At 62.2% G+C, this 109,370-nt stretch carries 106 protein-coding genes, 3 tRNA genes and 1 pseudogene; 42 read left to right on the forward strand and 68 right to left on the reverse strand.

The features are described from left to right. Window positions 1-465, forward strand: a pseudogene (locus tag B6V74_RS16780) (coproporphyrinogen III oxidase); the annotation flags it as partial. Between the two features lie 189 nt (window positions 466-654). On the opposite strand, the gene B6V74_RS16785 reads toward B6V74_RS16780, so the two are convergent. The 9 genes from B6V74_RS16785 to B6V74_RS19180 all read right to left on the reverse strand — a co-directional run bounded on the left by B6V74_RS16785 (window position 655) and on the right by B6V74_RS19180 (window position 12,240). Further along, window positions 655-1,206, reverse strand: coding sequence for a DUF2478 domain-containing protein (locus tag B6V74_RS16785; RefSeq protein ID WP_240497134.1), 552 nt, complete (start codon window positions 1,204-1,206; stop codon window positions 655-657). After that, window positions 1,190-1,828: a carbonic anhydrase gene (locus B6V74_RS16790; RefSeq protein WP_075777296.1), complete on the reverse strand. Its 639-nt coding sequence runs from the start codon at window positions 1,826-1,828 to the stop codon at window positions 1,190-1,192. The genes B6V74_RS16785 and B6V74_RS16790 overlap by 17 nt, the downstream gene beginning before the upstream one ends. Window positions 1,829-1,838: 10 nt before the next feature. Next, window positions 1,839-2,633: a peptidylprolyl isomerase gene (locus B6V74_RS16795; protein WP_088723469.1), complete on the reverse strand. Its 795-nt coding sequence runs from the start codon at window positions 2,631-2,633 to the stop codon at window positions 1,839-1,841. A gap of 5 nt (window positions 2,634-2,638) precedes the next feature. Next, window positions 2,639-3,406: a respiratory nitrate reductase subunit gamma gene (narI, locus tag B6V74_RS16800; protein ID WP_088723470.1), complete on the reverse strand. Its 768-nt coding sequence runs from the start codon at window positions 3,404-3,406 to the stop codon at window positions 2,639-2,641. 11 nt (window positions 3,407-3,417) lie between these two features. Continuing rightward, entirely contained in the window at window positions 3,418-4,137 is a 720-nt protein-coding gene (gene narJ / locus B6V74_RS16805) for a nitrate reductase molybdenum cofactor assembly chaperone (protein WP_088723471.1), read from the reverse strand. Then, window positions 4,137-5,660, reverse strand: coding sequence for a nitrate reductase subunit beta (narH, locus tag B6V74_RS16810; protein ID WP_088723472.1), 1,524 nt, complete (start codon window positions 5,658-5,660; stop codon window positions 4,137-4,139). The genes narJ and narH overlap by 1 nt, the downstream gene beginning before the upstream one ends. Next, the gene (locus B6V74_RS16815; protein WP_088723473.1) at window positions 5,657-9,385 is read right to left on the reverse strand and encodes a nitrate reductase subunit alpha; all 3,729 of its coding nucleotides are present in this window, start codon (window positions 9,383-9,385) and stop codon (window positions 5,657-5,659) included. Before B6V74_RS16815 ends, narH begins: the two co-directional genes overlap by 4 nt. 68 nt (window positions 9,386-9,453) lie before the next feature. Further along, complete coding sequence (locus B6V74_RS19175) at window positions 9,454-10,848, reverse strand: NarK family nitrate/nitrite MFS transporter (protein ID WP_088723474.1); 1,395 nt, start codon at window positions 10,846-10,848, stop codon at window positions 9,454-9,456. A gap of 69 nt (window positions 10,849-10,917) precedes the next feature. Then, window positions 10,918-12,240 (reverse strand): nitrate/nitrite transporter, encoded by a 1,323-nt coding sequence (locus B6V74_RS19180; protein WP_075777303.1) that lies wholly within the window; start codon window positions 12,238-12,240, stop codon window positions 10,918-10,920. Window positions 12,241-12,481: 241 nt separating this feature from the next. Between B6V74_RS19180 and B6V74_RS16830 the strand changes: the two genes are divergently transcribed. After that, entirely contained in the window at window positions 12,482-13,192 is a 711-nt protein-coding gene (locus tag B6V74_RS16830; protein ID WP_088723475.1) for a cyclic nucleotide-binding domain-containing protein, read from the forward strand. Between the two features lie 454 nt (window positions 13,193-13,646). On the opposite strand, the gene B6V74_RS16835 is transcribed toward B6V74_RS16830, so the two are convergent. Beyond that, window positions 13,647-14,021 carry a hypothetical protein gene (locus tag B6V74_RS16835; RefSeq protein ID WP_088723476.1) on the reverse strand — a complete coding sequence of 125 codons (375 nt, stop codon included), beginning with the start codon at window positions 14,019-14,021 and terminating at the stop codon, window positions 13,647-13,649. Between the two features lie 478 nt (window positions 14,022-14,499). Continuing rightward, window positions 14,500-14,584: transfer RNA gene (locus B6V74_RS16845), tRNA-Leu, on the reverse strand. 160 nt (window positions 14,585-14,744) lie between these two features. Here B6V74_RS16845 and B6V74_RS16850 point away from each other — a divergent pair. The 8 genes from B6V74_RS16850 (at window position 14,745) to mtgA (ending at window position 26,035) form a co-directional block, all read left to right on the forward strand. Continuing rightward, window positions 14,745-15,731 (forward strand): complex I NDUFA9 subunit family protein, encoded by a 987-nt coding sequence (locus B6V74_RS16850; protein WP_075775166.1) that lies wholly within the window; start codon window positions 14,745-14,747, stop codon window positions 15,729-15,731. A gap of 49 nt (window positions 15,732-15,780) precedes the next feature. After that, entirely contained in the window at window positions 15,781-16,578 is a 798-nt protein-coding gene (locus tag B6V74_RS16855; protein ID WP_088723477.1) for an undecaprenyl-diphosphate phosphatase, read from the forward strand. A gap of 218 nt (window positions 16,579-16,796) precedes the next feature. Continuing rightward, a complete protein-coding gene (locus B6V74_RS16860) occupies window positions 16,797-18,230 on the forward strand; it encodes an NAD(P)-dependent oxidoreductase (protein WP_088723478.1) in 1,434 nt (477 codons plus the stop codon). 35 nt (window positions 18,231-18,265) lie between these two features. Then, window positions 18,266-19,021, forward strand: coding sequence for a hypothetical protein (locus B6V74_RS16865; RefSeq protein WP_240497135.1), 756 nt, complete (start codon window positions 18,266-18,268; stop codon window positions 19,019-19,021). Further along, the gene (gene gltB, locus B6V74_RS16870) at window positions 19,018-23,556 is read left to right on the forward strand and encodes a glutamate synthase large subunit (RefSeq protein WP_088723480.1); all 4,539 of its coding nucleotides are present in this window, start codon (window positions 19,018-19,020) and stop codon (window positions 23,554-23,556) included. The genes B6V74_RS16865 and gltB overlap by 4 nt, the downstream gene beginning before the upstream one ends. A gap of 76 nt (window positions 23,557-23,632) precedes the next feature. Then, a complete protein-coding gene (locus tag B6V74_RS16875; RefSeq protein WP_168184249.1) occupies window positions 23,633-24,208 on the forward strand; it encodes a DUF1269 domain-containing protein in 576 nt (191 codons plus the stop codon). A 131-nt stretch (window positions 24,209-24,339) separates the two neighbouring features. Further along, window positions 24,340-25,257, forward strand: coding sequence for a Hint domain-containing protein (locus B6V74_RS16880; protein WP_088723482.1), 918 nt, complete (start codon window positions 24,340-24,342; stop codon window positions 25,255-25,257). A 31-nt stretch (window positions 25,258-25,288) separates the two neighbouring features. Further along, a complete protein-coding gene (gene mtgA, locus B6V74_RS16885; protein WP_075775159.1) occupies window positions 25,289-26,035 on the forward strand; it encodes a monofunctional biosynthetic peptidoglycan transglycosylase in 747 nt (248 codons plus the stop codon). On the opposite strand, the gene B6V74_RS16890 is transcribed toward mtgA, so the two are convergent. Genes B6V74_RS16890 through B6V74_RS16905 form a run of 4 tightly spaced genes read right to left on the reverse strand, consistent with a single transcriptional unit; the run spans window position 26,036 to window position 29,826 of the window. Beyond that, window positions 26,036-26,602, reverse strand: a complete 567-nt coding sequence (locus B6V74_RS16890) for a DUF3833 domain-containing protein (RefSeq protein ID WP_233243064.1) — start codon at window positions 26,600-26,602, stop codon at window positions 26,036-26,038. A gap of 1 nt (window position 26,603) precedes the next feature. Next, window positions 26,604-27,767 carry a cyclopropane-fatty-acyl-phospholipid synthase family protein gene (locus tag B6V74_RS16895; RefSeq protein ID WP_088723529.1) on the reverse strand — a complete coding sequence of 388 codons (1,164 nt, stop codon included), beginning with the start codon at window positions 27,765-27,767 and terminating at the stop codon, window positions 26,604-26,606. Continuing rightward, a complete protein-coding gene (locus B6V74_RS16900) occupies window positions 27,767-28,519 on the reverse strand; it encodes a DUF1365 domain-containing protein (protein ID WP_088723483.1) in 753 nt (250 codons plus the stop codon). The genes B6V74_RS16895 and B6V74_RS16900 overlap by 1 nt, the downstream gene beginning before the upstream one ends. Then, window positions 28,516-29,826: an FAD-dependent oxidoreductase gene (locus B6V74_RS16905; RefSeq protein WP_088723484.1), complete on the reverse strand. Its 1,311-nt coding sequence runs from the start codon at window positions 29,824-29,826 to the stop codon at window positions 28,516-28,518. The genes B6V74_RS16900 and B6V74_RS16905 overlap by 4 nt, the downstream gene beginning before the upstream one ends. A gap of 46 nt (window positions 29,827-29,872) precedes the next feature. On the opposite strand from B6V74_RS16905, the gene B6V74_RS16910 reads away from it, so the two are divergent. Both B6V74_RS16910 and B6V74_RS16915 read left to right on the forward strand, forming a co-directional pair. Then, entirely contained in the window at window positions 29,873-30,604 is a 732-nt protein-coding gene (locus B6V74_RS16910) for a sigma-70 family RNA polymerase sigma factor (protein ID WP_276206157.1), read from the forward strand. After that, window positions 30,601-31,239 carry a ChrR family anti-sigma-E factor gene (locus tag B6V74_RS16915; protein WP_075775155.1) on the forward strand — a complete coding sequence of 213 codons (639 nt, stop codon included), beginning with the start codon at window positions 30,601-30,603 and terminating at the stop codon, window positions 31,237-31,239. Before B6V74_RS16910 ends, B6V74_RS16915 begins: the two co-directional genes overlap by 4 nt. 4 nt (window positions 31,240-31,243) lie before the next feature. Here B6V74_RS16915 and B6V74_RS16920 read toward each other — a convergent pair whose 3' ends face one another. The 8 genes from B6V74_RS16920 to leuB form a co-directional block, all read right to left on the reverse strand. Next, complete coding sequence (locus B6V74_RS16920) at window positions 31,244-32,152, reverse strand: glycosyltransferase (protein WP_088723485.1); 909 nt, start codon at window positions 32,150-32,152, stop codon at window positions 31,244-31,246. 6 nt (window positions 32,153-32,158) lie between these two features. Then, window positions 32,159-33,031, reverse strand: coding sequence for a glucose-1-phosphate thymidylyltransferase RfbA (gene rfbA, locus B6V74_RS16925; protein WP_088723486.1), 873 nt, complete (start codon window positions 33,029-33,031; stop codon window positions 32,159-32,161). After that, window positions 33,028-33,873 carry a dTDP-4-dehydrorhamnose reductase gene (rfbD, locus tag B6V74_RS16930; RefSeq protein ID WP_088723487.1) on the reverse strand — a complete coding sequence of 282 codons (846 nt, stop codon included), beginning with the start codon at window positions 33,871-33,873 and terminating at the stop codon, window positions 33,028-33,030. Before rfbD ends, rfbA begins: the two co-directional genes overlap by 4 nt. Next, window positions 33,870-34,907 (reverse strand): dTDP-glucose 4,6-dehydratase, encoded by a 1,038-nt coding sequence (gene rfbB, locus B6V74_RS16935; RefSeq protein WP_088723488.1) that lies wholly within the window; start codon window positions 34,905-34,907, stop codon window positions 33,870-33,872. The genes rfbD and rfbB overlap by 4 nt, the downstream gene beginning before the upstream one ends. Continuing rightward, window positions 34,904-35,476 (reverse strand): dTDP-4-dehydrorhamnose 3,5-epimerase, encoded by a 573-nt coding sequence (gene rfbC / locus B6V74_RS16940; RefSeq protein ID WP_168184250.1) that lies wholly within the window; start codon window positions 35,474-35,476, stop codon window positions 34,904-34,906. Before rfbC ends, rfbB begins: the two co-directional genes overlap by 4 nt. Window positions 35,477-35,574: 98 nt before the next feature. Continuing rightward, window positions 35,575-35,651: transfer RNA gene (locus B6V74_RS16945), tRNA-Pro, on the reverse strand. 52 nt (window positions 35,652-35,703) lie between these two features. Further along, window positions 35,704-36,681 (reverse strand): DMT family transporter, encoded by a 978-nt coding sequence (locus tag B6V74_RS16950; RefSeq protein ID WP_075776754.1) that lies wholly within the window; start codon window positions 36,679-36,681, stop codon window positions 35,704-35,706. 117 nt (window positions 36,682-36,798) lie between these two features. Then, entirely contained in the window at window positions 36,799-37,902 is a 1,104-nt protein-coding gene (leuB, locus tag B6V74_RS16955; protein ID WP_088723490.1) for a 3-isopropylmalate dehydrogenase, read from the reverse strand. 216 nt (window positions 37,903-38,118) lie between these two features. On the opposite strand from leuB, the gene B6V74_RS16960 reads away from it, so the two are divergent. Further along, window positions 38,119-39,039: a hypothetical protein gene (locus tag B6V74_RS16960; protein ID WP_075776752.1), complete on the forward strand. Its 921-nt coding sequence runs from the start codon at window positions 38,119-38,121 to the stop codon at window positions 39,037-39,039. On the opposite strand, the gene B6V74_RS16965 is transcribed toward B6V74_RS16960, so the two are convergent. The 5 genes from B6V74_RS16965 to leuC all read right to left on the reverse strand — a co-directional run bounded on the left by B6V74_RS16965 (window position 39,003) and on the right by leuC (window position 43,815). Further along, window positions 39,003-39,992 (reverse strand): endonuclease/exonuclease/phosphatase family protein, encoded by a 990-nt coding sequence (locus tag B6V74_RS16965; RefSeq protein WP_346425925.1) that lies wholly within the window; start codon window positions 39,990-39,992, stop codon window positions 39,003-39,005. The two genes, B6V74_RS16960 and B6V74_RS16965, sit on opposite strands and share 37 nt — an antisense overlap. A gap of 44 nt (window positions 39,993-40,036) precedes the next feature. Continuing rightward, on the reverse strand, window positions 40,037-40,975 hold the full coding sequence (locus B6V74_RS16970; protein ID WP_346425926.1) for a hypothetical protein: 939 nt from the start codon (window positions 40,973-40,975) through the stop codon (window positions 40,037-40,039). Window positions 40,976-41,136: 161 nt separating this feature from the next. Then, a complete protein-coding gene (locus tag B6V74_RS16975; RefSeq protein ID WP_158275108.1) occupies window positions 41,137-41,649 on the reverse strand; it encodes a DUF308 domain-containing protein in 513 nt (170 codons plus the stop codon). Window positions 41,650-41,775: 126 nt separating this feature from the next. Further along, a complete protein-coding gene (gene leuD / locus B6V74_RS16980; RefSeq protein WP_075776748.1) occupies window positions 41,776-42,381 on the reverse strand; it encodes a 3-isopropylmalate dehydratase small subunit in 606 nt (201 codons plus the stop codon). Window positions 42,382-42,393: 12 nt separating this feature from the next. Continuing rightward, window positions 42,394-43,815 (reverse strand): 3-isopropylmalate dehydratase large subunit, encoded by a 1,422-nt coding sequence (gene leuC, locus B6V74_RS16985; protein ID WP_075776747.1) that lies wholly within the window; start codon window positions 43,813-43,815, stop codon window positions 42,394-42,396. 267 nt (window positions 43,816-44,082) lie between these two features. Between leuC and B6V74_RS16990 the strand changes: the two genes are divergently transcribed. The 8 genes from B6V74_RS16990 (at window position 44,083) to B6V74_RS17025 (ending at window position 51,898) form a co-directional block, all read left to right on the forward strand. Then, on the forward strand, window positions 44,083-45,438 hold the full coding sequence (locus B6V74_RS16990) for a mechanosensitive ion channel domain-containing protein (RefSeq protein WP_075776746.1): 1,356 nt from the start codon (window positions 44,083-44,085) through the stop codon (window positions 45,436-45,438). A gap of 132 nt (window positions 45,439-45,570) precedes the next feature. Beyond that, on the forward strand, window positions 45,571-45,933 hold the full coding sequence (rsfS, locus tag B6V74_RS16995) for a ribosome silencing factor (RefSeq protein ID WP_075776745.1): 363 nt from the start codon (window positions 45,571-45,573) through the stop codon (window positions 45,931-45,933). A gap of 10 nt (window positions 45,934-45,943) precedes the next feature. Beyond that, window positions 45,944-46,411, forward strand: a complete 468-nt coding sequence (rlmH, locus tag B6V74_RS17000; RefSeq protein ID WP_088723493.1) for a 23S rRNA (pseudouridine(1915)-N(3))-methyltransferase RlmH — start codon at window positions 45,944-45,946, stop codon at window positions 46,409-46,411. Between the two features lie 154 nt (window positions 46,412-46,565). Then, window positions 46,566-47,228 (forward strand): class I SAM-dependent methyltransferase, encoded by a 663-nt coding sequence (locus B6V74_RS17005; protein ID WP_088723494.1) that lies wholly within the window; start codon window positions 46,566-46,568, stop codon window positions 47,226-47,228. A gap of 70 nt (window positions 47,229-47,298) precedes the next feature. Next, window positions 47,299-48,822 (forward strand): 2,3-bisphosphoglycerate-independent phosphoglycerate mutase, encoded by a 1,524-nt coding sequence (gpmI, locus tag B6V74_RS17010; RefSeq protein ID WP_088723495.1) that lies wholly within the window; start codon window positions 47,299-47,301, stop codon window positions 48,820-48,822. After that, window positions 48,819-49,964, forward strand: coding sequence for a peptidoglycan DD-metalloendopeptidase family protein (locus B6V74_RS17015; RefSeq protein ID WP_075776741.1), 1,146 nt, complete (start codon window positions 48,819-48,821; stop codon window positions 49,962-49,964). The genes gpmI and B6V74_RS17015 overlap by 4 nt, the downstream gene beginning before the upstream one ends. Window positions 49,965-49,966: 2 nt before the next feature. Next, window positions 49,967-51,382 (forward strand): S41 family peptidase, encoded by a 1,416-nt coding sequence (locus B6V74_RS17020; RefSeq protein WP_077701052.1) that lies wholly within the window; start codon window positions 49,967-49,969, stop codon window positions 51,380-51,382. A 30-nt stretch (window positions 51,383-51,412) separates the two neighbouring features. Continuing rightward, window positions 51,413-51,898, forward strand: coding sequence for an RNA pyrophosphohydrolase (locus tag B6V74_RS17025; protein WP_088719943.1), 486 nt, complete (start codon window positions 51,413-51,415; stop codon window positions 51,896-51,898). Between the two features lie 4 nt (window positions 51,899-51,902). Here B6V74_RS17025 and nadC read toward each other — a convergent pair whose 3' ends face one another. The 7 genes from nadC to B6V74_RS17060 form a co-directional block, all read right to left on the reverse strand. Next, a complete protein-coding gene (gene nadC / locus B6V74_RS17030) occupies window positions 51,903-52,739 on the reverse strand; it encodes a carboxylating nicotinate-nucleotide diphosphorylase (RefSeq protein WP_088723496.1) in 837 nt (278 codons plus the stop codon). Between the two features lies 1 nt (window position 52,740). Next, window positions 52,741-54,291, reverse strand: coding sequence for an L-aspartate oxidase (locus B6V74_RS17035; RefSeq protein WP_088723497.1), 1,551 nt, complete (start codon window positions 54,289-54,291; stop codon window positions 52,741-52,743). Then, window positions 54,288-55,340 (reverse strand): quinolinate synthase NadA, encoded by a 1,053-nt coding sequence (gene nadA / locus B6V74_RS17040; protein ID WP_088723498.1) that lies wholly within the window; start codon window positions 55,338-55,340, stop codon window positions 54,288-54,290. The genes B6V74_RS17035 and nadA overlap by 4 nt, the downstream gene beginning before the upstream one ends. A gap of 102 nt (window positions 55,341-55,442) precedes the next feature. Continuing rightward, entirely contained in the window at window positions 55,443-56,141 is a 699-nt protein-coding gene (gene dnaQ / locus B6V74_RS17045) for a DNA polymerase III subunit epsilon (protein WP_088719946.1), read from the reverse strand. Next, window positions 56,134-56,733 carry a dephospho-CoA kinase gene (gene coaE, locus B6V74_RS17050; RefSeq protein ID WP_075776735.1) on the reverse strand — a complete coding sequence of 200 codons (600 nt, stop codon included), beginning with the start codon at window positions 56,731-56,733 and terminating at the stop codon, window positions 56,134-56,136. Before coaE ends, dnaQ begins: the two co-directional genes overlap by 8 nt. Next, on the reverse strand, window positions 56,730-57,569 hold the full coding sequence (locus B6V74_RS17055; RefSeq protein WP_075776734.1) for a shikimate dehydrogenase: 840 nt from the start codon (window positions 57,567-57,569) through the stop codon (window positions 56,730-56,732). The genes coaE and B6V74_RS17055 overlap by 4 nt, the downstream gene beginning before the upstream one ends. Further along, a complete protein-coding gene (locus tag B6V74_RS17060) occupies window positions 57,566-58,207 on the reverse strand; it encodes a Maf family protein (RefSeq protein WP_240497136.1) in 642 nt (213 codons plus the stop codon). The genes B6V74_RS17055 and B6V74_RS17060 overlap by 4 nt, the downstream gene beginning before the upstream one ends. A gap of 356 nt (window positions 58,208-58,563) precedes the next feature. On the opposite strand from B6V74_RS17060, the gene B6V74_RS17065 reads away from it, so the two are divergent. The 7 genes from B6V74_RS17065 (at window position 58,564) to B6V74_RS17095 (ending at window position 65,942) form a co-directional block, all read left to right on the forward strand. Next, window positions 58,564-59,028 carry a CopD family protein gene (locus B6V74_RS17065; protein WP_088723499.1) on the forward strand — a complete coding sequence of 155 codons (465 nt, stop codon included), beginning with the start codon at window positions 58,564-58,566 and terminating at the stop codon, window positions 59,026-59,028. A gap of 134 nt (window positions 59,029-59,162) precedes the next feature. Next, window positions 59,163-60,434, forward strand: a complete 1,272-nt coding sequence (gene rho / locus B6V74_RS17070) for a transcription termination factor Rho (RefSeq protein WP_075776732.1) — start codon at window positions 59,163-59,165, stop codon at window positions 60,432-60,434. A gap of 34 nt (window positions 60,435-60,468) precedes the next feature. After that, entirely contained in the window at window positions 60,469-61,752 is a 1,284-nt protein-coding gene (gene mnmE, locus B6V74_RS17075; RefSeq protein ID WP_088723500.1) for a tRNA uridine-5-carboxymethylaminomethyl(34) synthesis GTPase MnmE, read from the forward strand. A 12-nt stretch (window positions 61,753-61,764) separates the two neighbouring features. Then, window positions 61,765-63,627 carry a tRNA uridine-5-carboxymethylaminomethyl(34) synthesis enzyme MnmG gene (gene mnmG, locus B6V74_RS17080; RefSeq protein WP_088723531.1) on the forward strand — a complete coding sequence of 621 codons (1,863 nt, stop codon included), beginning with the start codon at window positions 61,765-61,767 and terminating at the stop codon, window positions 63,625-63,627. Next, window positions 63,624-64,253, forward strand: a complete 630-nt coding sequence (gene rsmG, locus B6V74_RS17085; RefSeq protein WP_088723501.1) for a 16S rRNA (guanine(527)-N(7))-methyltransferase RsmG — start codon at window positions 63,624-63,626, stop codon at window positions 64,251-64,253. The genes mnmG and rsmG overlap by 4 nt, the downstream gene beginning before the upstream one ends. After that, window positions 64,246-65,058: an AAA family ATPase gene (locus tag B6V74_RS17090; protein ID WP_075776728.1), complete on the forward strand. Its 813-nt coding sequence runs from the start codon at window positions 64,246-64,248 to the stop codon at window positions 65,056-65,058. The genes rsmG and B6V74_RS17090 overlap by 8 nt, the downstream gene beginning before the upstream one ends. 2 nt (window positions 65,059-65,060) lie before the next feature. After that, the gene (locus tag B6V74_RS17095) at window positions 65,061-65,942 is read left to right on the forward strand and encodes a ParB/RepB/Spo0J family partition protein (protein WP_075776727.1); all 882 of its coding nucleotides are present in this window, start codon (window positions 65,061-65,063) and stop codon (window positions 65,940-65,942) included. Here the strand turns inward: B6V74_RS17095 and B6V74_RS17100 are convergent, their stop codons facing one another. From B6V74_RS17100 to rph, 4 genes are read right to left on the reverse strand one after another with little or no spacing between them, the layout of a single operon-like run. Further along, entirely contained in the window at window positions 65,943-66,296 is a 354-nt protein-coding gene (locus tag B6V74_RS17100) for a YbaN family protein (RefSeq protein ID WP_075776726.1), read from the reverse strand. Beyond that, window positions 66,296-67,453 (reverse strand): radical SAM family heme chaperone HemW, encoded by a 1,158-nt coding sequence (gene hemW, locus B6V74_RS17105; RefSeq protein WP_206185220.1) that lies wholly within the window; start codon window positions 67,451-67,453, stop codon window positions 66,296-66,298. Before hemW ends, B6V74_RS17100 begins: the two co-directional genes overlap by 1 nt. Next, on the reverse strand, window positions 67,450-68,061 hold the full coding sequence (rdgB, locus tag B6V74_RS17110; protein WP_088723502.1) for an RdgB/HAM1 family non-canonical purine NTP pyrophosphatase: 612 nt from the start codon (window positions 68,059-68,061) through the stop codon (window positions 67,450-67,452). Before rdgB ends, hemW begins: the two co-directional genes overlap by 4 nt. Further along, window positions 68,058-68,771, reverse strand: coding sequence for a ribonuclease PH (rph, locus tag B6V74_RS17115; protein WP_088723503.1), 714 nt, complete (start codon window positions 68,769-68,771; stop codon window positions 68,058-68,060). Before rph ends, rdgB begins: the two co-directional genes overlap by 4 nt. A gap of 118 nt (window positions 68,772-68,889) precedes the next feature. On the opposite strand from rph, the gene hrcA reads away from it, so the two are divergent. After that, complete coding sequence (gene hrcA, locus B6V74_RS17120; protein WP_075776722.1) at window positions 68,890-69,951, forward strand: heat-inducible transcriptional repressor HrcA; 1,062 nt, start codon at window positions 68,890-68,892, stop codon at window positions 69,949-69,951. A gap of 5 nt (window positions 69,952-69,956) precedes the next feature. Further along, entirely contained in the window at window positions 69,957-70,505 is a 549-nt protein-coding gene (locus tag B6V74_RS17125; protein ID WP_088723504.1) for a nucleotide exchange factor GrpE, read from the forward strand. Window positions 70,506-70,563: 58 nt separating this feature from the next. Here B6V74_RS17125 and mutS read toward each other — a convergent pair whose 3' ends face one another. After that, complete coding sequence (gene mutS / locus B6V74_RS17130; RefSeq protein ID WP_088723505.1) at window positions 70,564-73,209, reverse strand: DNA mismatch repair protein MutS; 2,646 nt, start codon at window positions 73,207-73,209, stop codon at window positions 70,564-70,566. A 119-nt stretch (window positions 73,210-73,328) separates the two neighbouring features. Between mutS and B6V74_RS17135 the strand changes: the two genes are divergently transcribed. Continuing rightward, entirely contained in the window at window positions 73,329-75,596 is a 2,268-nt protein-coding gene (locus B6V74_RS17135) for an NADP-dependent malic enzyme (RefSeq protein WP_088723506.1), read from the forward strand. 40 nt (window positions 75,597-75,636) lie between these two features. On the opposite strand, the gene phoB is transcribed toward B6V74_RS17135, so the two are convergent. From phoB to tsaD, 11 genes are all read right to left on the reverse strand, one after another. Further along, complete coding sequence (gene phoB / locus B6V74_RS17140; protein WP_075776718.1) at window positions 75,637-76,329, reverse strand: phosphate regulon transcriptional regulator PhoB; 693 nt, start codon at window positions 76,327-76,329, stop codon at window positions 75,637-75,639. Window positions 76,330-76,345: 16 nt separating this feature from the next. Beyond that, entirely contained in the window at window positions 76,346-77,035 is a 690-nt protein-coding gene (gene phoU, locus B6V74_RS17145) for a phosphate signaling complex protein PhoU (protein WP_199224649.1), read from the reverse strand. A 14-nt stretch (window positions 77,036-77,049) separates the two neighbouring features. Beyond that, on the reverse strand, window positions 77,050-77,847 hold the full coding sequence (gene pstB / locus B6V74_RS17150) for a phosphate ABC transporter ATP-binding protein PstB (RefSeq protein WP_075776717.1): 798 nt from the start codon (window positions 77,845-77,847) through the stop codon (window positions 77,050-77,052). Window positions 77,848-77,860: 13 nt separating this feature from the next. Then, the gene (pstA, locus tag B6V74_RS17155; RefSeq protein ID WP_088723507.1) at window positions 77,861-79,213 is read right to left on the reverse strand and encodes a phosphate ABC transporter permease PstA; all 1,353 of its coding nucleotides are present in this window, start codon (window positions 79,211-79,213) and stop codon (window positions 77,861-77,863) included. Then, window positions 79,210-80,691: a phosphate ABC transporter permease subunit PstC gene (pstC, locus tag B6V74_RS17160; protein WP_088719955.1), complete on the reverse strand. Its 1,482-nt coding sequence runs from the start codon at window positions 80,689-80,691 to the stop codon at window positions 79,210-79,212. Before pstC ends, pstA begins: the two co-directional genes overlap by 4 nt. A gap of 81 nt (window positions 80,692-80,772) precedes the next feature. After that, the gene (locus B6V74_RS17165) at window positions 80,773-81,813 is read right to left on the reverse strand and encodes a substrate-binding domain-containing protein (RefSeq protein ID WP_088723508.1); all 1,041 of its coding nucleotides are present in this window, start codon (window positions 81,811-81,813) and stop codon (window positions 80,773-80,775) included. 131 nt (window positions 81,814-81,944) lie between these two features. Further along, a complete protein-coding gene (locus B6V74_RS17170) occupies window positions 81,945-82,556 on the reverse strand; it encodes a CbiX/SirB N-terminal domain-containing protein (protein WP_168184251.1) in 612 nt (203 codons plus the stop codon). 319 nt (window positions 82,557-82,875) lie between these two features. Further along, window positions 82,876-83,298 carry an EVE domain-containing protein gene (locus B6V74_RS17175; RefSeq protein WP_075776712.1) on the reverse strand — a complete coding sequence of 141 codons (423 nt, stop codon included), beginning with the start codon at window positions 83,296-83,298 and terminating at the stop codon, window positions 82,876-82,878. Next, window positions 83,298-83,567 carry a YciI family protein gene (locus B6V74_RS17180; protein WP_088723510.1) on the reverse strand — a complete coding sequence of 90 codons (270 nt, stop codon included), beginning with the start codon at window positions 83,565-83,567 and terminating at the stop codon, window positions 83,298-83,300. Before B6V74_RS17180 ends, B6V74_RS17175 begins: the two co-directional genes overlap by 1 nt. 1 nt (window position 83,568) lies before the next feature. Continuing rightward, window positions 83,569-84,525: an NAD(P)H-dependent glycerol-3-phosphate dehydrogenase gene (locus B6V74_RS17185; RefSeq protein WP_075776710.1), complete on the reverse strand. Its 957-nt coding sequence runs from the start codon at window positions 84,523-84,525 to the stop codon at window positions 83,569-83,571. Beyond that, complete coding sequence (gene tsaD, locus B6V74_RS17190) at window positions 84,522-85,616, reverse strand: tRNA (adenosine(37)-N6)-threonylcarbamoyltransferase complex transferase subunit TsaD (protein ID WP_088723511.1); 1,095 nt, start codon at window positions 85,614-85,616, stop codon at window positions 84,522-84,524. Before tsaD ends, B6V74_RS17185 begins: the two co-directional genes overlap by 4 nt. Before the next feature lie 73 nt (window positions 85,617-85,689). Between tsaD and B6V74_RS17195 the strand changes: the two genes are divergently transcribed. Next, window positions 85,690-86,415, forward strand: a complete 726-nt coding sequence (locus B6V74_RS17195; protein ID WP_088723512.1) for a uroporphyrinogen-III synthase — start codon at window positions 85,690-85,692, stop codon at window positions 86,413-86,415. 166 nt (window positions 86,416-86,581) lie between these two features. Here B6V74_RS17195 and B6V74_RS17200 read toward each other — a convergent pair whose 3' ends face one another. Continuing rightward, window positions 86,582-87,004: a hypothetical protein gene (locus B6V74_RS17200; protein ID WP_088723513.1), complete on the reverse strand. Its 423-nt coding sequence runs from the start codon at window positions 87,002-87,004 to the stop codon at window positions 86,582-86,584. 94 nt (window positions 87,005-87,098) lie between these two features. On the opposite strand from B6V74_RS17200, the gene B6V74_RS17205 reads away from it, so the two are divergent. The 3 genes from B6V74_RS17205 to B6V74_RS17215 all read left to right on the forward strand — a co-directional run bounded on the left by B6V74_RS17205 (window position 87,099) and on the right by B6V74_RS17215 (window position 89,654). Continuing rightward, window positions 87,099-87,998 carry a hypothetical protein gene (locus B6V74_RS17205; protein ID WP_146694574.1) on the forward strand — a complete coding sequence of 300 codons (900 nt, stop codon included), beginning with the start codon at window positions 87,099-87,101 and terminating at the stop codon, window positions 87,996-87,998. A gap of 10 nt (window positions 87,999-88,008) precedes the next feature. Next, window positions 88,009-89,526: a heme biosynthesis HemY N-terminal domain-containing protein gene (locus B6V74_RS17210; protein ID WP_088723515.1), complete on the forward strand. Its 1,518-nt coding sequence runs from the start codon at window positions 88,009-88,011 to the stop codon at window positions 89,524-89,526. Window positions 89,527-89,578: 52 nt separating this feature from the next. Next, a tRNA-Thr gene (locus B6V74_RS17215) sits at window positions 89,579-89,654 on the forward strand. An 82-nt stretch (window positions 89,655-89,736) separates the two neighbouring features. Here the strand turns inward: B6V74_RS17215 and B6V74_RS17220 are convergent. The 5 genes from B6V74_RS17220 to B6V74_RS17240 all read right to left on the reverse strand — a co-directional run bounded on the left by B6V74_RS17220 (window position 89,737) and on the right by B6V74_RS17240 (window position 95,632). Next, window positions 89,737-90,834 carry a flagellar basal body P-ring protein FlgI gene (locus tag B6V74_RS17220; protein WP_088719965.1) on the reverse strand — a complete coding sequence of 366 codons (1,098 nt, stop codon included), beginning with the start codon at window positions 90,832-90,834 and terminating at the stop codon, window positions 89,737-89,739. Further along, window positions 90,834-91,835, reverse strand: a complete 1,002-nt coding sequence (locus tag B6V74_RS17225) for a flagellin (protein ID WP_088723516.1) — start codon at window positions 91,833-91,835, stop codon at window positions 90,834-90,836. The genes B6V74_RS17220 and B6V74_RS17225 overlap by 1 nt, the downstream gene beginning before the upstream one ends. A gap of 1 nt (window position 91,836) precedes the next feature. Beyond that, the gene (gene flgK, locus B6V74_RS17230) at window positions 91,837-93,300 is read right to left on the reverse strand and encodes a flagellar hook-associated protein FlgK (protein WP_088723517.1); all 1,464 of its coding nucleotides are present in this window, start codon (window positions 93,298-93,300) and stop codon (window positions 91,837-91,839) included. Window positions 93,301-93,330: 30 nt separating this feature from the next. Next, on the reverse strand, window positions 93,331-94,665 hold the full coding sequence (locus B6V74_RS17235; protein ID WP_075776701.1) for a flagellar hook-basal body complex protein: 1,335 nt from the start codon (window positions 94,663-94,665) through the stop codon (window positions 93,331-93,333). Window positions 94,666-94,783: 118 nt separating this feature from the next. After that, entirely contained in the window at window positions 94,784-95,632 is an 849-nt protein-coding gene (locus B6V74_RS17240) for a flagellar motor protein MotB (RefSeq protein WP_088723518.1), read from the reverse strand. Between the two features lie 144 nt (window positions 95,633-95,776). Between B6V74_RS17240 and B6V74_RS17245 the strand changes: the two genes are divergently transcribed. Genes B6V74_RS17245 through B6V74_RS17260 form a run of 4 tightly spaced genes read left to right on the forward strand, consistent with a single transcriptional unit; the run spans window position 95,777 to window position 99,599 of the window. Beyond that, the gene (locus B6V74_RS17245) at window positions 95,777-96,391 is read left to right on the forward strand and encodes a paraquat-inducible protein A (protein ID WP_240496962.1); all 615 of its coding nucleotides are present in this window, start codon (window positions 95,777-95,779) and stop codon (window positions 96,389-96,391) included. Beyond that, entirely contained in the window at window positions 96,388-97,002 is a 615-nt protein-coding gene (locus B6V74_RS17250) for a paraquat-inducible protein A (protein ID WP_233243066.1), read from the forward strand. The genes B6V74_RS17245 and B6V74_RS17250 overlap by 4 nt, the downstream gene beginning before the upstream one ends. After that, window positions 96,999-99,023, forward strand: a complete 2,025-nt coding sequence (locus tag B6V74_RS17255; protein ID WP_088723519.1) for an MlaD family protein — start codon at window positions 96,999-97,001, stop codon at window positions 99,021-99,023. The genes B6V74_RS17250 and B6V74_RS17255 overlap by 4 nt, the downstream gene beginning before the upstream one ends. Before the next feature lie 12 nt (window positions 99,024-99,035). Further along, complete coding sequence (locus B6V74_RS17260) at window positions 99,036-99,599, forward strand: PqiC family protein (RefSeq protein WP_075776698.1); 564 nt, start codon at window positions 99,036-99,038, stop codon at window positions 99,597-99,599. Here the strand turns inward: B6V74_RS17260 and B6V74_RS17265 are convergent. The 5 genes from B6V74_RS17265 to B6V74_RS17285 form a co-directional block, all read right to left on the reverse strand. Then, window positions 99,587-100,120 (reverse strand): flavin reductase family protein, encoded by a 534-nt coding sequence (locus B6V74_RS17265; RefSeq protein ID WP_240497139.1) that lies wholly within the window; start codon window positions 100,118-100,120, stop codon window positions 99,587-99,589. The two genes, B6V74_RS17260 and B6V74_RS17265, sit on opposite strands and share 13 nt — an antisense overlap. Before the next feature lie 80 nt (window positions 100,121-100,200). After that, complete coding sequence (locus B6V74_RS17270) at window positions 100,201-100,668, reverse strand: DoxX family protein (protein ID WP_088723521.1); 468 nt, start codon at window positions 100,666-100,668, stop codon at window positions 100,201-100,203. Continuing rightward, entirely contained in the window at window positions 100,665-101,438 is a 774-nt protein-coding gene (locus tag B6V74_RS17275; RefSeq protein WP_088723522.1) for a DNA-binding domain-containing protein, read from the reverse strand. The genes B6V74_RS17270 and B6V74_RS17275 overlap by 4 nt, the downstream gene beginning before the upstream one ends. Then, a complete protein-coding gene (locus B6V74_RS17280; protein WP_088723523.1) occupies window positions 101,422-102,264 on the reverse strand; it encodes a DUF692 domain-containing protein in 843 nt (280 codons plus the stop codon). The genes B6V74_RS17275 and B6V74_RS17280 overlap by 17 nt, the downstream gene beginning before the upstream one ends. A gap of 57 nt (window positions 102,265-102,321) precedes the next feature. Then, the gene (locus B6V74_RS17285) at window positions 102,322-102,594 is read right to left on the reverse strand and encodes a DUF2282 domain-containing protein (protein WP_075776694.1); all 273 of its coding nucleotides are present in this window, start codon (window positions 102,592-102,594) and stop codon (window positions 102,322-102,324) included. Between the two features lie 128 nt (window positions 102,595-102,722). Between B6V74_RS17285 and B6V74_RS17290 the strand changes: the two genes are divergently transcribed. Next, window positions 102,723-103,298: a sigma-70 family RNA polymerase sigma factor gene (locus B6V74_RS17290; RefSeq protein ID WP_233243067.1), complete on the forward strand. Its 576-nt coding sequence runs from the start codon at window positions 102,723-102,725 to the stop codon at window positions 103,296-103,298. Further along, a complete protein-coding gene (locus B6V74_RS17295) occupies window positions 103,295-103,924 on the forward strand; it encodes a DUF1109 domain-containing protein (RefSeq protein ID WP_088723524.1) in 630 nt (209 codons plus the stop codon). Before B6V74_RS17290 ends, B6V74_RS17295 begins: the two co-directional genes overlap by 4 nt. A 3-nt stretch (window positions 103,925-103,927) precedes the next feature. Here B6V74_RS17295 and B6V74_RS17300 read toward each other — a convergent pair whose 3' ends face one another. The 3 genes from B6V74_RS17300 to B6V74_RS17310 all read right to left on the reverse strand — a co-directional run bounded on the left by B6V74_RS17300 (window position 103,928) and on the right by B6V74_RS17310 (window position 107,609). Continuing rightward, a complete protein-coding gene (locus B6V74_RS17300) occupies window positions 103,928-104,713 on the reverse strand; it encodes a 3'(2'),5'-bisphosphate nucleotidase CysQ (RefSeq protein ID WP_088723525.1) in 786 nt (261 codons plus the stop codon). Beyond that, the gene (locus tag B6V74_RS17305; RefSeq protein ID WP_075776691.1) at window positions 104,700-106,049 is read right to left on the reverse strand and encodes a metallopeptidase TldD-related protein; all 1,350 of its coding nucleotides are present in this window, start codon (window positions 106,047-106,049) and stop codon (window positions 104,700-104,702) included. Before B6V74_RS17305 ends, B6V74_RS17300 begins: the two co-directional genes overlap by 14 nt. A gap of 69 nt (window positions 106,050-106,118) precedes the next feature. Next, on the reverse strand, window positions 106,119-107,609 hold the full coding sequence (locus B6V74_RS17310) for a DUF2125 domain-containing protein (protein WP_168184253.1): 1,491 nt from the start codon (window positions 107,607-107,609) through the stop codon (window positions 106,119-106,121). 118 nt (window positions 107,610-107,727) lie between these two features. Here B6V74_RS17310 and B6V74_RS17315 point away from each other — a divergent pair, with 118 nt between their 5' ends. Then, complete coding sequence (locus tag B6V74_RS17315; protein ID WP_088723527.1) at window positions 107,728-108,345, forward strand: enoyl-CoA hydratase/isomerase family protein; 618 nt, start codon at window positions 107,728-107,730, stop codon at window positions 108,343-108,345. Window positions 108,346-108,405: 60 nt separating this feature from the next. Here the strand turns inward: B6V74_RS17315 and B6V74_RS17320 are convergent, their stop codons facing one another. The 3 genes from B6V74_RS17320 to B6V74_RS18830 form a co-directional block, all read right to left on the reverse strand. Further along, on the reverse strand, window positions 108,406-108,747 hold the full coding sequence (locus B6V74_RS17320; protein WP_075776688.1) for a DUF2853 family protein: 342 nt from the start codon (window positions 108,745-108,747) through the stop codon (window positions 108,406-108,408). A 100-nt stretch (window positions 108,748-108,847) separates the two neighbouring features. Beyond that, window positions 108,848-109,192, reverse strand: a complete 345-nt coding sequence (locus B6V74_RS17325; protein ID WP_075776687.1) for a TraR/DksA family transcriptional regulator — start codon at window positions 109,190-109,192, stop codon at window positions 108,848-108,850. 99 nt (window positions 109,193-109,291) lie between these two features. Then, window positions 109,292-109,370 (reverse strand): adenosylhomocysteinase (locus B6V74_RS18830; protein ID WP_146694575.1); only part of this gene is annotated, 79 nt, incomplete at its 5' end.

Consider the following 109,370-nt stretch of genomic DNA (forward strand, 5'->3'; position numbering starts at 1 on the left):
GCGGCGCTCGAAGCCGGACGGCTGCGTCGCAATTTCCAAGGATACACGACCGACACATGCAGCACTCTCATAGGGCTCGGGGCATCGTCGATTTCGCGCTTTTCGGAAGGTTATGTCCAGAATGCGCCCGCGACCGCGGCTTATCAGCAGCGGATTGCAACCGGTGTTTTTCCGGGCACTCGTGGCTATCAGTTAAGCCCCGAAGACCAGCTGCGCGCTCGGGCGATCGAGGAGTTGATGTGTCGGTTCGCAGTGGATCTTGGCGATTTGAGCCAGGAGTTCGGCACCGATGCCCAGAAGCTGCTGCCTTGCCTGACGGAAATGGCCACGCGCTTCGCGCCATTCGCAAGGCTGACGGGAAAGCGCATCAGCATTGCACCGGAAGGTCGACCGTTAACACGGATGATCGCTTCGATTTTCGATCAGCATGTGCCGGAGGGGGTGCGCTATTCGCGCGCGTCGTAAAATGCCTGAGAGTCTTGGCGCACTTCCGGGCAAGCCAAGACGACCTCGCATCCCGAAGGCGGCTTAACCTTCTCCGTCGATCGACCGAGCCGGATTTCCCGCGAACTTCCGATGTGGCTGTCGGGGTCTGCAAAGTAGCCTCAAACGCCACCTTGGTAGCCACCGGGATGAGGGGACCTCGAAGTTCCCTCAAGCTCCGACAAGACCGCGCGCGTCGTCAAACCAGTTGCTGATCGCATCAATCGAGAACGGCAGGCGGCACCCGTATTCGCCCGTAAACGCGTCATAGGCGGGCCCGTTCAGACCATTGATACCGACGAGGACGGGAATGCCCCGCGAGATCGCCTCCGCGATAACCGGGCGAAACCCGCGTCCTTGGGCTTCCATTTTGCCGAACTTGTTCACCACGAGCAGATCGGCCCCGTCGGCGAGACTGCGCGACACCGCCGCGACGGAGGTCTCGAGCGCGGCGGGATCAAGACGGCATCCGCGAGATCCCGCGCCGAGTGCCTGAGAAATCGACAGAACGGGCCCATTGGGCAGGACCTGGATGTCCATGTCGCAAGCGTGGCTCTGGGGTCGATCGATATTGACCTGCACAACGCCACACACGCGAAGTCCGCGCGAAATCGTCTGTCGCGCAAATCGCGCCATCAGGAAGTCCGCGTCGCCCCGACCGGGGCTTTCGATAGCGGCAATGGGAAACATCTTTTGTCCTTTCCGTTCAATCCGCTGCAGCACTTAGGTGCGGAACATCCTCACCGAAAACACTGGCGCGGGTGATCGTGCAGTCAAGATCGGCAAGCACGCCGTCCTTGAGGCCATAGATTAGTCCGTGAACCTTGACTGGCTCGCCGGCGGCCCAAGCGCGCTGAAGTATTGGTGTCTCAGCGATACGCCGCACGCCCTCGATCACATTGAGCTCCGCCAGCCTGTCGCGTCGGGCCTCGATCTCGGCCAGTTGGCCAAGATCGATCGCGTAAGCGCGCGCCAGGCGACGAATGGGCTCGAGCCAGTGATCTGTCAGACCGCCCAGCATATCCTCGGTCGCCGCCTTGACCCCACCGCATCCGTAATGGCCGCAGACGATTATCTCGCGGATACCGAGGCTTTCGACGGCGAATTCGAGTGCGCTCAGCAGGTTCATGTCCGAGGAATGCACGACGTTGGCGACATTACGGTGGACGAAGACCTCGCCGGGATCGAGCCCGGCCACGACATTCGCAGGCACACGGCTGTCGGCGCAGCCGACCCAGAAAAACTCCGGGTTCTGGCGCGTCGCGAGCCGCGAGAAGTAGCTCGGCTCTTCGGCCTTGCGGCGTTCCGACCAGGTGCGGTTGCGCTTGAAGAGGTCACTCAGCATCGCGTTCGCCTTATGCCGCCAGCTCGACGCCGGAGACCTCCGCCCGGGCGGCCAAATCGCCAACGAAGCCGCGCACGGCGCGGGTCCATGCCGCCTTCTCCATCGCTTCGGCAATGCGCGGACGCACGGTCTCGTAGGGAAGCGGTGCACCTTCGGCCGCAGCATCGAGCCGGATCACGTGCCAGCCGAAGCGGCTCAGCACCGGCTCGGAGGTGATCTCCTCTTCGCGAAGTGCACGCAGGGCCTGCTCGAATTCAGGGACTGTATCGCCGGGCCCGAGCTGGCCGAGGAACCCGCCCTCGCCCCGAGATGAACAATCGCTGTTCTCCTTGGCCAAGCGCGCGAAGCTTTTCGGGTTCGCCACCGCCTCTTTCGCCAGAGTGCGCGCGCGGGCGGCCGTCGCCTCGCGCTGAGCCGCGTCGCGCGGGTCGCAAGCGATCAGGATATGGGCGGCTTCCCAGAGCGGCGGCGCGCGGAAACGGGTCGGGTCCCGCTCCCATTCGGCGCGGATCGCCTCCTCGGAGGGGACGGGAACCTCCACGGCATCTTCGAGAAGAGCACGAATGAGTGCCTCGTCCTCGGTCTCGGTTTGTCCCGGGGCGACTTCCTGCGGATCGGCGACAAGCGCACGCCGCGCCGCTTCCTGCAAGAGCAACGCCCGGATCGCGAGCGCATTTGCGGCCCGACGCCAGGCGATGCCGGGCTTCTTGCTCGGGCCGCTATGGTGTTGGGCTTCCGCGGCGATTGCCGCGGAAGGGATCGTCTGGCCGTTCACGACGACGTCGGGAAAGAGCGGTTTGGTCATGTTATTCACTCCGCAGCCGAGGGTTGCTTCGCCGCAACGATGCGCGGTTTCTTGACGACGGTGGCGTCGCGTTCCGGCAGAGCGGATGCGCGACGGGACCGCACGATCTGGTAGCCGGGGCGCAGCAGAAGGTAACGCAGCGGCGCGAAGATACCCGAGGCGATGTGAACGAGCCGCGTGAACGGGACCAGCAGGAAGATGGTCAGTCCGAGAACGATGTGCAGCTTGAACACGAGCGCCGCGCCCGCGACATAGTCGGCAGCGCCCGGCTGGAAGGTCCAGATCATCTGCGCCCAGGTCATGAACTTGACCATCTCGTGACCGTCGGCATGTTGCCAGCTGACCGGCACCGTTCCGAGCCCGAGCAGCAACTGCACCAGAAGCAGTGCAAGTATGCCGATATCGGCAAAGCTCGACGTCAGACGGATGCGCGGATCGGTCCAGCGACGATACATGAGCATCCCGCCGCCGATAAGCGCCATCACCCCGGCGATGCCGCCAGCGACCATGGCGAGGATCTGCTTGGCACCATGGCTGACATGCAGCATGTCGAAGACCCAGATCGGGGTCAGAAGCCCCACGAGGTGCCCTGCGAAGATCACCAGAACGCCGACGTGGAACAGGATCGATGCGATAACGAAGTGCCGCCGCCGCAGCATCTGGCTCGACGAGGTTTTCCACGTGAAGGGGTCACGTTCGTAACGGGCGATGGAGCCCAGGAACATCACGGACAGTGCGATATAGGGATAAATCCCGAAGAGAAACGTATTCATCTGTGCCTCCGTCATTCCGCCGCGGTCTTGGCGCGGCGCTGTGTGGGCGAGTCCATTTGCGCGAGCATGTCCCGCACTTGCGGGCAGCCGGCATTCGGGTCGGGACCGAAGGTCACCTCGGTTTCTTCCCAGATCTTGTCGATCTCCTCGAGATCGGTGGGGGACGGATCGGGCCGCGCGAGGATCTCGGCCACCGCGTCTTCGTCGGCCGTTGCACCGGACATCTGCACCAGGGCCTCGAACACCGCGGCATAGGCGCTTTCGCGTTTGGCCAGCCGTTCGCCGATCGCGGCGAGGATATGCGCTGCGTCGGCCAGCATATCGCTCGCCTTCTGCGCCGGTCGGGTCGACAGAAACTCCAGAAGAACCGGCAGGTGGTCGGGCAATTCGGTCGTCGCCGGTTCGAAACCGGCGGCGCGGTAGGTCTCGAGCAGATCGACCATGGCGCCTCCCCGGTCGCGGCTCTCGCCGTGGACATGCTCGAAGAGGTTGAGCGACAGGCTGCGCGAGCGGTCGAAGAGCATCACATAGGTCTCTTCGAGCGCGTAGATATCGCGTTCGCCGATTTCCTCGACGAGCGGCCGCAACGCGCGCCGCGCCGCAGCGGTCAACCGGGTTTCGGAGGCGAGAACGCCCCCGATTTCCGGCGCCGCGCGCTGCAGCTCGATCGTCGGATAGCTCAACAGGACCGAAAAGGCCTTGAGCGTGCGGTCATTGGGTTGATGCGCCATCACTGCACCTCCTGCGGCATCTTGAGCGGACGTTTCGACCCACCGAAGAGCGAACCCTTCGAGATGCCGGTCGAGCAGCCGTTGCAATCAGTGAACCCGGTCCCCGCGCGCAGGTCGTAGGCATCCTCGACCTGTTCGCGATGCGTGGTCGGGATCACGAAGCGATCTTCGTAGTCGGCAAGGGCCATGATCTTGTACATATCCTCGATCACCCGCCCCGAGAGGCCGACACGCGCCGCGATGCCTTCGTCGCGAACGCCGTCGACGGTCTTGGCACGCATGTAGGCCCGCATCGCCAGCATCCGCTCGAGCGCGTTCGCGATGGGCGCCTCGTCCCCAGCAGTCAGCATGTTGGCGAGATAGCGCAGCGGAATACGCAGGCTCTTCACGTCCGGCATCGCGCCATCCATGCCAATCGAGCCCGCCTCGGCGGCGTTCTGGATCGGCGAGAGCGGCGGAATATACCAGACCATCGGCAGCGTCCGGTATTCGGGATGCAGCGGGAAGGCGACCTTCCACTCCATCGCCATCTTCCAGATCGGGCTTTGCTGCGCCGACTTGATCCAGTCCTCGGGAATGCCATCGGCACGCGCGGCCTCGATCACTGCCGGATCGTTGGGGTCGAGGAAAACGTCCAGTTGCGCGTCGTAGAGCTGCTGCTCAGACGGCGCGTTCGCCGCCTTCTCGATCTTGTCGGCATCATAGAGCATGACGCCCAGATACCGGATGCGGCCCACGCAGGTCTCCGAGCACACGGTCGGGTTGCCGCTTTCGATCCGCGGATAGCACAGGGTGCATTTCTCGGATTTCCCAGTCGACCAGTTGTAATAGACCTTCTTGTAGGGGCAGCCCGAAACACACATCCGCCAGCCGCGGCACTTTTCCTGATCGATCAGGACGATGCCGTCTTCCTCGCGCTTGTAGATCGCGCCCGAGGGGCAGGACGCCGCGCAGGCCGGGTTGAGGCAATGCTCACACAGGCGCGGCAGGTACATCATGAAGGTGTTTTCGTATTCCCCGTAGATTTCCTTCTGGACGCCCTCGAAGTTGTAATCCTTCGAGCGTTTCGAGAATTCACCGCCGAGGATTTCCTCCCAGTTCGGGCCCTTTTCGATCTTCTCGATCCGCTCTCCGGTGATCTTCGAGCGCGGACGTGCGGTCGGAAACGCCTTCATTTCGGGCGCGTTGGCGAGGTGCTCGTAGTCGAAATCGAACGGCTCGTAATAGTCGTCGATCTCGGGCAGGTCAGGATTGGCGAAGATATTCGCCACGATCCGCCACTTCGACCCCTGCCGCGGCATCAGCTTGCCCGACGAGGTGCGTTTCCAGCCGCCGTTCCAGCGCTTCTGGTTCTCCCAGTCGGTCGGGTAGCCCGTGCCGGGCTTTGTTTCCACATTGTTGAACCAGGCGTATTCAACGCCATCGCGGCTGGTCCAGACGTTCTTGCAGGTCACGGAGCAGGTGTGACACCCGATGCATTTGTCGAGGTTCAGCACCATGCCGATTTGTGCGCGCACTCTCATTCTGCTGCCTCCTGGGTAGCGGGCTCATCGAGCCAGTCGATCTTCTTCATCTTGCGGACCACGACGAATTCGTCGCGGTTCGCACCAACGGTGCCGTAGTAGTTGAACCCGTAGGAAAGCTGGGCGTAGCCACCGATCATATGCGTGGGCTTGAGCGTGGCGCGGGTCACCGAGTTGTGGATGCCTCCGCGCAGGCCGGTCTTCTGCGAGCCGGGCGTGTTCACGATCTTCTCCTGGGCGTGATACATGAAGATCGTGCCTTCCTTCATCCGCTGCGAGACGACCGCGCGCGCGGTCAGGGCGCCGTTCACGTTGTACGCCTCGATCCAGTCGTTATCCTCGATCCCGGCTTTCCTGGCGTCGGTCTCGGAGATCCAGACCACTGGCCCGCCGCGGTTCAGCGTGAGCATCAGCAGGTTGTCCGAATAAGTGGAGTGGATGCCCCACTTCTGGTGCGGCGTGATGAAGTTGAGCACGACATGCTTCTCGTCGCCCGCGACCACCTCCTGCGTCACCGTCTTGAGGTCGACCGGCGGGCGATAGGACACGAAGCCCTCTCCGAAGGCACGCATCCAGAGGTGATCCTGATAGAGCTGCTGGCGGCCCGTCAGGGTGCGCCACGGGATCAGTTCGTGGACGTTGGTGTAGCCCGCATTGTAGCAGACATCCTCGCTCTCGATGCCCGACCAGGTCGGCGACGAGATGATCTTGCGCGGCTGCGCGGCGATGTCGCGGAAGCGGATCTTGGTGTGCTCCTGCCCCTCGGCGAGATGCTTGTGCGCGCGGCCCGTGGGCTTCTCGAGCGCTTCCCACGCCTTCACCGCCACCTCGCCGTTGGTTTCGGGGGCGAGCATCAGGATCACCTCGGCCGCATCGATATCCGTCACGATCTTCGCGCAACCCTTGGCGGGACCGTCTTCCCAGACACCGTTGAGCTTGCGCAGCGCCTCCACTTCGTGCTCGGTCTTCCAACCGATGCCCTTGCCGCCGTTGCCGAGCTTGTCGAGCAGCGGCCCCACCGCAACGAACCGATCATAGAGCGTGGTGTAGTCGCGCTCGACTGTGACGTAGTTCGGCGCGGTCTCCCCCGGGATCAGGTCGCACTCGCCCTTCTTCCAGTCTCGCACCTCCGGCTGGGCAAGTTCGCCCGCCGTGTCGTGCAGGATCGGAGCCTGAACGATGTCGGTCTCGACACCCAGAACCTCCGGCGCCACCTCCTGGAATTTCTTCGCGATCGCCTTGAAGATCTCCCAGTCGGACTTGCTCTCGTAGGCCGGGTCCACGGCCGCCTGCAGCGGGTGGATGAACGGGTGCATATCGGAGGTGTTGAGGTCGTTCTTCTCGTACCAGCTCGCCGTCGGCAGCACGACATCCGAGTAGACGGCCGTCGTCGACATCCGGAAGTCGATGCAGACCAGCAGGTCCAGCTTGCCTTCGGGTGCTTCGTCACGCCAGACGGCCTCGGTGGGCTTCGAGCCGCCCTCTTCGCCGAGATCCTTGCCGATCACGCCGTTATCGGTGCCCAGCAAGTGCTTGATGAAGTATTCATGCCCCTTGCCGCTGCTCCCGAGAAGGTTCGACCGCCACACGAACAGGTTGCGCATCCAGTTCTCGGGCGCGTCCGGGTCCTCGCAAGACATCTGCAAGTCGCCCGACTTGAGCTTCTCGGCTACGTAGTCCTTCGGATCCATCCCGGCGGCTTTCGCGGCTTTCGTGACCTCGAGCGGGTTGGTCTTGAGCTGCGGTGCCGAAGGCAGCCAGCCCATCCGTTCCGCGCGGATGTTGTAGTCGATCAGCGACACGTCCCAGTCGCCCTTGGGCGCCGTCGGCGAGAGAATTTCGCGCACACCCAGCGTCTCGTAGCGCCACTGGTCGGTATGAGCGTAGAAGGCCGACGTGCCGTTCATCTGCCGCGGCGGGCGCGACCAATCGAGGCCGAAGGCCAGCGGCAGCCAGCCGGTCTGCGGACGCAGCTTCTCCTGCCCCACGTAGTGGCTCCAGCCACCACCTTCCTGACCGACACAGCCGCACATCACCAGCAGGTTGATGATGCCGCGGTAGTTCATGTCCATGTGGTACCAGTGGTTCAGACCGGCCCCGAGGATCACCATGGACTTGCCATGCGTCTTCTCGGCATTGGTCGCGAACTCGCGGGCCACGGCGATGATCTTGTCGGCCGACACGCCCGTGATCTTCTCCGCCCAGGCGGGGGTGTAAGGCAGGTCATCGGCGAAATCGTGACTCACCCAGTCGCCGCCCAACCCCCGGTCGAGACCGTAATTGGCACAGAGCAGGTCGAACACGGTGGCGACCATGGCCTCGCGGCCATCTGCGAGCGTGACCTTCTTCACCGGCACGTTGCGAGTGAGCACCTCGGGATGCTGGCACTTGACGAAATTCTCGGTGGCCGCGCCGCCGAAATAGGGGAAATCGACCCCGACCACCTCATCGTGGTCCTCTTCCATCACCTGGCTCAGGCGCAGACGCGTTTCGCCCGCACCGGCGCGGTCCTCGAGGTTCCATTTGCCCTCTTCGCCCCAGCGGAACCCGATCGATCCGTTGGGCACGACCAGATTGCCGGAGGTTTCGTCATGGGCGACAGTTTTCCAGTCGGGGTTATTCGCCTCGCCCAACGCGCCATCGAGATCGGACGCACGCAGCAGCTTGCCGGGGACGTGCCGGCCGTCCTGCTCGTCGAGCACCACCAGCATCGGCATGTCCGAATAGCGCCGCGCGTAATCCTCGAAATACTCGGCCTGCCGGTCGAGGTGATATTCGCGCAGGATCACGTGCCCCATCGCCATGGCGAGCGCACTGTCCGTGCCCTGCTTCGGGTTGAGCCAGATGTCACCGAACTTGGAGGCTTCCGAGTAGTCGGGGCAGATCACGGCGGATTTGGTGCCACGATAGCGGGCCTCGGTGTAGAAATGCGCGTCCGGCGTGCGAGTCTGCGGGACGTTCGAGCCCCAAATCAACAGGAAGCCCGCGTTATACCAGTCGGCCGATTCCGGCACGTCGGTCTGCTCGCCCCAGGTCTGCGGCGAGGCAGGCGGAAGGTCGCAGTACCAGTCGTAGAAGGACAGGCAGGTACCCCCCAGCAGCGAGAGGTAGCGCGCGCCGGCGGCGTAGCTGACCATCGACATCGCGGGGATCGGCGAGAAGCCGAAGACGCGGTCGGGGCCATAGGTCTTCGCGGTATAGGCATTGGCGGTCGCCGCGATCTCGGTGGCCTCGTCCCAGCTTGCGCGGACGAAACCTCCCTTGCCGCGCGCCTTGGTGTATTCGGCGCGCAGCACGGGATCGCTCTGGATCGAACTCCAGGCTTCGATCGGCGACTTCGTCTTGCGCATCTCGCGCCACATTTTCAGCAGCTTGCCGCGCACCATCGGGTGCTTCATCCGCGCGGCGGAATAGAGATACCAGCTGTAGGAGGCGCCGCGGGCACAGCCGCGCGGTTCGTGGTTGGGCAATCCGGGACGCGTGCGCGGGTAATCGGTCTGCTGGGTCTCCCATGTCACGATCCCCGACTTCACGTAGATCTTCCAACTGCAAGACCCGGTGCAGTTCACCCCATGGGTCGAGCGGACGATCTTGTCGTGACGCCAGCGGGACCGATAGGTCTCTTCCCATTTACGGTCCTCGCGGGTCACCTGCCCGTGGCCGTCGGAGAACTGCTCCAACTCCTTGGATTGCAGGAAATTAAGTCTGTCGAGCAAGTGGCTCATGTCGCGTCTCCTTGCGGAAATGGGTTTTAAGCGCGCGCCGCGGGACGACACGGCGCGCGCCGGTAGTGTCAGCAGGGAACGGAGGCGCCCTTGCGGCTGTAGAAGAACCAGGTCACCACCACGCAGATTGCGTAGAAGATCATGAAGCCCCACAGAGCTGCGTTGGGAGCGCCGGTCAGGCTGATCGACGTGCCGTAGAATTTCGGGATGAAGAAGGCGCCGTAGGCCGCGATCGCCGAGGTGAAGGCGATGATCGCCGAGCTCTCGAGCTCCGATTGCTTGAGCGTGGCGGCCGCGTCGAGATGCGGGTTCAGACGCGGCACTTCCTGACGCATGATCGAGGGGATCATCTGGAAGGTCGAGGCATTGCCCACGCCGGTCAGGAAGAACAGCGCCATGAAGCAGGCGAAGAAGCCCCAGAAGCTACCGGCGTCACCCGCCGAGGGCAGGAACTGCAGCACACCCCAGACGGCGACGATCATTCCGACGAAGGTCCAGAAGGTCACGCGACCGCCACCGAACTTGTCGGAAATCCAACCCGTGCCGGCCCGGCTCAGCGCGCCCACGAGAGGCCCGAGGAAGGCGAATTGCAGCACGTCCACTTCGGGAAACTGCGTCTTCATGAGCAGCGGGAAGCCCGCGGAATAGCCGATGAAACTTCCGAACGTGCCGGTGTAGAGCACGCACATCACCCAGTTGTGGAAGCGCGAGAAGATCACCGATTGCTGTTTGAACGAAGCGCTGGCCGATGCGATGTCGTTCATTCCGAACCATGCCGCGATCGCCGAAAGAACGATGAAGGGCACCCAGACGAAGCCGGCGTTCTGCAGGAAAAGCTCACCCCCTGCCGACAATTGCTGCGGCGCGCCGCCGAGGGAGCCGAAGACGCCCGTGGTGATCACGATCGGCACGACGAACTGCATCACCGAGACACCCGCATTGCCGAGGCCCGCATTGAGAGCCAGCGCGTTCCCCTTGGTCTTCTTGGGGTAGAAATATGCGATATTGGCCATCGAGGAGGCGAAGTTTCCGCCACCGAAACCGCAGAGCAGCGCGAGCAGCAGGAAGACGACATAGGGAGTCTCGGGATTCTGCACCGCGAACCCGATACCGAGCGCGGGCAGCAGCAGCGTCGCGGTCGAGAACGCCGTCCATTTGCGTCCGCCGAAGATCGGGATCATGAAACTGTAGAAAATGCGCAGGGTCGCGCCCGACAGCCCGGGCAGTGCCGCCAGCCAGAACAGCTGTCCGGTCGAGTAGTCGAAGCCGATCGCGGGAAGCTTGGCGACGACGACGGACCACACCATCCAGACCGAGAAGGCGAGGAGAAGGGCAGGAATCGAGATCCACAGGTTGCGGGTGGCGATTGCGTGCCCGCGGGTTTTCCAGAACTCCGGATCCTCGGGACGCCAGTCGGTCAGCACGTATCCGCTCTGACCTGAAGTTGCTATTGTCGTGGCCATTGGAGTGGCTCCTTGAGAAATGTGCGAGGGGAGAAGACGGGCTACCCGATGGACAGCCCGTCACGAGCATCAGGGCATCGACTTCGCGAACGGCTCGTCGGGCACGTCGGAGAGGTACTTCTCTCCTTTGAGGCCGGGGTGCCGGGCGTGTTCCATGCGGCGAATGGCGACGTGCATCCAGATCACCGAGACGAGGACCAGCACGAAGAGAAGCATGAAGGGCGCCGTCCAGACACCTGTCCGATCGAGGAGGAAGCCGAAGCTGATGGGCAGGAAGAAACCGCCCAGTCCCCCGATCATGCCGACGAGACCGCCGACGGCTCCCACATGATGCGGATAGTAAACCGGGATGTGCTTGTAGACCGCCGCTTTCCCGAGGCTCATCACGAAGCCGAGGATCACGGTCATGACCATGAACATCGTCGCGTTGAGACCGAAGGTGAACGAGATCGGGCTGTGGATGCCCACGACCGTGTAGCTGGTCTCGGGGTAGCTCATCACGAACAGCAGCACGAGCGAGACGAGGAAGGTCAGATACATCACGAAGCGTGCGCCCCATTTATCCGACATCCAACCACCGAGGGCGCGGAACACGGACCCGGGCAGGGAGTAGAAGCCAGCGAAGACGCCGGCCGTCGTGAGCGGCAGCCCGTAAGCGCCGACGTAATAGCGCGGCAGGAACGAGGCGAGCGCGACAAAGCCGCCGAAGACGAAGAAATAGTAGATGGCGAAGCGCCAGACCTGGATATTCTTGAGCGGCGCGAGTTGGTCGCCTGCCGAGACCGGCTTGGCCCCGGTCTTCTTGCGTTCCTGCTGCACCGGGTCGGTCTTCGAGGTCAGGTAGAAAACCACCGCCGTCGCGGCGAGAACCAGAGCGTAGACTTTCGCAGTGCCTTCCCAACCGAGCGCGACGACGAGGAACGGCGCGGCGAAGTTCGTCACCGCGGCTCCGACGTTTCCCGCACCGAAGATGCCCAAGGCAGTGCCCTGACGCTCTTTCTCGAACCAGCGAGACGTGTAGGCGACGCCCACGATGAAGGACCCGCCAGCGAGGCCGAGCCCGAGCGCCGCGATAAGGAATACCTCGTAGCTGTGAACCGTGGCCAGCAGCCAGACGGCGACAGCGGTGATGAGCATCTGCAGCGGAAACATGATCCGGCCACCGAACTGCTCGGTCCAGACGCCAAGGAAGATACGGCTGATTGACCCGGTCAGAACCGGCGTCGCGACCAGCAGCCCGAATTGGGTATCGGACAACCCGAGCTCTTGTTTGATCTTCACGCCGATGATCGAGAAGATCGTCCAGACCGCGAAGCAGACGGTGAAGGCGAATGTGCTGAGCCCCAGTGCCCGATATTGGTCCGAGCGCGTGACTCCTTCGAGTGTATGCATTGTCTCTCTCCGAAGTTTGGCCGACGTGAACCGCCGGTCCGGTTGCGGACAGATCAACAGGGAGGGAGACTGGAACTGGTTGATCGAAATCAAACCGTTAAGCATGAAGGGTCAAAATAAATCAGCGGGCGGCAAGCATCATGCCTGCAAAAAACGCATATCAATACGATCGCGGACAGGTGACAATCGACGGCTTGATATTTATCAAGCTAAATATGTCAGGCACGATGAGAGGTGAAACATGGCCATCCGTTTGAGCGACGACGAAGCCAGCGAGATTCGCAACCTCCAACTCTTCTCCGGAATGGATGACGAGAACTTTTCCGCATTGATCCGCGGGGCCTATGTGCAGAATTTCCCTCCGCAGATCGAGCTGTTCACCGAGGGCGAAACGAGCGATTTCCTTCACGTCGTCACCGGCGGATCGGTGGAACTGTTCGCGACATGGAACGGGCGCGAGACGACAATGGCGACCTTGCAGCCTGTCTCGACCTTCATCGTCGCGGCGACCGTCAAAGCGGCGCCCTACCTGATGTCCGCGCGCACGCTCGAGAAATCGCGTGTCATTTTGGTGCCCTCGGAGGACGTGCGCGCGATCTTCGACGCCGACCCGACATTCGCGCGTAACGTGGTAACCGAATTAGCACAGGGGTATCGAGGCGTTGTACGTGATGCAAAAAACCTCAAGCTTCGCACTTCGCTCGAGCGTCTCGCCAACTACCTCGTCCATCGTCATTCATGTGCGGAAAAGGAAGATGTCTTTGAGCTTGGAATAGAGAAGCGCCGACTGGCCGCGTATCTGGGCATGACACCCGAAAATCTGAGCCGCTCCATTCGGCAGTTGGAGCCCTATGGTGTAAAAATCGATGGAAGCCGTGTCACGATCATCGATGCGAAAGATCTTCGCGCTTTCGCCAAGCCCTCGCCGCTTATAGACGACCCTTGCGTCTGAGGTTCAGCCACGCAAACCACTTTTCTCGATTTTTCGCAGCTGTGGCACCTCGCTTTGATAAGTTGAAGGTGCGCGATGAAACCTATGATGCGCTTCTCGTTCGAGCGGCGCGAATCTGTCGCGGTCGCTGCTCAAAAGCGGCAGCGGCCGCAGAATTATCTTCTTTCTGTTACCCCAATCGTTGCTGAGAGATCGTGCTCAAGATCACCTGGTCACTTGAACATGGGGTCCCGCAACAGACGGTAGGTTAGCCTCTTCGGAGATACGCACTCTCCTCACTTGAGAGGGCCACCAAATCCGATTTTCGAGCGCAAACTTTGCCTTCGAGATAATAAAATGTTCAGTGTTCAGTTGTAGCTGACCTATTCCGGATTCTGGAGAGTCGAAGAGCAAGCGTACGGAAAGCAACTCGACCGCATTTTGGATCGGTGACCTGGCCCCGGCGAAGTGCAAGCTACGCGGAACAGAGGTGATCGATCAGCTCTTTGCGATAAACGTCATCCAAGAGCGTGCCCGGTCGCAGGACAAGGTCAGCACGCTCCGACCTTAGCCAATCAGCGCTAAAGCCTTTCATCACGAGTACGCGCGCTAAGTGTTCGCAATTCTCTTTGCTGAGGCTACTCGTTTTCGGCTCGGTCAGCGCAAGGCAACGATTCGTAATATTGATGATCTTTCTTTCCTCTTCTCTTTCGACTTCGAATACTTGGTTTCGGACTCCGCTCGAGACCAACTCATCCGGTACTGTTCCGGTTAAGCGAAGTCGTATTCCTTCAAGCCATCCCGCTTCCTGAAACCGGAAATCGAGATAGACAAAATCTGCGTCATGCATCTGCTGCTCCTATTTTGGGAGCACGCGTTATCATGAGCTATGCGTCGATGTCTACAGGGCAGGAACGCATGGCCGGCGCGCAACATACGCCAGAATATAGAGCGCTGATTAGAGCTTTGGTTGAGCTTCGAGCTCAGCACAGGCTTTCGCAGACGGACTTGGCTGTCCGTTTGGGGCGTAATCGTTCGTACATCGCAAAAGTCGAACTCTGCGAGCGTCGCCTCGACGTCATTGAGCTCTGCGTGTGGCTGAGCGCTCTGAACGTCGAAGCGTCTGAGTTTATAAGAGTTCACTGCTCGAATCTGCCGGCGCGAATGCCCGAGGCATCAGGCCCGCAAACGTAAGATAAAAGTTCGAACCTAACTTGGCTTTTCGTCCGCATAAACTGCGGTCGTGGGGCAGTTTGTGTGGCAAAATCTGCCCGAAAAAAGAGAAAAGCCCGAAAAACCGAAGTTTTCCGAGCTTTTTCACTTGATTTTGGTGCCCAGGAGAGGACTCGAACCTCCACGCCTTGCGGCACACGGACCTGAACCGTGCGCGTCTACCAATTCCGCCACCTGGGCAGGTGTCGTGGAGCGCGAGATACAGAGCGGCGCTGGGACTGTCAACGGGGATCGACACGAAAAATTCGCAAGCTTTCACTCTTCGGGTCTTTGGCCTTGTTCCCGCGGGGGCGAGGCGGTAATCAAAGGACGAAATTCTTGCAAGGAAAGGCCTCTGCCCATGTCCAAGCTGGTTACGATCTACGGCGGTTCGGGGTTCGTCGGGCGGTATATCGCGCGGCGCATGGCAAAGGACGGTTGGCGGATTCGCGTTGCGGTCCGGCGTCCGAACGAGGCGCTCTTCGTCAAACCCTACGGTGCGGTCGGGCAAGTCGAGCCGGTCTTCTGTAACATTCGCGATGATGCCAGCGTGCGCGCGGCGATGCAGGGCGCGGATGCGGTGATCAACTGCGTCGGCATCCTGGTGAACGAAGGCAAGAACAAGTTCGGGGCGGTGCAGGCCGAAGGCGCAGGCCGCGTGGCACGTATCGCAGCAGAGATGAACGTGCCGAAACTGGTGCAGATCTCGGCCATTGGCGCCGATCCGGACAGCCCCAGCGAATATGCCCGCACCAAGGCTGCGGGCGAGAAAGCGGTTCTGGAGGCCTATCCGCAGGCCGTGATCCTGCGTCCCTCGATCATTTTCGGCAACGAGGACGGTTTCTTCAACAAGTTCGCCTCGATGGCGCGCTTCACCCCGATCCTTCCGATCACCGGTGGCAAGACCAAGTTCCAGCCGGTCTTCGTCGACGATGTCGCGAAGGTGGCGGTCATGGGCGCCGACGGGAAAGTCGCGCCCGGCATCTATGAACTCGGCGGGCCGGATGTAGAAACCTTCCACGACCTGATGAAGCAGATGCTGGCAGTGATCCACCGTCGTCGGCTCGTGCTGTCGCTGCCGCGCTGGATCGCAAGCATCATGGGCGGCGTCTTCGATCTGGGCCAGGCCGTCACCGGCGGGCTGTTCACCAACCGCATCCTCACGCGCGATCAGGTGAAGAACCTGCAGGCTGACAATGTCGTGTCCGAGGGGGCGAAAGGCTTCTCCGATCTCGGAATCCATCCTATGGCAATGGAAGCCGTGATGCCCGGCTACCTGTGGCGCTTCCGTCCCGGTGGCCAGTATGACGACATCAAGGCTTCCGCGAAGAACCTTCGCAAGACCTGACCCACCTCCAAGCGTCGCGTGCGGCGCAGTTCTGACATAGGCGGTATTCTTGAGCTATCTGAACGATGTTCTGCTCGGTGTGATCGAAGGGATCACCGAGTTCCTCCCGATTTCGAGCACTGGCCACCTCATTCTCGCCGAACATTGGCTCGGTACGCGCTCGGATACCTACAATATCGTCATTCAGGCCGGGGCGATCCTCGCCGTCACGCTGATCTACTGGCGCCGCCTGATGGAACTGCTGTTCAACTGGCGCGATCCTGATAACCGCGACTATTTGGCGAAGCTGACCGTTGCCTTCCTGATTACGGCCGTTCTGGGCCTGATCGTAAAGAAGATGGGCTTCGAGTTGCCGACGGCCATTCAGCCAGTCGCCTGGGCGCTGGTGATCGGCGGCTTCTGGATGCTCTTTGCCGAGCGGGTCGCGGATCGTCAGCCCGATAGCAGCCACGTCTTCTGGCGTGTCGCGATCGCAGTCGGGATCGCGCAGATCGTGGCCGGGGTCTTTCCGGGCACCTCGCGTTCCGCCACGACGATCTTCGTAGCGATGCTTCTGGGCACCTCGAACCGCGCGGCCGCGACGGAATTCGCCTTCCTCGTCGGCATCCCCACCATGTATGCGGCGAGCGGTTACGAATTGCTCAAACAGTTCAAGGACGGGGCCGGCGGCAACGAGGACTGGACCGCGCTCAGCGTTGCCTTCATCGTCTCGACAATCACGGCCTTTGTCGCGGTGAAATGGCTCCTTGGCTACATTCAGGGGCACCGTTTCACCATCTTCGCGATCTACCGGATCATCTTCGGTGGGCTCTTGCTGAGCCTCGCGGCGGTCGGTGTGCTAGGCTGACGAAGCGCGAATCGCTTTTTGGCGGTGCGTCATCTTCAGGAAAATCAGGGAAAAGCCGCAATAACGTAAACTAAGCTGACCTAGTTTGAGTGATTTTGAGGGGCCTTCTCGCGCACCTCACACAAAAAACGCACATTTAGGTCAGCCTTGCTTACTTTTATTGCTGCGGCAAGCGGTGTAGTCATGCGCACCCACCGGTTTTCTAGGGAGGCGCCACAATGGCCAAGCAACCGATGCTCAAGTTCGTCAAGACGGCGAAAGAGATGCCTCAGAAGCGCGACGCGAACGTGCGCTCCCATGATTTCAACGAAATCTATCGCGAATACGCGGACGAGAAGGCTGCCGAGCAGGCGAGCCGCTGCAGCCAGTGCGGCGTGCCGTATTGCCACACGCATTGCCCGCTCCATAACAACATCCCCGACTGGCTGCGCCTGACCGCCGAAGGCCGTCTGCAGGAAGCCTACGAGATGTCGCAGGCGACCAATACCTTCCCGGAAATCTGCGGTCGCATCTGCCCGCAGGATCGTCTGTGCGAAGGCAACTGCGTGATCGAACAGTCGGGCCACGGCACCGTCACCATCGGCGCGGTCGAGAAATACATCACCGACACCGCTTTCGACATGGGCTGGGTGAAGCCGATCAAACCGGCGACCGAGCGTGCCGAAAGCGTCGGCATCATCGGCGCGGGTCCGGGCGGCCTGGCAGCGGCCGACATGCTGCGTCGCGCAGGCGTTCAGGTCACCGTCTATGACCGCTACGACCGCGCGGGCGGCCTGATGACTTACGGCATCCCCGGCTTCAAGCTCGAGAAAGACATCGTCATGCAGCGCGTGAAGCAGCTGGAAGATGGCGGCGTCGAATTCGTGCTGAACTGCAATGTCGGCACCGACATCTCCTTCGACGCGATCCGCGGAAAGCATGACGCGGTTTTGATCGCGACGGGCGTCTACAAGACGCGCGAACTGACCGACGAGGGTGCAGACGCCGCCGGCATCGTGCGCGCGATCGACTATCTCACCGCCTCGAACCGCAAGAGCTTCGGCGACGACGTACCGGAATTCGAGGACGGCACGCTAAACGCCAAGGACAAGCGCGTCCTCGTCATCGGCGGCGGCGACACCGCGATGGACTGCGTGCGCACCGCGATCCGTCAGGGCGCCACTTCGGTGAAATGTCTCTATCGCCGCGACCGCGCCAACATGCCGGGCTCGCAGCGCGAAGTGCAGAATGCCGAGGAAGAAGGCGTGGAATTCGTCTGGCTCTCCGCACCGGCCGGCTTCTCGGGCAATCCCGTCACCAACTGCTCGGTGCAGCGGATGCGTCTGGGCGCTCCGGACAAGTCGGGCCGTCAGAGCCCCGAGAAGATCGAGGGCGGCATCTATGACGAAGAGGCCGACCTGGTGATCAAGGCGCTCGGTTTCGAGCCCGAAGACCTGCCCGGCGCGTGGGACGCCGACGATCTGGAAACGACCCGCTGGGGCACCGTGAAGGCCGAGTTCGGCACCCACGCGACCTCGATCCCCGGCGTCTACGCGGTCGGCGACATCGTGCGCGGTGCTAGCCTCGTTGTCTGGGCGATCCGCGACGGGCGCGAAGCGGCTGGCTCGATCCTGAGCTATCTCGAAAACGTGGCGGCGGTGGCAGCGGAGTGATCCGCGCCCTGTCGATCTGAAAAGGAATGCATGCGATGCGGTCGAATTTTCTCGGCATGGCGATCTGCGGGGGGCTCTTCAGCGCCCTGCCCGCCCATGCCGCAGACTTCAAGCCGCCGCAGGGCTGCGAGGTCTTCATGACCGTGCAGATGCATAACTGTCAGGTCGCCAATTACTATCGCTGCGCCGCCGATCCCGAGGGCGATCTCTGGACCGCGTTCGCGGATGGCGAGGGCATCTATTACCTGAGCCATATAGATTCCGAGACCCGCTGGCTCGAAAGCGTGTCGACCGATACCGGCGAGATCGAGATGTTCGATCCGGGCGCGTCGAAGGACGCGCCCTCGTTCTCGGCGCTCTTGTCGGATGGCAAGGACGATTACGATTTCGTCACGCGGTCGAATTACCGGGGCCTGCGCCGCTATGTCGGCGGCGATGCCCTCACCGGCAACTCGCTCAGCATCGACGATGTTCCGCTCGAGACAATCACCTTCGACCTGCGCGAAGACGACCAGAACGGCCAAACCGTCGCGACCCGCACCGGCACGCAATATATCTCGCGCAAGTATCGCGTGTTCTTCAGCGGTGCCGAGCGGTTCGAGAACGATCAGGGCGATGTCGTGAGTTATGACGACAGCCCGGTACGCTTCGACTTTCCCGGCGATCCCGGTTTTTCGACCGAGACGCCCGAATATGACTGCGACCTGATGATGACGGAGGCCGATCTGCGGCCCACGCGCGTCAGCCTCGCCCCCCTTTCCCGCTCTTTCTCCAAGGAGGCACTGCAATGACCAAATATGACGAAGCCTGGGTGGCCGCCGAGGAAGCGAAACGCCAGTGGATGAACGAGAATTCGCTGTGGAAGGAAGATGACGAGAAGGCGTCCTGCGGCGTCGGTCTCGTGGTGTCGATCGACGGCAAGGCCTCGCGCCGCGTCGTGGAGAACGGCATCGACGCGCTGAAGGCGATCTGGCACCGCGGCGCGGTCGATGCCGACGGCAAGACCGGCGACGGCGCGGGCATCCACGTCCAGATCCCGGCCCCTTTCTTCTACGACCAGATCCGCCGCACCGGCCACGAGCCGGACATGGAGAAAATGGTTGCCGTCGGTCAGGTCTTCCTGCCGCGCACCGATTTCGGCGCGCAGGAGCGCTGCCGCACGATCGTCGAATCCGAAGTTCTTCGGATGGGTCACTACATCTACGGCTGGCGCCACGTTCCGGTGAACACCGAAGTGCTGGGCGAGAAGGCCAACGCAACGCGTCCCGAGATCGAGCAGATCCTGATCCGCAACGACAAGGACATCGACGAGGAGCAGTTCGAGCGCGAGCTCTACATCATCCGCCGCCGCATCGAGAAAGCGGCGATCGCTGCGCAGATCAACGGGCTCTACATCTGCTCGCTGTCGACGCGCTCGATCATCTACAAAGGCATGATGCTGGCCGAGCAGGTCGCGGAATTCTATCCCGATCTGAAGGATGAGCGCTTCGAATCCGCCTTCGCGATCTATCACCAGCGCTATTCCACCAACACCTTCCCGCAGTGGTGGCTGGCGCAGCCCTTCCGGATGCTGGCGCATAACGGCGAGATCAACACGATCAAGGGCAATACCAACTGGATGAAGAGCCACGAGATCCGCATGGCCTCCTCGGCCTTCGGCGACAGCGCCGAAGACATCAAGCCGATCATCCCGGCAGGTGCGTCGGATTCCGGTGCGCTCGATGCGGTGTTCGAACTGATGGTCCGCTCGGGCCGCAACGCGCCGATGGTGAAGACCATGCTCGTGCCCGAGCCGTGGTCGAAATCCACCGATACGATGCCCTCCGCGTGGCAGGACATGTATGCCTATTGCAACGCCGTGATGGAGCCGTGGGACGGCCCCGCCGCGCTGGCGATGACCGATGGCCGCTGGGTCTGCGGCGGTCTCGACCGCAACGGCCTGCGCCCGCTGCGCTATGTCATTACCGGTGACGGCGTCCTGATCGCAGGCTCGGAAGCCGGCATGGTGCCGATCGATGAGGCGACGGTCGTGGAAAAGGGCGCGCTTGGCCCGGGTCAGATGATCGCGGTCGATATGCGCGAGGGCAAGCTCTACCACGACACCGAAATCAAGGACAAACTGGCCGCGGCACAGCCCTTCGGCGAATGGGTCGGCAAGGTTACCGATCTGAACGCGATCCTCGTGGACGTGCCGGAAGAGCCGAAATTCTCCGGCGGCACGCTGCGCAAGCGTCAGGTCGCAGCGGGCTACACGGTCGAAGAGATTGAACAGATTCTCGCGCCGATGGCAGAGGACGGCAAGGAAGCCATCGCCTCGATGGGCGACGACACGCCGCCTGCGGTTCTGTCCAAGCAATACCGTCCGCTGAGCCATTTCTTCCGTCAGAACTTCAGCCAGGTGACCAACCCGCCGATCGACTCGCTTCGTGAAAGCCGGGTGATGTCGCTCAAGACGCGCTTCGGCAACCTGAAGAACGTTCTCGACGAGGACAGCTCGCAGACCGAAATCTGGATCCTCGAAAGCCCGTTCCTCGCGAATTCCGAATTCGACCACATGCTCAAGGAATTCGGCGAGCAGGTGGCGATGATCGACTGCACCTTCCCGGCCAATGCGGATCAGGATGCGCTGCGCGAGGGTCTGACCCGGATCCGTCAGGAAGCCGAAGACGCGGTGCGCTCGGGTGCGCTGCATATCGTGCTGACCGACGAGGAGCAGGACGAGAACAAGGTCGCGATGCCGATGATCCTCGCGACCTCGGCGGTGCATAGCTGGCTGACGCAGAAAGGTCTGCGGACTTTCTGTTCGATCAACGTCCGCTCGGCGGAATGTATCGACCCGCATTACTTCGCGGTGCTGATCGGCTCGGGCGCGACCACAGTGAACGCCTATCTCGCGCAGGACACGATCGCCGACCGGATCAACCGTGGGCTGCTGAGCGGCTCGCTCGTCGATGCGATGCGCAAGTATCGCGATGCGATCGACGCCGGTCTGCTGAAGATCATGTCGAAGATGGGGATCTCGGTGATTTCCTCCTATCGCGGCGGTCTCAACTTCGAAGCCGTGGGTCTGTCGCGCGCGATGGTCGCGGAATATTTCCCCGGCATGCACTCGCGCATCTCCGGCATCGGTCTGCACGGCATCCAGCACGCGCTTGAAGGCGTGCATGCGAAGGGCTGGAAAGGCGGTCAGGACGTGCTGCCGATCGGCGGCTTCTACAAAGCGCGCCGCACCGGCGAAAGCCACGCCTGGGGCGCGCAGTCGATGCACATGCTGCAATCGGCCTGTAACCGCGCGAGCTATGACCTGTGGAAGCAGTATTCCGCGATGATGCGGGCGAACCCGCCGATCCACATCCGCGACATGCTGGACATCAAATCGCTGGGCAAGCCGGTGCCGATCGAAGAGGTCGAGTCGATCACCTCGATCCGTAAGCGTTTCGTGACGCCGGGCATGTCGTTGGGCGCGCTTTCGCCCGAGGCGCACAAGCTCCTGAACGTCGCGATGAACCGGATCGGCGCGAAATCGGACTCGGGTGAAGGCGGCGAAGACCCGGCGCATTTCGTGCCCGAGCCGAACGGCGACAACCCGTCGGCGAAGATCAAGCAGGTGGCGTCGGGCCGTTTCGGTGTCACCGCCGAATACCTCAACCACTGCGAAGAGCTTGAGATCAAGGTCGCTCAGGGTGCCAAGCCCGGTGAAGGCGGCCAGCTTCCGGGGATGAAAGTCACCGACCTGATCGCGCGTCTGCGGCACTCGACCAAGGGCGTGACCCTGATCTCGCCGCCGCCGCACCACGACATCTACTCGATCGAAGACCTCGCGCAGCTGATCTACGACCTCAAGCAGATCAACCCGAAGGTCAAAGTGACGGTGAAGCTGGTCGCGTCCTCGGGCGTCGGCACGATTGCGGCCGGTGTCGCGAAGGCGAAGGCCGATATCATCCTGATCTCGGGCCACAACGGCGGCACGGGCGCATCGCCCGCAACCTCGATCAAATATGCCGGTCTCCCGTGGGAGATGGGTCTGACCGAGGCGCATCAGGTTCTCGCGATGAACAACCTGCGCGAACGCGTCACGCTGCGGACCGATGGCGGTCTGCGCACGGGGCGTGACATCGTGATGGCGGCAATGATGGGGGCCGAGGAATACGGCATCGGCACTGCCGCCCTGATCGCGATGGGCTGCATCATGGTCCGTCAGTGTCAGTCGAACACCTGCCCGGTGGGCGTCTGCACCCAGGATCCGGAGCTGCGCGCCAAGTTCACCGGCACGGCGGACAAGGTGGTGAACCTCATCACCTTCTACGCTCAGGAAGTACGCGAAATCCTCGCCTCGATCGGTGCGCGTTCGCTCGACGAGGTGATCGGTCGCGCCGATCTTCTCAGCCAGGTGAGCCGCGGGTCGGCGCATCTCGACGATCTGGATCTCAATCCGCTCCTGATCACCGTCGATGGCTGGGACAAGATCGTCTACGACCGCTCGAAGCCGCGTAACTGGGTTTCGGACACGCTCGACGCCGAGATCATCAAGGACGGTCACCGCTTCTTCGAGGATGGCGAGAAGATGCAGCTCTCCTACGCGGTGCGCAACACGCTGCGCACCATCGGGACGCGCGCCTCTTCGCACATCGTGAAGAACTTCGGGATGCGCAACGCGCTGCAATCGGACCACCTGACGGTGAAGCTGACCGGCTCCTGCGGTCAGTCGCTGGGCGCCTTCGCGGCCCCGGGTCTGAAGATCGAAGTGTCGGGCGATGCCAACGACTATGTCGGCAAAGGTCTCTCGGGCGGCATGATCGTCGTCCGTCCGCCCATGGCTTCGCCGCTGGTGGCCTCCGAGAACACGATCATCGGCAACACCGTGCTTTACGGCGCGACCGAGGGTTACCTCTTCGCGGCGGGCCGCGCAGGCGAGCGCTTCGCGGTGCGTAACTCGGGTGCGAAAGTGGTGATCGAGGGCTGCGGCTCCAACGGTTGCGAATACATGACCGGCGGCGTCGCGGTGATCCTCGGCTCGATCGGCCCGAACTTCGGTGCGGGCATGACCGGCGGCATGGCCTATCTCTACGATCCGGACAATACGGCGGAAGAGCTGATCAATCTCGAAAGCCTCGTCACCTGCGGGCTGGGCCACGAGCATTGGGAAGCCGAGCTGAAAGGCCTGATCGAGCGTCACGTCGCCGAAACGGGATCGCGCAAAGGCGCAGATATTCTCCAGCACTGGGAGACCGAGAAGGCCAACTTCCTGCAGGTCTGCCCGAAGGAAATGCTGGCGCATCTGTCCTATCCGCTCAGCGACGAGCCGCAGGCAGTGCCGGCGGAATAAGGGAACCCACCCCCTCACGGAACCGTTTCAAAGGGCGAGACAGATGTCTCGCCCTTTGTTCTGTCTGGAGGTAACGATGTCCGAATTACTGGTGATGGCGCATGAAACGGAAGCCGCCGGTTTCGCGATGCGCGAGGAACTGACCGCCCTCGAGAAAGAGGGATTTTTCCGGTCGCAGGACATTGTCGTCGTGACCCGCGAGCAAAGCGGCGCGGTCCGGGTCCATGAGAACAGCAATACGGTCGTCCTCGGCGCGATCGGCGGCGCGGTCTGGGGCGGCGTCCTCGGGTTGGTTTTCCTGTCGCCACTGGTCGGGGCAGTAGTGGGCGCCGGGGCCGGGGTGATCTCGGGCAAGTTCACGGATGTCGGGCTGAATACCTCCTTCCTGCGCGAAGCGGGAGAGAGCCTGCCGGAAGGCGGCTCTGCGGTTTTCATCATGCTTAAGAAAGCCAGCGCCGCCGAAGTGCTCGACCGAATGCGGACACTGGGCCATGCAAGCGGCCGCGTGCTGCAGATTCCCCTGCCGGAAAATTTCCACGAACGGCTGGAAGTCGCGCTCTCCTCCGGGGGCACCACGGCGTTCACCGGCGAGGAAATCAGCGAAGGCTCGACCGGCAGCCTTGCTCGTATGGTCGGCCCCTCTGCGCTCTGAATTGGCCCGTCGCCGGGCTGCCACTTTTTAATCCTGTGTTAATTTTGCGCCTTACAGGCGCCTTCGTGTCGCCCAGATCGCTGCTTACCACGTAACGAATAACCAATAATAACGTTACCAGGGCAGTAAAGATGGCGACTTATTACGATCAGTTCTACGTCATGGACCCGGGCAATCCGCCCACCGCAGGCACCGCCCTGTCTCCGACGACATTCGAAATCGTCGACAGGAACAACGACAACTGGATATCAAGCAGCAACGGTGCCCGCGACACGATCAACGGCCAACGCGTCACCGATGTCTGGCGCGGCGACACGATCACGATCGAACGTGCGAACGGCGTACAGGAAACGATCACCGGCGATACGTTCTACCTGCGCGACGGGACGGCCGTGTTTACGCCCTCGGACGGTACGATCCTCCACAACGCGACCTTCGTCAGCTCGACCTACGTCACGCAAAGCACGCAGGCCCCTGTCGGCGACCTCGGACCCGCCTGTTTTCTCGCCGGAACGCGGATCGAGACACCCACTGGTCCGCGTGCGGTCGAAACGCTCTCGGCAGGCGATCTCGTCTCAACCGAAGACGAAGGGCCGCAGCCGCTCCTTTGGGCGGGGGGACGGGTCTGCCGTGGCGCCGGCCTTTACGCGCCGGTCCGCTTCGCCGCCGGTGCCATTGGCAACGAACGTCCGCTCTACGTATCGCAGGAACACCGGATGTTGCTGCGCGGCTGGCGCGCCGAGATCGCCTGCGCGGATAGCGAGGTGCTGATCGCCGCAAAGCATCTGGTGAATGGCAAAAGCGTGCGGATCGAGCCGAGGGCAACCGTCCACTATCGCCATCTGCTCTTCGCGCGGCATCATATTCTGATTGCCGAAGGTGCGCCGAGCGAGAGCCTCTTTCCAGGGAACATGATCCTCGACGAAGATCGCGACCTCGCGCAGGAGATCCGCACCGCGTGGACAGCCGTCTCAGACGCACCGATTGAAACCATGGTAACGGCGCGACAGGTGGCACGCGGGCCGGAATTGGCGCTCCTTGTCGCTTGACCCCTCGGGGCGCGCTGTGACTTATACGCGCATGGCAAAGAGCACGAAAAAAACGGGCAGAAAGCCCGCCAAACGCAGCACGAAATCAAGTGTCTCCACCCGCATGCGAGCGCCGTTTCGCGGTGCTCTTAAATGGGCACTGCGCGGCCTGCTCGGTCTCGTCGCGCTCGTGCTCGTGCTTATGGTTCTTTTCAAGTTCGTTAACCCACCGACCACCTGGACGATTTGGAGCGAACGCCAGCGGCTCGGTGCGGTGGATCAGAAATGGGTGCCGCTCGAGGATATTGCGCCGGTGCTTGCCCGGTCGGTCGTCGCGGCGGAGGATGCCAATTTCTGCAATCACTGGGGCTTCGACATGCGCGCGATCCGCAAGGCGATCGACGATGGCGCCAATCGCGGCGCCTCGACGATCACCCAGCAGACCGTGAAGAACGTGTTTCTCTGGCAGGGCCGAAGCTGGCTGCGCAAGGCGCTGGAGGCGTCTATGACACCGCTCGCCGAAGCGATCTGGGGCAAGAGACGGATTTTGGAAATCTATCTTAACGTCGCCGAGTTCGATGAGGGAGCGTTCGGGGTGGATGCTGCGGCGCATCGCTATTTCCGCAGCACACCCGACAAGCTGAGCGCCCGGCAATCCGCGCTGATCGCAGGCGTCCTGCCGGACCCGAAGGACCGTTCGGCAGCGAAGCCCGGCAGCTTCCTGTCGCGCCGCGCGCGTTCGATCATGGATGGCGCGGCGACGATCCAGAAAGACGGCCGCGCCAGTTGCTTCGAATGATCATTCGGCCGGTTCGGTCATCGGCCGCATGACCGCGAACAGCTCCGCCACCTTGATGCCGAATTTGCGCATCTGCGACCGGTTCAGAAGCGTCCCGTCCGGCATCAGGTAAATCCAGTCGGTCACGTCGAGCACATGGCCGCCCGCGTCTTCAGGCAGCCGCAGCCGGTACCGCATCCGCAGCGCGTTGCCCGACTGCTCCATCTCGGCGCGACCTTCGATATCGTCGGCGGTCGAGCTGATTTCGCCGTTCGGCCCGAACTGAATATTCCATGCCCGGCTCTGGCGACGCCCTGAGGCATATTCGAACTCTTCCTCGATTACGCCACCGTCATTGGTGAACCGCCCCGTCATCACAGCGCGGAAGCGGGAGGTGACGCGGCCGTCGGGCCCGTAGATCATGCCGTGCGCCTCGACGGGACCGTCGAAGGCCCGCCGAATGTCGAATTCCGGGCTCTCTGCCGCGTAATCCGCAGATTTCTGCGCCGGGAAAGAGAAGAAGAAGTGTCGGACCAGCAAAGCCGCAAAGATCAGGGCCGCGACGACAATTAACAATTTCAGCATCATGTTACGCCCTCGCATGTGCCAGTTGCACCTGAACGACATCGGTATGGCCGACCGCGAAAGCCGCCGCGCAGGCTTCGAGATAGTAGGCCCAGTTGCGCAGGAATTCCGGGCCAAAGCCCAGCTCGGCAGCCCGCGCGCTGCGCTCTTTCAAGCGGGCGGCCCATTGCCGGCAGGTTTCGGCATAGTCCTGCCCGAAAGCGAAGCTGTCCTTCACCGCCAGGCCCGCCTTTGCCGCCTGATCCCGGATCACGCCGTCCGACAGGAGCATCCCGCCGGGGAAGGTGTATTGCCGGATGAAATCCGAGGTCTGGCGATATTTCGGAAAGTAGGAATCAGACACTGTTATGGCCTGAATCATTGCCGAACCGCCCTCCGCCAGCCGCTCTTTCAGAGTACGGAAATAGTTCGGCCAGTAGCGCTCTCCGACCGCTTCGATCATCTCGATGGAGACGATATGATTGAACTGCCCCGGCGTACGGCGATAGTCCTGAAGCCGGATATCCGCGCGCCCGTCGAGCCGCGCATCGGCATAGCCTTTCTGACTGGGCGAGATCGTGATGCCGGTGACGTGGCGCCCCTGCTCGGCCGCGCGTTCGGCGAAATGTCCCCAGCCGCAGCCGATCTCCAGCACCTGCTCCCCCTCACCCATCCGGTCGAGAATGCGATCGAGCTTGCGGTTTTGGGCCCGATGCAGATCGCTGTCGCCCGGCGCGAAAAGCGCCGACGAATAGCTCATCCCTTCATCGAGCCAGAGTTGATAAAACTCATTTCCGACATCGTAATGCGCCCGAATGTTGCGCGAAGCGCCACGCAGCGAATTGGCCCGCATCAACCGGTCGATCAGGCGGAATTTCAGGTTCGACCAGAAGCCAGCATAGGCATAGCCGTCGACCACATCGAGGTTCTTCAGCGCGAGAGAAAGAAGCGCCTCGATCGAGGAGGTCTCCCATAGCCCCGCAATATAGGCCTCGCCCAGGCCGACATCGCCGCGAGACGCCATCGCCACCACGGCTTGCCAGTCGCGGATTTCCATATCGGCCTGCGGCTCTCCGTGACCAAAGCGGCGAGCGGTGCCGTCGGGCAGGCGCAAATAGAGCGTCCCATGCTCGATCTTCTCGCATGTGGCGAGGAATTCGCTGCGGATGCGGTTGGTCAGGAAAGGCATCATTGGCTGATCTCCTCGGTCGGGGGTGTGGGCCGCGGCAGGTAGCGGGCGCCTTTGAGCTTGAGCCGCAGGGCCTGCCAGTAGATCAGGCCGAGCGTGCGGATTGGGGTGAGCGGACGGCGCAGCGCCATCCCGAGAAGTGCCGCCGAGGTGAGTGGACGCCGGTCGGTCACGAGGGTCGCAACCACGCCTTCTTCTCCATTTCGGTGGTCGATGCGGATGCGGATATGTTCCGTCCGGATATCGAAGCGGAAGCGATACTCGCCCGCGATCGTCTGGAACGGGGAAACATGGAAGATCTTCGCGGCGTGAAGCTCGGTTTCCGCAGAAATAGGGTCGAAATCGGGGGTGGCGCAGAGATAGGAGTGCCGATCACCGAAAGTGTTGTTCACCTCCGCGATAACGGCGCGAAGGTCATCTTGCGCATCATAGGCCAGCCAGAAATTCACAGGGTTGAACCCCGCCCCGAGAATTTTCGGTTGGGTCAGAAGGCGGAGCTTCGCGATCTCCGGCGCACCGAGCCGAGAGAGCTGCTTGCGGACCCACTCCGCGCCTTCCCCATAATGAGGCGTCCCACCATAGTCCTTGTCCTGCACCGTCGCGAGGTTGCGCCCACGTCGTGAGAATACTCTTGGCCAGGGGCCCCGCGAATCCGGATCGATCAGCACGTAATCGACGTGATAGCGGAACTGGTGGGCAATCGCGCCCCGCCGCGCATGGACCGTGTGACCGGGACAGAATTCGCCACTCATGCGGGCACCTTCTCGAACTTGATCTGCGGCTGCGCCCTGCGATTGAGCTCGCGCGCAACCCGAACGGCCGAGGCGAACCCGTCCTCGTGGAAGCCATGACGTAGCCACGCCCCTGCAAACCAGATCCGATTCAGACCCTGTATCGCCTGGATTTCGCCCTGCGCCCGCAACGCCGCGCGGTCGAAGACCGGGTGCCAGAAGACCTCGTGGTCGTAGATCTTTTCCTCGGCAATTGGTGTGTCGGGGTTCAGTGTGACAAAGAGCGGATCGCGCTCGGGGATGTTCTGCAACTTGTTCATCCAATAGGTCACACCAAGCCGCGTCTCGCTCGCACGGGTCTGCGCCTGGTAGACCCAGCTCGACCAACAAGCGCGCCGACGCGGCATCTGCGCCTCGTCGCGATGAAGATACACATCGTTTGGCTGATAGCGGACCGCCGAAAGCGCGGCCTGCTCCTGCGGGGTCGGCTTGGCCAGCAGCTTGAGCGCCTGATCGGAATGGGTGGCGATGATCACCTGGTCGAACTGATCCGGAAGGGCCTTTTCCGCCAGAATGGCGACCGAATTTCGCTCCCGCTTGATCGCGGTGACCGGGGTACCGGTGCGGAATTCGACACCACGCAGACGCAAGGCCGCCTCCAGCCGCTTTACATATTCGATCGACCCGCCCGAGACTGTCCACCACTGATGCTGACCGGTCGCCGACAACAGCGCGTGGTTCTCGAAGAAGCGCAGCAGGCTTTTCGCGGGAAACGCGCCGATCTGATCGGCGGGCGTGGACCAGATCGCCCCGCAAATCGGCAGCAGGTAATAGCGCCGGAACCAGTCGCCTAAGTTCAACTCGTCCAGCAGGCCGTCGATCGTCACGTCGTCACTCTGCGCGACCGAGACGGCTTTCGCATTGAACTTCGCGATATCCGCGACCATCCGCAGAAAGCCCGGCCGGGCGAGGTTGCGCTTTTGCGCCACGAGGCTGTTCAGATCGCGCAGCGCATATTCGATGCGGCCTTGATCGATCGTCACGCCAAAGCTCATGTCGGATTTCTCGACGGGCACGTCGAGCTCGGAGAACAGGCGCGTCAGATGGGGATAATTCGCGTAATTGAAGACGATGAAACCGGTATCGACCGGCTGATCGCCGTTGCGCCCCGCGACGATCGTCCGCGAATGCCCACCGAGCCGCGGCTCCGCCTCGTAGACGGTAACGCGGTTCTGCGGCGCGAGTTGCCACGCCGCGGCCAGACCGGAAATCCCCGAACCGATGATCGCGATGCGTTGCGCCTGTGGATGCACGGCATCAAATGACATTCGAATTCTCCCAAGCTCTTGAAGGCTTAACGGTGCATATTACCGTTTGGATCAGAAGTTTTTTCGCGACTCATGTGAACCAGATTCCCATAAGCTGCGTATCGGTCACATGCTGAGAGATGCGACCATCAACTTCGACACCACGGGGACCCCGCCAATCGCGGCGGGACATACCTTTGCCGGGAAGAGTATGGACGACAAGAATTCAGCGAAACCGACGCCAGAGGCGGCATGCGAGCAGACCGACTGGCTCGTCGCCGTTCGTGACAGGCGTGACAAAATGGCCTTCGCGCGGCTTTACGATCACTTCTCGCCGCGGCTGAAGGGGATGCTGGTGCGCTCTGGCATGTCGCAGGCGGCGGCGGAGGATGTGGTGCAGGACGTGATGCTCACGATCTGGCGCAAGGCTCATCTTTACGACGAGACGCGGGCGCGCGCCTCGGCATGGATCTACCGAATTGCGCGCAATCGGCAGATCGATGTGATCCGAAGACGGCCCCGGCCCGTTCCAGACGAGCTGGTCGCCGAAGCGGAAACGCGGGAAACCCGAGAAGCCGACGCGGCGATCGGGTTGGAACAGGAAGCGGCGCAGCTGCGTGAAGCGATCAAGGCTCTGCCCGAAGCGCAGCGCGACATTATCGAGCGGGCCTACGTGGGTGAACTCACACAGGCCGAAATACGCGAGGCAACCGGCCTCGCACTTGGGACGATCAAATCGCGGATCCGGCTCGCGCTGGAGAAGCTTAGACACGAGTTAAGGGATCTGAGAGACGAATGACGGAGATTACGCATCATTTGCCCGATTGGTTGGTTCGGTCTTACGCGACCGGCTCGCTGGGTCATGCGTTTTCGCTGGTCGTCGCGGCGCATGTGAGCCAGTGCGACGAGTGTCGCGCACGGCTTGAAGCAGAGGAACTAGCAGGCGGGCTGGTTCTGGACGAGCTTGAAGGCATGGCGCCGAGCGACGATTTGCGGCGACGTGTGTTTGATGGGCTGGACGACGACGATGTGATCGTCGCGGCGCAACCCGCGCGCGCAGGAATCTATCCGGGCGCCGTGGTCGAGGCGATGGGTGCGGACAACCCGCGCTGGCGTGCCTTGGGCGGCGGCATCAAGCAGGCCATCCTGAGCGAGGACAAAGAGGGGTCGGCACGGCTTCTCTACATCCCGCCGGGAATGGCGGTGCCCGATCATACCCATGGCGGCCTGGAACTGACCATGGTTCTGCAGGGCTCCTTCTCGGACGAAACCGGGCGCTTTGGCGTGGGCGATGTGGAAGTGGCGGATGACGATCTCGACCACACGCCGATCGCGGGGATGGAAGATGTCTGCATCTGCCTCGCCGCGACCGATGCGCCGCTGAAGTTCAAGGGGCTCCTGCCGCGCCTACTGCAGCCGATTTTCCGGATTTGAGACCCTAAATCAGGCGAAACACGGCCCCAATCCAAAGGGCAAGCGTAGCCGCCCGGCTTTGGCGATAGAGCCTCAGCCGGGCGGCCTCTTTCATTCGGGTCGAAAAACCTGCCTCGCGCATATTCAAGAAGCGGTTGAAAATGGTCCGGTTTTCGGGCGTGAACCGATGCGCGGAGGCGGTAAGCGCCGCGCATTGGACATCGATCCAACCACGCCATTCACCCTTCAGCAGCCGCTTCAACCGAGAGAGCTTTGCACGCATCGTGAGGTTCGCACCTTCCGCGTTGTGGCCATGCTGTCGATAGAGAAGCGTAGGTTCCGCATCATAGACGACCCGGACGCCGCAGCCAGTGAACAGTTGATAAATCCACCAGTCATGGCGCGGCGCGACCTGCAATTCGCGCGCCGCAGAGATGGCAAGCTCGGCCCCGGCCGGGTTCAGGAGGATCGTGTTACCGGCCGCGATATTCTGGACCAGAGCGTTACGGAACGATGGCCGATGTGGATGTCGCGCCGAAAGGTGTTTGTTTCCCAAATTAGCGTCACAGACCCATGTGCGGCTGCAATAGAGAGCAGGTTTACCCTCGTCCAAGGCCGCAATCCCCCGCGCGAGCCGATCCGGCAACCAAACATCATCCTGATCGCAGAAGGCGATGAACTCGGTCGTGGCGGGGGCCAAGCCGCTTAGAAGAGATAGGAAATTCCCCCCCGCTCCTTTTTGCGGCCCGGCTACAATCCGTACCTCGTGGCTCCGCGCGAATTCTGCCAATAGATCATGTGCGGCATCGCTTCGGCTGTCGTCCCCAACAATCAGCCGCCACTCAGGATGCGTCTGCGTCGCGAGGCTTTCGAGCTGGTCGCGCAACTCCGGGCCCGGATCGCGTGTCGCCATCAGGATCGTGACCCGTGCCATTGACCATCACTCGATCAGGCGCAGCAGATACTCGCCATAGCTGTTCTTGCCGAACTCATTAGCGCGATCTTTCAGTTGCTCGCCACTGATCCAGCCCTTCTCGAAGGCGATCTCGTCGGGCGAGCCGCTTTGCAGCCCTTGCCGCTCCTCCAGCGTGCGGACGAAATTTCCCGCATCGAGCAAGCTGCCATGCGTTCCGGTGTCGAGCCAGGCAAAGCCCCGGCCCATCTGCGTGACCGAGAGCGCGCCGTCATGCAGGTAGATTTCCAGAAGCGAGGTGATCTCCAACTCGCCCCGCGCGGACGGCGTGATCGTCTTGGCGCGGTCCGGAGCGGTCTCGTCGAGGAAATAGAGCCCCGTGACCGCGAATTGCGAGGGCGGCACTTCGGGCTTCTCGGTGATCGCACGCACTTTGCCGCTCTCGTCGAAATCCACCACGCCGTAGCGTTGGGGATCGCGGACGCGATAGCCGAAGACGGTGCCGCCCTCTGTGGTCGCATTCGCCGCTTTCAGGATCTCGCCGAGACCCGCGCCGAAGAAGATGTTGTCGCCCAGAACCATCGCCGAAGGGCTGCCGGCGAGGAACTCCTCGGCCAGCAGATAGGCCTGCGCCAGACCGTCGGGCGAGGGCTGCGTTATATAGGTCAGGCTCAGCCCCCATTGGCTGCCATCGCCGAGGGTGCGGATGAACTGCTCCTGATCATGCGGCGTCGTGATCACCGCGATCTCGCGGATGCCTGCCAGCATCAGCGTCGTCAGCGGGTAGTAGATCATCGGCTTGTCATAGACCGGCAGAAGCTGCTTCGAGACGCCCATCGTGATCGGATAGAGCCGCGTGCCCGAGCCGCCCGCCAGAATAATGCCTTTGCGATTAGTCATACCGCTCCCAATTCAATTAACACTTCATTCAATCCCGATCTCCAATCGGGTCTGTTCAGGCCGAACACGGCCAGATCGCTGCAGTCGAGCCGCGAATTGAGCGGCCGTTTTGCAGGCGTCGGATAGTCGGCGGCGGGGATATCCTCCACCGTCACGTCCCGCCCGGTCCGCGCGAAGATCTCCCGCGCGAAGCCTGCCCAGCTTACATCGGGAGAGCCTGAGAAATGGTAAACGCCGCTCTTCTCGGGCGCGCGCTGCAACTCTTGCGCCATCGTCAGGCAGGCCTCGGCGATCGCCTTGGCCGGTGTCGGCCCGCCGATCTGGTCGGCGACGATCGTCAGATAATCGCGGCTCTCCGACAGGCGCAGCATCGTCTTCACGAAATTCCCGCCATGGGACGAGAAGACCCAACTGGTGCGCAGAATGGCGAAGGTGCCGTCCGCAGCCCGGATCGCCTCTTCACCTGCGAGTTTGGTGCGGCCATAGGCGCCCAGCGGTCCGGTCGGATCGGTCGGCTTGAACGGCGCGTCGCCCGAGCCGTTGAAGACGTAATCGGTCGAGATGTGAACGAAGGGGATGCCAAGGTCGCGGCAGGCCTCGGCCATCGCCGCGGGCGCGTCAACGTTCACCACCTGGGCGAGCGCCTCTTCTTCTTCGGCCTTGTCGACAGCCGTATAGGCGGCGGCATTGATCACCGCCTCGGGCTTGGCCTCCCGGATCGCCTTTGCTGTAGCGCCGGGATCATTTAAATCGACCCTATTCCGGCCCAAGAACGCCGCATCGGGCACAAGGCGCTGTAGCTCCTGCGCAACCTGGCCGGTCTGTCCGAAGACGAGGATCATGCCTTGCCCAGCCTTTCGCCGACGCCGTGCCGCTCCAGCAGCGGGCGCCACCAGTCCTCGTTCTCGAGATACCAGCGCACGGTCCGCTCGAGTCCTTCCTCGACCGTCACGCTCGGACGCCAGCCCAGCTCCTCGCGGATGCGGGTCGGGTCGATCGCGTAGCGCGCATCATGGCCGGGGCGGTCTGTGACGAAGCTGATCAGATCGGCATAGGGCGTCTCACCCGGACGCAGCCTGTCGAGAATGGTGCAGATCGTTTGGACCAGCTCGAGGTTCGACCGCTCATTCTCGCCGCCGATATTGTAGCTGCGGCCCAAAGCGCCCTTCTCCAGCACCAGAAGCAGCGCATCGGCGTGGTCCTCGACATAGAGCCAGTCGCGCACGTTCGAGCCATCGCCATAGATCGGCAGCGGCTTGCCCGCGAGCGCGTTCAGGATCACGACCGGGATCAGCTTTTCCGGGAAGTGATAGGGACCGTAATTGTTCGAACAGTTCGTGAGCACGACCGGCAGGCCATAGGTCTCGTGCCAGGCGCGGACGAGATGGTCCGAGCCCGCTTTCGAGGCGGAATAGGGACTGTTCGGGGCGTAAGGCGTCTCTTCGGTGAACTGGCCCGTGGCGCCGAGCGTGCCATAGACCTCGTCGGTCGAGATGTGATGGAAGCGGAAGCTTTCGGGGCGACCCGCGCCCTCCCAATAGGCGCGGGCAGCCTGCAGCATGTTGTAGGTGCCCATCACGTTCGTCTCGATGAAGGCACCGGGGCCGTCGATCGAGCGATCCACATGGCTTTCGGCCGCGAGATGCATCACCGCGTCGGGCTTGTGACGGGCGAAGATCGCCGCCAAAGCCTCGGGGTCGCGGATATCGGCCTGCTCGAACGCATAAAGCGGGCTGTCGGCGACGGGCGCGACATTCTCGAGGCAGGCGGCATAGGTCAGCGCGTCGAGGTTCACAACCTCATGGCCGCGCGAGACGGCGAGGCGGACGACGGCGGAGCCGATGAACCCGGCACCACCGGTGACGAGAATCTTCATGCTGCGCCCTCCCAGGTGAAGGGGCTGTCGAAGGTAGCGAAAAGAGGTGCCTCGGCATCCTTGCCGGACAAAACAGGCTCTGTTCCTGCGGAAAGCGGCCAGTCGATGGCCAGTTCGGGATCGTCCCAGCGGATCGCGCCTTCACAGTCGGGCGCGTAGTAATCCGAGCACTTATAGACAATTTCGGTCGCGGGCTCGAGCGTCGCGAACCCATGCGCAAACCCCGCCGGGATCAGGAGCTGCTTGCCGTTCTCGAAGCTCAGCTCGGTGCCGAACCACTGGCCATAGGTCGGGCTCCCTTTGCGGATATCGACCGCCACATCCCAGAGCCGCCCGCGCCCGCAGCGCACGAGCTTCGCCTGCGCATGGGGCGGGGCCTGAAAATGCAACCCGCGCACCGTGCCCACAGCCTCGGAAACCGAATGGTTGTCCTGCACAAAATCGATATCGATCCCGGCCTCGGCAAATCGCTTCGCCGAATAGCTCTCGGAGAAAAATCCGCGGTGATCGCCGAATCGCTTCGGGGTGATCACCAGAACGCCGCTGAGGGGTGTTGCTTCGACCTGCATGCGCCCTGCCTTCATTGCTTCGGGAAAGTTGTGCCAAAGCACGGGCCGAAAGGCCAGCGACATCGCCAAAAGCCAAGAAATCAGGGAAAATCGGGAAATGGTCGGAGCGAGAGGATTCGAACCTCCGACCCCCTGCTCCCGAAGCAGGTGCGCTACCAGGCTGCGCTACGCTCCGACCGTGGGCGGGGAATTAGCGGCTTGCGCGGGGTTTTGCAAGGGGGTCTTGATCAGCTTCTTGAATTGGGTGCGCGAAGGCCCAAAACGCGGCCCAGAAGCGACGAACGCGGCGCGGTCGCGGTTTCCGAACGTCCCCGCGTGCGCAGCACCGGCTGGTTCGTGGAGACGCGGGTCTCGCGGATCACGATGTAGATGCCGGACAGGATCACGACGCCGGCGCCGACGAGCGTCGGGATATCCACGCTCTCGTGGAAAATGATCCAGCCGTAAAAGACCGCCCAGAGGATCTGTGAATATTGCATCGGCGCGACGATTGCGGCCTCGCCCGCGCGATAGGCGAGGATTTGCAGGAAGGACGCGGTCAGGCCGAACATCGCGATCACCGCCATCAGGCCGAGATCGGTAATCTGAAGCGGCTGCCAGACGAAGGGGAGAAGGATCGCCATGACGATCACGTTGCCCAGAAGCGGCGAGAGCAGGAGGACGACCGAGCGCTCCTCCGAACCGATCTTGCGCACGATCACCGAGGCGAGGGCGCCGGTCACCGCCGCCGTCATCGCCGCGAAATGGCCCGGCGCGAGTTCCGCCTGTCCGGGGCGCACCACGATCACCACGCCGATCAGGCCGAGGATGACAGCGGCCCAGCGGTGGATACCGACCCGCTCGCCGAGGATCGGGATCGAGAAGACGGTGACCAGCAGCGGCATCGCGAAGAGAAGCGGATAGACCTGCGCCAGTGGCAGGGTCGAGAAGGCGTAGAACGCGCAGAGCCCAGTGACGACGGTGGTGACGACACGCCCCACGACCCAACCGGGATGAACCGGGCGCAGGCTGCCCTCGCGCTTGTCGTTGAGCAGGATCACCGAGAGCAGCGGGAAGGATAGAAGCGCCGCGAAGAACACGATCTGAACCGGCGAATAGGTCTGGCCAAGATGTTTGATGATGACGTCATGCGTGGCATAGATCGCCATCGATGTCAGGCCGAGCGCGGCGCCGCGCGCGTTTGATTTTCCGCCAAAATCGGGCATGGAAGGCTCCCGGTGTTATCGCTCGCATCTTGGGCGGATGTTCGGGAGTTGCAAGGCCGCGGCATGAAAAAGGCGCAAGCTTTCACCCGCGCCTTTTCATGAGACTTTTCTCTTGGATCAGAGCGAGGCGTCGAGCGCTTCGATGATCTTGTCGCCCATCTCGGCGGTCGAGACCGGGGTGCCGCCTTCGGGGCCCATCAGGTCCGCGGTGCGCACGCCATCGGCCAGCACTTTCTCGATCGCGTTTTCCAGGCGGGTCGCCTCGTCGCCCTGATCGAAGCTGTAGCGCAACGCCATCGCGAAGCTGAGGATACAGGCGATCGGGTTGGCCTTGCCCTGCCCCGCAATATCGGGCGCCGAACCGTGAACGGGCTCGTACATCGCTTTCGGGCGACCATTCGCCATCGGCGCGCCGAGGCTCGCCGAAGGCAGCATCCCGAGCGAACCGGTCAGCATCGCCGCGCAGTCAGACAAGATGTCGCCGAACAGGTTGTCGGTGACGATCACGTCGAACTGCTTGGGCGCGCGCACGAGCTGCATCGCGCCGTTATCCGCATACATGTGGCTCAGTTCGACTTCCGGGTAGTCCTGACCGACGCGGGTCACAACTTCGCGCCAGAGGATGCCCGACTCCATCACGTTGGCTTTCTCCATCGAGCAGAGCTTCTTGTTGCGCTTCATCGCCAGTTCGAACGCGGCACGGGCGGCGCGCTCGATTTCGGACTCGGTGTAGCGCTGGGTGTTGATGCCGACGCGCTCGTTGCCTTCTTCGAAGATGCCGCGCGGCTCGCCGAAATAGACGCCCGAGGTCAGTTCGCGCACGATCATGATGTCGAGGCCTGCGACCACGTCCTTCTTCAGCGAGGAGAAATCGGCGAGCGCGTCGAAGCATTGCGCGGGGCGCAGGTTCGCAAACAGGTCCATCTCTTTGCGCAGACGCAGCAGGCCGCGCTCCGGCTTCACCGAGAAGTCGAGCGTGTCGTATTTCGGGCCACCCACGGCGCCGAGCAGAACCGCGTCCACTTCCTGCGCCTTCGCCATCGTCTCATCGGCCAGCGGCACGCCGTGCTTGTCATAGGCCGCGCCGCCGACGAGGTCTTCGCTCACGTCGAAGGCGAGGTCGCGCTTGGCACCGTACCAATCGATGACTTTGCGAACCTCGGCCATGACTTCAGGGCCGATCCCGTCGCCGGGCAGGATGAGGATGGAAGGGTTGGTCATTAGGATAATCTCCCGAGAAAACAGGGTCTCGAAGGGGGTATCCCCTGCCCGCCCCCTGGTCAAGCGGCACAGGTCGCGAAACCGTGTCTGGACGATCGGCAAGCGGTTGCCGAGGCTTCGGCGGGCTTTTGCGGATCAAGTGGTTGGCGAGTGGCCCCCGCGCGCGTATGAGCGCATGCTAGAGTTTAGAGCAGGCAGACGACACATGAGGGCGAAATGAATCGCAGGGTACTGATCCTGGGAATGGGCGGTTTGTTCGGATCAGCTGCGGCACGGTCCTTCCGAGCGGCTGGCTGGGACGTCGATCGCTATCGCCGGGGCACCGATATGGCGATCGCGGCGCGCGGCGCGCGGTGGATCGTGAATGCGATGAACCCGCCGAATTACCACGACTGGGCGAACCAGATCCCGCAGATCACCAAGCAGGTTCTGACCGCGTCGCGCGATAGCGGCGCATCGGTGATGGTGCCGGGCAACGTCTATGTCTACGGGCGCGAGCCGTCTCCGTGGAGCGCGTCGACCCCGCATCACGCCTGCACCCGCAAGGGCAATATCCGCGCCGAGATGGAGGCGCGCTATCGCGCCCATGCCGAGGAGGGCCGTTCGGTCGTGATCCTGCGCGGCGGCGATTTCATCAATGCCGAGGCGCCCGATACGCTACTCAACCGGGTGATGCTGAAGGATTTGCGCAAGGGCAAGATCACCGCGCTCGGCAAGCCCGATGCGCAGCGCGTCTACGCCGATCTCGAGGACATGACGCGTGTCGCGGTGCAACTGGCCGAGACCGAAGATCACTCGCCCGGTCTTCTCGATCTCGGGTTCCCCGGAACCCGGTTCTCCGTTCGCGAGCTGGCCGAGGAATTCTCCCGCCAGATGGGGCGCGACATCTCGATCAAGAAATTCCCGTGGACGGCGCTTCTGCTCGCATCGCCCGCGTGGGAACTGGCACGCGAACTACGCGAGATGCGCTACCTGTTCGACATGAGCCACGAAATCGACGGCACCGATTTCCACGCACGCTTCCCGGAATTCACGCCGAAGACGCTGCAGCGCGTGGTGTTCGAGCATCTCTATATCCGGGGCCTCAAGGTCGTGCCCGATCAGGGCAATACAATGTCGAGCCAGACCATCTTGTGACGCGAGGCGGCGCGTGCCGCCTCCGCCAAGGGCGCGCCCGGCTCGGGCCAGACGACGCCCGCCGCCTCTACATGCAGATCATTCGACGGCAGAACGTAGTCGAGCCGTAGGTTGCCCGGGCCGTCGTAATCGGCGGTATCAAGGCTCGAGTCGCCCCTATGATCACGATCCGCCGCAGCTTTCGCCCCCGCGCTCCGCGGCTGGGGGTCTTGGAAATGCGGACCGTTCAGCAGCAGATCGAGCGCATCGCGCCGCCCCTCCCCGTCCTTCGGGTCGAGGTTGGCGTCGCCCATCAGGATCACCGGCGCTTCGGGCGGCAGCGCGTCGAGCTCCCCATCCAGATAGCGCAGCCAGAAGGCGGTCTCGTCACGATTGCGGCGTCCGTTGCGATCTTCCGGCCCATCGAACACCGGCGGCGTCGCGGAGAAGGCCAGAAGATGAAGGCGCTCGCCCGACGGCAACTTGAGCGGCACGTCCCAATGCCCCGTCGAACTGAGGCGCTGTACCGCCATCGCGTCGGGCGACAGCTCCGCCCCGGCGATCCTCCCGTCGGGCAGATCCTTCCACAGCATCCTGGAGAAGTCGCGCACACGGTCGGCCTCGATCGGATAACGCGACAGAAGCGCCATGCCGCCCTGCCCCGGAAATCGTCCGTAGCCTTGGGCATCCCGCGCTTCGCCTAGCTTTCCGTTGCCGTCGAGATCGGCCCCGCTTGGCCTGCCGCTATTGGGGCGCGGCGCGAAAAGGTGCGGATAGGGCTGCGCGAGGCGTTCGTTCAGCGCCTCCAGCGACAGCCCGTCGAGATCCCAGTCGATCCCGGTCAGCAGCAGAACGTCCGGCGCGATCGTGTCCACGATCCGCGTCGCCGCCGCGACCTGCGCCTCGCCTTTGCGGATATCTTTCAGAAGAAGGCCCGGACCCCGGCGCGACAGCCCAGCATCCCATGTCGCCACACGCAGAGTCTCTGCCGTTGCGGGCAGCGCGAAACAGAGCGCGATCAGGCCGGCAAGTAGTCGCTCGCCCCGGAAGCGAGACGCTTGTTCTCGATCATTTGCGCGACCCGGGCCAGCGCGATGCCGCGCATGAACAGGCTTGCGGGAAGGAAGGCCCATGCCGTCACCATCCAGATCATCGTGTGTGGCACTTCCAGCGTCACGATCACGAAACTGACCGAAACGAGTTTGAGCACCGCCGGAATAAGGAAGGGTAAAAGAAATCCAAGTGCAATGTTGAACCACGCGTCGCGGCGCAGGCGCTCGACCACGTCGCCGCCCGCGGTGGGGTCGAAGGTCGGCAGATTTACCCAGACGTTGAATTTGGTATGCGCCTGCGGCCAGCCCATGATCCGCATGACGATGACGAAATAGCCGAGGGTCAGCAGCGAAATCAGGTAGGCCATCCCCGCCGCGGTGCGCACCAGCGCGACCTGATGCAAAGAGGCATCCGCTGGCAGCGCGAGCTGTAACAGGCGCACGGGGCTGTAAGGCACATCGATGGAGCTTGCGACCGTAGTGCCTAGAACCTCGATCAACCGGGTCAGCGTCGACGCGTGATATTGCGACTGTACCGCGAGAGAGAGCAGGCCGACGGTTAGAAACAGCGACATGAACCGAATGCGGTTGAAGGGCGGCGCATCGCGAAACTCGATCAGACCGGGATAGACCGAGGCGTATTCGAACAGGGTCAGCGCAAATCCGAACAGCGCCATCAACGCCACGATCTGGGCGGTGTCGCTACTGGTATCGGGCAGTATGAGCGCGGGGATGCAAATCACCACCGCAACGAGGATCGCGCGAAAGAGCGCCCCTGAGAGACGTGAAAACACAGTTACCCTACCCTTCCCTGCGGTCGGATTCGATACATTGCCGATCCTTTTACCCGCAAGACGCGCGCCAAATGTGACCCGCTGCCTCAAACTTGCCATGATTTTGCCCAAGTTCCCGATCCAAGCAAATACTGTTTTCAGACTCTCTGCCGTATTCGGGCGTTTTCTGGAAAGACCTGGTGCGACATTGCATCAATAAAGGTGCAAAATTGTGGCAAACTAGGGAGCGGAACCATATTTTGTGGATCAAGGGCTTAGCCGGTCAAAAGCCCTCAGGAGTCGCGACTGGCAAAGCCGAGTGCGGCAAGACCGACACCATCCGCGAGAAGCTGGATGCCCAGCAAAAGCCCGAGGATCTGCGTCGCGATCTGATCGAAGGCCGCGAAGATCAAAAGCCCGAGAAGGATCGAAACCGCGCCCGACAGGACCAGCATCCAGCGCAGGCGCGGCGCCGCGAGGCGCAGGCCGATCAGCAGGCGCAACGCCCCCATCAGCAGGAAGAGCACGCCGACCACCGCTGCGAGCGAGACCGTGCCGGACATCGGATCGGCGATCAGCCAGACGCCGACGACGATATTGAGAAGCGCGATCAGCCCGTGCCACGCGCGATGCGCCCCGCCTCGGTCGTTGAAGGCGAGCCACGCCTGCACCACCCCGGCAATCAGGAACAGTATGCCCACGAAGGTAGTCAGGGCCAGAGAGGTCGCGAAGGGATTCGTGATGGCCGCGACGCCGAGAACAATCAGCACGAGGCCGGTCATCAGAAACAGGGTCGAAACGCGCATCGCATCATCCTCTCGGTCTACGTCAAATGATGAACGATACCACGGGCGGTGCATTCCCGCGCCCCCTCCTCACGAAAAAAGCCGCCCGGGCCGGGGCGGCTTTTCCTGTTCTTATGGTATCGGGGATTACACCCAGGGACGCGCCTGATGCATCTGCGTTTCGAAGCTGTCGATGGCTGCGGCCTTTTCAAGCGTCAGGCCGATATCGTCGAGACCTTCGAGCAGGCAATGCTTCTTGAAAGCGTCGACGTCGAACTTGATCGTCTCGCCTTCCGAGGTCGTGATCTCCTGGTTCTCGAGATCGACGGTCATCCGTGCGTTCGAACCCTTCTCCGCATCCTTCATCAGGATATCGACCTGCTCCTGCGGCAGCACGATCGGCAACATCCCGTTCTTGAACGAGTTGTTGTAGAAGATGTCGGCGAAGGAGGTCGAGATGATCACCTTGATGCCGAAATCGGCGAGCGCCCACGGGGCGTGCTCACGCGAGGAGCCGCAACCGAAGTTGTCGCCGACCACGAGGATCTGCGCTTCCCGATATTGCGGCTTGTTGAGAACGAAGTCGGGGTTCTCGTTGCCCTGACGGTCGTAACGCATCTCGTCGAACGCATGCACGCCGAGCCCGGTACGCTTGATGGTTTTCAGGAAACCCTTGGGGATGATCATATCGGTGTCGATATTGACCAGCGGCATGGGGGCGGCGATCCCGGTAACTTTTTCGAACTTTTCCATTCTCGTCGCTCCTTACGCGTCTTCCATTTCCATCAGCTTCCGAACATCCGTCAGATGACCGGTGACGGCAGCGGCGGCGGCCATGGCCGGGCTCATCAGATGGGTGCGGCCCTTGTAGCCCTGACGCCCCTCGAAGTTACGGTTCGAGGTCGATGCGCAACGCTCGCCCTCTGCCAGCTGGTCGGGGTTCATCGCGAGACACATTGAGCAGCCCGCCATGCGCCATTCGAACCCGGCGTCGAGGAAGATCTTGTCCAGACCCTCTTCTTCGGCCTGAGCCCGCACGAGACCCGAGCCCGGCACGACCATCGCGCGGACGCCGTCGGCCAGCTTGCGGCCTTTGACGACTTCGGCGGCGGCGCGCAGATCCTCGATCCGGCCGTTGGTGCACGAGCCGATGAAGACCACGTCGATCTTGATGTCAGTCAGCTTGGTGCCCGCTTCGAGGCCCATGTAGTCGAGCGCGCGCTTGGCCGCTTCGACCTTACCGCCCTTGAAGTCTTCCGGCGCGGGCACGGAGCCCGAGATCGGCAGCACGTCCTCGGGCGAAGTGCCCCAGGTCACGACGGGCTCGATCTCTTCGGCCTTGATGGTGACGACCTTGTCGAAATGCGCGCCCTCGTCGGTGTAGAGCTGCTTCCACCAATGCAGAGCCGCCTCCCATTGCGCGCCTTTCGGAGCGTGAGCCCGGCCTTTGACGTATTCGAAGGTCTTCTCGTCCGGCGCGATGAGGCCAGCGCGCGCGCCGCCTTCGATCGCCATGTTGCAGACGGTCATGCGGCCTTCCATCGACAGCTCGCGGATCGCTTCGCCGCAATATTCGATGACATGACCAGTGCCGCCGGCAGTGCCGGTCGCGCCGATGACCGACAGCGTGATGTCCTTGGCGGTGACGCCCGGACGCAGCTTGCCGGTGATCTCGACCTTCATGTTCTTCGACTTCGACTGGATCAGCGTCTGGGTCGCCAGAACATGCTCCACTTCCGAGGTACCGATGCCGTGAGCGAGCGCACCGAACGCGCCATGGGTCGCGGTGTGGCTGTCGCCGCAGACGACCGTCATGCCCGGCAGCGTCCAGCCCTGTTCAGGACCGACGATGTGCACGATGCCCTGACGCACGTCGGAGACCGGGTAATAGTTCACCCCGAAGTCCTTGGCGTTCTTGTCGAGCGCATCGACCTGAATCCGGCTTTCCTCGTTCTCGATCCCCTTCGCGCGGTCGAGCGTGGTCGGCACGTTGTGATCCGGTACGGCGATGGTTTTCTCCGGCGCGCGCACCTTGCGGCCCGCCATGCGCAGCCCTTCGAAGGCTTGCGGCGAGGTCACTTCGTGGACGAGGTGGCGGTCGATATAGAGCAGGCTGGTGCCGTCTTCGTCTTCGGACACGACATGCGCGTCCCAGATCTTGTCATAGAGGGTCTTCGGAGCAGACATGGCTCTCACTTTCTTTGGATGGCTGGCCTATAAAACGGCCGTTTGTCAGACATGGGACAGCAGGCGCAGATATGCGCCCGCGGGCGCAGAGCATCAAAGTCGTGCCAGCACCGAGCGGCTTTCGCCGTAGAAGCGCTCGCGGAGGCGGGCGCGATCATCCATGTCGAAAACGAGTGTCATGGGGCGCTAAATACGGCGAATCCGGCGCTGAGGCAATCGAAGAGTCCGTGTTTGGCCTGATCGCAAAACCGGGCTAACGTCATTTCCATGGATTTCGCGAACGGGGACATCGTCAAGATTTTGAGTTCGATCTGGGCGCAGATCGAAATCTTCCTCAATTCTATGGTCTTGCCCTCGCGGCTCTGGCAATTCGGGATCATCGCGGCGTGTTTTGCGCTGGCCCATCTCGGGCGCATCTGGCTCGCGCCGAAAGTCGACGACTGGGGGCGGAGGCGTGAGCTCTCGACCCGTCAGCTTCGCTGGCTGATCCTGCTCCGGAAGCGTCTGCGCGGATTTCTCTTCATCGTGTTCGCATGGGCGTCGGTGTTCGTGCTCGAGGCAACCAAGGGTTTTTATTCCTGGCGCTTCCTCGTGGTGCTGGCCGCCACGCTCGTCACGGCATGGCTCGTCGTCGGCCTCGTCGCGCGGCTGATCCGAAATGCGCTCCTGCGCGGTATCGTGCGCTGGGGCGCGTGGATCTGGGTCACGCTCTATTACCTCGGGCTGTGGGACGAAACGGTGCGGCTCTTGAACGGGACCGCGGTCGAATTCGGTGATTTCCGCATCACGGCCTACGGGGTTCTCAAGGCACTGGTGCTGACGACGATCCTCCTGTCGGTGGCGCGGATCATCTCTGGGCAGACCTCGGCGCGGCTGCGGACCAACGAGGATATCAGCCCGTCGATGTCGGAGCTGGTCATCAAGGTGATGCAGGTTCTGCTTTACGGCGCGGCGCTGTTCATCGGGATCAAGGCGGTAGGATTCGACCTGACCGGGCTTGCGGTTCTGTCCGGTGCGATCGGCGTGGGCCTTGGCTTCGGTCTGCAGAAAGTCGTGTCAAACCTCGTCTCGGGCGTGATCATCCTGCTGGATAAATCGATCAAGCCCGGCGACGTGATCAGCCTTGGCGAAACCTTCGGCTGGATCAATTCGCTGGGCGCGCGCTATGTCTCGGTCGTCACGCGCGACGGCAAGGAATACCTGATCCCGAATGAAGACCTGATCACGGGGCAGGTGGTCAACTGGTCCCATTCCAACGAATTCGTCAGGATCGACCTGCCCTTCGGCACCTCCTATCACGATGACCCGCATCTGGTGCGCAAGCTCGCGGTGGAGGCCGCGCAATCGGTGAACCGCGTCCTGAAGAACCGCCCGACGGTTTGCCACGTGACCGGTTTCGGCAACAGTTCGGTCGATTACCTCCTGCGGTTCTGGATCACCGACCCGGTCGAGGGACTGACCAATGTGCGCGGCCAAGTGTTTCTCGCGCTCTGGGATACGTTCAAGGCGAACGGCATTTCGATCCCGTTCCCGCAACGCGAAGTGCGCGTGCTCGAAGGGTCACAGCTTGACTTGCAACAGGCTCCGGAAACGCATAGCGAAAATTCGCCGCAGGAAAATTGAAATCGGACCTGCGGAATGCTACTTTTGAAAGACGTCCAGCGCCGGGACTATTGTGGCGCGTAACATCTGGAGGACCATGTCCTGTCTCATCTTTCCCTCGTGCCGAGTGATGCCGGCACAAAGGCAGCGGCCATGAATACACGGGCCGTCAACGCCGAAGCGACGAGCGAAGAAATCCTCGCGCGCGTCATCTCTTCCCTCGAAGACGACAAGGCCGAAGATATCGTGACCATCGACCTGCGCGGTCGGTCCTCGATCGGCGACTATATGGTTGTCTGTTCCGGGCGCAGCACGCGTCAGGTCAGCGCCATAGCCGAAAACCTGACCGAGCGGCTGAAGCACGAATTCGACCGGGCTTGCAAAGTCGAGGGCAAGGATCAGGGCGACTGGGTGCTGATCGACAGCTCCGACGTCATCGTTCACGTCTTCCGCCCGGAAGTGCGCGAGTTCTATCAGCTGGAAAAGATGTGGATGCCTGCGGGCGCCCCCGTCTGAGTTCGGCTGCATGAAGATCACGATCTGCGCGGTGGGCCGCTTGCGCAAGGGGCCCGAGCGCGAGCTGATCGACGACTACCTGAAACGCTTCGAGAAATCCGGGCGCGCCTTCGGGCTCGGCCCGGCTTCCGTCGTCGAGGTCGAAGACAAGAAAGGCTTGGGGCAGGGCGCGGAAGCAGAGTTGCTCAGCCGCGCCATTCCCGAGGGATCGGTCATCGTCACCCTCGACGAACGCGGCAGCCTGATCTCATCGCCGGAATTCGCCACGAAACTGCAAGGCTGGCGCGATCAGGCGCGCGACGTGGCTTTCGTGATCGGCGGTGCGGACGGGATCGACCCGGCCCTGCGCAGCCGCGCCGAGTTTTCCATCTCCTTCGGCAAGATGGTCTGGCCGCATATGCTGGCGCGCGTCATGCTGACCGAACAGATTTATCGCGCCGGACAGATCATCGCCGGCACACCCTATCACCGCGTCTGATCGACAGGTCACTAACCTCTGCTCCCATCGACAGCTTGCACCGCATCACGACGACGTTACGCTGCGTCCGAAAATGATGTGCAGCAGGTCAGGCCCGATGAATACTCTTCGAGACATGAACATATCCGGCGCGTCCATTTCCCGCGAGGCAATGATGCTACTGGGGTTCCAGCGCACGCGCCAGATTTCCGGCACTGCGCGAAAGGCTTGGGAAGACGGTGACAGGGGACCCGCGTTCGAAGAAGTCGAGACCCGCAACGAGGAGATCTTTCGCGGCGCGCTCGCCGAGGTCTTCACCGAGTATCTACCGCTGCGCAAGACGCTCGAGGAAACCGGCCGCCGTCCGACCCATGTGGTCGACATCGGCTGTGGGCAGGGGCTCAACGACGCATTGCTGATCAAGGATTACGATTGCGCCGTGACCCTGATCGATATCGAGGAAACCCCGGAGCAATATCATTTCTGGAGCGATACCGGTGCAGGCTATGCCTCGCTCGACGCCGCAGCGGCGTTCCTGCGCGACAATGGCGCCCGCGCGGTCGAGACACTCAACCCGGTCAAGCAGCCTGATGCGCTGGACGGAGTCACGGGCGATCTTGTCACCAGCCTGATTTCCTGCGGCTTCCATTATCCGATCGGCGATTATCTCGACCTGATGATGCGGGTGATCCGGGACGGCGGGGCTGTCGTGCTGGACCTGCGCCGGCGCTATATGGAAAAGCCCGACTCGGCGCTCGCCTCGCTGCTCGAGGTCACGCGACAGACCGAGATACTCAGCTACGAGAAGAAGGCGCGGCGGATCATGTTCCAGGCCTGAGCCTCGCATGCCCCCGGTTGCCGCGACGGCCTGCGAGGCGTATGAGGGGGCAACAGATTAGGAGGCCGCCATGACCCGCCCGAAACCCGTCGTCCTGTGCATTCTCGATGGCTTTGGCGAGCGAAAGGAGCGCGAAGGCAACGCGCCCTTGCTGGCCGACACCCCGAACCTCGACCGTGTCCTGTGGAACAACCCGGCGAAATCGACGCTGGTGACCTTCGGCCCCGATGTCGGTCTGCCGAGCGGTCAGATGGGGAACTCCGAGGTCGGCCACACCAATATCGGCGCGGGACGGGTGGTGGCGATGGATCTGGGCCAGATTGATCTGGCGATCGAGGATGGCTCTTTCTTCGAGAACCAGGCGATCTTGTCCTTCATCGACACGATGAAAGAGAGCGGCGGGCGCGCGCATCTGATGGGCGTCATCTCGGATGGTGGCGTGCACGGCCATATCGAACATACGCTCGCTGCGGCGAAAATGGTCTCGGAGGCAGGCGTCCCCGTGCTGATCCACGCGATCACCGACGGGCGCGATGTCGCCCCCGATAGCGCGAAGTCCTTCGTTTCGGATCTTTGCGACCGGCTTCCCAAAGGCTGCACCGTCGTCACCGTCGATGGCCGCTATTACGCGATGGACCGCGACAACCGCTGGGACCGCGTCGGCCTTGCCTATGACGCGATGATCAACGGCAAAGGGCAGGGGGCAGACACCCCCGTGGCCGCGGTCGAAGCCAGCTACGACAAGGACGAGATGGACGAGTTCATCAAGCCCACCGTGATCGGCGATTACGAGGGCGCAAAGGATGGCGATGGCTTCTTCTGCCTCAACTTCCGCGCCGACCGCGCGCGCGAAATCCTGCGCGCGATCGGCGAGCCGGACTTCTCGGAATTCGAGACGGGAACGCGTCCGAAATGGGCGGCGCTGCTGGGGATGGTCGAGTATTCCGACAAGCATAACGCCTATATGAAGACCGCCTATCCGAAGCGCGAAATCGTCAACACGCTCGGAGAGTGGATATCAAAACAAGGGCTTAGCCAATTCCACTTGGCGGAGACAGAGAAATATCCGCACGTCACCTTCTTCCTCAACGGCGGCAAGGAAGAGCCGTGGGAAGGCGAAGACCGCTACATGCCGAAATCGCCCAAGGTCGCGACCTATGACCTGCAGCCCGAGATGAGCGCGCCGGAAGTCACCGACAAGTTCGTCGAGGCGATCGAGACCGGGTACGACCTGATCATCGTGAACTACGCCAATCCCGATATGGTCGGCCATACCGGCTCGCTGAAAGCCGCGATCGCTGCGGTGGAAGAGATCGACCACGATATCGGCCGCGTCGTCGAGGCGCTGGAGGCTGCGGGCGGCGCGATGATCATCACCGCCGATCACGGCAATTGTGAAACCATGATCGATCCGGAAACCGGCGGTCCGCACACCGCGCATACCACGAACCTCGTGCCGGTCTCTCTGGTTGGCGGGCCGGAGGGCGCCAAGCTGCGCGACGGACGGCTTGCGGATCTCGCGCCGACGCTACTGGACCTGATGCAAATCGACCAACCCGAAGAAATGACAGGAAAGAGCCTGATCGTATCGTGATCCGCGCCGCACTCGCAGCTCTTCTGATTTCGGCCGGGCCGCTTTGGGCGGACGGATCGGGCGACGCCGCACTCAAGGCCTCGGCCGATCTGCGCAAGGCGATCACCGCGCTCGACGCGGCGCAGTCGAAGTCGGATCGCATTGCAGCACTAACGAAAACGATCCATGCCTATGAACAAGGGCTGAGCGCGCTGCGCGACGGGTTGCGCCGCGCAGCGATCCGCGAGCGCGAGATCAAGCAAGGCTTCGACGCGAAACGTGAAGAGCTTGGCAGTTTGCTGGCGGTCATGTCGACCATGCAGCAATCCGACGGGCCGCTGCTGCTGCTGCATCCGTCCGGTCCCGAAGGCTCGGCGCGGTCCGGGATGGTACTGTCCTCGGTCGCGCCCGCCTTGCAGGACGAGGCGCAGAAGCTGAGCGTCCACCTTGAGGAAATTGCGACCCTGCGCAAACTGCAGGAAAACGCGCGCGAGACCCTCGAAAAGGGGATGGTCTCGGTGACCAAGGCACGCACTGCGCTGTCGGAGGCCATTTCCGAGCGCCGCGAAAAGCTGCCGCAGCGCTATCTCGAGGAACCCGAGGAGCTGACCGCGCTGGTGCAAAGCGCCGATACGCTCGAAGGCTTCGCGACCGGGTTGAGCGATATGGAAAACGATATCGGTCCGCCGCGCGGAGATTTCGCGGGCGCAAAGGGCACGCTGAACTTGCCGGTTATCGGCTCGGTGCTGCGTGGCTTCAACGAACCGGATGCGGCAGGGATCAAACGTCCCGGCCTCGTGATTGCCAGTGAGCCGGGATCTCTGGTCACGACGCCTTGGGCTGCGACGATCCGATACCGCGGTCCCTTGCTCGACTACGGAAATGTGATGGTCCTCGAACCCGCAGATGGATATCTTCTGGTTCTTGCGGGCCTCGGAACCGTCTATGGTGAGGTCGGAGACGTGCTGCCAAAGGGCACGCCCATCGGCTTGATGGGCGGAATTCAGCCGGGAGCGAAGGAATTCGGCAAGGAATTCGTGCAGGCGGCGACAGATGGCGCTGGTGCAGATCGCAGCGAGACGCTTTATTTGGAACTGAGAGAGGGCGGCAAGCCCGTGGACCCGACGCCGTGGTTCATCCAGACAAAAGACGACAAGGGTTGAGTATGAAAAAGTTCATGATGGCAGCGGTTGGCGGGACGCTTGCGGGCGCGCTTCTGTCCACGCAAGTCGCGGCGCCGCTGATGGCCGAGGAAACGAAACGCAACGAAACCGTCTACCAGCAGCTGGACCTGTTCGGCGACATCTTCGAGAAGATCCGCCAGGACTATGTCGAGCCGGTCGATAGCAAGAAGCTGATCGAAGCCGCAATCAACGGCATGCTCAGCTCGCTCGACCCGCATTCCAGCTACCTGCCGCCTTCCGATTACAGCGATATGCGCGTGCAGACGCGCGGTTCGTTCGGCGGTCTCGGTATCGAGGTCACGCAGGAAGACGGCTTCGTGAAGGTGGTTTCGCCGATGGACGGTACGCCCGCGGCCGAAGCCGGCATTCAGTCCGGCGATTTCATCACCGCGGTCGATGGCGAGTCCCTGATGGGTATCCCGCTCGATCAGGCAGTCGACAAGATGCGTGGGCCGGTCGGCTCGGACATCACCGTGACCATCGTCCGCGAAGGCGAGCAGGATCCGTTCGACGTCACGCTGACCCGCGACACGATCAAGCTGACCGCCGTGAAGGGGCGCCATGACGGCGATACCGTCATTCTGCGCATCACCACCTTCAACGACCAGACCTTCCCGAACCTCGAATCCTCGATCAAGGAGCAGGTGAAAGAGGTCGGCGGCATGGACAAGGTCGACGGCTTCATCATCGACTTGCGCAACAACCCCGGCGGTCTTCTGACGCAGGCGATCAAGACGGCGGATGCGTTCCTCGACAAGGGTGAGATCGTCTCCACCCGCGGTCGGAACCCGCAGGATAGCGAGCGCTTCAACGCGACCGCGGGCGACATGGCCGACGGCAAGCCGATCGTCGTGCTGATCAACGGCGGCTCGGCGTCGGCTTCGGAAATCGTGACCGGCGCGCTGCAGGATCATCACCGCGCGATCGTCGTCGGCACCAAGAGCTTCGGCAAAGGCTCGGTCCAGACGGTCATGCCGATCCAGGGCGAGGGCGCGATGCGTCTGACCACCGCGCGCTACTACACGCCGTCAGGTCGTTCGATTCAGTCGCTGGGCATTGCTCCCGACGTTGTCGTGCCGCAGCCCGATCAGCCGAAATCGCAGGATAAGGCGGCCGCTGAAGGCGACAACGCCCGCAAGATGACCTCCGAGGCCGATCTGAAAGGTGCAATCACCAACGACTCGATGACCGAGGACGAAAAGAAACAGGCCGAGGACGAGCGCGCGAAAGCCGAAGAGGCCGCGAAGCGCCGGATGGAAGATTTCCAGATGTCGTACGCGATTGACCTGATCAAAGGCCTCTCGGCCATCGCGCCGGAAGCCAAGGCTGACACCGCGTCGACGCAGCAAGCCGAAGCGCCGAGCGCCGACAGCAAAACCGACACGCAGCAGAATTGAGGGGAAGGGGCCTTCGGGCCCCTTTTTCATATGACTCCCGAAGAAATCGTTAAACTTCCTTACCGCCGCAATGTCGGCGTCGTTCTGATGAACCCCGCGGGCCTCGTCTTCGCGGGCCAGCGCATCGACAATCCTGGACCGGCCTGGCAGATGCCGCAGGGCGGGATCGACAAGGGTGAAAAGCCGAAAGAAGCCGCACTGCGCGAGCTGGAAGAAGAAACCGGGGTGAACCCCGATCTCGTCGAAATCGTCGCGAAAACCTCCGATTGGGTACGCTACGACCTGCCGCACGATCTTGTGCCGAAAATCTGGAACGGTCGCTGGCGCGGGCAGGAGCAGAAATGGTTCCTGATGCGCTTCCTCGGCTCCGACGATCAGGTGCGCATCGACACCGACCACCCCGAATTCTCGGTCTGGCAGTGGATGCCCTTCGACGAACTGGTCGAGAAGATCGTCCCCTTCAAACGCTCGGTCTACGAGGCCGTTCGCGCCGAATTCAGAGACTATCTCGGCTGAATTCTCAGAAATCGAGGCCCAGATCGAGCGTCCGCGCCGAATGGGTGAGCGCACCGGAAGAGATGTAATCCACGCCGGTCGCTGCCACTTCGGCAATCCGCTCGAGCGTCATGTTCCCCGAGGCTTCCAGTACGACGCGGCCCGCATTAAGCGCCACGGCCGCACGCAGCTCCGCGCTGTCCATATTGTCGAGCAGGATGACATCGGCGCCACCGATTTTCAGCGCCTCTTCCATCTGGCGCAGCGTGTCGACTTCCAGCTCGATCCGCATCATGTGACTGCGCGCCGCTTTCGCTGCTTCGAGCACTGCGCGCACGCTCCCGGCGGCCGCAATATGGTTATCCTTGATCAGGATCGCGTCCGACAGGCCGTAACGATGGTTGAAACCGCCGCCATGGGTCACCGCTGCTTTCTCGAGCGCGCGTAGACCCGGGGTGGTCTTCCGGGTGCAAGTGATACGCGCCTTCGTGCCTTCGGTTTTCGCGACGAAGCTCGCGGTTTTCGTGGCAATCCCGCTGAGGCGTCCCGCGAAATTCAGCGCCACCCGCTCCGCCATCAGGATCGACGCGGCCGAGCCATCGACCGTCAGCAAGGTCTCCCCGGCTTGGCACGGTTTGCCATCCGCGATCAGTATCGAGACGCGCAACGTCGGATCGACCAGTCGAAACGCCATCGCCGCGACCTGCATACCTGAAGCGACGCCATCTTCCCGCGCTTTCAGTCGCGCGGAATAGGTCTTGCCCGCCGGAATCACCGCCTTCGTCGTCGCGTCGCCCATCGGCGAAAGGTCTTCGACCAGCGCGGCGCGGACAATCGGTTCGATCAGCAAATCGGGCAACATATCAGTCCTCCAGGGCTGCGGCGCGAATTTTCAGCGCCTCCTCCAGCGTGATTTTCGTTCTTTTCGCCAAGTTAGGATCCATGTCCGGAAAATCGGAACGGAAATGGCCGCCGCGGCTCTCTTCGCGCGCAAGCGCCGCTGCAGCGATCAACGTGGCCGTCGCGGTCATGTTCCGCATCGTTTCCGTGCGGGCCTCCGCCTCGATCTTCGCAATGACGCGCAGGGCCGCCTTCAATCCCTCCGCATCGCGCACGACACCGACACCATCGGTCATCGCGTTGCGCAGCACCTGCACGGCTGCCTCGTTCACCGGGACATCGCCGTCGGGAAACGCGGGGGTTACCGGCTCAGCGTCGGCGATATTTCCAAGCTCAGCAGCGATACCGACAGCGCAAATCCGTGCGAAAACCAAAGCCTCAAGCAACCCGTTCGACGCCAGGCGGTTCGCGCCATGCAGCCCGGTCGACGAGGCTTCGCCGCAAACCCAGAGCCGGTCGAGCGAACTGCGTCCCTCCGTATCGGTATCGACTCCGCCCATATGATAATGTGCGGCCGGCGCAACGGGGATGACGCCGGAAACAGGGTCTATTCCGGCCCGTTCGCAGGCTTCGGCAACGGCGGGGAAGCGGGTCAGGACTTCGGCCCCTAGGGCTGCACGCGTATCCAAAGCGGGTTCGCGCCCGGCCTGTCGCTCCAGGTAAACCGCCCGGGCCACAATATCGCGCGGAGCAAGCTCCGCGTCGGGATGAACGGAGAGCATGAAGCGCTCGCCATCCGCGTTAATGAGTATTGCACCTTCACCGCGCAGCGCTTCGGTCGCGAGCGGGGCAGGGTCTTCGCCACTGGCGATCGCGGTCGGGTGGAACTGTACGAATTCCGGATCGGCGATCCGCGCGCCAGCGCGCGCAGCCATCCCGATGACCTGCCCACGGATCCGAGGCGGGTTTGTCGTAACGGAAAACAGCCCGCCGGACCCGCCGCCCGCAAGCAAAACCGCCGGGCTTTTGATCAGAACGGGCCCCGAAGGCTCAAATGCGCGTTCGATCCACACGCCGGTCACGCGGTCGTCTTCGGTCTCCAGATACGTGGCCAGGACGCCTTCGAGAACCTGAACCGAGGGTGCCTGCCGGACTGCCGCGACGAGAGTCTGCATGATCTCGCGACCCGCCTGATCGCCTTTCACCCGGACGACCCGCGCGTGACTGTGCGCTGCCTCGCGCGACATCACGTAGTCGCCCTCGGGATCGCGATCGAAGGGCGTTCCGAGTTCGGTCAATGCGAGGATGTGCTGACGTGCTTCTTCGGTGACCAAATGGGCGATTTGCGGTGAAACAGTGCCTGCTCCGGCGATCATCGTGTCGCGTGCATGCGCCGCAGGCGTGTCGCTGACCGACATCGCCGCCGCGACACCCCCCTGGGCCCAAGCCGATGATGCGCCTTCGCCCAGAGTTTCCGGCGAGATGATGAGAACGGGGCGGGGCGCGAGGCTTAGGGCCGCGTAAAGTGCGCCCAAGCCCGCGCCGACGATGACGATCCGCTGCGTTTCGATCACTTCGCCAGCGTCCGGGAGAGTTCGATCATCCGCTCGACCGCGACGCGCGCTTTCTCGGCAATCTGCGGGTCGACGATCACTTCCTCGGTCCCGGTATGCAGCGACCACAGGATTTTTTCGAGCGTGATTTTCTTCATGTAGGGGCACATATTGCACGGACCCACAAAATCTACTTCCGGTAGCGCGTCGGCGATGTTGGATGCCATCGAGCATTCCGTCACCAACATGGCCTCTTTCGGCTTGTCGGTTTCGACGTATTTAATGATCCCCGACGTCGAGCCCGAGAAATCGGAGGCCGCGACAACATCCGGCGGGCATTCCGGGTGCGCGATGATCCGGGTATCTGGGTGCATCGCGCGGAAGTCACTGATATCCTTGGCAGTATACTGCTCGTGGACGATGCACGAACCTTCCCACCAAACCACATTCTTCTCGGGAACCTCGTTCGCCACGTTCTGCGCAAGGTACTGGTCCGGGGTCATGATGACCGTGTCACTCTCCATCGTACGCACGATCTGCGCGGCGTTGGACGAGGTGCAGCAGATGTCGGACGCGGCTTTCACCTCGGCTGTTGTGTTAACGTAGCTTACCACGGGCGCGCCCGGGTATTTCGCGCGCATCTCCGCAATGCCGTCAGCGGTGATCGACTCTGCCAGCGAGCAGCCGGCTTTCATATCTGGGATCAGGACGGTCTTGGCCGGGTTCAGGATTTTTGACGTTTCGGCCATGAAGTGCACGCCGCATTGGACGATCGTGCCCGCCTGAACTTTGGTCGCTTCGATAGCAAGCTGCAGACTATCACCTACTACATCTGCCACGCCGTGGTAGATTTCCGGCGTCATGTAGTTGTGAGCAAGAATTACCGCGTTCTTCTCTCTCTTCAACTGGTTGATTGCGCGGATATACGGCGCGTAACGCGCGAAATCCGGAAGGGGGATAACGCGATCCATCTTTGCGTGGATCTCGTGCATTTCCTCGGCCAACTCGATGGACGGCGCAAGATCATAGGTCTCGGCCAGCGTGGCACGCATTTCAGTCAGGTCCAGCATGGACGGTACTCCCGCTCTCTCCCTAAGAAGCCCCCGATTTAAGGGAGGTTGACGCTCGGTTAAATGGGAAACTTGTTTATTTTGATAGAAAAGGCGCCGAGGTCAGTCGTAACGGTTCCAGATCGCCGCTTCTCCCAGCTTGGCGACAAAGGCAGCATGGGCTTCGGCTTCTTCAGCAGTCAAACGTGGGGGCAGGGGCTCCGGACGGGGCTTCGGACGCCAGCCTTGATTTGCGCCGGCTTGCAATTTCTGACCGGTTTCAACGGGTTGCAGTCCAAAGCCCGGCTGCCGACCGCCAATCAGCTCGAGGTAGACCTCAGCCAAAATCTCACTGTCGAGCAGCGCGCCGTGCAAAGTCCGCGACGAGTTGTCGATGCCGAAACGACGGCAGAGCGCGTCGAGCGTCGCGGGCGAGCCAGGAAATCTACGCCGTGCCATCGCGAGCGTATCGAGTGCGCGTTCATCCGGGATCAGAGGCATTCCGGCCCAGCGAAGCTCGGCATTCAGAAATTTCATGTCGAACTTGGCGTTGTGGATCACGAGAACCGAGTCCGTGCCGATGAAATTCAGGAAATCGAGGCCGATCTGGGCGAATTTGGGCTTGTCCGACAGGAATTCGTCGCCCAAGCCATGCACTTGGAAGGCTTCCTGCGGCATCGAGCGCTCGGGGTTAATGTATTGGTGATAGGTGTTACCGGTGGGCATGTGATTGAACAGCTCAACCGCGCCGATCTCGACGATCCGATCGCCGTCTTCCGGCTCGAAACCCGTGGTTTCGGTATCGAGAACGATTTCACGCATTTTGCTCACCCCTGATCTGCGCGATCAGGTTTCGCACATCTTGGCGGGTCTGCTCAAGATCGACGGTTTCGATGATGAAGGTCGCGCGGCGGCGTTTCTCTGCGTCCGGCATCTGTCGCGACAGGATGAAATCGAGCTGCGCCTCGGTCATCTCGGGCCGCTCCAGGACGCGCGCGCGCTGAACCTCCGCCGGCGCGGAAACGACAAGAGTGGCATCGCAAGCAGCATCAGCCCCGGTTTCGAACAAAAGAGGGATGTCGAGGAGGATCAGATCCGCCTCTGAGTGATCCGCGATGAACTGGCTACGAGAGGCCGTCGTGAGTGGGTGAACGATCTCTTCAACGCGGTTTAGAGCCGTTTTGTCGTTCGCGAGCAGTTTTTTGAGCTCCACCCGATCCACTGCGCCCGCCTTGATCGCAGAGGGAAAAGCAGCGGCGATCGGCGCAACGGCCGCACCATCCTTCGCATAGAGATCATGCACCGTCTGATCCGCATCCCACACGGGCACGCCGGCCTCGGCGAACATCGCGGCGGTCGTGGATTTCCCCATCCCGATGGAGCCGGTCAGACCGAGCAGGAAAGGCTTGCTCATCCCCCGAGCACCGCGTTGCGGACGGTTTCGCCGACTTCCGGGCGCTGGCCGAACCAACGCTCAAATCCCGGGACGGCTTGATGCAAAAGCATGCCAAGCCCGTCGACCACGGTGCATCCCGCGTCTTCGGCCTCGGTGAGAAATTTGGTCTTAAGAGGTGTATACACGAGATCACAGCAAGTCGCGCTGGGACGCAATGCATCGAGCGGAACGCGAAACTCCGACTTGCCTATCATACCGAGCGACGTCGTGTTCACCACTGTCGCCGCATCTTCGAGCATATTGCCCGCCCGCACCCAATCGTAAACGACCAGACGCGCCCCGAATTCCTGACGCAGCGCATCGGCGCGCGCCCGCGTCCGGTTCGAGATACGGATTTCCGGCGCTCCGCTTTCCAGAAGCGAAGCGACGATGGCGCGCGCAGCCCCACCTGCACCGAGAACGGCAGCCGGGCCAGACTTCGGGTCCCAGTTCGGGGCATTCTGCCTCAGATTAGCGATGAAACCGTAACCATCTGTATTATCTGCATAAATCTTGCCATCCGGGCGGAACACCAAAGTATTCGCAGCGCCGATAAGGGCCGCACGATCGGAGATGACATCGGCAATCTCGAGCGCGCGGATCTTGTGCGGGATCGTCACATTCGTGCCGACGAACCCCGCCTTGGGCAAGGTCCGAAGCACGGTTTCCAGATCGTCACTGGCCACATCCATCGGAACATAGAACCCTTCGATCCCGTATTCTGCAAACCATGTGCGGAATAGAAGCGGCGAGCGCGAATGCGCGACCGGCGATCCGATGACGCCAGCGAGGGGAATGCGCGGATGATCCGTCATGTCGTGAAATCTCCTCGGGCATGAAGCCAGTTAAGGAATTCGATCAAGGGAAGGCCCAGAACAGCAAAATAATCGCCTTGGACACGGGAGAAAAGACGCACGCCTTCCTCCTCGAGCTTGTAGCTGCCCACGGACCAGCGGATGCTCTCCCAGTTCCGGGCGACGTAATCGTCGATGAAGGGCTCAGTAAGCTCATGCATCGTCAGACGAACTTCGCCCACATGGCGCCAGAGCGGCTCGCCATCCCGGATCGCAACCATCGCGGAAAGCAGTTTGTGGGTTTGGCCGGAGAGGGCACGCAACTGCGATTTCGCGTCCTCCGGTGTCTCCGGCTTCGACAAGACCGTGCCTTTAAGCTCCAGAACCTGATCCGCGCCGATCACTAGTTCTCCGGGATGGCGCGCCGACAGTTTCGCAGCCTTCATCTCGGCGAGAAGGTCCGCGACATCGCGCGGCTTTGCTTCTTCGGCCTCCAAACTCCGCCTGATCGTGTCCTCGTCGATGCGCGCGGGCGCGACCGTCACCGACAGACCGGCGTTGCGCAGAAGCTGCGCGCGGATTTCTGAAGCGGAGGCAAGGAGGATGTTCATGAACTTGTGGATAAGCAGGCGCAGAAGTCTCGGGGTCGAATTGGGCATAACGCGGATCGGCGGATTACTCCACCGGATCGGCACGTTTCATGGCAGATTTACGAAACTTGTCCACCTGTGGAATTCGGATTCGGGCCGTTGGGGACATGGTGGGGACTTCACAGTTTTCTCCAAAGAGTTATCCACAGGATGACGTTGAGACTCTCCGAGAGATAAACACGCAGCATCAATGTGTTAGGAGAAACTAGCCAGCCGAAAGATTCCTTCCCACCAGATGTTTTCCGCCTGTGGAGAAACTCTTGATAAAGTGTTAATCCACATCATCAACAGGGCCTACATCATCATCATCTTTTTCTTTAAAGAATCTTTTTTGAAGATGATGGCAGCTGTCAGCCGGAGGCGAGATGACCGATTTCCTGAGCACTTGGTATTTGTGGATCAAAGCGCTCCACGTGATGGCGATCATCACATGGATGGCGGCCTTGTTTTATTTGCCGCGGCTTTACGTTTACCACGTCGAAGGGCTGAACAAGGCGGGCATGGTGCGCGACAGTGATCAGGAGCTTCTGTTCCGGCATCAGGAACGGCTTCTTCTCAAGGCCATCATGAACCCGGGGATGATCGCGAGCTGGCTCTTCGGTCTGATGCTCGTCTTCACGCCGGGCATCGTCGATTGGTCAAGCGTCTGGCCGTGGACCAAGGCTGCGGCCGTTCTAGGCATGACATGGTTCCACATGTGGTGCGCGAGGGAACGCAAGGCGCTCGCAGAGGGCAGGGCGAACCGCACGGGGCGCTACTACCGCATGATGAACGAGATCCCGACGATCTTCATGATCGTTATCGTCGCGTCGGTGATCGTGAAATTCTGACTTTCGTTGACTCAGCGACGCTTTGCGCTTATCTGCCTCGCCAAGCCCCGGCCGTCCTGGCCGACCGGTTTTTCTGAGACAAGACGAATCTTTGCGCCCATCGCTCTGGTGAGGCGCCAGCTGCAGGTAATCCGATGAGCGATGAACGCCTCAATCTCTCCGACTTGAAAGCCAAGAGCCCGAAGGAACTTCTGGCGCTGGCCGAAGAATGGGAGATCGAAAACGCCTCGACCATGCGCAAGGGCGAGATGATGTTCTCGATCCTGAAGGAGCATGCCGAGGATGACTGGGTCATCGGTGGCGATGGCGTCCTCGAAGTTCTGCAGGATGGTTTCGGCTTCCTGCGTTCGACCGAGGCGAACTATCTGCCGGGTCCCGACGATATCTACGTCTCGCCCGACATGATCCGCCAGCACAGCCTGCGCACCGGCGATACCGTTGAAGGCGTGATCCGCGCGCCCGGCGAGAACGAGCGGTATTTCGCGTTAACGAAGGTTGAGCGGATCAACTTCGAGGAGCCGGAAAGGGCGCGCCACAAGGTCGCTTTCGATAACCTCACGCCGCTCTATCCCGATGAGCGCCTGAAGATGGAAATCGAGGATCCGACGATCAAGGACCGTTCGGCCCGGATCATCGACCTCGTCGCGCCGATCGGGAAAGGCCAGCGTTCGCTGATCGTTGCCCCGCCGCGGACCGGTAAGACGGTTCTGCTGCAGAATATCGCGACCTCGATCGAGCGTAACCACCCGGAATGCTACCTGATCGTTCTGCTGATCGACGAACGACCGGAAGAAGTCACCGACATGCAGCGTTCGGTGAAGGGCGAAGTGATCTCTTCGACCTTCGACGAACCGGCGACGCGCCACGTTGCGGTGTCCGATATGGTCATCGAAAAGGCCAAGCGCCTTGTCGAGCATAAGCGCGATGTCGTTATTTTGCTGGATTCGATTACCCGTTTGGGCCGCGCCTTCAACACCGTCGTGCCGAGCTCGGGCAAGGTGCTCACCGGTGGTGTCGACGCGAACGCGCTGCAGCGTCCGAAGCGGTTCTTCGGGGCTGCGCGGAACATCGAAGAGGGCGGCTCGCTGACCATTATCGCGACCGCGCTGATCGATACCGGCTCGCGGATGGACGAAGTCATCTTCGAAGAATTCAAGGGCACCGGTAACTCGGAGATTGTGCTGGACCGCAAGGTTGCCGACAAGCGTGTCTTCCCGGCGATGGACATCCTCAAATCCGGCACCCGGAAAGAGGATCTGCTCGTCGATCAGAAGGATCTTCAGAAAACGTACCTTCTGCGCCGCATCCTGAATCCGATGGGTACGACCGATGCGATCGAGTTCCTGATCTCGAAGCTCAAGCAGACCAAAACGAACTCGGAATTCTTCGACTCGATGAACGGCTGAGGCCGTCCTATCTTCCGCACGGAAGAGGATTGCTATGGACACGATCTATGCTCTGGCCACGGCCCGCGGAAAAGCGGGCGTGGCCGTCATTCGTATTTCAGGATCGCAAGCCTGGTATGCGGCGCGGGAACTGGCGGGAACCTTGCCGGAACCGCGCATCGCCGGGTTGCGCAGGCTGCGGCTCGCGGGTGAGGAACTCGACGAGGCGGTGGTGCTGTGCTTTGAGAATGGGGCCAGTTTTACCGGCGAAGAGGTCGCGGAACTGCATATCCACGGGGCGATCGCGACGGTCTCGGCTGTCTTGCGTGCGCTTGGACGGATCGACGGGTTGCGGCTTTCAGAACCTGGTGAATTTACCCGGCGGGCGTTGGAGAACGAACGGCTCGATCTGGCACAGGTCGAAGGACTTTCCGATCTGATCGAGGCTGAGACAGAGGCGCAGCGCAAACAAGCGTTGAAGGTTTTGTCAGGCGCGGTTGGCGCTCTGGTCGAGGATTGGCGGGCGAAGTTGATCCGGGCGGGGGCGTTGGTCGAGGCGACGATCGACTTCGCGGATGAGGAAGTTCCGGTCGATGTTTCGCCCGAGGTGTTGGAGCTGATCGACGCGGTCACAGCCGGAATTCGCGATGAATTACGCCGGATTGGTGCGGCGGAACGGATCCGCGAAGGGTTTGAGGTAGCGATTGTCGGGCGTCCGAATGCCGGGAAATCAACCTTACTCAACGCGCTCGCTGGGCGCGAAGCCGCCATTACCTCCGAAGTCGCAGGCACGACGCGCGACGTCATCGAGGTGCGAATGGAGATCGGCGGGCAGGCGGTGACCTTGCTCGACACCGCTGGCCTTCGCGAAACCGACGATGTCGTGGAAGCGATCGGGGTGGAGCGGGCTCTGGAACGCGCCCGGCAATCCGACCTGCGCGTCTTCCTGCTCGACGGCGAAGAAGTACCGCTGATCGCGCCGGAACCGGGCGACCTGGTGGTGCATGGCAAATCGGATATCGCCGAGCATGAGGGGCTGAACGTGTCCGGAAAGACAGGAGCAGGTCTGGCAGAACTTATCTCCGCAATCGAAGAAAGACTGTCCGGGCTTGGTGAGGGCGCCGGTGTGATGACGCGCGAGCGACACCGGGTTGCAATGCAACGTGCATTCGGGGCTTTGGAATCGGCGCGAGATGAGGTATTGGGCGGGTCCGACCGGAGCGAGCTGGCAGCGGAATCACTGCGCCAGGCGGCTTGGGCGCTGGAAGCGTTGCTCGGGCGGGTGGATGTCGAGAACCTGTTGGACGAGATTTTCTCGAGCTTCTGCATCGGAAAGTGAGGAGTGTTTCACGTGAAACATTACGACGTCATCGTGATCGGAGGCGGGCACGCCGGAACCGAGGCAGCGCACGCCGCCGCCCGGATGGGCGTTCAGGTGGCCTTGGTGACCCTGCGCGCCGACGCGATCGGGGTAATGTCGTGCAATCCCGCGATTGGTGGGCTTGGAAAAGGCCATTTGGTGCGCGAGATCGACGCGATGGATGGCGTTATGGGGCGGCTGGCCGATGCGGCGGGGATTCAATTTCGCCTTCTTAACCGACGTAAAGGGCCAGCGGTGCAGGGTCCCCGCGCTCAGGCGGACCGTAAACTCTACCGTGAGGCCGCCCAGAGGGCGACTGCGGCGCAACCCAATCTTGAGGTGATCGAAGGGGAGGTGACCGACCTGAGCGTCAAAAACGGTCGTGTGACCGGCGTGATGCTTGCAGATGGTGTAGCGCTTAGCTGTCATTCGGCGATCCTGACTTCGGGAACGTTCCTGAATGGCGTGATTCATATCGGTGATCAGCAGCGTCCAGGAGGTCGCATCGGGGATAGGCCGTCGCGTGCACTCGCAGAGCGGCTTTATGCGATGGAGCTGCCTATGGGCCGTCTGAAAACCGGTACGCCGCCGCGGCTGGATGGGAAGACGATCGCTTGGGAAAAATTGGAGAGCCAGCCGGGCGATGATCATCCGGTGATGTTTTCCTTCCTTAACCGATCGCCCGAAGTGCGGCAGATTTCCTGCGGGATCACCCATACGAATGGGCGGACTCACGACATCATCCGGGGCAATCTCGACCGCTCAGCAATGTATGGCGGGCATATTTCTGGGGTTGGCCCTCGCTATTGCCCGTCTATCGAAGACAAGGTCGTCCGTTTTGCCGACAAGGATTCGCATCAGATCTTTCTTGAACCGGAAGGGCTGGACGACAACACGGTCTATCCGAACGGGATTTCGACTTCGCTACCTGTCGATGTTCAGGAAGATTACGTCCATTCGATCTTCGGTCTGGAAAATGTGAAGATTCTGCAACCCGGTTACGCGATCGAATATGACTATGTCGATCCGCGGGCACTGGACGGCACGCTGCAGTTGCGCGCTGTGCCTGGCCTATATCTTGCGGGACAGATAAACGGTACCACAGGATATGAGGAAGCCGCCGCCCAAGGTTTGGTCGCGGGGTTGAATGCGGCGTCTTCCGCCAAGTCGGGCGAACCGGTGCAATTCAGCCGGACCTCAAGCTATATCGGCGTGATGATTGACGACTTGACCTCACGCGGCGTTACCGAACCTTACCGGATGTTTACCTCGCGCGCCGAATTCCGCCTGTCGCTGCGGGCTGATAACGCCGACCAACGTCTGACCGGGATGGGGATCGAGATTGGCTGCGTTGGCGAAGCGCGCCGTGTGCAGTTTGAAAAAAAGTCCGCCGAGCTTGCGGCTGGAGGCGAATTATTGCGGTCGATTTCGCTTACGCCGAAGGAAGCGAAGGAGAAGGGGTTCAAGGTTAACGAGGATGGGACTCGCCGGACGGCGTTCGATCTCTTGTCCTTCCCGGATATTACAATGCCCGCTTTGCAGGAGGCGCTTCCGGAACTGAAAAATCTTTCCGAAGATGCGGCGCGGCAATTGTCGATCGATGCGCTTTACGCGAATTACGTGGCGCGTCAGGAGGTCGACGCGGCCTCTCTCAAGCGCGACGAGGGCTGGGAAATCCCCGAAGATTTCGATTTCGATTCTTTGCAAGGGCTTTCGAACGAGCTGAAGGCGAAGCTTCAGCGCGCGATGCCCAAGACTTTAGGTCAGGCGGGGCGTATAGATGGAGTGACGCCGGCTGCGCTGACCTTGATCTTAGCGCGCCTGCGGCAGTCAAAGCGGGAACGCTCTGCATGACCACGCCCGAAGCCGAGGAGTTTGCGAAGCGATTCGATGTTTCACGTGAAACACTGGATAAGCTCCTAGCCTACGAAGTCCTCCTGAAGAAATGGAACCCGGCGATCAACCTCGTCGCGAAATCGACCTTGGAGGATGTGTGGTCGCGCCACTTCCTCGATTCGGCCCAAATATTCGCGATGGCGCCTGAAAATGCGCAGATATGGGCGGATTTTGGGGCAGGGGGAGGGTTTCCAGGCCTGGTGATCGCCGTTTTGTCGGCAGAAAAAGAGCCCGAGAGGCAAGTGGTTCTCGTCGAGTCGGATCTTCGCAAATCTGCGTTCCTCTCGACGGTCAGTCGCGAATTGTCGCTCAATACCCGCGTTATCGCGCAGAGAATCGAAGAAATCGCTCCGCTGGACGCGGGCGTCGTTTCTGCCCGTGCTCTCGCTAGCCTGCCAAAATTGTTGGAATTCACCGCGCCACATCTGAAGCCGGACGGGACGGCCCTCTTTCCGAAAGGCGCACGCTGGCAGGAAGAACTTGCGCAGGCGCGGGAAAGCTGGTCCTTTGACCACGAGGCGATCGAAAGCCTCAGCGATCCAAACAGTGTTGTCCTGAAAATCCACGGAGCCGAGCGTGTCTGACCCAATTCGCGCAAACGAACCGAAAATTATTGCGATTGCGAACCAGAAGGGCGGCGTGGGCAAGACGACAACGGCGATCAATCTCGCTGCCGGGCTCGTTGAGGCCGGGCGGAAGGTGCTTCTGATCGACCTGGATCCGCAGGGGAACGCGTCGACGGGGCTCGGAATCGAACCTGATGATCGCGAACTGACGACCTATGATCTTCTGATCGAGGATGCGCCGGTTTCGTCAGTCTTGCACAAGACGGAAATCGACGGTCTTTACCTCTGTCCAGCGACAACGGACCTGTCCTCGGCCGATATGGAGCTCGTTTCGACCGAAAAGCGCAGCTTTCTTCTGCATGACGCGCTACGACATCCTGATGTCGATACCTATGGCTTCGACTATATATTGATCGACTGCCCGCCTAGCCTTAGCCTGCTGACCATCAACGCGATGGTCGCATCGCATTCGGTGCTGGTGCCGCTTCAGGCGGAATTCTTCGCGCTCGAAGGGCTTTCGCAGCTGATGCTGACGATCCGGGAGATCCGCCTCAGCGCAAATCGAAACCTGCGGATAGAAGGGATCGTTCTCACGATGTATGACGTGCGGAACAATCTCTCGCAGCAGGTGGAGGCGGATGCGCGCGCGACCTTGGGTGAGCTGGTTTTCCGTACGATGATTCCCCGGAACGTGCGGGTCTCCGAGGCGCCTTCCTACGCGATGCCGGTGCTCAACTATGACAGCAGCTCGCGCGGAGCGGTGGCCTATCGAAACCTGGCGAGCGAATTGATGTCGCGGCACGAATTGGCAAAGGCGGTGTGAGCATGGCGAAAGAACGCGAAAAGCGTGGATTGGGACGCGGTTTGTCGGCTTTGATGGCGGATGTCGATTTGAACCCGGCTGAGACGACGGCATCGCCGCGCCGGCCGGAGCAATATGTGCCGGTCGAGAAGATCGAGCCGAACCCGGACCAGCCGCGTCGCGATTTCGAGCCCGCCGCCCTGGAAGAACTGGCGGCGTCGATCCGCGAAAAAGGCGTGATTCAGCCGCTTATCGTGCGCAAACACCCGACGAAGCCGGATCATTATGAGATCGTGGCCGGTGAACGCCGGTGGCGCGCGTCGCAGATGGCCAAGCTGCACCAGCTTCCGGTCATCATTCGCGAGTTCAACGACACGGAAGTTCTTGAAGTCGCGATTATCGAGAACATTCAGCGCGCCGACCTCAACGCGTTGGAAGAAGCACTGGCCTACAAGCAATTGATGAGCCGCTTCGGCCACACACAAGAAAAGCTGGCCGAGGCGCTGTCGAAAAGCCGTAGTCATATCGCCAACCTGATGCGTCTGCTGCAACTTCCCGAAGAAGTGCAGGGCTACCTGCGCGAGGGGAAACTCTCCGCTGGTCACGCGCGGGCGATGATTACCGCTGAGGATCCGGTCGGTCTGGCCCGGCAAGCCGTGGCAAAGACGCTGTCGGTGCGCGATGTCGAAAAGCTCGCCAAGAAGCAGCAGGGTGGGGAAGAGCGCAAGGCGCGTCCGAAGCCCCAGAAGGATGCCGATACGCGCGCGCTCGAAGGCGATCTTTCCGCGACGATCGGGATGAAGGTCGCGATCGATCACACGAGCAATGGAAGCGGTAAGATCACGATTTCCTACGGTGATCTGGAGGAGCTCGACCGTCTTTGCCAGATGCTCAGCAACGGCTGATCAGCTATTCGGGCGAGTCCAGATGAAAATCAGAACGCCGAGCAGCGTAATCCCCTGAATCGCCAAGATGCCGACTGGCAACCGGAAGGCTAACGACAGGCCAAAAGCCGCGAAAACAGACACTGTTGCCGCGATTTTTGCGCGTTTCGCGATAGCACGCCGTTCCTGCCAGTCGATGACCTGTGGCCCGAAACGCGGATGGGTGATGATCCAGTTGTGCAGGCGATCGGAGGACCGCGCGAAGCAGAACGTCGCTAGAAGCATCAGGGGAACGGTAGGGACAAGCGGCAGGAACAGCCCGATGATACCGATGGCGGTCGAGACGATGCCAAGCGTGAGCCAGACGATGCGCATCAGGGGATCAGGTCGCGAATGATGGCGTTCAGGACCGGGCGGCCTTGATCCGTCGCGCGCAGAAATCCGTTCACTCTCTCGATCATGCCGATATCCTCAAGATGGCGCATCGTCGCCTCGTCGAGCGGTGAACGCGAGATCGTGTTGAACCGTTCCATCTCGAGCCCTTCGGAGAGGCGTAGCGCGAATAGAAGATACTCGATTGCCTGCTCTTCGCGGGGCAGGGCGGCGCGTTCATTCTCTCCGGCACCGGTTTTTTCCACCTGCGCAAGCCAGGCGCCGGGTTGTTTGAGCGTATCGGTGGCGTGACGGACACCATATTCGGTCAGGCGCCCATGTGCGCCGGGACCGATGCCGATATAGTCCCCATAACGCCAGTAAATCAGGTTGTGGCGGCTCTCGGCGCCCGGACGGGCGTGGTTCGAGATTTCATAGGCGGGGAGGCCGTGCTTCTCGCAAATTTCCTGCGTCGCAAAATACATTTCGGCGGAGATATCGTCCTCCGGAATGCCGCGGAGCTTGCCTGCATCGTGCCGCGCACCGAACACGGTGCCGGGTTCAATGGTCAGCTGATAGAGGGAGAGGTGGTCGACTGCCATTCGCAGCGCCTCGTCCAGCTCTGACTTCCAATCTTCGATCGTCTGGTGCTGGCGCGCGTAGATCAGATCGAAGCTCACACGGTCGAATTGCTTGCGCGCAATGTCGAAGGCTTTCTGGCCTTCTGCGACCGAATGCATCCGGCCCAAACGACGCAGATCTTCGTCGTTCAGCGCCTGCATCCCCATCGAGACGCGGTTCACGCCAGCCTCGGAAAAGGCTCTAAACCGCCCGGATTCGACACTTGTGGGGTTTGCTTCGAGGGTAATCTCGAAATCGTTGCTGGTTTGCCAGTTTCTGCGAATGCGTTCGATGATCGCGGCGACGATCTCGGGATTCATTAGCGATGGAGTGCCGCCACCGAAGAAAACCGTGTTGAGGATCCGGCCTTCGGTCTGAGCGGCATAGCGGTCGAGTTCGCTGAGATAAGCAGAGAGCCATCGTTTTTGGTCGATGGCGGTCGCGACATGCGAATTGAAGTCGCAATAGGGGCATTTGGCGGCACAGAACGGCCAGTGAAGGTAGAGGCCGAACCCTCCGTGCCGCCAATCCTCGATCATTTCGCCTCGAATACCGTAACGAATTTGCGGAAAGCGTCCGCACGGTGCGAAATCTCGTTCTTCTGCGCGGGGTCCATCTCCGCGAAGGTGAGATCGCAGCCCTCGGGCTGGAACATCGGGTCGTAGCCATGGCCAAGCGCGCCGCGCATCGGCCAGACCAGTTGACCCTCGGCGCGGCCTTCGAACACTTCGTCATGCCCGTCGGGCCAAGCGAGAACCAAGGTCGAGCGGAACCGCGCAGTCCGTGGCGAGGCGGCCTCGATATCGTCGCAAGCCTTCCACGTCTTCTCCATCGCCATGGTGAAATCGCGACCGTTCGGGGTCGTCGCCCAATCGGCGGTATAAACGCCCGGCGCCCCGTCGAGACAGTCGACTTCAATCCCGGAATCGTCAGCCAAGGCGGGCAGGCCCGTCGCCTTGGAAGCGGCGTGCGCCTTGATCCGGGCATTGCCGACGAAGGTGCTCTCGGTCTCTTCCGGCTCGGGTAGGTTCATTTCCTTCGCGCCGACCACCTCGACGCCGAAAGGCGCGAGGATAGCTTTGATCTCCTCGAGCTTCCCAGCGTTATGGGTCGCGACCAGCAGCTTCTTCTCGGTGAAGCTCCTCATCCGATCGCCGCTTTCTGCGCTTCGACGAGCTTCGCCGCGCCTTCCTCGGCCAGATCGAGAAGCCGATCCATCTGCTCGCGCGAGAAGGTCGCGCCTTCGGCCGACATCTGCACTTCGATGAGCTTGCCGCCCCCGGTCATGATGAAATTCCCGTCGGTGCCCGCTTCGCTATCCTCGGCATAGTCGAGATCGGCCACCGGCTGGCCCGCATAAATGCCGCAGGACAAGGCTGCGACATGGTCGAGCAGCGGATCCGAGGTGCAGGCGCCCGATTTCATCAACTTGTTCGCTGCGAGACGCAGCGCGACCCAACCGCCGGTGATCGAGGCGCAACGCGTGCCGCCATCGGCCTGGATCACATCGCAATCGACGACGATCTGACGCTCGCCAAGCGCCGAACGATCTACGCCAGCGCGTAGAGCGCGTCCGATAAGTCGTTGAATTTCAACGGTTCTTCCGCCTTGCTTGCCCGCCGCGGCCTCGCGACGGTTACGCGTGTTGGTCGCGCGCGGCAGCATGCCGTATTCTGCGGTCACCCAGCCAAGGCCGGAGCCTTTCAGGAAGGACGGGGCGCGATCCTCGATGGTGGCGGTGCACAGCACATGGGTGTCGCCCATTTTGATGAGGCATGACCCTTCTGCGTGTTTCGTAACCCCGGTCTCGATTGAAATCGGGCGAAGTTCGCTTAACTCTCTGCCGGAAGGGCGCATCGTGGGGTCCTTTCTAATGAATTCACCCCATTTGATCGCCCATGCGCAGCGATGCAACCCCCGAGCCGAGATTGACCTTCGGCTTCGCGCGGCTTTAAGTCAGCTTGGATGAAGCGCGATGAGTGACCAGAACGATATTCTTTCTGAACTGAACGACCGCTCCCGCGAAGTGTTTCGCCGGGTGGTCGAAGGCTATCTGACGACTGGCGGTCCCGTGGGCTCGCGCAGTCTGACCCGAGAGATGAACGAGAAGGTCTCGGCGGCGACGATCCGCAACGTTATGCAGGACCTCGAATATCTCGGGCTTCTGGACAGCCCGCATGTCTCTGCGGGGCGCGTTCCGACCCAGATGGGTCTGCGGTTGTTCGTCGATGGGGTGATGGAAGTGAGCCACCTCGGGGACGAGGACCGCGCGGCGCTCGATGCAACGATGGGCGCGAATTCAGGCGATGTAGGGTCTTTGTTGGACCGAGTGTCGAGCGCGCTTTCGGGAATGACGCAGGGCGCGAGCCTCGTTCTCACGCCCAAACACGAGGCCCCGATCCGCCATATCGAATTCGTTTCGTTGGCGCCCGACCGTGCACTGGTGGTGCTCGTCTTCGCGGACGGGCAGGTAGAGAACCGCGTCTTCACGCCGCCGCTGGGACAGACGCCTTCGTCGATGCGGGAGGCCGCCAATTTCCTCAACGCGATGGCGGAGGGAAGAACCCTGTCCGAGCTGCGGGGCCACATCGCCCGCCAGATTGCAAATCACCGTAACGAAATCGATTCGCTCGCGACTGAACTGATCGACAGCGGTCTGGCCGCTTGGGAGAACAAGGGCGAGCGCTACGAACGGCTGATCGTGCGTGGTCGCGCCAACCTCTTGGGTTCTGAAGACGACCTCGACCGCATCCGCTCGCTATTCGACGATCTCGAGCGGAAGCGCGACATCGCCGAATTCCTCGATCTGGCCGAGGATGGCGAAGGTGTGCGTATTTTTATTGGCTCAGAGAACAAACTTTTCTCTCTTTCGGGTTCCTCTTTGGTTGTCTCTCCATATATGAACGCTGACCGAAAGATCATTGGTGCGGTGGGCGTGATTGGGCCGACCCGGCTCAACTACGGGCGCATCGTGCCGATCGTGGACTACACAGCGCAACTGGTCGGGCGGATGATCTCCGGCCAGGGCAAAGGATGAATGGCATGAGCGAGAAAAAAGACGAGATTGCCGAGGATCAGGCGCATATCGACGAGAGTTTTGAAGACGTGATGTCTTATGAAGCCGACGAGCTCGAGGCGTTGCGTGCGGAGCGCGACGATTATCGCGACCGTTTCATGCGTGCGCTGGCAGATGCCGAGAACGCACGCAAACGGGCCGACAAAGAGCGTCAGGAAGCCTCGAATTACGGCGGGACGCGTCTTGCGCGCGACATGCTGCCGGTGTTCGACGCGCTGTCGCGTGCGCTCGAGGCCGCGAATGAGGACGTGCGTTCGCAGGCCGGGCCGTTCCTCGAAGGGGTCGAACTGACCCAGCGCGAATTGCTCAACGTGTTTGCTCGTCACGGCATCACCACCGTTGCGCCTGAAGTCGGCGAGAAGTTCGACCCGCAGATGCATGAAGCGATGTTCGAAGCGCCCGCGCCCGGCACCAAGGCCGGCGACATCATCCAGATCATGGAGAACGGCTTCATGATCCACGACCGGCTTCTGCGGCCGGCGAAAGTGGGCGTCAGCTCCACTCCGAAATCCTGATCGGTAAGGCTGGGGGCACTGCCCCCAGACCCCCGGGATATTTCCATCAAGAAGAAGACTAGTCCGTGAGAAGCGCGCGAAGCTCGTAGAGGGCGTCGAGCGCGTCTTTCGGTGTCATGTCGTCCGGAATGAGCGATTTCAGGCGTTCCTCCAGCGGAGAGGGACCAATTGGCGCGGCGGCAGGTTGCGGTGTGTTAGACACTGAAAATAGCGGCAGATCGTCGATCACCGCCTGTTTCTTGCCACCGCCTTCGCGTTCGCCCTTCTCCAGCGCATCGAGCACGATCCGCGCGCGTTCCACGACGGAATGCGGAAGCCCGGCGAGCCGTGCGACCTGAACGCCATAGGAGCGGTCGGCGGCGCCTTTGCGAACCTCGTGCAAGAAGATCACTTCGCCTTCCCATTCCTTCACCGCGACAGTCGCATTTTCGACGCCGTCGAGCTTGGCCGACAGCGCGGTCATCTCGTGGTAATGGGTCGCGAAGAGGGCTCGACAGCGGTTGGACGCGTGCAGATGCTCCATGACCGCCCAGGCGATCGAGAGCCCGTCATAGGTTGCCGTTCCGCGGCCTATTTCGTCCAGGATCACCAGAGCGCGGTCATCGGCCTGATTGAGGATCGCGGCGGTTTCCACCATTTCGACCATGAAGGTCGACCGGCCCCGCGCCAGATCGTCTGCCGCGCCGACGCGGCTGAAGAGTTGTGACACAAGACCGATATGGGCGGATTTCGCCGGAACGAAACTGCCCGCCTGGGCCAAAAGTGCGATCAGGGCGTTCTGGCGCAGGAAGGTCGATTTACCGGCCATGTTCGGACCGGTGAGCAGCCAGATCGCGGGGGTCGCGCCTTCGGTCAGTTCGCAGTCATTCGCGATGAACGGCTCGCCGGATTTCTTGAGCGAGGCTTCGACGACCGGATGCCGCCCGCCTTCAATCTCGAACGCGTGGCTGTCATCGACTGTGGGTTCTGCCCAGTCTTCGTTGCGCGCGAGCGTCGCGAAAGCGCTGGCGAGGTCGATTTCGGCGAGTGCGCGCGAGGCCTCGTTGATCGGGCCCGCGCGGTCGAGAATTGCCTGTCTTAGGCTGGAATAGAGCCTTTTTTCGATCTCCAGCGCATGGTTTCCGGCGTTCAGAATGCGGGTCTCGATCTCGCTCAGTTCGACCGTCGTGAAGCGCACCTGGTTCGCAGTGGTCTGACGGTGGATGAAGCGCTCCGACAGCGGCGGAGCGAGCATCTTCTCGGCGTGGGTGGCGGTGGTTTCGATGAAGTAGCCCAGCACGTTGTTGTGCTTGATCTTGAGCGAATTGATCCCCGTGGCCTCGATATATTCCGCCTGCATTTTCGCGATCACGCCACGGCCCTCGTCACGCAGCTGGCGCGTCTGATCGAGATCTTCGTCGTAGCCTGCCGCGATGAAGCCGCCGTCGCGCGCAAGAAGCGGGGGCTCCGCGATGAGCGCCGCATCCAGAAGGGCGGTGAGGTCGTCATGGCCCATCAGTGCCTTGGTGGCCTCGGCGAGCAGTGGCGGGGCCTCGACGGCGGAAACCGCTTCGGCGATCCGCTCGGCCTGCGCCAACCCGTTGCGGATCGCGGCCATGTCGCGCGGGCCGCCGCGGTCGAGGGCGAGGCGCGAAAGCGCTCGATCCATATCGGGGCAGCGCTTCAGATCGGCGCGGATATCTTCGGAAAATCGACCCTGTTCCAGCAGAAAACGCACCGAATCGTGCCGCGCGTGGATTTCGGTCAGACTCCGGGACGGGGCGGAGATCCGGCGTTCCAGAAGCCGCGCGCCGCCTGCCGTAACGGTGCGGTCGATGGCATTCAGGAGCGAGCCGTCGCGCCCGCCCGAAAGTGCCTGCGTCAATTCCAGATTGCGGCGCGTCGCGGCGTCGATCTGCATCGCTGCGCCGCTGTCTTCATGCACGGGACGGCGCAGCAGGGGCAGTTTCCCTTTCTGCGTGATCTCGAGGTAATCGACAATCGCCCCCATCGCGGCCATCTCGGCGCGGGTGAAACTGCCGAACGCATCGAGCGAGCCGATGGAATAGAGCGACAGAAGCCGCGTCTCGGCCGCCTGACTGTCGAAGCTCGCCCGCGACAAGGGCGTCATTGCGGCTCGCATATCAGAGACTATTTCGGCGCAATCGGCCTCTTTCGCTTCACTGACCAGCACTTCACGAGGCGCAAGCCGGGCAAGCTCGGGGCCCAGCCGCGACAGCGGGCATGGCGTCACGCGGAATTCGCCGGTAGAGATATCGACCCACGCAATCGCGGCTTCGTCGCGCACCTCGGCCCAGGCAGCGAGGAAGTTGTGGCGGCGCGCCTCCAGCAAGCTTTCCTCAGTGAGCGTGCCGGGCGTGACCAGCCGCACCACATCGCGTTTCACGACGGATTTCGACCCGCGCTTCTTCGCTTCGGCAGGGTCTTCCATCTGCTCGGCGATCGCCACGCGGAAGCCTTTTCGGATCAGCGTCAGCAAATAGCCCTCGGCCGCGTGCACGGGGACGCCGCACATCGCGATATCCTCGCCCATGTGCTGACCACGCTTGGTCAGCGCGATGTCGAGCGCGGCCGCAGCATCGACCGCGTCCTGAAAGAACATCTCGTAGAAATCACCCATCCGATAGAACAGGAGTGCGCCCGGATTGGCCTCCTTGATCCCCAGATACTGTTCCATCATCGGTGTGACGGTCGGCTTGGCCATGTGCCCCCCATTTGCTGGTCGCGCGACCCTACAAAACCCCGGATTCGGGCGCAATTCCGTTGAGTGACGGATCACGGGACGTTAAACCGGTTCGGACCTGCAGGAGGAGCACCGGCCCAATGCCCAGCAAGAACCGTATCACGCCCGAAGAGGCGTTGGCCTATCACCTCGACCCGCATCCGGGGAAATACGACATCACGGCGTCGAAGCCCATGACGTCGCAGCGCGATCTGTCGCTGGCCTACAGCCCCGGCGTTGCCGTGCCGGTGGAGGCGATCGCGGAGAACCCCGAGCTCGCCTACGACTACACCGTGAAGGGGAACATGGTCGCGGTGATCTCGAACGGCTCGGCCATTCTTGGGTTGGGCAATCTCGGGGCGCTAGCCTCGAAACCGGTGATGGAAGGCAAGGCGGTTCTCTTCAAGCGCTTCGCCGATGTGAACGCGATCGATATCGAGCTCGATACCGAGGATGCCGACGAGATCATCAACGCAGTGAAGCTGATGGGGCCGACCTTCGGTGGGATCAACCTCGAGGATATCAAGGCACCGGAATGTTTCATCATCGAGCAGCGGCTCAAGGAGTTGATGGACATCCCGGTGTTTCACGACGATCAGCACGGCACGGCGGTGATCTGTGCGGCGGGTCTGATTAACGCGCTGGAGCTGTCGGGCAAGAAGATCGAGGACTGCAAGATCGTGCTGAACGGCGCGGGGGCTGCGGGCATCGCCTGTCTGGAACTCGTGAAGGCGATGGGCGCGAAGCACGACAACTGCATCATGTGCGACACCAAGGGCGTGATCTATCAGGGCCGCACCGAGGGCATGAACCAGTGGAAATCGGCCCATGCGGCGGTGACCGATGCCCGCACGCTGGAAGAGGCGATGAAGGATGCCGACGTGTTTCTCGGGGTGTCGGCCAAGGGGGCTGTGACGCCCGAGATGGTTCAGTCGATGGCCGACAACCCGGTTATCTTCGCGATGGCGAACCCGGACCCGGAAATTACCCCGGAAGAGGCGCAATCGGTGCGTCCCGATGCGATCGTGGCGACGGGGCGGTCGGACTATCCGAACCAGGTGAACAACGTCCTCGGCTTTCCATACCTGTTCCGTGGCGCACTCGACATTCACGCCCGTGCGATCAATGACGAGATGAAGATCGCCTGCGCCAACGCCCTTGCGGAGCTGGCGCGCGAAGACGTGCCCGACGAGGTCGCGATGGCCTATGGGCGCAAGCTGAGCTTCGGGCGCGATTACATCATTCCGACGCCCTTCGATCCGCGGCTGATCCACGTGATCCCGCCGGCGGTCGCGAAAGCCGGGATGGATACCGGCGTGGCGCGCCGTCCGATCATCGACATGGAAGGCTATGCCCAAAGCCTGAAGGCGCGGATGGACCCGACCGCCTCGATCCTGCAGGGCATCCACAGCCGCGCGCGTCAGGCGCAGGCGAAGATGATCTTTGCCGAGGGCGATGACGAGCGGGTGCTGCGCGCTGCCGTGGCCTATCAGCGCTCCGGCATGGGCGAGGCGCTGGTCGTGGGCCGCGAGCAGGACGTTAAGGAAAAGCTGGAAGCGGCAGGTCTGGGCGATGCCTATCGCGAGCTGCGCGTAGTGAATGCGGCCAATTCCAAGCATACTGAGACCTACAAGGATTTCCTCTACAAACGCCTGCAGCGGCAGGGCATCGACCGGCAGGACGCGCATAAAATGGCGACGCGTGACCGGCATGTCTTCGCGGCGCTGATGCTGGTCCATGGCCATGGCGACGGGATGGTGACCGGGGCGACGCGCAAATCGGCGCATGTGCTGGAACTGATCAACAAGGTGATCGACGCGCGGCCTTCGGATGGCGCGGTCGGGATCACTGCCGTGCTGAACAAAGGCCGCGTCGTGCTGATCGGCGATACACTGGTGCATGAATGGCCCGACGAGCACGATCTGGCGGATATCGCGACGGCGGGGGCGCATGTGGCGCGCGGGCTCGGGCTCGAACCCCGCGTGGCGTTCTGCTCCTTTTCGACCTTCGGCTACCCGGTTTCGGAGCGCGCCACGAAGATGCATGTCGCACCGAAAATCCTCGACCAGCGCGGCGTGGATTTCGAATACGATGGCGAGATGACCGTCGATGTGGCGCTCAACATGGAGCAGATGAAGAACTATCCGTTCTGCCGTCTAACCGGCCCAGCCAATATCCTCGTCGTGCCCGCGCGGCATTCGGCGTCGATCTCGGTTAAGCTGATGCAGGAAATGGCGGGCGCGACCGTGATCGGACCCATCCTGACCGGCACGAGCCATGCCGTGCAGCTCTGTTCCACGAGCGCGACGGTGAACGATATCCTGAACATGGCGGCGCTCACCGCGTGCAAGCTCTGCCTGAAGGAATGATTTGAAAAAGGCGCGCGGTGATCCGCGCGCCTTTGTCGCTTTATCCGAGCGCGTAACCCGTGCCGCGCACCGTGCGCACCGGATCATCTCCACCATTCGCCATCAGTGCCTTGCGGAGCCGCCCGACATGGACGTCGATGGTCCGGGTGTCGACATAGATGTCGCGTCCCCAGACCCGGTCGAGCAGCTGGTCGCGGGTCCAGACGCGGCCCGGTTTTTCCATCATCGTGGACAGCAGCCGGAACTCTGTCGGCCCGAGTTTCAGCGGCTGGCCGTTACGGAAGACGCGGTGTTCCTCGGCATCGAGGATGATGTCCTCGAAGCTCAGCCGTTCACCCATCGTCGCGGGGCGGGTGCGGCGCAGTTGCGTGCGCACGCGCGCCATGAGCTCGACTACCGAATAGGGTTTCACGACGTAGTCGTCTGCGCCGGTTTCCAGACCCCGCACCCGGTCTACCTCTTCCGAGCGCGCCGAGAGCATGATGATCGGGATGTTGCGCGTGTCGGAATTGGCCTTCACGCGGCGGCAGATCTCGATGCCGGAAACGTTGGGCAGCATCCAGTCGAGCACGATCAGATCGGGCTTTTCTTCCTTCACGAACAGCAGGCCCTCGTCGCCGTTCTCCGCCATCACGACGCGAAACCCTTCGGCTTCGAGGTTGTAGCTGAGAACTTCGCGCTGGGCGTTTTCGTCTTCGACCACGAGGACGCAGGGCTGTTGGGCTGGCGACATTTTTCAGGGTCTCCGGTCAGGCCACGCTGGAACTTTTCGGACGCGCATCCTCCGGCATTTCGCCGGTCACGAGATAGATCACCTGTTCGGCGATCGTCGTCGCGTGGTCGCCCATCCGCTCGATATTCTTCGCGATGAAATGCAGGTGCATGCAGGGCGTGATGTTGCGCGGGTCTTCCATCATGTAGGTCAGGAATTCGCGGAACAGCGCGTTGTACATCTGGTCGACTTCGAGGTCGCGCTCGCGCACATCGGCGGCCAGTTTCGCGTCTCGCTGGATATATGCGTCGAGCGCGTCCTTCAGCATCGCTTCCGTGGTGCCGGCCATGCGGCGGATCGCGGTGGCGGTGCCGGTAATCTGCGGGCCGTCGGACAGAACCTGTGTGCGCTTGGCGATGTTTTTCGCGTAATCGCCGACGCGCTCGAGGCTCGCCGAGATTTTGATGACCGAGAGCGCCATGCGCAGGTCGCGTGCGGCGGGTGCGCGCAGGGCGATCAGGCGCGCGGCTTCTTCGTTGATCTTCTCTTCCAGTTCGTCGACCGCACGGTCGCGGGCGCGGATTTGCTCGGCCAGTTCGAGGTCGCGCACTTCGAGGGCGCGGGCGCTTTCGAGGATCTGTTCCTCGACGAGGCCGCCCATCTTCACGACCAGGGCCTGCACGGCTTCAAGGTCGCGGTCGAAGGCGGAAAGGATATGCTCGCTCATGATTATTTGCCTCCTCAGCCGATCCGGCCGGTAATGTAGCTTTCCGTCCGGCTGTCGGACGGGTTGGTGAATATCTTGTCCGTATCGTCGTATTCGACGAGATTCCCGAGGTGGAAGAACGCGGTTCTCTGGCTGACGCGCGCGGCCTGCTGCATCGAATGCGTCACGATCACCACCGAGAAATTCGCCCGAAGTTCGTCGATCAGTTCCTCGACCTGCGCGGTCGCGATCGGGTCGAGCGCCGAGCAGGGCTCGTCCATCAGCAGCACTTCCGGCGAGGTCGCGACGGCGCGCGCGATGCACAGGCGCTGTTGCTGGCCGCCGGAAAGCCCGGTCCCGGGAGCGTGGAGGCGATCCTTCACTTCGTTCCACAGCGCGGCCTTGCGTAGCGAATCCTCGACCACCTGATCCAGCTCGGCCTTGTTTTTGGTCAGGCCGTGGATTTTCGGGCCGTAGGCGACGTTGTCGTAGATCGATTTGGGGAAGGGGTTCGGTTTCTGGAACACCATGCCGACCTTGGCGCGCAGCTGCACCGGATCGACGCGCTTGTCGTAGATGTCCTCGCCATCGAGCAGGATTTCTCCCTCGACGCGGGCGACGTCGATCGTGTCGTTCATGCGGTTCAGGCATCGCAGGAAGGTCGATTTCCCGCAGCCAGATGGGCCGATGAAGGCGGTGACAGTCTTGTCGAGGATGTCGACATTGACGTCTTTGATCGCGTGGGTGTCGCCGTAGTAGACCTGCACGTTGCGTGCGGTGATCTTGATGTCGTCAGTGGTCACGGCTCTCTCCGTCAGGCTCATGTCTTCCATGTCTCGCACTCCCTTACCAACGGCGCTCGAACTTGCGGCGAAGGATGATGGCGATGATGTTCATGCCCAAAAGGAAGATCAGTAGAATGATGATACCTCCCCAGGCGCGTTCGTAAAATGCCGGGTCGGCGCGCTTGGCCCATTCGTAGATCTGCGCAGGCATGGCGGAGTTGGGAGAGACGAAGCCTTCCCAGAACCCGTCCGGCGAGTTCGTTGCGATATAGCCGACCATCCCGATCAGCAGGAGCGGCGCGGTCTCGCCCAAGGCCTGCGCCAGACCGATGATCGTGCCGGTCAGGATGCCGGGCATCGCCAGCGGCAGAACGTGGTGGAAGACCGATTGCATCTTCGACGCGCCGATGCCGAGCGCCGCGTCGCGGATCGACGGCGGTACGGCTTTCAGCGCGGCGCGGGTCGAGATGATGATCGTCGGCAGGGTCATCAGCGTCAGCACGAGGCCACCGACGAGCGGGGCCGATTGCGGCAGATGTGCGAACTGGATGAACACCGCGAGGCCGAGGATACCGAAGACGATCGACGGCACTGCGGCGAGGTTCGAGATGTTCACCTCGATCAGGTCAGTGAAGCGGTTCTTCGGTGCGAATTCTTCGAGATAGATCGAGGCGGCGACCCCGATCGGCAGGGCCAGAACCAGCACCACGAGCATCATGTAGAACGAGCCCAGCATCGAGATCCCGATTCCGGCCTGCTCGGCGCGGCTGTCCGAAGCGTCGGCGCCGAAGATGAAATCCCAATTGAAGCTCTTGTGGATGATGCCCGCCCTGCGAAGCTGATCGACGAGGTCGAGCTGCGCCACGGTGATGTTCTTGTCCTTGGCGATCTCGTCGCGATGCACCCGCCCCTTGAGGTAGCTGTCGACCCGCGAGGATGCGAGTATCTCGAAATTCACCGTCTGGCCGATCAGCGATGGGTCTGCGAGGACCGTATCGCGCACCTGGCTCGCGGCAGAGGCCGAGATCAGGTTCTTCATGTCCTTCGCCTTGGCGAGATCGGTTGTCGCGCCGGATTTCTCCACCGCGTCGAGAAGCCCTTTCTCGATCAGCGGTTTGTAGGTGAAGGTCGTCGCCTTCTTAAGGTCCGCCGGGTCGCGGTTGCCCTTCTTGTCGAGCTTTGCGGCGTCTAGGTAGACTGGCACCTGAATGAAGGTCTGCTGGAATGCGGTTGCACCGTTGGAGACGATCGTCACCAGCAGGATCACGAGGAAGGCGAGGCCGATCCCGACCGCACCGATGCCGAGCGCTTTGAAACGCTTCTCGGAGGCGTTGCGGCGCTTCGTGCGGGCATCGACATGATGCAGCGAACGTGTCGCGGGCTGGCTTGCGCCGTGTTGGGTCGCATCACTCATTCGTATTGCTCCCGGTATTTGCGCACGATGTAGAGCGCGAAGATATTGAGCCCCAGCGTCAGGACGAACAGCGTCATGCCGAGCGCGAAGGCGACCAGCGCCTCGGGGGAAGCGAAATCGGCATCGCCGGTGAGCTGCGAGACGATCTTGGCGGTGACGGTGGTCATCGCGTCGAACGGGTTCATGCTGAGGCGCGCGGCGGCGCCTGCACCCAGCACGACGATCATCGTCTCGCCAATGGCGCGCGAGGTCGCGAGGAGCACCGCGCCGACGATGCCGGGCAGGGCGGCGGGCAGGATAACCTGCTTGATCGTCTCGGATTTCGTCGCGCCGAGGCCGTAGGAGCCGTCGCGCAGCGATTGCGGCACCGCGTTGATGATGTCGTCGGACAGCGAGGAGACGAAGGGGATCAGCATGATGCCCATCACCAGACCCGCGGTCATCACCGCCGTGCCCGCATGCATCCAGCCGCCATCTGCCATCGCAGCGGTCGGACCCGAGGGGCCGAAGATCGACAGCAAGAAGGGTCCGACGGTCAGCAGGGCGAAAAGGCCGTACACGATGGTGGGGATCCCGGCGAGCACTTCGAGCAGCGGTTTCACGACGCTACGCACCGATTTCGTCGCGTATTCCGACAGGTAGACGGCCGCGAACAACCCGATCGGAACCGCCACGAGAAGCGCCACGAGCGAGATGTAGAGCGTACCCCAGAGAAGCGGCAGGATACCCAGCTCCGACCCGCCGCCGAAGCTCGGCGACCAGGTGGTGCCGAAGAAGAAATCGGTGATGGGATAGAGGCGGAAGAACTCGATCGTATTGAAGACAAGCGAGAGGACGATACCGATCGTGGTCAGGATCGCGATCGAGGCGGCGGCGATCAGAAGAACGCGTACCCCGTGTTCCACCGTGTTGCGGGCACGAAAATCCTTGTTCGTGCGTATATAGGTGACGGCGAAACCCGCGGCTGCGGCGAGAAGGACAAAGATCGTCATCGCCAGATCACCGGTCGAGGTCATATCGCGGTAGGTCTGTGCCGCCTTCAGCGTCGCCGGATCGACATTGGAGCCGAGCGCGACACCGACCGAGCCGAGAACGTCGCGCAGGTCCGTGGTCTGAAGATCGAGATTCGCGGCTTGTCGTGCGCTCAGCGCGCCTTCCGAAATCGCGATATCGAGCCCGTCGGCGACGCGCCGGACATCCGACATCACGAGGCTCATGTTCGAGCCTTCCAGCAACGTTTCCGGAATCTCGGCGGAGACGCGAGCATTCACGATCAGCGGCTGTGCCACCATCCAGACCACAAGGAGAAGAAGCGCCGGGACCGCGGTGAACATCGCGACGTTGAAGCCGTAATAATTCGGCAAACTGTGCAGGGAACGTCGGTCTTCGCCCGCCGAATGCAGCGCGCGCATTCGACCCATCACGAAGCCGACTCCCGCCAGCACGACCACGATCACAACGATCCACAAAACAGGCATTTCAGCCCCACCAGTTGGAAATTACCAAAAAGGAAAAAGGGGGCGGCGAAATATGCCGCCCCCTGAAGATAGCGGTCTCGATTACGAGCCCGAACCCATGGTCACTTCGTTCGCCACGGCTTCCTGGGTCTTCGCCAGTTCCGGGTCGGCGACGAGGCCGTATTGAGCGAGCGGGCCGTCGGGGCCAGCCATGTCGTCGGAGACGAAGAACTCAGCGTATTCCTTCAGGCCGGGGATCACGCCGATATGCGCTTTCTTGACGTAGAAGTAGAGCGGACGCGACACCGGGTAGTCGCCCGACGCGATGGTCTCGGTCGAAGGCTCGACGCCCGACATGGTCGCAACTTTCAGCTTGTCGGTGTTGTTCTCGTAGAACGCCAGACCGAAGACGCCGATGCCGTTCGGGTTCGAACCGATGCGGGCGAGGGTCTCGGTGTAGTCGCCGTCGATATCGACAGCCTTGCCGTCGGTGCGGACTTCCATGCAGGCTTTGCTGGCAGCCTTGTCGTCCATGCCCGAAGCCATGAAGGCTTCTTTGGCGCCGGTGGCTTCGCAGCCAGCTTCCAGAACCTTCTCTTCGAAGACTTCACGGGTGCCGTGCTTGGTGCCCGGGATGAAAGCGACGATGTCGGCATCCGGCAGGTCCGAGTTGAACTCGTTCCACTTGGCGTAGCTGTTGTCGACGATCTTGCCGTCCTTCAGGACCTTCGCGCCGAGCGCGTTGAAGATGTCCGAGGGCGTGAACGCGTTGAAGGCCGGGCCGTCTTTTTGCGACGCGAAGACGATGCCGTCATAGCCGATGCGAACTTCCATGATGTCGGTGACGCCGTTGTCGGCGCAGGTCGCGACTTCCTTGTCCTTGATCTTGCGCGAAGCGTTCGCGACGTCGATCGTGTTTTCGCCAACGCCTTCGCAGAAGCGCTTCAGGCCAGCCGAGGAGCCGCCCGATTCCACGACCGGGGTCGGGTAATCGAAGTTTTCGCCGAAAGCTTCGGCGACGATGGAGGCGTAGGGCAGCACGGTCGAGGAACCGGCGACCTGGATGTTGTCACGCGCGATGGCGGCGGTGCCCGAAACGGCGACGATCGCGATCGCGGAAGCGGCGAGGTTGAACGATTTCATAGATCACTCCCAGTGTTCTGAAATTTGGGCCGTCGTGTGGCCTCAGCGCGGTCCTAGGCGTCTTCGGTGACGCTTATGCAAACATTATGTAACAGCTATGTGACAATCTACGAGTCCGTGAAGGATCGTGATCAGCCTCGCGAAATCGCCTGTGCAATCAGGACGGGAACCTCACGATGCGCCCCGATTTCGGGCAAAAGGCTCCCCCGGTAGCTAGCCGCCTGCAACGCCTGCGGAATATCGCCTGTCACATGTCCTGCCCGCAGCGCGAAGAACGGCAAACACACGCCATCCGGGTGTGCGCGGGCCACGTCTTCAAGGTAGGGCGGCTCCTCGATCAGGGCCACATGAATCTCCGGCATGAGCGGATTCCGGACCAGAGTTTCCGCCATGTCGTAAACCGAATTGCGCGATTTCCGCGAGATTTTCGACCCGTGCGCCACGAGAATCACCGGCGAGTCGGTCGGGACATTTTCTGATTCACGCGCCTCGAAAATGACCTTGGTCAGCAGATCTGGCAGCGCCGGATCGACGCCGAACGGATCGAGCTGGCGCGCATCAGATCCCGCAGCCGCCAGCCGTCGCGGAAGTTCGGTCTTTGTGAACCAGCCCTGGGCCATGAAATAGGGATAAATCAAAGGGTTTTCGTGCCGCGCCAAGGCGGCTTCCAAAGCCCCCGGATTCGCGAGCGTCGCCGCGTCTATCGAGCGCCCGGAGCTTTCTGCTGCAACCTTTTCGGCCAAGGACAGCAGGGCCTTTTCCTGAGTTTCAGGCTCTGACGGGGATCCATGTGCGACGAGAATGACCGGTTGCATGGGCTTAGATTAGCGCGGTGGCGTCCCTTGGCAACTGCCCGATTCCCGCGTGAATTTTGCATTAACGCTATGAATTTTAAGAGTATTGTCCGCAGATGCCATTTGCACGAGCATTTCTTTGGATATACGGAGATCAGAGAGGCTAGGACGGCCAGACCCGAGATTTGGTTTCACGTGGTGCGCAGGGGTGCGCGCGGGGTGACGGAGGGTTCTGGCCGAGGTGCCGGAACCCTCCAGTTTTTCCGGCTCAGTTCGGATCGGTCTCGCCCATGTCGCAGACGATCTTCCATTCTTCTTCCGTGACGGGCTGAACCGACAACCGCATCGAGGTGACGAGCGACATCTCCGACAGGCGCGGCTCGCCTTTCACATCGGCCAGCGTGACAGGCTTGGTGAACGGCCGCACCGCCTTGAGATCCACGCAATCCCAGCGCGGATCGTCGGTCGTCGAATCCGGATGGCTCTCGGCGACGACTTCGCAGATGCCGACGACCTCCTTGCCGATATTCGAATGATAGAACAGGCCGCGATCGCCGATCTTCATCTCGCGCATGTTGTTGCGCGCGAGATAGTTGCGGATGCCGTCCCATTCCTCGCCCGCATCGCCCTTGGCGACCAGATCGTCCCAGGAAAACTTGTTGGGTTCCGATTTGAACAGCCAGTACCGCATCAGCCGATCACCTTTTTCCACGCCTTGACCTGCACATCCTCGAACAGGCCCGCCTTGGCATAGGGATCGTTCGCCGCCCAATCCTGCGCGGCTTTGAGGCTCTCGACTTCGAGGATCACGAGTGAACCCGCCATTTGTTCATTCTCGATGAACGGGCCCGCCATGAAGACCGCGCCGGTCTCTTCGATATAGGCGAGATGCGCCTCGCGATTGTCCAACCGGGTTTGCAGGGCGCCGGGTTTGTCGCGGCAGATCACGGCAAAATACATCTCATTCCTCCTTCAAGGGGCGGGCGAGCAGGGCCTGCATCGCCTCGTCCACGCTGATTGTTCGTTCGGTAAGCGCAAGAACCATCGCGGCGACGGGAATTTCCAGCCCGCGCCGATGCGCCAGCTTGTTCAGGGCCCCGGCGGTCGCGACGCCTTCGACGGTGATCGATGGATCGAAGCCTTCGCCGGACCCGATCGAGCAGCCCAACCGGAAATTGCGCGATTGCGTCGAGGTGCAGGTCAACACCAGATCGCCGAAGCCCGACAGACCCGACAGCGTCTCGGCCCGCGCACCCAGTTCCGTCGCGATCCGCAACATTTCGGCGAAGCCGCGGGTCATCAGCGCGGCGCGCGCGGAGTCCCCGAGCCCCGCGCCGATCACGGTGCCCGCGGCGATCGCGTAGACGTTTTTCAACGCACCGCCGAGTTCCGCCCCGGTCGTATCGGTCGTGCGATAAAGCCGCAGCGTCGGCGTCGACAGCTCGGCCTGCAATTCCTCGGAATGATCGGCGCAGGCAAGCGTCAGGGCGGTCGGCAGACCGCGCGCGATATCGGCTGCGAAACTCGGCCCCGTCAGCACGGCGGCGCGGGCGCCGGGCACCTTGGCGCGGATCAGGGCCGTCGGCCCTTGGCCAGTGGAGAGGTCGATTCCTTTGGAGCAGGAGACCAGGGTTTTGCCCGCGAGCGTCTCGGAATGGGCATCGAGAAACCCGGCCATCTTCTGCATTGGCATCGCGAGAAGCAGCGTCTTGGCGGCGAGTGCGTCCTCGATGTCTGCCGAAACAGTGATGTCTTCGGGCAGCTTCACACCCGGAAGGCGGCGCGAGTTCTCCCGGCTTGCCTGCATGGTCCGAACCTGCTCGGCATCGCGCGCCCAGAGGGTCACCGGTCCGTTTTGAGAGAGGCTCACCGCCATCGCGGTGCCAAAAGCGCCCGCGCCCAAGACCGAAATCGTCATGCCTTCGCCCCCTTCTTTCCCGATCCGAGAAGCGGCGCGGCGCTCCGGTCCAGCGGCCAGCGCGGGCGGGCGACCAGATCCATCCCGTCCTGCGCGCCGCTGCGGAACCGTTCGATCCCGGCCCACGCGATCATCGCCGCGTTATCGGTGCAAAGCTTTAAAGGAGGGGCCACGAATTCGGCGCCCATTTCTTGTGAAACAGTCTCTAATCCGGCCCGAATGGCCTGATTTGCCGCGACGCCACCTGCGACCGCGAAACCGGGATTGGCGGGCGAAAGCTTTAGATATTCCGCCAAGGCACGACGCGATTTCTCGACGAGAACATCCGCGATTGCCTGCTGAAAACCGGCGCAAAGATCGGCGCGGATCTGGCGCGGCAGCCCGTCATGCTCCGCGACCACCTGATCGCGGGCGCGCAGCAGTGCCGTCTTCAGCCCGGAGAAGGACATATCGCAGCCGGGCCGATCCAGAAGGGGCCGCGGGAAGGCGAAAGCCTTGGGATCGCCCTTGCGCGCCTCGGCCTCGACGGAGGGGCCGCCGGGTTGGGGCAGTGCCATCAGTTTAGCTGCCTTGTCGAAGGCCTCGCCTGGCGCGTCGTCGATCGTGCCGCCGAGCCGCGAAAAATCTTCCGGCCCCTTCGCGATCAGGAACTGGCAGTGCCCGCCGGAGACGAGCAGCATCAGATAGGGAAACTCCAACCCGTCGGTCAGGCGCGGGGTTAGCGCATGGCCCGCCAAATGGTTGACGCCAACCAACGGCAGACCTGCCCCAACTGCGAGCCCCTTGGCGCACATTACACCCGACATCACCCCGCCGATCAGCCCCGGACCCGCCGTCACGGCGATGCCATCCAATGCGCCAAGCCCAAGCCCGGCTTGCTCCAGCGCCTCTTCGACGCAGAGATCGAGCTTCTCCGCATGGGCGCGCGCGGCGATTTCGGGGACCACGCCACCGAAGGCCGCATGCAGATCGGTCTGCCCGGCGACGACGCTCGAGAGGATTTCCGGCTTGCCATCCGTGAGGCGCACGATCGCCGCCGCCGTATCGTCGCAGCTCGATTCAAGCCCGAGAAAGGTCAGCGTATCGGTCATCCGGGTGCCTGTTGCGTGGGTTATCCAACGCAGGTAACACCGGGGAAGCGTTCGCACAATCCCGGGGCGGTGCATGGACAGCCAGTCTGAGAGACCGATTCTCCTCGTTACGCGACCCGCTGTTGCGGCAGAGGGATTCGTTCGGGCCTTTCGCGACAGGTTTGGCGCCGATTGGCCGGCTGTAATCTCGCCACTGACCGAGATCGAGTTGCTGGACACGCCGATCCCCGAGTTCCAGACAGCGATCTTCACATCGCAACATGCGGTGGCCGCATTTCATAGGATGGCGCCGGGAAGGGGCCGTCAAGCCTATTGCGTGGGGCTGCGCACGGCACAAGCGGCGCGCGAGGCCGGGTTCGACGCGATCGCCGGGCCTGGCGATGCCGAGGCTCTGAGCGAATTGATCGCCCGGCAGCAACTCGGCGGAAAACTGCTCTTCCTGAGAGGGGAGCAGATCGCTTTCGACCTTGAGGAACGGCTGAATTCCGCCGGAATAGAGACTGAATCGACAATCCTCTACCGCCAGCTTCCGCGTCCGTTGAGCGCCGAGGCGAAGGCGGTTCTGCGCGCATCGCGCCCTGTTTTGGCACCGATTTTCTCGCCGAATGCGGCGGACCGCTTCCTTGATGCGCTGCCGCAGGCGCCGCACCCGCCGCTCTTTGTCGCAGCCATGAGCGAGGCAGTGGCGTCTCGCCTCAAAAGCGCTAGCTTGTGCCATCTGGAAGTCGCTCGGCATCCTGACGCGCAAGGGATGCTCGATGCGCTTGCCGTCTTGCTGCAAAGGCAAAAGGCGGGTTGAGCAGGCGCGGGCGGACTTCTAAGTTGATATGAACGCGCAATTTGGTGCGGCAGCGGAGGGCTTAGACGATGGCGAAACGGACAACCGGAAAATCTTCCGAGACGAGCAAGCCGGAAGACGCGAAATCGACCGCCGAGTCCGAGGCCAAAACCGACGCCGCCACTTCTCAAACCTCGTCGAAGGACACCAAGGCGGCGGCGTCGCCCGAGGCGAAAGATAAGCCGAGCACGGCTGCCGCCAGTAAAACGGACACCGCTGCGAAATCGAGCGCGTCGGCGAAGCCGTCCTCTACCTCTACGTCTTCGTCCAAAACGGATACCTCCAAGACCGCGAATGAGGCCGCCAAGTCGACCTCCACTCCGACCTCAGCGCCAGCGACCAAATTCGACACCCCCGCAAAATCGGATGCGGCGTCGAAGTCCAGCTCTACACCTGCGAAGGCTGAGACGACTTCGACTCCGGCTACGAGCAGCGCCAAGGCGGAGATCGAGCCGAAGAAAAGCGAGACAGCGAGCGGCTCGGAGAATAAGTCGCAGACCACGAAGCCGGCGACTGCGACGAGCTCGACGAGCAGCTCGAACGCCGACAAGACCTCGCCGAAAAGCGATACGGCAACGTCCGGCGCGTCGCCTCAGCCTGTGATCGAAAAGCGGGGCGGGTTCGGCTCTGCTTTCCTCGGAGGCGTGATTGCTGCCGTGATTGGGGCCGGCGTCGCGATCTGGGCGATCCCGAACCTGCCGCCGCAGCTTTCGGGATGGCTTCCGAACGCGCCGACCCCGGTCGATGGGGCCGCCATTCAAAGCCAGCTAGACGATCAATCGAAACAGATCAGCCAGCTCTCGGAAGAGCTCGCGACCCTGAAATCGTCGCAACCGCCGGCGCCGGATCTGTCCGGTGTGCAGAGCGCGCTCGATCAGGTCAACGCGGATATCCGGACGAATAAATCGGCGCTCGAGGACTTGAAATCGCAGATCGCGTCCCTGCAAAGCGACAATGGCGGCAGCGCGGCTCAGGCCGAAATCGAGGCGGCAGCGAAAGCCGCCGAGGCCCGGATCAAAGAGGCCGAAGCGCAGGCCCAGAGCCTGAAATCGCAAAGCGAGGCGGCGGCCAAGGCCGCGATGACGCAGGCCGCGGCGGCGCGCGTGAAAGCGGCGCTCGATGCGGGAACGTCGCTCGACGCGCCGCTGGCCGATCTGCGCGACGCGGGTGTCGACATTCCGGCGGCGCTCAACGGCGACATCCCGAGCCTTCAGTCGTTGCAATCGAGTTTCCCGGATGCCGCGCGAGCCGCGCTTCAGGCGGCGCGCCGGACCGAGACGGGCGGCTCGATCAGCGATCGAGTTGGCGCCTTCCTTCTGGCGCAGACCGGGGCCCGGTCGGTAGCGCCTAAAGAGGGCGACGGGGCGGATGCGGTGCTGTCGCGGGCACAGGCCGATGTCGATCGCGGCGCTCTCTCCGATGCGCTCGACGAGATCGCGAAGCTGCCCGACCCGGCGCAGGAGGCGATGTCCGACTGGGTGAACCGGGCGAAAACGCGGATGGCGGCGATCGACGCGGCCAACCAGCTTGGCGCGACGCAATAAGGAGACAGACATGATCTGGTCATTCATCAAAATCGCGCTGTTTCTGATTGTCGTCGCCGCCGCGACGCTGGGCCTCGCGCATCTCGCCGAGATGACGGGCGGTCTTCGGATCACCACGCTCGGCATGGAATTCACCCTCGGCCCGCTTCAGGCGGTGATCGCGGCGATTGTCCTGTTCATCGCGATCTGGATCGTGATCCGTATCGTCGGTCTGGTGGTGGCGTTCTTGCGCTTCCTGGCGGGCGACGAAACCGCGATTACACGCTACTTCGACCGCCATCGCGAACGCAAAGGCTATCAGGCGCTGTCCGAAGGGTTGCTCGCGGCGGCGTCCGGCGAGGGCAAGCTCGCGATGTCGAAAGCGGCGAAGGCCGAACGCTATCTGCAACGCCCGGAGCTGACCAACCTTCTCACCGCGCAGGCTGCCGAAGCCTCGGGCGACTCGAAGAAAGCGACCGAAGTCTACAAGCGGCTTCTGGCGGATGATCGCACGCGGTTCGTCGGGATTAGGGGGCTGCTGCGGCAGAAGCTCGAAGCGGGTGACACCGAAACCGCGCTGAAGCTCGCGCAGAAAGCCTATGCGATCAAACCGCGCCATCGCGAGGTTCAGGATACGCTTCTGAGCCTGCAGACCGAAACGGGCGACTGGAAAGGTGCGCGCGAGATCCTTCAGGCGAAGATGCGTCAGGGCGAATTGCCGCGTGATGTGCATAAACGCCGCGACGCGGTGCTCGCGCTGCAAGAGGCGAAGGGTGTTTGGGAAGAAGGAGCGAGCGTCGAGGCGCGTGAGGCCGCGATTTCGGCCGCCAAGGCGTCGCCCGATCTGGTGCCGGCCGTGGTGATGGCGGCGCGCGCCTATATCGACAAGGGCAAGAAGGGCGCGGCGGAGCGGATCCTGCGCAAGGCGTGGGAAGTTCAGCCGCATCCAGATCTTGCCACCGCCTTCGCCGAGATCGCCCCGGACGAGTCGCCCGATGCACGGTTGAAGCGATTCTCGAAGTTGCTTTCGAGTCGTCCCGACCATGAGGAAACGCGGCTTCTGAAAGCCGAACTGAACATCGCGGCCGAGGACTTCCCGGCGGCGCGCCGGGCGCTGGGCGATCTCGTCGAGACGCATCCGACGGCGCGGACGCTGACGATCATGGCCGCGGTCGAGCGTGGCGAAGGGGCGGAAGATGTCGTCGTGCGCGGCTGGTTGGCCCGCGCCCTGACCGCGCCGCGCGGTCCGCAATGGTGCTGCGACAAGTGTCAGAACATCCAATCCGAATGGACGCCGATCTGTGATAACTGCAACGGTTTCGACACGCTCAGCTGGCGCGAGCCGCAACAGGCGCAATCGCCGCTGCCGCATGGGGCGGAGATGCTGCCCTTGATCGTCGGCAAACCGGCTGCGGAGCCCGCGTCGAAGGAGGAGGATCAGTCGGAGGACGCAGCCATTCAGGACGCTGAAATCGTCGACCCGCCGAAGGATGAGGGCGACGCTGCGGGCGCGTCGAAGGAGGCACAAAGCCGAACTGCGACAGCTTGATCATTTTGGGGCTACACATCCCCGAAAGAGCATGGTAATCGCCCGCCAGAGTGCCGGTGTAGCTCAGCTGGTAGAGCACGTCATTCGTAATGATGGGGTCGTAGGTTCGAGTCCTATCACCGGCACCACTTCCTGAAAGTTCAGGCGCAAAGGCGGAACCGCAAGGTTCCGCCTCGCTTGTTTCCGCCTCGTTTTTCGAGTGCCTTTCGATCAATTTACCACAAACTCAGCGTGCAATGCCCCCGCGGCATTGATGCTTTTGAGGATGTCGATCATATCGCGCGGACTGACGCCGAGCGCGTTCAGTCCCGCCACCACTTCCGATAGCGAGCTGCCCTGCGCGACCTCAGCCATACGAATGCCGGGCTCTTGCGTCAGCGTTGCCTGCGATCTGGGCACCACGACCGTATCACCTTGTGAAAATGGATTGGGCTGCACCACGAGGGGACTTTCTTCCACTTTGAGGGTCAGGTTCCCCTGGCTGACGGCGACCCGCGATATCCGCACGTCGCGGCCCATGACGATCGTGCCCGAACGCTGGTCGACTACCACCCGAGCGCGCTGCTCCGGTTCGACGCTGAGATTCTCCACTCGCCCGATTGCATGTGCGACCGAGCGCGCGCGCGTCTCGCGGATGTGCAATGCGACCGTGCCGCCATCGAGCATTTCCGCGACGCGCCGGCCGTATTCGCGGTTGATCGCGTTTTCTATCCGGGCTGCGGTGGTGAAGTCTGGCGTGCGTAGCGCGAGGCGCACCGTCTCCAGATCATTTATCTCAAACGCTATTTCACGTTCGACGCGCGCGCCGGAAGGAATGTTTCCCGCGGTCGGCACCCCTTGAGTCACCGAAGCGCCGTTCCCTTGTGCTACCGCTCCGCCGGCAATGATGGCGCCCTGCGCCACCGCGTAAATCTCTCCATCCGCCGCCTTCAGGGGGGTCATGACGAGGGTGCCGCCGAGGAGACTCTTCGCATCGCCAATTGCTGAGACCGTGATGTCGATTTTACTTCCTGCGCGGGCAAAGGGCGGCAGGCTCGCGGTGATCATGACGGCAGCGACGTTTTTCGGCCGAAGCTGCTCCCCGGTAACGTTAACGCCCAGTCGTTCGAGCATGTTTGACATGATTTCTTCGGTAAAGGGAGCGTTGCGCAACCCATCGCCCGTTCCGTTCAGCCCAACGACGAGCCCATAGCCGACGAGGTCATTTCCGCGCACGCCATCGAACTCGACGAGATCCTTGATCCGGATCGGTGCGCTTAGGACGAGCTGCGGAATGATCAAAAGCGCAATAAGAAAGTAGCGCCACATCACATGTAGTCCGTCATCGAGAGGTTAGAGAGCCGGCTGGTCAGTAGGTAGAGCGTCTCGATCTGAGACCGTACCGCTTCGAGCGCGGTCGCGGACTCGTAGGGGTCGGCCCCGATGAGTGTCGTTCGTGCGATTTCGAGACTGGCGCGTTCGGCATCGTTTCGCGTAGCGGCCGAGGCGATCTTGCCTTCGACAGAGCCGACTTTGGCGGCCAATTCGACAGTTGCAAGAGATCCCGAATGAATTCTCTCGCCCGCCCCCTTTGCGAGTGCACTTCGCTGGATTAGATCTCCGTCAAACAACCCGCGGTCCAGAAGCGCGCCTATGGCGTAGCCTTTGATCGTATCTTTGATGCGTGGATCGTCCGCGGTGACGTCAATTGCCGCGGTCTCGCTTTCTGCGATGTGAAATTTACTTCGCGCTTCGCCGCCTTGATAGAAGGTTGCGCTAAATCCGGCGGGATCGTCGAACCAAACATCGAGCGTCATGAGCACGTCCGTCGCGCTGGTCGCTCCCGCGATCTCCGTGGAAAGGGAGGCGAGAATCGTTTCTGAATCGGGCAGCGGAGGCGTGTCGCCGCTTTCGCCCGCGAATATGTATCGCCCGACTGAATTCGTGTTGAGAGTTGCGATCAAGGCGTCAAACTTTTCGGCAGCAGACGCTACGGTTGTGTCGATCATTGTCTTGCTGGCGGTTGTCGCCGCGGACATGAGTGCCATGCTGACGCCATCGTCGAGGTTGGCAACACGCTCGAGGCTGCTTTGCATCGCTTCGGTGTATTGGCGCGCCTCGCTGGTAGCGAGAGCGAATGCATCGAACAGTCTGAGGCTTCGATTGATCGCAGTGAGCGCGCTGAAATCGCCCGCAACGGCGGTGCCGAGGTCGGATTTTACGCCTGACGTCACTTCTCGGGTAAGGCTTGCCAGTCTCGTATCGAGCGCGGCGCTGTGGCGTCGCATCTGGAAATTCAGCGCCATGTCTCCGACCGAGAGATAATTCATCTCAAATCTCCAGAAGCTGTTTGATCAGCGCGTCCGCGGTTTGGATGACCCGCGCGTTGGCGCTATAAAGTTCTTCAATTTGCAGAAGTTTCTGCATTTCGTGATCTGTATCGACGCCATCCGCGAGCGCCTGTTCTTTCAATGTATCGTAGCGGGTCTTTGCGTAGGTTTGTGTCGCTTCATTGCGCTGTCGGTCGCTCGTCACTTGGGAGAGAAAGCTCGCGAAAAGTTCCGCGCTCGAATGACGCGAGGAACCGAAATTGCCAGAGCTGGGCGCGGATGGGGTCGTGAAGGCGGAGGCGAGGGCAAAAAGATTTTCCGCGTTGCTCACAGGGCCGGGGGAGGCGGCACCGAACCCGTCGCGCAGCAGGGAGAGCGCGCCGCCTTGTTCAGGGTCCGCAAGCGGGTTGATAGCGATCCGGCCGGCGAGGCCGGTTTCATCGAGCGGATCGAGCGGATCGAGCGGGCCTCCATCATCGGTGAAAAGCCCTGCTGTGCCGCCGCTGAGTGTCGGGTCGATCGCCGGATTGTTGACCCTCTCAATGAGGTCGCGAGAGAGTGCATCTATCTGGATTTGCTGGTCTGGGGCGAGCGTATCACGGATCGTGAAGAGAGCACCCAGTGATCCGCCGCCGAGGAAGCGGCCCTCGTCGATTGAGACGGCGTTTCCGTTGAGGGTCAAGCCGGAGAGGGTGCCTCCGACGTAGGTCATATCCGGTGTGATAATGCCGGTTGATGTGAAACCGATTTCTACGGGGTTCCCTTCGAGAAGAACGGCGCCGCCCGTGGTAAAGAGGGCGATTTGGTCGTTTTCGCGGGCGGCTTGCCGGATGGGGACGATGCTGGAGATCTGGTCGACCAATGTTTGGCGTTGATCCTTGAGCGCATTCGTGTCGTGGCCCGCGGCCTTTCCAGCCAGTATCGTAGCGTTGAGTTCGTCGACCTGCGAGAGGGCGGTATTCAGGGTGTCGACCTGTGCCGCGATTTGCCGGTCTGCAGTCATTCGGCTGTCCTGCAGATGTGCCGAAAGCGCATTCAAGTGATCCGTGACGGCCCGGGCGGAGTCCAGCACAGTGGCTAGGCGGGCTTCGCTTTCTGGGCGGCTGCCAGCCTCAACGAGTGAAGCTTCAAACTGCGCAAATTTGGACGACAGGGAGCTCGCGTCCTCTGGTGTGCCGATACGGGCTTCGAAGGTCGACAGGAAATCGTAGCGGAGCGACGCGTTTCGTGTTGCGGCCTCGGAGAGGCGAAGATCGCTTCGAAGAGTCTCGTTGACGATACGATCCACGCTCAGAACGCGGACTCCGGCGCCTTGCCGGCCGACCATCTGGGCGCCAAGTGAAACCTCGCGCCTGGCGTAACCTTCGGTAAGCGCATTCGCGGTATTGGAGGCGACGACCTCTGCCATACGCGAAGCCGCGGTGAGCCCCGACAAGGCATTGGACAGCGTTTGCGAGATTCCCATTTTGACCTCCTTTAGCCGGTCCGATCAGGATCAGCGTTTGATATTGGTGGTTTCCTGCAGCATTTCGTCGACCGTTTGGATCACCTTAGCGTTGGAGGAATAGGCGCGCTGCGTCTGGATCAGATTGGTCAACTCCTCTGCGACGTCGACTGTCGATCCTTCGCGGGCATATCCCTCGATCGAGCCTGTGGGACCGTCGCCAGCATTCCAGAGAAAGAAGGAGCCCGACTTCGACGACACTTCGAACGTCTGGTTGTCGAGCGCGATCAAGCCGTTCTGATTGGGCACGTCGACGAGCGGAATCTGGTAGACGGTGCGGATGAAGCCGGTGTCATAGGTCGCCTTGATATAGCCGTCCTTGTCGATCTCGACCGCAGTGAGATTACCGACTGGCGAGCCATCCTTCGTGATCGATGTGGGCGAGAAGCTGTCGGATAGCTGGGTCAGCCCGTTGGTATCACCGATCTTGCCGATCGTGACGCTGAGCGGTCCGCCTGCCACGGTGAGATCGAGCGTGCCGGTCGCGGAATCGTAGGAGCCACCATCGATGACATTGACGGAGGCGAGGGTGCCGCCGCTGCTGCGGCTGTCGTCGAAGGTCAGCACGTAGCGCCCGATGACGCTTTCATCGATTCCGGCGGTGCCGGGATCATCGACCGTCGCGCTGTCCCGAATGACCATCGCCCATTCGTTGGAGGAGCCAGTTGCGGGGACCGTCGGATGGAAGGTAATATCGAGCGTTTCGGAGGTTCCGAGATTACCGAAATATTCGACCGAGAGCGGCAGCGTATCGCCGCTCGCGCCGGCTTCCGTGTCGGTGGCGGGAAGGTTGACGCCGAGATTGAGTGTCGTGGTCGGGTCGCCGGCGGTCTGGTTGGCATTGATCACGACGGGTTCCAGGCCCGACATCGTGTCGCGGGCGAAGGTCGGGATCGTCCCGTCCGCGCTGGCGGGCCAACCGAGGAGAACGAGCCCGGATTCCGTCATCAACGTCCCGTTCACATCGCTGCGGAAGGCGCCGGTCGTCGTCATCTTCAGCGGCTCGTCTCCCGTCGAATTGTCGAGCGCGACCGCAGTCATCACGGGAAGCATGCCGCGGCCGGACACCGCTATATCGAGCGCGTTCGATGTCGAGACGAGCGAGCCACGCTCCTCAATCAAGCGGCTCGTGGCTGCGCGGACGCCACCGGCGGAATAGGAGCCGGTCTTCGCGGCCTGATTGATGACGATACTCTCGAATTCGGTGACGGCGCGCTTGTAGCCGTAGGTGCCCGAATTGGCGATATTGTCCGAGATCGTTGCAAGGCGGGTGGCATTCGCGGCCAAGCCGGCCACGCCCGCATTGAGCGAGGAAGAAATGGACATGGATGCGCCTTTCTGCTGCTAAGTCCGAAATTCCCCTTACCTTTGCGCGCGGGTATTTAAGATCGCCCTAACGAGTCCGTCCTTTTACCTCTGTGGTTACTTATTCGCTAAGGGCGCCTTACCGGCCATTGCGCAGAACGATCACTTCGAGACGGTTGTTGCGAAGGTCCATCGCGCGCGCGACCTTCGGTTTGCGATCGGCGAAGCCGCTTACGCGCTGCATGCGCTCGGGAGGGAACCCGGCCCCGTTCAGCAATTCACGCATCGCTTGGGCACGCGCGGCCGAAAGCTCCCAGACCGGGTCCTTGGCCAACATTTTCGGATAGGATTTCGTGTAGCCGTTTATCGCCACGTTATTCGCGACGATCGAGAAGACCCGCGTCAGGATCTTCGCCAGATCGGTGAGCACCGGCTGCGGCTTGGCCGTGTCACCGACGAACAGCGGCGCGTCGGGTAGATCGGAGATCTCGATGATCAGACCTTCGTCGGTCACCCGGGTCACGATGTGGCGGGCGAGCTGCTCGCTGACCATCGACTCTCCGCCGACGCCCATCAGCGCCTGTTCGATGGCCCGGGCCACCTCCTTGAAAGCGGCCTTGTCGCTGTTCTGCTTGTCCTCGGCGGATTTCTCGCCGCGGGCCTGACGCTCTTCGGTCGGGCGCTGCGAGATGGCGCCAGTGCCGGTCTGCGCGATCTGATCCTCGGAGAAGACGGAATCGCCGCCGAAAGCCCCTTCGCCGCCACCGGAGATCCGGTTGATCGGGATCGTCGGATTGAAGTAATCCGCGATGCCCTTGCGTTGTTTCTCGGTCGTCGCGTTCAGCAACCACATCAGCATGAAAAACGCCATCATCGCAGTGACGAAATCAGCGTAGGCGACTTTCCACGCCCCGCCATGATGTCCGTCGCCGCCGGTGACCTTCTTGCGCTTGATGATAATTGGCGCGGCGTTTTCGCGGTTGCTCATTCCACCACCTCTTTTCACCCGCGTCCGCTATAGTGGTCGCGTGTTAACAGGTGATTGATGGATAAAAAGCGCGCTATCGGCGTCTTCCCTTGTCGTGGCGCTGGCAGTCGCTAGATTTGGCGGATGGATGGGGACCCGAACACAATGAACGTTGACCCGGCCGATCTGATTGCCTGTCCGCAATGCGACGCGCTGTACCGCGCCACGCATCTGCCCGACGGTAAGCGGGCGACCTGTGCGCGCTGCGGAACCGTTTTGATCTCGCCGCGCGAGAGGTCCTTTCTGCACGTCGTCGCATTCTCCTTCACCGGGATGATCCTGATGATCGGGGCGATCTTCTTCCCCTTCCTCGAAATCTCCACCCGCGGGTTGAGTCACGAGAGCTCGATCTTCGGCGTCGCGATGGCGTTTTCCGACGGCTGGATCGCGCCTCTGGCTTTCTTCGTGCTGTCGATGATCGTGGCGCTGCCGATCTTCCGCTTCGTCGCGCTGATCTACACGCTCTGGCCGCTCGCCAATGGCAAGCCCGCATGGAAACACGCCGCGACCATGTTTCGCCTCGCCGAAGAGAGCCAGCCCTGGGCGATGGCGGAGATCTTCATCATCGGGACAGCGGTGGCGCTGGTGAAACTTGGCGGTCTCGCAAAGGTATCGCTCGGGCCCGCCTTCTGGGCCTTCTGCGTGCTCATCATCGTGATCGCGCTCAAGAACTCCTTTGTCAGCAAATGGACGATATGGGACGCGATCGAGCGAAAATGAACGTGCTGACCGCCACCGATGCCGGATTGATCGGCTGCACCCGCTGCGGTCGGGTCTGGACGCCGGATCATGCGCATTGCGAGCGCTGCGGCGCGACGCTGCACAAGGTCGACAAGACCGGGCTGCAGCGGGTCTGGGCATGGTGGTTCGCGGGGCTGATCTTCTACATCCCGGCCAACCTCTACCCGATGCTCGTTACGGCGACGCTCGGTCACGAGCAGAAAAACACGATCGTCGGCGGCGCGATCGAGCTATGGCGCCATCACAATTACGGCGTGGCGCTGATCGTCTTCGGGGCCTCTGTGATGATCCCGATCGGGAAATTCATCGCCATCGCCTATCTCGCCATCGCGGTCGGAAACGAGCGCCGCAAGGGTGGTCATCCGCATCTGCACCTCTACGAGGTGGTGGAGTTCATCGGTCGATGGTCGATGATCGACGTCTTCGTTGTGGCGATCCTCTCCGCGCTGGTGCAGCTTGGCTTCGTGGCCTCGATCCATCCCGGCCCTGCCGCCGCGTCTTTCGCCCTCTCGGTTGCATTCACCATGCTATCCGCACAAAGCTTCGACCCGCGCCTGATCTGGCGCGGCCCTGACAGAGTGAGTTCATGAACGACACCCCCGAGACCGGCCCGGCAGAACTGGAAACCTCCAACGCCCCGCGCCCGATCTGGACGCGGCTTTCCGTGGTCTGGATCGTACCGCTGATCGCATTGCTGATCACGCTTGGTGTCGCCTGGAAGACGGTCTCGGATCGCGGGGAGCTGATCCATATCGATTTCAAGGACGCGACCGGAGTCGAGGTGGGCACGCCTCTGAAGTTCCGCGAGGTCGAGGTCGGCAAGGTCGAGAGCGTCTCGTTCACCCACGATCTGGAGCAGGTGCGGCTGGGCGTGCGCCTCGACAACGAGGTCGCACCTTACGTCGATCAGGATGCGAAATTTTGGCTGGTCCGCCCTGAAGTGTCGGCGCGTGGTATTCAGAACCTCGGAACGGTGTTGTCGGGCACCTATATCGAGGGCTTCTGGAACAACAAGCCCAACGGTTCGCAGACCCTGTTTCAGGGACTGGACAAGCCGCCGGTCTCTCCCGATCCGAGCAAGGGCACCATCATCGAGTTGCGTGCGAAGGACGCGGGCGGGATCGTAGATGGGGCGCCGGTTCTCTATCACGGGCTGACCGTGGGCCATCTGCAGAACCTGCGGCTCGACGACGACGGCTCCGGCGTGATCGTGGACGCATTCATCGAAGCGCCGCATAACAAGCTGCTCACCACCCAGACCCGGTTCTGGGACACGTCGGGCTTCTCCGTCAAATTCGATACCTCGGGTCTCAGCCTCGACGTGCGCTCGCTTGCGACGCTGGTACAGGGGGGGGTGGAGTTCGACACCTTCACCAGCGGCGGCGGGATCGTCGAAGATCAACAAGCGTTCCGGCTCTATGACAGCAAGGACACTGCGGAAAACTCTGTCTTCCAGTCCGATGTGGTCGATCCGCCAAAATACACGCTGCTCTTCGACGACCCTGTGCAAGGGCTCGAAGTCGGCTCGAAAGTGCAGTTCCGGGGCGTCGAGGCGGGCGAGGTCACCGCGCTCGCGATCAAGATCCGCAAGGACAGCACCGGTCAGCGCTACGCGCAGCAACAGCTGACGATCGCCCTGTCGCCGGACCGGCTCGGGCTGTCGCGCGACGCCGGCGAAGAGGCCGTGACCCAGTTCCTGCAGGGCGAAATCCAGAACGGCTTGCGGGCGCGTATCGCGAATACCGGCCTTCTGGGCGGCACCATGGTGATCGAATTGACCGATGTGCCGGATCTACCGAAAGCCGAGATGAATCTGGATGCCGATCCCTATCCGACGATCCCGACCGCGCCTGCGGCCGAGAACGATCTGGCGAAATCGGCGAAAGGGGTGTTCAAGCGCATCGAAGGCCTGCCGATCGAGGAAGTGATGAACTCCGCCATCCGCACACTCGACTCGATCTCCGCCGTGGCCGAGAGCGAAGACACCCGTAAGGTGCCGCGCGAATTGTCCGGCCTGCTGGAGCAGCTCAAGACCTTCGCGACCGATCTGAACAACAAGGATGCCGCAGACAAGACGGTATCCGCGCTCGACAGGGTGACAGAGGCTGCTTCCTCGGTGCTTGAAGAAATCTCGGGTCTCGACAAGACGCTCGCTTCCGCGGATCGCGCGGCTTCTGCGATCGCGGATATGCCGCTCAAGGACGTGGGCGACAAGCTCGACACGATCCTCGCCAGTATCGACGCGCTGCTGAACAAGCCCGGCACGCAGGACCTGCCGCAATCGCTCAACGATACGCTGACGCAGACGGCGGCGATCCTGAACCAGCTGAAGGAGGCCAATGCCTCCGACAAGCTGAACCAGACCCTCGATGCGGCGCAGAACGCGGCGAATTCGGTGTCGAAAGCTTCGGACCGCCTGCCGGAACTGACGCAGAAGCTGCAATCGCTAGTCGATCAGGCGCAGGCGCTCGTCGCGACCTATGGCCGTGGATCCAACTTCTCGAACGAAACCCTCAGCACACTACGTGAGCTGCGTCGGGCGATCTCGAACATCGGCTCGCTCGCGCGTATGATCGAACGAAATCCGCAGTCCTTCATTCTGGGCCGCTAACAGGAGATGACGATGAAAGCTCTGAGCCTGATCCCGCTATGCCTCCTGGGCCTCGCGGCCTGTTCCGATCCCGAGAAGATCGCACGCTATCCGATCGACCCGCCCACCGCTGAAAAGGCGCTGCCGAACCGGCTTGGCCGGGCCGAACTGCGCGAGGTGTCGCTGCCGGACTACGCGGGCGGACAGGAGATCGCCTTCCAGACCCCGGACGGGGCGCTGCGCTCGAACCCGGACAACCTCTGGGCGGATGATCCGGCGCGGTCAGTGACGCTGGCGCTGGCGCGGCAGATTTCGTCTCTCTCCGGCGCGACGGTGATCTCCGAGCCGTGGCCGCTCGCCGATCCGCCCACGCGCAAGATCGAGGTCCGGATCGAGCAGATGCTGCCGGGCGCCGATGGTCTGCTGCATGTCTCGGGCGTCTATTTCGTCTCGGCGAACGGCTATGAGCGCAGCGGCGAAACGGTGCGTCGGTTCGATTTCACGGTGCCGGTCGGCTCTCAGGAACCGCAGGCCATCGCAAAAGCGAACAGCGCGGCGGTGACGCAGCTTGCGCGGCAGATCGCTCAGCTACGCTGATCGGGAAGGAACCGCCCGAACTGGCCGCCCGCAAAGAGCAGCGGATCAGTCCCTGCGCCTTTAACGAAGCGGGTGACGCGGCCGATGATGATCGTGTGATCGCCGCCGTCGTGGCGCGCCTCGGTGACGCATTCGAACCGGGCGAGCGTGTCGTCGATCAGCGGTACACCGGCCGCGTTCAGCCTGTAGGATAGCCCCTCGAACCCCTCGCCGCGCTTCGTGAACCGCTTTGCCAGCGCTTCCTGATCGTGGCGCAACACATGCACCGCGAAGGCATCGGTTGCAGTGAAATGCGCATGCCTGAACGAGGAGCGCGCAGCCGACCAAAGGATCAGCGCCGGATCGAGCGAAACCGAGGCGAAGCTGTTCACCGTCATCCCGACTGGCTCCGGCGCATCGTCATGCGCGCAGGCGGTGACGACGGTCACACCGGTCGCGAACTGCGCGAGCGCATCGCGCAACAACCGCGTATTCGCCGGGTCGGGCTGGTGGCCGCGACCGTCGCTTTCGGCATGGTTCATGGCCGCTTCGATATCGTCGCTCTCGCGCATCCGCTCTCCTTTGCGCTCACACATAATCGTGCAGGCGGGGAGAGCAAGGCTCAGCGTTCCAATCCAAGGAGCTTGTCGAAAGAAAGCCGCCCGGGGCCCTTCATCAGAACCGTCAGAAGCGCGATTGCCCAAAGCCCATGCGTCACCCATGCGCTGGGATAGACGAAGAACTGGATCACCAGCGTCATTGCCAGAAGCGCGAGCGCTGCAAGTCGGCTGCCAAGGCCGAGGATCAGCAGAAGTGGGAAGAAATGCTCCGAGAATGTCGCGAGCACCGCCGCCCATTGATGCGGAATGAGGGGCAGGTCGTATTCGTATTGAAAGAGGGTGAAGGTGGAATCCTTGATCATGAACCCTTCCACCTTCGTCCGACCGGACATCCAGAACACCATCGCTGGAAAAAGCCGCGCTCCGATCAGAACAATCTCCTCCGGTAGGCGCTGGGCTAGATCGGAAAACCTATGATACAGCCTGAATAGACCCTGTTTTGACGTTTTGATCTCGATCGCATCGGTCATGAGGCGTCTCCTTTTTCGATGCCCGCGCCGACGATCAGCGCATTCTCCAGCAGCAGCAGAAGCGCTGCGTTGAGGTCAAAATCCGCTCCCGCCCGGTCTTGTGCGCGGGCGACGGTTTCGCCTGCACACAGGGTCGAGATGAAGCGACCGGTCGAGCTACGAACGACGGACGTGATTACATGAGCGATCCCGCGCCGCGCAATCAGCAGTGTCTCCGGCCTCCATTCGGTCGCCCTCGGTGGAGCGGGGCCACCTGGTTGTTGCGAGGCCCAGATCGAACCCGCAGGCGTCAGGAGCTGAAGAACCTGCACCGACGGATGCAGATCGAGACACAGATGAGTGCCCGCGCGTTTGGCTGTCTCTTGCAGGCGTTCCCGCGCAATAGGCTCTGAATCGGCTGCGTGATAGGCCCGGCTGCGCGCCCATTCGATGCGGGCGACGTCGGGCAGATAGCTTAGCGATTGCAGCGAAGGTTCATCTGCCAGATAGGCCGGAAACGCGCCGCCCCATTCGGTCAGAACGGGCGTGTGCGGCGGGTGCTCGGCGATATAGGCCCGGGCGAGCCCCCTGAAGCAATCCGCGCCAAGAAGCCGCTCGATCGCCGGGAAATGCCGCGCGAGGGCTTGTGTCAGCCCATGCGCCACGTTGTTGCGGTAAACGTCGAAGCGGCGCTCGATCTCGGCTGGATCTTGGGCGGTTGCGTTTTGCGGCGCGGGCCCTCCGGTCAGGCCCTCGCGGAAACCGCGGGCGAAGTCACGATGCGAGGGCATGGTGGTCTCCCGACAGGATCATCGACGCGCGCTTGGCCTCTGCCATCAAGGTGGCGAAATCCGGCACGTCGTTGTCCCATTCGATAAGGCTCGGTAGCGGCCCAGATTTAGAGACTGTTTCTGCGTAAAGCGCCCAAACCGGTTCAGCGACTTCGCGCCCGTGGCTATCGATGAGCAGGGGCCCGGAGGGCAGCTCTTCCTCTTCATGGCCTGCCAGATGGACCTCGCCGACAAGGTTCAGCGGGAACGCCTCGAGATAGGCGCGCGGATCCTGTCGGTGGTTCACGCAGGACACGAAGACATTGTTCACATCCAACAGCAATCCGCAGCCGGTCCGCTGGCTGATCTCGGTCAGAAACTCGGTCTCGGGGATCTCGGAATTGTCGAAGAGTACATAGGTCGCCGGATTTTCGAGCAGCATCCGGCGGCCGAGATGCTCCTGCACCTCATCGACGTGATCGCAGATCAGCGCCAGCGTTTCCGCAGTGTAGGGCAGGGGCAGCAGATCGTGCATCCAGACGCCACCATGGCTTGCCCAGGCGAGGTGTTCCGAGAAGCTCTCGGGGTCGTATCGGTCGCAGAGCGCCTTGAGCCGCGCGAGGTGGTCGCGATCCAGCGGATCGGGCCCGCCGATCGAGAGGCCCACGCCATGCACCGAAAGCGCGTAGTCCGCGCGCAGCCGCTCCAGCATTGCATGCGGCATCCCGCCCGCGCCCATATAGTTTTCCGCGTGGATTTCGAAGAACCCGAGGTCCGGTTTCGTCTCTGATATGGCGGGAAAGTGCTCTGGCTTGAAGCCGAGGCCCGCTTTGCGCGGCAGTGTCATGGCAGCCTCCATGGATGAGAAAACGGGGCGCACGCCGACCGCACGCCCCGCTTGGGGTCACATCTCTTTCGGTTCGAGCGAGCCCATGCCGTGCGGCGTCTCGATCGAGGTGCAGGTGCCTGCCGGGACGAGTTTCCAGGCGTTGCCCTGATAATCCATAGTCGCGGTGCCGGCGCAGGTGGTGCCGGGGCCGGCGGCGCAATCGTTCTGCCCGGCCATCGCGACGCCGTAGCATTTCTCCATCGCCTGATCTTCGGCATGGGCGGCGCTGGCCAGCCCCATCGCGCATGTCAGAGCAGCGGCAAAGCCAAGGGTAGTTTCGGTCTTCATGGTAGTCTCCCTGATTGGTTGGGGCCTCTTGCGGCCCTGATCACCGTTCGCGAGAGGTCACGGCGTCGTTACGGTGCTCACGCCAGCGTGAACGAAAAAAAGTTTTTCGCTCCGGCTGTAACGAAGGCATGATCGCGAACGAAGGGACGGCGATGATGCATGATCGGCGGGCAGATTGGTCGCAGCTCCTGCGGGCTGCGAATGCGGGCGACAAGCGCGCCTATGGCTTGTTCCTGCAAGCCGTTACCCCCGTGCTTCGCTCGGTGGTGCGGTCGCGTGGCGGAGGGTTGTCAGAGGCTGATTGCGAGGACGTTGTGCAGGAGGTTTTGCTCGCCATCCATCTGAAGCGTCACACTTGGCGCGAAGATGAGCCTGCTGCGCCGTGGTGTTACGCAATCGCCCGGCACAAGGTGGTCGACGCCTTTCGCAAACGCGGGCGACGTATCCATCTTCCGGTCGAGGACTTCGCCGAGGTGCTGCCCGCCGCGCCTGAGGCGGATCCTACAGAAAAGGCCGATATAGAGACGTTTTTGACACATCTGGAGCCCCGCGCAGCACAATTGGTGCGCGCCATCGGGCTCGAAGGGAAAAGCATCGCGGAAACTGGCGATGCGTTAGATATGAGTGAGGGAGCGGTGCGGGTCATGCTGCATCGTTCGTTGAAAAAACTGGCCGCGCTTCGCGAGAGGCTGATCGAGATATGAAGACCGAAGACCTGATATCCGTATTGCAACAGGACACGTTGCACGAACCCCGCCCGAAACAGGTGCTGGGCCGCTGGCTTGTGCCGGCGCTTTTCCTGTCAGCGCTGTTCGTGATTTCGGTCTATGGTTTGCGGTTTCCGCTGAAACAGACCCTTATGACGCCGGAAATCGCCCCGAAATTTTACCTGCCGCTGGTCTTGGCCGTGCTCGTGACGCCGATGGCGGTGCGCTTGGGACGGCCCACGACGAAGGTGTCGACCGGGTGGCTCTGGATCTTCCCGGCACTCGGCGCCGCGCTTCTGGTCTATGCCTACCTGACCACGCCCGACGGGCAGCGGATGGCGGATTTCAAGGGTGAGACGATCCTGCCCTGCCTTATCTCCGTGCCGATGCTATCCTTCCCGGCCTTGGCCGCGCTTCTCGTGAGCCTGCGTAAAGGGGCGGTGACGCGCCCGGCGCGGGCCGGGGCGCTCGCGGGCCTCGCCGCCGGAGGAATGGGTACCGCGATCTACGCCTTGCACTGCACCGAGGACAGCCCGTTGTTCTACGTCACGTGGTATGGCGCGGGGATCGTCGTCGTGATGCTTGTGGGTGCTTTGCTCGGGAAGCGCGTGCTGCGCTGGTAGACCCTAATCAGGCCAAAACGCCAGATTCTCGATGAATTTCTCATGGAGGACCGGGTTGGCGACGACAAGCCCGCTCGATTGCGGCGGGGAGCGGTTGAACCGCAGCGCGCGTCCATTGCGATCCGTTGCCAGAAGCCCGGCGCGTTGGGCGATCAGGCTCGCGGCGGCGATGTCCCACTCCCACGCCGGACGCAGCGAGATCGTCGCGTCGAACCTCCCTTCGGCCACCAGACACAGCCGCCACGCCAGTGACGAGCGGAAATGGCGCTGATAATCCGGCTGACCGTGCCGCCAGAAGCTTGGATTGTCGGAGAGTTTCGAGGTCAGAACCGTCGCGCCGGACAGCACTTCTTGTGCACCGGGCCGCAGCGGCTCCCCGTTCAGGCAAGCCGGACCGTCGATCGATGCCGAATAGGTGAGATCGTGCACCGGCAGATGCACCACGCCCGCCACGACCGCGCCATCGCGCACCACGGCCAGCGCATGTGCGAAGCCGCCATCATGGGCGAGAAAGGCGCGCGTGCCGTCGATCGGATCGACGATGAAGGTCGAGCGCGCCGCAAGACGGGCTGGATCGTCGGTGCTTTCCTCGGACAGCCAGCCGTAATCGGGCCGGGCGCCGCGCAGGCGCTCTTCCAGCAGCGCGTTCACCGCGAGATCGGCCTCGGACACCGGACCGGCCCCGTCGCCTTTGTCCCAGGCTTCGGGCGCTTTTTTCCAGTATGTGAGCGCGAGCGCACCGGCCTCTTTGGCGGTCTCGATGAGCAGGGGAAGATCAGTCTCCGGCAAGCGTCATCCCTTCGAGGAGAAGCGAGGGCACGATATGGCTCAGATGCATCCGCGCGTCATTCGCGGGCCGGATGCTGCGGAGCATGTCGCGCAGGTTGCCCGCGATAGTGCACTCGTTGACGGGATAGACCGGCTCGCCGTTTTCGACCCAGAAGCCCGATGCTCCGCGCGAGTAATCACCGGTATTGGGGTTGATCGTCGCCCCGATGAAGGAGGTTACCAGAAGTCCGGTGCCCATTTCGGCCATCAGTTCCTCGCGGGTCTTGTCGCCTTGGGTCAGGGTCACGTTACCGATGCCGGGCGAGGGCGGCGAAGAGGTGCCGCGGCTGGCATTTGCGGTCGATTGCAGCCCCAGCTTGCGCGCGCAGGCGAGGTCGAGCGTCCAGCTTTTCAGCACGCCGTTCTCGACAATGGCGCGGCGCGCGGTAGCGAGCCCTTCCGCGTCGAAGGGGCGCGAGCCGGAGACCCGTTTGCGATGCGGCTCCTCAATCAGCGACAGGCCGTCGGGCAGCACTTGGTCGTCCAGAGCGTCGCGCAGCCACGAGGCCCCGCGGCAGATTGCCTGCCCGTTCACCGCGGACAGCAGATGCCCGATCAGGCTGCCCGAGACGCGCTCGTCGATCAGCACCGGATAGGCGCCGGTTTTCGGGCGGCGCGGATTGGCGCGGGCGGCAGCGCGTTCACCGGCCAGTCGCCCGATCTCCTGCGCAGTTGGCAGGTCGGACTGGAAAACACGGCTCTCGGCGGCCCAATCGCGCTCCATCCCAAGCCCCTCGCCGGAAATCGCGACGGCGGAGACAACGCGCGAACTGCGGTCGTAGCCGCCCGCGAAACCGTTGGAGGCGGCGACATGGACACGCCGATAGGAATAGGCGGCGGAGGCGGATTGAACTTGCGTGACGCCTTCGACACCGAGCGCGGCTGCTTCGGCTTCGAGCGCGTCGCTTTGCAGTGCCTCGGCGGAGGGTTCGGCGCTCGGATCGGCCAGTTCCATTCCGTCGGCATCGCGACGGTCGGTCAACTGAGAGGGATCGGCGAGGCCAATGAACGGATCTTCCGGCGCTTCGCGGGCCATCGCAATCGCGCGCTGGGCCATTTCCTCGAAGGTGCGCGCTGAAATATCGGAGGCGGAAACGCAGGCTTGCTTGCCACCGAGGAGGACACGCAGCCCCATCTCGACGCCCTCGGACCGCTCGGCCTGTTCGAGACGGCCTTCGCGTACATCGATCGCAACCGAGCGCCCATCGACTGCAATGGCATCGGCGGCCGGGGCGCCTGCGCGCTTCGCGGCCTCGAGCAGCGACTGGGTCAGATCGGAGAGGGAGGGCTTGGTCATTTCCACCTCGTGAGAAAAACGCGAAGCCGCCCGGAGATCCGGACGGCTTCGCGCCGTGGGTTTCAGTGTTTACTGGACGCGTTGGCCGTTGACGAGGATTTCCCCGCCATCCTTGAACTCGACCTGCGACGCGTAGGCGTCGTCGCCCGTGGGCTTGGCGTAGAGGCCCAGCATCATCCGCCCGAACATGATCTGATCCTGCGGCACGAGGCCCATCGAGACCAGCTTGTCCATCAGCGCGTTCGCCCCGGTCAGCGTCAGATCGATCTTGCCCGTGGGCATCGGCATCGGCCCGCCATTCTTCAGCTCCAGCGCGCCCTTGCCGTTCAGATCGGCGCCGACCATCGACAGCTTGATGTTGTTGATGTCGACGGTCTGGACCTCCATCGGGGGCGAGTCCATCGCGGCGGCGGCGGGACTGAAAAGATCCTCGGTGAGCTTCATCTTGCCCGAGAGATCGACCTGCAGCGTCGCCGGGTCATGCGGCAGATCGCCGTTCGGATCGAACATCGCCCAGATGTTGTCGGAGACCGAGACGCCGTTGAAGCCGAGCTTCGCCTTGTAGTCCTGCGCCGTATCCGCTTTTGCGACCGGCACCGCGAAGGTCATGTCCGCCGACTGGATATCCGCGGTGATCGGGAAAGGCAGGTCGGGCGTGGCGATCTCGATGTGGCCGTTGTTGCTCTGACCGCCGAAGGACAGACCGTCCTTCGACATCGTGACGTCGAATTTCCCGCCCTCGTCGGTGGTCTTCTGATCGACCTTGCCGTTGGGTCCGTCCGCGGTGGTCGCCCAGTTCGAGCTGGCATAGGTCATCGACAGATCGAGGTTCGCACCGGCATTGAGCGCTTCGTCGAGCTTCTCGGAGGAGACGTCCTTGGGCATCGCGAAACTCCCCTCGTAGGAGAGATCGTTCATCTGGCCGTTCATGTTGAACGTGCCGCTGCCCTCGGGATCGGCCCCGGAGGCGGTGAGGTCGAGCGTGCCGATCGCCATCTTCGAGTCGACCGAATGCATATCGCCGTCGACGACGTGGTAATTGCCCTTGGTGTCCTTCAGCGCAAGATACATCTTGATCGGAACATCCTGCCCCTCGGCGGAGACGGTCTGGTCGAGATCCACGGTCAGTTTCGGCGCGTCGATATCGTAGGTCAGATCGCCCGGCGACCCGGAAACGATGATCTTGCTGTCGGTCTGGGTCATCGTCATCTTCATGGCGACGTCCGAGGTGTCGGTGCCAGGCTTTCCGGTCATGTCACCGGTCATCTTCTCGGGGAAAATGGTCTCCACCGTGCCGTCGCCGCGGTCGCGCAGCTTCAGTTCAGGAACGTCGAGCGTGAGGCTCATATTGTCGACATTGCGCACCATCTTCACGTCGGAGACGATGAGCGTGTCGCCCTCTCGGTTCTGACCGCCGACCATCACCTCGTAGCCGTAGGTCTGGTATTCGGATTGCCACGCCTGCCAGACCTGCTCCGCGGTTACATCCGCGAAAGAGGCCGTGGTGGACAGCAGCGAAACCACGACGGCGCCGGAACCGACGGTTTTGAGCCATGCCATAAGAGGGTACCTTTCCACTGAGAACCAAGTCGCGGCCATCCTCCTTTGGGTCAGGCCGATGGTCAAGCCTTCGCGGGGCTGCTAGAGGGGTTTCACGGGAGTTGTGAGGAGGCTGGGAATGATCCGCCACGAGATCGAGAACGGGCTGTGGCGCGTGACCATCGACCGTCCTGAAAAAGCCAACTCGCTGACCGGCGCGATGTTGGGCGAGATCGCTGATCTGGCCGAGCGCGCGGGGCGCGAGGAGGCGCGGGCTTTCGTGCTGACCGGGACCGGCAAGGTGTTCTCCGCCGGGGCCGATCTGGCAGAGGCGAAGACGGGAACGCTCGCGACCGACCCGGTTTGGGAACGGCTGTCCGGCGCGATCGCTTCGCTGCCCTGCCTGACGATCGCGGCGCTGAACGGCACTTTGGCCGGGGGCGCGATGGGCATGGCGCTCGCTTGCGATCTGCGCATCGCCGTCCCGGGCGCGAAATTCTTCTACCCGGTGATGAAGCTCGGCTTCCTGCCGCAGCCCTCGGACCCGGCGCGCATGGTCGCTTTGGTCGGGCCCGCGCGGGCCAAGATGATCCTGATGGCGGGGCAGAAGATCGAGGCCGAAGAGGCCTTGGGCTGGGGGTTGATCGACCGGATCGTGCCGCGCGAGACGCTGGACGAAACGGTCGCGACGCTCGCTGCCGATGCGCTGGGTGCGCGGGCTGCGCATGTCGCGGGGATCAAGGCGCTGATCCGCTAAAGCGAACGGCCCGGACAGGCCGGGCCGCGGGGCGTCACATTCTACGCGAGGCTGTCGCGATCAGGCGTACACGCTCTCTTTGCCGAAATGCTTGGTGAGCATGTAATAGATCACGGCGCGATACTTGTTGCGCTCGGACCGGCCGTAGGTCTCGATCACGCTGTCGATCGCATCCATCAGTTCGGGGCCGTCGGAGAGACCGAGTTTCTTGACGAGGAAGTTGTCCTTCACGGTTTCCAGCTCCCCCTTGTCCGTGGCCGCGACGGTCGATGCATCCGCATCGTAGATCGAGGGGCCGCAGCCGATCGTCACCTTGGTCAGAAGCTCCATGTCAGGGGCCATGCCGCATTTGGATTTCAGATCCTCGGCGTATTTCTCAATCAGCTCGTCTCTTTTACCCATCTGTCCCACCTATCAGGTTGCTTTGCCCAGAAATGAAGGCAGGCGCAGGTTAAGCCCAGATAGGGAAATTACAAAGTGTAAATCCCGGACCTGTCGCGCCTCAGCCTCCGCCGCGACAGGAAACGCATTGTGTGAAGGTCGGGTCGAGTTCGAGGCGCTTCTCGGGGATCGGCTCGCCGCAGCTGTCGCAATAGCCGAATTCGTCCTCTTCGATACGCTGGAGCGCGGCCTCTATCGCTGTGATCCGATGCTTGCGGCGACCGTCGACCGCATTGGCCATCGCCTGATTCTGCAACGCGTCCATGCGCGACAGCCGACCGACGCTTTGCTGGTCCAGCTCGACGGGTTTGCGGGTCTGCGCGGTGTCCTGCGAGGCGGTGCGCAGCTCTGCCAGCTCCGCTTCCAACTGCGGTTTGAAACGCGCGGCAAGGTCTTCGGGTGTCATCGCTCTCCTCCTGTCCCAAGGAAAACCGATCATCGCCCGCGTTGCACGTAAAAAGGCCGCGCCTTGCCGCGCGGCCTTCGAAATCGCGATGTGATCCGGTCAGTAGCGGTAATGCTCGGGCTTGAAGGGGCCTTCGACCGTGACGCCGATATATTCCGCCTGATCGGGCTTGAGCTGG

It is taken from the genome of Thioclava sp. F42-5 (genome assembly GCF_002213195.1).
Lineage (GTDB): Bacteria > Pseudomonadota > Alphaproteobacteria > Rhodobacterales > Rhodobacteraceae > Thioclava > Thioclava nitratireducens.

Coding starts and splice junctions, on each gene's coding strand:
- B6V74_RS17220 (WP_088719965.1), bottom strand. CDS start 90,834: ATGTGGCGCTACTTTCTTATTGCGCTTTTGATCATTCCGCAGCTCGTC.
- coaE (WP_075776735.1), bottom strand. CDS start 56,733: ATGAGCAAGCCTTTCCTGCTCGGTCTGACCGGCTCCATCGGGATGGGG.
- mutS (WP_088723505.1), bottom strand. CDS start 73,209: ATGGCCAAGCCGACCGTCACACCGATGATGGAACAGTATCTGGGGATC.
- leuC (WP_075776747.1), bottom strand. CDS start 43,815: ATGTCTGCTCCGAAGACCCTCTATGACAAGATCTGGGACGCGCATGTC.
- B6V74_RS16890 (WP_233243064.1), bottom strand. CDS start 26,602: ATGATGCTGAAATTGTTAATTGTCGTCGCGGCCCTGATCTTTGCGGCT.
- B6V74_RS17225 (WP_088723516.1), bottom strand. CDS start 91,835: ATGAATTATCTCTCGGTCGGAGACATGGCGCTGAATTTCCAGATGCGA.
- B6V74_RS17285 (WP_075776694.1), bottom strand. CDS start 102,594: ATGAAGACCGAAACTACCCTTGGCTTTGCCGCTGCTCTGACATGCGCG.
- mtgA (WP_075775159.1), top strand. CDS start 25,289: ATGGCAAAGAGCACGAAAAAAACGGGCAGAAAGCCCGCCAAACGCAGC.
- nadC (WP_088723496.1), bottom strand. CDS start 52,739: ATGTTGCCCGATTTGCTGATCGAACCGATTGTCCGCGCCGCGCTGGTC.
- B6V74_RS17055 (WP_075776734.1), bottom strand. CDS start 57,569: ATGACGGATCATCCGCGCATTCCCCTCGCTGGCGTCATCGGATCGCCG.
- B6V74_RS17065 (WP_088723499.1), top strand. CDS start 58,564: ATGACCGATTTCCTGAGCACTTGGTATTTGTGGATCAAAGCGCTCCAC.
- B6V74_RS17020 (WP_077701052.1), top strand. CDS start 49,967: ATGAAAAAGTTCATGATGGCAGCGGTTGGCGGGACGCTTGCGGGCGCG.
- B6V74_RS17135 (WP_088723506.1), top strand. CDS start 73,329: ATGCCCAGCAAGAACCGTATCACGCCCGAAGAGGCGTTGGCCTATCAC.
- B6V74_RS16900 (WP_088723483.1), bottom strand. CDS start 28,519: ATGAGTGGCGAATTCTGTCCCGGTCACACGGTCCATGCGCGGCGGGGC.
- B6V74_RS17180 (WP_088723510.1), bottom strand. CDS start 83,567: ATGTATTTTGCCGTGATCTGCCGCGACAAACCCGGCGCCCTGCAAACC.
- B6V74_RS17310 (WP_168184253.1), bottom strand. CDS start 107,609: ATGGCATGGCTCAAAACCGTCGGTTCCGGCGCCGTCGTGGTTTCGCTG.
- B6V74_RS16815 (WP_088723473.1), bottom strand. CDS start 9,385: ATGAGCCACTTGCTCGACAGACTTAATTTCCTGCAATCCAAGGAGTTG.
- leuB (WP_088723490.1), bottom strand. CDS start 37,902: ATGACCAACCCTTCCATCCTCATCCTGCCCGGCGACGGGATCGGCCCT.
- B6V74_RS17025 (WP_088719943.1), top strand. CDS start 51,413: ATGACTCCCGAAGAAATCGTTAAACTTCCTTACCGCCGCAATGTCGGC.
- B6V74_RS19180 (WP_075777303.1), bottom strand. CDS start 12,240: ATGCATACACTCGAAGGAGTCACGCGCTCGGACCAATATCGGGCACTG.
- B6V74_RS16950 (WP_075776754.1), bottom strand. CDS start 36,681: ATGCCCGATTTTGGCGGAAAATCAAACGCGCGCGGCGCCGCGCTCGGC.
- B6V74_RS16865 (WP_240497135.1), top strand. CDS start 18,266: ATGCGGTCGAATTTTCTCGGCATGGCGATCTGCGGGGGGCTCTTCAGC.
- B6V74_RS16975 (WP_158275108.1), bottom strand. CDS start 41,649: ATGCGCGTTTCGACCCTGTTTCTGATGACCGGCCTCGTGCTGATTGTT.
- rfbB (WP_088723488.1), bottom strand. CDS start 34,907: ATGAAGATTCTCGTCACCGGTGGTGCCGGGTTCATCGGCTCCGCCGTC.
- B6V74_RS16915 (WP_075775155.1), top strand. CDS start 30,601: ATGACGGAGATTACGCATCATTTGCCCGATTGGTTGGTTCGGTCTTAC.
- B6V74_RS17165 (WP_088723508.1), bottom strand. CDS start 81,813: ATGAAATCGTTCAACCTCGCCGCTTCCGCGATCGCGATCGTCGCCGTT.
- B6V74_RS17255 (WP_088723519.1), top strand. CDS start 96,999: ATGAACGACACCCCCGAGACCGGCCCGGCAGAACTGGAAACCTCCAAC.
- rho (WP_075776732.1), top strand. CDS start 59,163: ATGAGCGATGAACGCCTCAATCTCTCCGACTTGAAAGCCAAGAGCCCG.
- hrcA (WP_075776722.1), top strand. CDS start 68,890: ATGAGTGACCAGAACGATATTCTTTCTGAACTGAACGACCGCTCCCGC.
- gltB (WP_088723480.1), top strand. CDS start 19,018: ATGACCAAATATGACGAAGCCTGGGTGGCCGCCGAGGAAGCGAAACGC.
- B6V74_RS17175 (WP_075776712.1), bottom strand. CDS start 83,298: ATGCGGTACTGGCTGTTCAAATCGGAACCCAACAAGTTTTCCTGGGAC.
- B6V74_RS16790 (WP_075777296.1), bottom strand. CDS start 1,828: ATGCTGAGTGACCTCTTCAAGCGCAACCGCACCTGGTCGGAACGCCGC.
- pstB (WP_075776717.1), bottom strand. CDS start 77,847: ATGGAAGACATGAGCCTGACGGAGAGAGCCGTGACCACTGACGACATC.
- B6V74_RS17320 (WP_075776688.1), bottom strand. CDS start 108,747: ATGGGTAAAAGAGACGAGCTGATTGAGAAATACGCCGAGGATCTGAAA.
- mnmE (WP_088723500.1), top strand. CDS start 60,469: ATGGACACGATCTATGCTCTGGCCACGGCCCGCGGAAAAGCGGGCGTG.
- rsfS (WP_075776745.1), top strand. CDS start 45,571: ATGAATACACGGGCCGTCAACGCCGAAGCGACGAGCGAAGAAATCCTC.
- rdgB (WP_088723502.1), bottom strand. CDS start 68,061: ATGAGGAGCTTCACCGAGAAGAAGCTGCTGGTCGCGACCCATAACGCT.
- B6V74_RS17095 (WP_075776727.1), top strand. CDS start 65,061: ATGGCGAAAGAACGCGAAAAGCGTGGATTGGGACGCGGTTTGTCGGCT.
- B6V74_RS17210 (WP_088723515.1), top strand. CDS start 88,009: ATGATCTGGTCATTCATCAAAATCGCGCTGTTTCTGATTGTCGTCGCC.
- narJ (WP_088723471.1), bottom strand. CDS start 4,137: ATGGCGCATCAACCCAATGACCGCACGCTCAAGGCCTTTTCGGTCCTG.
- B6V74_RS16880 (WP_088723482.1), top strand. CDS start 24,340: ATGGCGACTTATTACGATCAGTTCTACGTCATGGACCCGGGCAATCCG.
- B6V74_RS17315 (WP_088723527.1), top strand. CDS start 107,728: ATGATCCGCCACGAGATCGAGAACGGGCTGTGGCGCGTGACCATCGAC.
- phoU (WP_199224649.1), bottom strand. CDS start 77,035: ATGAGCGAGCATATCCTTTCCGCCTTCGACCGCGACCTTGAAGCCGTG.
- B6V74_RS16830 (WP_088723475.1), top strand. CDS start 12,482: ATGGCCATCCGTTTGAGCGACGACGAAGCCAGCGAGATTCGCAACCTC.
- B6V74_RS17290 (WP_233243067.1), top strand. CDS start 102,723: ATGATCGCGAACGAAGGGACGGCGATGATGCATGATCGGCGGGCAGAT.
- rsmG (WP_088723501.1), top strand. CDS start 63,624: ATGACCACGCCCGAAGCCGAGGAGTTTGCGAAGCGATTCGATGTTTCA.
- B6V74_RS16835 (WP_088723476.1), bottom strand. CDS start 14,021: ATGCATGACGCAGATTTTGTCTATCTCGATTTCCGGTTTCAGGAAGCG.
- nadA (WP_088723498.1), bottom strand. CDS start 55,340: ATGCTGGACCTGACTGAAATGCGTGCCACGCTGGCCGAGACCTATGAT.
- B6V74_RS17060 (WP_240497136.1), bottom strand. CDS start 58,207: ATGCCCAATTCGACCCCGAGACTTCTGCGCCTGCTTATCCACAAGTTC.
- rph (WP_088723503.1), bottom strand. CDS start 68,771: ATGCGCCCTTCCGGCAGAGAGTTAAGCGAACTTCGCCCGATTTCAATC.
- B6V74_RS16905 (WP_088723484.1), bottom strand. CDS start 29,826: ATGTCATTTGATGCCGTGCATCCACAGGCGCAACGCATCGCGATCATC.
- rlmH (WP_088723493.1), top strand. CDS start 45,944: ATGAAGATCACGATCTGCGCGGTGGGCCGCTTGCGCAAGGGGCCCGAG.
- dnaQ (WP_088719946.1), bottom strand. CDS start 56,141: ATGCGTGAAATCGTTCTCGATACCGAAACCACGGGTTTCGAGCCGGAA.
- B6V74_RS16920 (WP_088723485.1), bottom strand. CDS start 32,152: ATGGCACGGGTCACGATCCTGATGGCGACACGCGATCCGGGCCCGGAG.
- B6V74_RS17240 (WP_088723518.1), bottom strand. CDS start 95,632: ATGAGCAACCGCGAAAACGCCGCGCCAATTATCATCAAGCGCAAGAAG.
- B6V74_RS17005 (WP_088723494.1), top strand. CDS start 46,566: ATGCTACTGGGGTTCCAGCGCACGCGCCAGATTTCCGGCACTGCGCGA.
- B6V74_RS17295 (WP_088723524.1), top strand. CDS start 103,295: ATGAAGACCGAAGACCTGATATCCGTATTGCAACAGGACACGTTGCAC.
- B6V74_RS17260 (WP_075776698.1), top strand. CDS start 99,036: ATGAAAGCTCTGAGCCTGATCCCGCTATGCCTCCTGGGCCTCGCGGCC.
- narI (WP_088723470.1), bottom strand. CDS start 3,406: ATGAATACGTTTCTCTTCGGGATTTATCCCTATATCGCACTGTCCGTG.
- B6V74_RS17125 (WP_088723504.1), top strand. CDS start 69,957: ATGAGCGAGAAAAAAGACGAGATTGCCGAGGATCAGGCGCATATCGAC.
- B6V74_RS16990 (WP_075776746.1), top strand. CDS start 44,083: ATGGATTTCGCGAACGGGGACATCGTCAAGATTTTGAGTTCGATCTGG.
- B6V74_RS16895 (WP_088723529.1), bottom strand. CDS start 27,767: ATGCCTTTCCTGACCAACCGCATCCGCAGCGAATTCCTCGCCACATGC.
- rfbC (WP_168184250.1), bottom strand. CDS start 35,476: ATGCAGGTCGAAGCAACACCCCTCAGCGGCGTTCTGGTGATCACCCCG.
- B6V74_RS17185 (WP_075776710.1), bottom strand. CDS start 84,525: ATGACGATTTCGGTCTTGGGCGCGGGCGCTTTTGGCACCGCGATGGCG.
- B6V74_RS16875 (WP_168184249.1), top strand. CDS start 23,633: ATGTCCGAATTACTGGTGATGGCGCATGAAACGGAAGCCGCCGGTTTC.
- leuD (WP_075776748.1), bottom strand. CDS start 42,381: ATGGAAAAGTTCGAAAAAGTTACCGGGATCGCCGCCCCCATGCCGCTG.
- pstC (WP_088719955.1), bottom strand. CDS start 80,691: ATGCCTGTTTTGTGGATCGTTGTGATCGTGGTCGTGCTGGCGGGAGTC.
- narH (WP_088723472.1), bottom strand. CDS start 5,660: ATGAGAGTGCGCGCACAAATCGGCATGGTGCTGAACCTCGACAAATGC.
- hemW (WP_206185220.1), bottom strand. CDS start 67,453: ATGATCGAGGATTGGCGGCACGGAGGGTTCGGCCTCTACCTTCACTGG.
- B6V74_RS17250 (WP_233243066.1), top strand. CDS start 96,388: ATGAACGTGCTGACCGCCACCGATGCCGGATTGATCGGCTGCACCCGC.
- pstA (WP_088723507.1), bottom strand. CDS start 79,213: ATGAGTGATGCGACCCAACACGGCGCAAGCCAGCCCGCGACACGTTCG.
- B6V74_RS17265 (WP_240497139.1), bottom strand. CDS start 100,120: ATGAACCATGCCGAAAGCGACGGTCGCGGCCACCAGCCCGACCCGGCG.
- B6V74_RS17305 (WP_075776691.1), bottom strand. CDS start 106,049: ATGACCAAGCCCTCCCTCTCCGATCTGACCCAGTCGCTGCTCGAGGCC.
- flgK (WP_088723517.1), bottom strand. CDS start 93,300: ATGGGAATCTCGCAAACGCTGTCCAATGCCTTGTCGGGGCTCACCGCG.
- B6V74_RS17280 (WP_088723523.1), bottom strand. CDS start 102,264: ATGACACTGCCGCGCAAAGCGGGCCTCGGCTTCAAGCCAGAGCACTTT.
- rfbD (WP_088723487.1), bottom strand. CDS start 33,873: ATGATCCTCGTCTTCGGACAGACCGGCCAGGTTGCGCAGGAGCTACAG.
- B6V74_RS17195 (WP_088723512.1), top strand. CDS start 85,690: ATGGACAGCCAGTCTGAGAGACCGATTCTCCTCGTTACGCGACCCGCT.
- B6V74_RS16860 (WP_088723478.1), top strand. CDS start 16,797: ATGGCCAAGCAACCGATGCTCAAGTTCGTCAAGACGGCGAAAGAGATG.
- tsaD (WP_088723511.1), bottom strand. CDS start 85,616: ATGACCGATACGCTGACCTTTCTCGGGCTTGAATCGAGCTGCGACGAT.
- B6V74_RS16850 (WP_075775166.1), top strand. CDS start 14,745: ATGTCCAAGCTGGTTACGATCTACGGCGGTTCGGGGTTCGTCGGGCGG.
- B6V74_RS16795 (WP_088723469.1), bottom strand. CDS start 2,633: ATGACCAAACCGCTCTTTCCCGACGTCGTCGTGAACGGCCAGACGATC.
- rfbA (WP_088723486.1), bottom strand. CDS start 33,031: ATGACTAATCGCAAAGGCATTATTCTGGCGGGCGGCTCGGGCACGCGG.
- B6V74_RS17325 (WP_075776687.1), bottom strand. CDS start 109,192: ATGACACCCGAAGACCTTGCCGCGCGTTTCAAACCGCAGTTGGAAGCG.
- B6V74_RS16960 (WP_075776752.1), top strand. CDS start 38,119: ATGAATCGCAGGGTACTGATCCTGGGAATGGGCGGTTTGTTCGGATCA.
- B6V74_RS17100 (WP_075776726.1), bottom strand. CDS start 66,296: ATGCGCATCGTCTGGCTCACGCTTGGCATCGTCTCGACCGCCATCGGT.
- B6V74_RS17270 (WP_088723521.1), bottom strand. CDS start 100,668: ATGACCGATGCGATCGAGATCAAAACGTCAAAACAGGGTCTATTCAGG.
- gpmI (WP_088723495.1), top strand. CDS start 47,299: ATGACCCGCCCGAAACCCGTCGTCCTGTGCATTCTCGATGGCTTTGGC.
- B6V74_RS17275 (WP_088723522.1), bottom strand. CDS start 101,438: ATGCCCTCGCATCGTGACTTCGCCCGCGGTTTCCGCGAGGGCCTGACC.
- B6V74_RS19175 (WP_088723474.1), bottom strand. CDS start 10,848: ATGGCCACGACAATAGCAACTTCAGGTCAGAGCGGATACGTGCTGACC.
- phoB (WP_075776718.1), bottom strand. CDS start 76,329: ATGTCGCCAGCCCAACAGCCCTGCGTCCTCGTGGTCGAAGACGAAAAC.
- B6V74_RS17235 (WP_075776701.1), bottom strand. CDS start 94,665: ATGTCCATTTCTTCCTCGCTCAATGCGGGCGTGGCCGGCTTGGCCGCG.
- B6V74_RS17245 (WP_240496962.1), top strand. CDS start 95,777: ATGAACGTTGACCCGGCCGATCTGATTGCCTGTCCGCAATGCGACGCG.